The following is a 113075-nucleotide window of genomic DNA, read 5'->3' on the forward strand; positions in this document are numbered from 1 at the left end:
ATGGAAAATTTCTGGCAGTCCTGTTCCCAGCAACTGGAACTTGAGCTGACGCCGCAACAATTCAGTGCCTGGATTAAGCCGCTTGTGCCCCTCGATTTCGAGAACAACAAGCTGCGTGTTGCTGCGCCAAACCGGTTCAAGCTGGATTGGGTAAAGACCCAATTCGCGAGCCGCATCACGGCCCTGGCCTGCCAGTACTGGGAAACCGTCATCGAGGTGCAGTTCGTCCTCGACCCGCGCACCCACGCCCTGAAAAAGCCTGCCGCACCCACCGTGATCTCCGGCCCGCTGAGTGACATGCGCCCGGAAAGCCCGGCCGCCGCCGCCGCCCCGACCGCCGCAGCCGAATACCAGAATCCGAAAACCCGCGAAAACAGCCGCATCAACCCGGACCTGACCTTCGACTCCTTCGTGACCGGCAAGGCCAACCAGCTGGCACGCGCCGCCGCTATCCAGGTAGCGAACAATCCCGGCGTTTCGTACAACCCGCTGTTCTTCTACGGCGGCGTAGGCCTGGGCAAGACCCACTTGATCCACGCGATCGGCAACCAGGTGATGGCCGACCAGCCAGGCGCCCGCATCCGCTACATCCACGCAGAACAGTACGTTCGCGACGTAGTGACCGCTTACCAACGCAAGGGTTTCGACGACTTCAAGCACTACTACCACTCGCTGGACATGCTGCTGATCGACGATATTCAATTCTTCGGCGGGAAGTCCCGCACGCAGGAAGAATTCTTCTATGCGTTTGAAGCGCTGATCGCGGCCAAGAAGCAGATCATCATCACCTCGGACACGTATCCAAAAGAGATCACCGGCATGGATGACCGCCTGATCTCGCGCTTCGACTCCGGCCTGACGGTGGCGATTGAGCCGCCGGAGCTGGAAATGCGCGTCGCCATCCTGCTGAAAAAAGCCAAGTCCGAAGGCGTGACCCTGAACGACGACGTCGCCTTCTTCGTCGCCAAGCACCTGCGCTCCAACGTGCGTGAGCTGGAAGGCGCGCTGCGCAAGATCCTGGCTTACTCCCGCTTCCACGGTAAGGATATTTCGATCGATATCGTGAAAGAGGCGCTGAAGGACCTGCTGTCTGTGCAAAACCGCCAGATTTCTGTGGAAAACATCCAGAAAACGGTGGCGGACTTCTTCAACATCAAGGTAGCGGACATGTATTCCAAACGCCGCCCAGCCAACATCGCCCGCCCGCGCCAGATCGCCATGTACCTGGCCAAGGAGCTGACCCAGAAATCGCTGCCGGAAATCGGCGAACTGTTTGGAGGACGCGACCACACCACCGTGCTGCATGCAGTGCGCAAGATTGCGATGGACAGGACCAAGAACCCGGAGTGCAATCACGAGTTGCATGTGCTGGAGCAGACGCTGAAAGGCTAAAACCGGTAAACCGGTGTCTGACCCATAGGGTCAGACACCAAGTATGCCAAGGCCGCTGGCCGTAGATCGGATGGTGTCTGACCCTATGGGTCAGACACCGGTTTACCGGGTCCCAGACTGCTATACTGTCGAGTTAACAAAAGAACCAACGTACCAACCCATTAACTGAGGATATTTATGCAACTGGTCAAAACCACCCGAGACACGCTTCTCCGGCCACTGCAGATTGTGAGCGGTATTGTCGAGCGTCGGCACACTATGCCGATTCTGGCCAATATCCTCATCCGCAAGGAAGGCGAAAGCGTCTCGTTCCTTTCCACCGACACCGAAGTCCAGATCACGACCCACGCAGACATCGGCTCGGGTGCCGACGTCACCGGCACCACGGTCGCCGCGCGTAAGCTGCTGGACATCCTGCGCGCCCTGCCGGAAGCCGGCGACGTAACCATGACCCTGCTGAACAAGCGCCTGACCGTCCAAAGCGGCAAATCGCGCTTCGCCCTGCAGACCCTGGCCGCCGAAGAATTCCCGACCGTGCAGCAAGCCGAAAGCTTCACCGCCAGCTTCCAGCTGCCGCAAAAAACCCTGAAGCACCTGTTCAACATGGTGCACTTCTCGATGGCGCAGCAGGACATCCGCTACTACCTGAACGGCCTGCTGCTGGTCCTGGACGGCAACAAGGTGATCGCCGTAGCGACCGACGGCCACCGCCTGGCCTTCTGCCAGGTAGAGACCGACCAGAACTTCGCCCGCGAAGAAGTGATCATCCCACGCAAGACCATCATCGAACTGCAACGCCTGCTGGAAGAAACCGACGAACCAGTCTCGCTGGACATCGCCGCGAGCCAGGTCAAGCTGACCTTCGCCGACATCGAGCTGATCTCCAAGCTGGTGGAAGGCAAGTTCCCTGACTACACCCGCGTGATCCCGAAGGGCTACACCAACAACTTCACCATCGGCCGCGAAGAACTGCTGCGCTCCCTGCAGCGCGCCGCGATCATGACCAGCGATAAGTTCAAGGGCGTACGCTGCATCATCACCCCAGGCTCGCTGAAGATCTCGTCCACCAACGCGGACCAGGAAGAAGCGGTTGAAGAACTGGAAATCGACTACGGCGGCGACAGCGTGGACATCGGCTTCAACGTGACCTACCTGCTGGACGTGCTGAATAACCTGAAGTGCGACCAGGTGAATGTGGCGCTGGGCGATAGCAACTCGTCCGCACTGATCTCGATTCCTGAGAACGCAGACTTCAAATACGTTGTAATGCCGATGCGCATTTAAAACCGGTAAAGCGGTGTCTGACCCGCAGGGTCAGACACCGGTCTGCCGGAGCCGCTGGCCGTAGAACAGATGGTGTCAGACCCTATGGGTCTGACACCGGTTTACCGGTTTAAAAAAGAGCAGAAAAGAAATTCGTTAAGAGAGAAAGCAGTCCATGTCCGAAAGCCACAACGAACAACCAAAGGCCAAAGCAGAAGAATACGGCGCCTCCTCGATCCAGATCCTGGAAGGCCTGGAAGCAGTCCGCAAGCGTCCCGGCATGTACATCGGCGACACGTCGGATGGCACCGGCCTGCACCACCTGGTATTCGAGGTGCTGGACAACTCGATTGACGAAGCCCTGGCCGGCCACTGCTCCGAGATCCACGTCACCATCCACAGCGACAACTCGATCTCGATCACCGACAACGGCCGCGGCATTCCCGTCGGCCTGAAGATGGACGACAAGCACGAGCCAAAACGCTCCGCAGCCGAAATCGTGCTGACCGAGCTGCACGCCGGCGGCAAGTTCGACCAGAACGCCTACAAAGTCTCCGGCGGCCTGCACGGCGTGGGCGTCAGCTGCGTGAACGCACTGTCCAAGCTCCTGCGCGTAACGATCCGCCGCGACGGCAAAGTCCACCAGATGGAATTCGTCAAAGGCGTCGCCCAGAACCGCGAGATCGAAATGATCGACGGCGTGGCGACCTCCCCGATCAAAGTGATCGGCGAAACCGACAAGCGCGGCACCGACGTGCACTTCTGGGCCGACGAAGAGATCTTCACCCACGTGGAATTCCACTACGAGATCCTGGCCAAGCGTATCCGCGAACTGTCCTTCCTGAACAACGGCGTCAACATCAAGCTGACCGACCAGCGCACCGGCAAGGAAGAAATCTTCGCCTTCGAAGGCGGCACCCGCGGCTTCGTTGAATACATCAACAAAGCCAAGACCGTGCTGCACCCGACCGTGTTCCAGGCCACCGGCGAGCGCCAGTCCGACCAGAACACAACGATCTCGGTCGACGTCTCCATGCAATGGAACGACGCCTTCAACGAACAGGTACTCTGCTTCACCAACAACATTCCGCAGCGCGACGGCGGCACCCACCTGACCGGCCTGCGCGCGGCAATGACCCGCGTGATCAACAAGTACATCGACGAGAACGACTTCGCCAAGAAAGCCAAGGTCGAAATCAGCGGCGACGACATGCGCGAAGGCCTGACCTGCGTGCTGTCCGTGAAAGTACCGGAGCCAAAGTTCTCCAGCCAGACCAAGGACAAGCTGGTCTCCTCCGAAGTGCGCGGCCCAGTGGAAGAAATCGTCGCCAAGACGCTGACCGACTTCCTGATGGAAAAGCCGAACGACGCCAAGATCATCTGCGGCAAGATCGTGGAAGCAGCGCGCGCCCGTGAAGCAGCCCGCAAGGCCCGCGACCTGACCCGCCGCAAAGGGATCATGGATGGCCTGGGCCTGAGCGCCAAGCTGGCCGACTGCCAGGAGAAAGATCCAGCCCTGTCCGAACTGTACATCGTCGAGGGTGACTCCGCAGGCGGCTCCGCCAAGCAGGGCCGCGACCGCAAGTTCCAGGCCATCCTGCCGCTGCGAGGCAAGGTGCTGAACGTGGAGAAGGCACGCTTCGAAAAGATGCTGTCTTCCGAGCAGATCACCACCCTGATCGCCACCCTGGGCACCAGCATCGGCGCCGACGAATTCAATATCGAAAAGCTGCGCTACCACCGCATCATCATCATGACCGACGCGGACGTCGACGGCGCCCACATCCGCACCCTGCTGCTGACGCTGTTCTACCGCCAGATGCCGCAGCTGGTCGAGCGTGGCCACATCTACATCGCTCAGCCGCCGCTGTACAAGGTGAAGGCCGGCCGCGATGAGCGCTACCTGAAGGACGACCTGGAAGAAGCCGGCTACATGATGAACGTAGCGCTGAACACCGCCGCCCTGACCCCGCGTGAAGGCGCAGACCTGATCCAAGGCGAAGCGCTGGGCGAACTGGCCCGCACCTACAACATGGCCAACGCCATCATGACCCGCCTGACCCGCGTGATCGACCGCGCCGCGCTGACCGCCATCATGACCGGCGTAACGCTGGACCTGGGCACCATCGAGTCCGCACAGAAGTCCGCCGAAGCGCTGATGGCCAACATCGACGACAGCGCAGTGAAAGTCGTGGTGACCACCGACGAAATGACCGACAAGCACACCCTGCGCATCGAACGCCTGCACCACGGTAACGTGAAGGTCTCCTCGATCGACGCCGACTTCGTGCAAGGCGCCGACTACAAAGTGCTGGCCGACGCCGCCGCCACCTTCACCGGCCTGATCGGCGAAGGCGCCGTGATCCGCCGCGGCGAAGGCGAGCGCACCAAGGAAAGCGCCGTGGTCGACTTCCACCACGCCATGCAGTGGCTGCGCGACGAAGCGGAACGCACCGTTTCCAAGCAACGCTACAAAGGTCTGGGCGAGATGAATCCAGAGCAGCTGTGGGAAACCACCATGGACCCAACCGTCCGCCGCCTGCTGAAGGTACAGATCGAAGACGCGATTGCCGCTGACCAGATCTTCACTACGCTGATGGGGGATGATGTTGAACCGCGCAGGAACTTCATTGAGACCAACGCACTGCGTGCTGGGAACATTGACGTATAAAGCCAGTGTAGACATTCGCAGATCCTAGCAATTCGGGAACCATAATCTGGCAATGAACACGGAGGCCCATGCAGCAATGCATGGGCTTCTTGCGTTAGGCCATCGGAACGAACTGCTTTTGCATTAACGGCACTTCGCTAAAGCTGGTGAAGAATGGACAGCCCCCACGACCTTATTTGAGAGATTTAACTTCGGAGTATAAAGTCTTCAAGTGAGCTATTCCCAAATCTAGGATGGGCTCATACATGAAGGAATTCAGATGAATGTTCTCTGGTGTCATCAGATTGACCTGTTCAAGAGTCAGAACATCTTGCGCACTACCGAGTCCCAATCTTTTAAATTCTTGAAGTAGTCTGATTGTTTGGTTCTCAGTGATAGAAGTTACAAATGCCGCGTCGTTGATGACTCTAATCATGTGCCGTTCGGCGAGCAACCGAATCGCAATTGAGAGAACAATTTTTCCTTCAAGCTCAACAACCTCCTCATGCGCACTAAAGACTGACTCTGCCGCTTCATTGATTACATCAATTACAAGCTTCCCCGGTGGAATTAATGCTAATTGCTGCTTATCAGCTAGGACTTTCTTGAATATGCTACAAAGATCGTCAAGGGTCAGGGTGTCAGTGTCCGCTTTTATGTGCAGCAATGATGTCAGCTTTAGAAACTCAGCATCCAAGCCACAGTATTCTGCTAAATTTCTAACAAACGGGATAGAAGAAATGCAAAAAGCGGATATTGCTAAGTTGTCTCTCCAATGATTGAACGGATTTTTTTGATACTTTTCCTGGATAAGTTTTAGCTTTCTTCCGATCTTGGTCGCATGTAACTTGCAATCCCTTCTCAAGCCAAGTCTTCCACTGATACTTCTATAAAAATCGAAATTGTGCGATAGGAAAAGGCATCGAAATTTGCCCGAAACTGTAATATCCTTCAGATACTCGATAATAGCGTATTTATTTTTATAGTCGAACGAATCAGCAATATCATCAATCACCAAGATTGTCGTTACCGTTTGCTTTCTTCGTGTTTCAATTTCAAATAAGATGTTTAGTATATAAAGGGCTCTTCTCTCGCCTTGACTAAGGACTTTCAGCAATGATTCCCTCTCAACCTCTCCTTCACCATCGCCATCTTTGAACCTGAATGCAATTGACGGCTGCGAGCCTTTAAGAATTACATCATCTTGATTCGAAACGTTCATCTTGAACGGGACAGAGAAGCGCTTGTTGAATGTTTCAACAACTGCCTCCCATTCTGTTCTTTCGTTCCTTGCTTGCTCAATAGCTTCTTCGATAGTAATTTTGCTTATTCGGTAGGCGTCCAGGAACTGGTTATAAAATTCTTTCTGATCAATGAGGTAGGAAATCCACAAATCCTTTTGAAGTTGCCTAAAGTCTCTTAGAAATGGAAGAATGTGTTGATTATCGAAGAGGTAATCCCGAAACTTTCTAAGCTCAGTATTTTGAATTTTCTTATCAATTGCATCGAATTTTGTAGCAAGATCCTTATCTGTCAGAATCTTTTTCCTTTCATTCTCAATCTTTTCTGCAAGCTCATCAGCAGTAGAAATCTCCTCCATCCCATTTTTGGTTCGGAGATTTACTGTGTGCTTAGCCTCAAAGAACCCGTTGTCTTTTAACTGTTTGTTGACAGTAGATGCACTGTAGTGATTGAACTGCTTGCTAAGAACGTCAGACTTAGAAACTAGTTCGTTGTATTTCTGGATGTATTCTTCTAACTGATCTTTGATTGTGCCAGATTCCAGAAGGCCAATAGCCTTGTCATTGAAAACTTCCGCATAGATCACAGCAGAGAACTGTGACGGAGCTCCGGTCTTGATTTGTTCCTCCAACGATTCCATCAATTCGGCAAGTGTCTTCTTGCCGAAGCACTTCAAAATCTCAATTTCGGGAGTGAGCGTTCGTCCTGTCAGACCGGATAACTGCTTAAGTTTAGTAAAAAGGCTAGATTGCTTGTCCGCTATTTGTTTCAATGCATCATCGTACCTTTGCTTAACATCGCTATTCACCAGAAGTAGTGATGTTTTTTCGGACGAGAAATCGGCATTGTATGGCTCAATAACAAACACGGAATCAGGCGCGATGTCTTTGCCAGCATCATCTTTAATGGCTCTGCCTGATACTCTGTCCGGAAAGATCAGGTCTTTCGTTTCTCTTCCCTTTGCTAAATCATCAAAAGTCTTTGAAAAGGAAGTCTTCATGAAGCCGTTTGGTGCATAGACAGCGTAACCATTGGTGTTACTGAAATCAAACTCATGCACAAGCTCACTGATGCCATAGCAGTTCTTAAGGTCTACAGACAGCTTCATGGTTATCCCTTTTTGTGGGTTGTCAAAACGCGTCCGAAGGGTGCTTTTCAGTTTCTAGTCAGTCAAATCGCAAAGCCCCAGCACCGCTATAAAGAGGTATTCGAGACACATCGAAGTTGAGTGCGAAGCGCCTCGTCATACGTGATCGCTTACGCTGCATCAAAGGTAATCTGAACTCGGCACCTATTGTTATACGCGCCAGACCTCTCTCCCCACGTGAAGGTCAGCCCAGTGGCATTGATCGGGTGCAGAGCCCGATTCCACCAAATAATCGTCTTTTTTTCTATCAATTCGTTGGTTAGCGCACTTTCGAGATCAGCAATAACATCTGGAAGCTGGAAAGCGCCCTTACTTGCATCACTGTCAGAATTCCAAATGTAATATTCATAGATAATTTGGTTTTCGCTACACAATTTAAGTGTTTCGAAGTGCGCCATATCTAAGCCGTAACTTCGCCTAGGGACGTATGTAAATCCCCGCTTCCTGCACGCCATGTTGAACGCCTTTGTTGCGCTTTTCAAATTTTGTGGATCTACACTACGCAATTCGTTCTCAATTTCGTAAGCGATTTCTGTGAGACGCGTCGGAGAAATTTCTCTATTTGTTGGCTTCGAAGCCCCGTTGGTTGGATATTTTCTTTTAAACTCAACGAAGGCCAGTTTTCCGTCATGAGTTTCCGCCACAGCATCCAAGTCAAGTGGACTTGGATTGCGACAGTTCATGAAGCAGCGTTGGGAGAACAAAGTCTGTAGCTCAGGAATTCCAAAATTCTCAAGCCATGGCTTAAAGGGCAACTCATCGTTGATACTTGCATTGAGCCGGCCATGAACTTGATTCTTGAGGTAAACCGTCAGTAGTTTCGTTATTCTTATTTGTACATTTGCAGCTCCCTGTGTGCTGAACACACCCCACCCTGTGCTTGTTTTAGAGAACTCACCCACCTTCGGCTCAAGATTCGGCAATCGTTGCGCCCCAATCACAGTAGCTATCATAGATAATGAAAAGAACCGATGTCCCAAGGCGGCAAGGCTGGAAACAAAATGCTCCTCTGCTAAAGACAGTTTCGGGTGGTCTTGAAAAATCTTGAACCAGAATCGGGGGCCCGATCTGCGATCCTTGCCGATATAGGCCCATCCTTCGGCTACATTTTTATACTTGCGGGATTTTCTGAGTTGCCTCGAAAAATAGGACTCTGTAAGCAAACCTGCAAATCGCCTAGGCGCGGCGCATTCAACGACATGCAACCACCGGATGAGGTCACTTTGGGAGGGGACATCTTTAATCATGAGAAACTTCTCTATTAAAATGGACTGCCAAATACTAGTGGTCAAGCAATCAATACAGTTTTCTGATTGAAATGTTGCGCGGTAGTCTGTATCTTTGGTGCTGCGGTAACACTTTGCGCGTTCCGCAGCGCTGATTCTACAGAAGGTACGTGTGACTACTGGCAATTTATTTTCGGAGGACGTTGTCGATAGCAGCGCTGAGCTGATCATGCGGCTGACGAAGTATGCGAACAGCATATTTCTCAAGAAGCTTTCTCTCAACGATTGGCAATGGACGGAGGATCCTGCTAAGCATCAAGATGGTGCTTACATTTTCAAGGCTGAAAGAGACAGTGGCTTTTTCCCTCCGCTCGTTCCTGCTCCAATTAAGCCGGGTAAAAAACCCATCTTCGAGGCTTTTTTTAACATTCATTGGCCGGCACTCGACTGCCCGACCGTCAAAGAGGCTAGACTTGTCAACTGGCGCAGCAAAGGCGAGGAAACTCATCTGACAAGAGTTCCTCATGAGGCATTCACCGGCTTGAATCCTGCTTCTTTCCTCCTAATTGCAAAGACTGGAGCCGGAATTGATGCCCAGTACAGCGCCACAACTGTGGATTCATCTTCCTCCGGTTATCAATATCTCGAAGACCTCTTCGATCTTCCGCCGCAGTTTTGTTCGGGAATTTTCGAACCTCAACGTGTAATTCAAACCCAACAGGACAAACTGTTTGGGTTTATCGAAAAAGCGCTTTCTGCATTTCATTCGGGTCGGATAAGAGCTTTTGCTTTGTCTCATATGTCCATGCCCAAACCGCACGAGATGGCTCGGCTTGCGCAAGCGGAGTACCAAAGTATTCACGGGAACGTCGATTTCAACCCCTTCAAGATGACGGCTCCTGGTGATGCCGTGCTTGACATCAGCAGGGGGTTGGAATATGAGATATTTAAATCATTTGAGATACGACGTCGGTCGATGGAGCTGGTCCAGCTCCTTCTCGGTAATGATCCTGAAGCAATAAGTATCAGTCAGGTATTGATAAATATTGTCACTGAATTTCCACAAATTGACGGAATTCTTCTATCGGCAGCCCAGACTCGAAAATCGCGAGCCGGTGCATCTTTTGAACTGCACATCGAGCGTCTACTTGCCGACGGCGGTATTCCTCATGATGTACAAGTTATTGCCGATGCGAAAAAGCGACCTGACTTTGTTTTGCCATCATTTGCAGCGTACATGAATCCACTACGCGACAGAAATGGTGCCTTGGTCCTCAGTGCAAAAACAACGTTGCGGGAGCGCTGGAAGCAGGTTCACGGAGAGATGAGGAACTGCGACCTTTTCCTTGCAACTGTCGACGAGAGCATTGCGGAAAACGCTATAAAGGATATGGCACAGCAGGGCATCATTCTCGTTGTGCCAGAATCGCTCAAGAAGTCAGACACAACAGTATATAAGTCCCTTTCTAATGTGATCTCATTCAAATCGTTTTTCGAGACAGAGCTCAGGTCAAAAAGGTTGGGTATCTGGTGAGGTGACTCAGTGGACTAGAGAGGACTTGACGAACAAAGTACTCGAAACTAAGTTGTCCCGAGCGTGTTTATTGTCCTATTTGCCAGCCATCAAACTAAGCTCGCTGCGCTGGGCGGGGTTGCCACCCTAGCGGCTTCAATTTCGGACGAGAATCGATGACTTTGATTGGGGCTAACGGTGCCGTATATTTAAACTAGCCAGGTCAGTTCCACTTTTCGTGATCAACCCTGTCAAGTGGTCGCCAAGCTCATCTGCATCCCATTTCAACCGACCTCGAAGTGCACACTCCCATACACAAATGACGCGCCAACCAGTACCTCGCAGCGCAACGATGTCACGCTGATCGCGTTGCTGATTAGCGCTAATTTTGGATGTCCAGAACTCCCGCCTGGTTTGCGGCAGGGTGAACAGATGGCAGTCGTGGCCATGCCAGAAGCAACCGTGCATGAAGATTACGGTTCGGTGTTTCGGCAGCACTATATCGGGTTTACCGGGAAGGCTGCTGACATGCAGCCGATAGCGAAACCCGCGCGAAAACAGCAGCTTCCTGAGCAGTAATTCAGGGCCGGTATTCTTGCCCCGGATCGCCTGCATATTGCGACTACGGCGTTCCGGGGTATGTACATCGGTCATTGTTCAGGCCGCCAGCTTCTTCCGCTGTTCCTGTAGGCTCTTTGCTTGGAGGATCCGGCTTTTCATCAGTTTAGCGACAGCTGCGAAAACGCCTACAACGACAGAATTGCCGAACTGCCTGTAAGCCTGTGTATCCGAAACAGGGATTTTGAAGGTAGATTCGCCAGGGCGGTCGTACCCCATCAGTCGCGCGCATTCGGATGGCGTTAGGCGGCGCGGCCGGTTCTTGATGTTCTTCTTGTGATCGAAATCGAGGTCCGAGTTGAAGCCACGGTCGATCAGAATTTCAGAGCCGTCCTTGTGGTAGCGCGCTGACAATGTACGCGTCACCTCATTCGGATTCTCGGGCTTTACCAGTCCGTACCCAAAGCCGTTTCCCTTGGCCTTATGTTTGATGGAGTAGTTGAACAGATAGCGCCAGAGGTTTTCGGTAAGGGTATATTTCGGGTCGACTTCCTTTTCATCCTCCAGGATATCACTCAGGGTAGGCTTATCTTGCGGAAAGTGCTGACTGATATCTTTCAGAGTGAAACCATCATGAATATTCAGGTCCTTCCGAAAGCCGACAAGAACGATACGCTCACGGTGCTGGGGAACAAAATGACTGCCATCGATGATCTTGTAGTCGGTCGTTCCATTCTGTTCTGAATCTGCCACCCAGTAGCCCAGTTCGTCGAGCGCCTTCATGATGGTACGGAAGGTATTGCCTTTGTCATGGCTCTTAAGGTTCTTGACGTTTTCAAGGACAAAGGCAGCCGGCTGTTTAGCGGCAATGATGCGGGCTACGTCGAAGAACAGCGTGCCTTGCGTCTCGTCTTCGAAACCGTGCTTCCGCCCTAGTGAATTTTTTTTCGAAACGCCGGCGATTGAAAATGGCTGGCACGGAAAGCCGGCGAGCAGCACATCGTGATCCGGCACCCCTTCTTCGTTGATGTATTTATAGGCCTCAGCTTCGCTTTTCTCTGGTTTGTCACTCCAAGTCACCTTGCGAATGTCATCGTTGAAGGTGTGGTGTTGGGGGTCGGAGTAGTGATTTGCCTTGTAGGTGCGCACCGCGAAAGGGTTCCACTCGCTGGTGAAAACACAACGTCCACCGATCTCTTCAAAACCACGCCTGATCCCACCAATGCCGGCGAACAGGTCAATGAAGTCGAAATCGTAATGTGGGTGCGACGAAGGTGGCTTCGGCAACAGCGCTTCAAGATGCTCATACTCGTGATGGCTGAGCCGCGGGCTCGCTTTGCCGCTGAGCCAGCGGTTAATCTTCTCCCGATTCCACGAATCAGGGGACTCTCGATTCAGATACTCAGCGACATATTTCTGGTCATAAATCTCGAGAGCCTTTTTCAGAAGCTTCAATCCATCGTTGTCTGGTGCCATGTCCTTCTTTCAATCTGGGTCAAATTTGTGACACATTATCACTCAGTTGACCCAGATACGCAAAGTTATTTGAAGTTTTCAGCGCAAATAGTCGCAAAAATTAACTGTGCATTTATACAGCATTCTTGAAAGTTAGCAATGCTGCCGCTGCAAGATCAAGTACGACTGGCATCGGGCACTGAACTCGGATGGGCGATGGCTGACACACAGCCTAAGGGGTCGGCACTGAGGAATTGCCGGACCGATGCATTTGATGAATTTGTGCGGCAGCATAAATTGACCGACAGCGAGAAAGCAGACGGCAATGACAATGAGCGAAGTGCGTCCATTAGTCTCGACGAGCGGGAAATCGATACGGTATTTGCTCTGTTCCTGTTGGTGACGAGCCCGTGTTTGGATGATCTGCCGCGGCTCTTCTCATTCACCGGCTCGATCCTAGACAAAAGTGTAAATGGTTGCCAGTGGCAATATCGAACGGCAACCAAGTTGACATTACGCCGATAGATACAACAGAAGTGTTGTACTATTCAGGACATGGGCCATGAAATACAGCGAATTCCGATAATGGCTGGAGCGGCAAGGCGCCGTCTTCTCACCCGGCCGTGGCAGCCATCATAAAGTGGATCTGAATGGTCGAACAAGCGTATTTCCCGACCACGGAGCGAAGGAAATCGGTACCGGATTGGTCAAGAAGATCAAGAATGACCTCGGACTGAAATGAACGCATTGGCTCGACTTGAGGGACCAAATCCATGTTGAACTACCCCGTCACTTTGACCCCCGACAGCAACGGCTCCTTTCTGGTTGGGTTTCCGGATTTTCCTGAAGCTAATTCAGTAGGAGACACTGTCGAGGAAGCATTGCATGAAGCGGTCGACGCCTTGATTACTGCGTTGGAAATTTACTTCGATGCGCGCCGTCCGGTACCGCAGCCTTCTGCGCTGGCCAAGGGCCAACATACGGTCGCTCTTCCCGCGCTGGAAACTGCCAAGGTACTCCTATGGAATGAAATGCAGCGACAGCAGTTGCGCAAAGCGGACTTGGCGCGAATGCTGAATGTGCACCAGCCACAAGTGGATCGCCTGTTTGACTTGCGCCATTCATCCAAGCTGGACTTCGTAGAGCAGACTGCCAAGGCGCTCGGGCGACGTTTGACTATTGGCTTGCAGTGAGTCCTAGTTCTTGCACGGCATGGTGTCAGTCATCGTGAGCAATGACCTTAACCGCTTACAATAGCGACCGAATCGCAATCTCCCCAGTTCGGCTGTAATCCAGACAGTAATCAATATGTCCATTCAATTCCAGATTTTCCCAGACCATTCGGGCGCCTTCGACTATTCCAGCAACACCGCACGAGCGGCCGGTGAAAAATTCGACGAGCTTGCCGACCAATGGCAACAAGGCCGTTTGAGCGACAAGCGCCTCCAGGCCGCGCTTGAACTGCAGCTGCAGCAGACTCCATGGCTACTGGATGCCCATTGCTTCCTCGCGTCGAACTATTTCGACATGGACAAGCCGGTTAAAGCGCTCGAAGCGGCACAACGAGGGCTGGACGCCGCACATGACCTGATGCCGGAAGGGTTTTCTGGCAAGATCGAATGGGGCCACCTGGAAAACCGCCCGTACCTGCGCTTGCTGCAGATAGCGCTGCTCTGCCTCGCTCGTCGCCGCAAGCATAAGGAGGCGGCGGAGATTGCCGTCCTGATGATGGCTCGTAATCCAAACGACAACCAGGGCGCGCGTTTCCTGGTTGGCTCAGAACTGCTGCGTGCCGGCATGCGCAAAGAAGCCGCCGTTGTTCTGGAAGAGCAGGGCGCGGACTATCCTCCCTACTGGTATGAGTTAGGCCTGTGCCACGCTATCGACAATAACTGGGTGGCTGCCGCGACCGCATTCCGCCGGGGCTTCGCCGCCAATCATTACATTGCCGAGCTGCTGCTGAATGAAAGCCAGCCTCTGCCACTCCTGATTCATCACGGCAGCAACCTGGAAGAGCCATCGACCGCCGCCGAGTACGTCAGCATGTATGGCGACTTATGGCTGGCGCCGAATGGCGCGCAGCGCTTCCTGCGATGGCTTTACAACCAGTCACAAGTGATGATCGAGCGTGCAGGAATCCTGGCCTGCAAGGAAGAATTGCTGTGGGCGACAAACAGTGCTGACGCGGGCAAGATTGTTCAACGGCGCGATGCGCTGGCAAGCAAGATTGACGACCAACTGTCCAAGGCGATTGTGCAGCAGCGCACCACCAGGCGCGGGCAAACTGGCTGGCCCTGGAATCTGGCGCTCGGGATGCTCTGAGACAGGATCACATCAATCCCACACGCCGCAAGCGGTCTACCCAGGCGCGCCGATGTCCATGAGTGGACAACAATTTCACCAAGCCGCGCTGGAACTCAAACGCCTTCCCGCCAGCCTTGAGTGCCTCGTGCAGTTCCAGTATGGCGCGTTGCGCCCGTTCATAGGCGGCGCCGAAGCCGGCGCGCATGCAGACGTCCAACGAACCTCAAATTGACGAAATAAGCTTTGCGCCACAACCCGTTCGTTGCCCATCATAGGCAACCTCTTTGCCATTATGGGTTCGTTCACTATGGGAGGTCTTGATGGGAAAGGTGCCTCGGCATTGGGGACAAAACGTCATGTCACCATCAACAGCAACTGGCTTACCTAACACTTTGAAATCGCTTGTCGCGCTTATGACTTTTCCGCCGTGCGAAGTCTTATCGCCTACCGGGGCCGCGAAGACCATGCTCAGCGAAGACATGCTCGCCGGCTCCAGGGCGAATTACAAGGTGCTGCAGCCTAAGGTCGTGATCGGCCTTGCCAACGGCCGCCGCTCTACCGCGCGACTGGTTGTGCTGGATGCGCTCAATGTCGGGCCTTTTGAGCTGCGCAAAGTCACCGCCATTGTCTGCTCTACCTGTGTACCGCTTTTGGGCCAGGCATCGCTTTCCCAGTTCAATATGGCTTCGGCCAAGAAGCAGGGCGTGGAGTTCATGACGCTGGAACCACGAGCGGTACGGTAACGGGCGCTGAAATCCGCGAACTATGAAAGCAGCTATGACAGATCCTGAAACCAAACAGATGGCCGAAATCCTCGTGAAGATTGAATTGACCCTTGCCCAGGTGTTGGATGCCCAGCGTGAGCACAACCAGTCCGAGCGCGATTGGTTTGCTGCGGATATTCGACTTCGAGAAGAACAACTTACTCTCCACCAAGCTCTGCTTCAAAATAGTAGGGCCGCCCAACGAAAAAGCACGCGCAATGTGCTGGTGATGGGAATGTTGGCCGGGGCCATGCTCTTGCTGGGGCTTGGCCTTCTAACGGAGCCTTGGTGGATGCCAGTGGTCTCGGGCGGCCGATAACGTGCTGCGAGTCACTGAAAGGCATGGTTCTTTCAGAAACCGACAAACCGCCCCCCTCATAACAGGCAAAACCATTGCAGTCACCCAGTTTGACGGCTCCGTCACGCTGATGAAGATCGACCTGGCCACCGGTGCCAGGGAATTTGCTCCGTCCACAGAAGTAGACGAAGAGAAGGTCGCGTTCGGGCTATACGAGATTGAAGAGAGCGGCCATCACGCGGAATCGATTGTCTTGCTGGCGACTCCTGATGGGCCCCTACTGATTTTCAACGACACCCTGTACCACCCTGATGCCGATGAAACCACAGTCGAGATCGCGGATCAGGAGACGGTCTCGCACTTCCGCGTTCTTCATCGCGGCACACCAGTTTTCGAGTTGGCGTACGAGAAGAAATCTGCAATAGGTCTACATCCCTATGCTCGACATCGCGAAGACGTGGACTTCTACTTCTGGCTCAAAAGCAAAGTCAACGAGCCGGCTTTTTATCGCGCCTACACCAGGGAAATTGTCTTCGTGACGTAGTTCAGTGTTGCGTATTTCACCCTATCAGTTGCCAGTTGATTAATAGCCGCCTGCCTTTGTGATAGTCTGTGGTGATGTCCTCAGCAATCACACTCGGCCGACTTAATAGCTTTCAGCGCGAACCGTGGCGACTGAGCTCTGCGCTCGTGATCTCCGCATTCGTTCACGCACTGCTTTTGAGCATCAGCCTGGGTGGCCAGACATTCGGGCTTCCCGCACTCAATTTCCCGTGGCAAGAACGCCGACTGGGGGCCAACGACTTGCAGGTCTTGCTGCTGCCGGCCCAGCCGCCTGCAGCGCCCATATTGGGGCCGCTGCAACTGCCAGCGGAACCGACGCGGCCAACAGTCCCCGCGCCGGCGCCGCCTGCGTCCGAAAAGACCGCGCTTGCGAGCACCGTGACAACCATGCCCATGTCACCTCCCGCCGTGCCTCCAACGCCGACACTTGCGCCAACGCCCGTTCCCGCGCCGGCACCAGAGCCCACAGTGGCGTCGAAGCGCCCCGATGTTCCGTTGCCGACAGCGCCCGCCGCGCCGCCAATCGTTACGCCCAAGGCGAACGACATCCCGCTGAAGCAGCCCGAGCAGGAAACCCGGGAGCGCTCGCATGAACAGGCCAAGCTGGAGCAAGAGCAGCAAGCCGCAGAAAAGCTGCGTCAATCTGAGCTGATCGCCGAGGCCGAGCGCGAGGCCACGCGCCAGGAGCAGCTCCGCCAGGAAACCGCCCGCGCCGAACAGGCAGCGCGCATTGAGGCTGCTCGCCTGCAGGCCGAGCGCCAGGAGGTTTCTCGACAAGAGCTGGCACGCGCAGAAGCCGAGCGCGTGGAGGCTGCCCGCAAGGAGGCCGTGCGCCAGGAACAAATCAAGCAAGCGCAGCTCGAAGCAGCCCGGCAAGAGCAATTGCGGCTGGATGCTGCGCGCGCGGAGCAGGCAGCCAAAGCGGAGGCTGCACGCAAGGACGCCGAACGCCAGGAACTCGCCCGCCAGGAGGACGCCCGCCGGGAGCGCGCGAAGCAAGAAGAAACGGCGCGGCAAGAATTGGCCCGCCAGGAGCTGCAACGCGCTGAAACCGCACGCCTGGAAGCAGCGCGCAAGGAAGCTGCGCGACAAGAACAGGCGAAGCAGGCGCAGATCGAAGCAGCACGCCAGGCGCAGCAACTGGAAGCTGCCCGCCAGGACGCAATCAGGCAAGAGGCGGCCAGGCAGGAAGCAGCCAAGCAGGAGGCTGCGCGCCAGGAACAGGCAAAGCGCGAGCTGGCGCAACGTGAGAAGGCCAAGCAAGAGGAGGAACGCGAAGAACGCCTGCGCGCCATCGGCCGGCAACTCAACGAAGAGGCGGCCCAACGCGATGCGGCGGCGAAGAACCCATCACGCTCGCTGCTTCCCACCGTTAGCGGCCTTCGTCGCGGCTGGCTTTTCGGGCGTGCCGATCCAAACATCGACCTGGTTCAATACGCGGAGGCGATGAGCAAGAAGTTTGAGCTGAACATGGCGTTCGACATGCTGCGCGACGTGGTCAAACAGCGCCACGTGTCACCGATGGTGACCGTCGCCATCCGCGCCGACGGCTCCGTGGAAAAGGTGACTTTTGTCGTCTCCAGCGGCGTGGCCGCAATCGACGAGGCAATCCGAAAAGTCATCTCCAGCCAGGCGCCTTATGGTGCCTTTCCACCTGCGCTCGCGCGCCAATATGACGTCATCGAAATCCGTCGGACATGGGTGTTCGACACTGCCATTCGCTTGCAATAGGCTGGTTGCCCAACAAAAGGCCGCATGCTAGTCTCGGTCGCGTAGAGCGAACTTGAGAAAACCGAATGAACAAGTCCAACAGCGTAGAGCTTCGAAAGCTGCGTGAATCCGAGCAGCGCCGCAAAGACATCATCAAGGCCGTGCGTGCCTTGATCAAGGCGGGCGGTGCGCGCGAGATTACGCTCCGCAAGGTAGCGGAGAAGGCCGGCTTTTCGACGACCGTGGTCTACAACCTGTTCCAGAACAAGGCTACGCTGATCACCCAGGCGATGGACAGCGACCTGCTCGACCTGGTCAAGGCCATGCGCAACGCCGTGGATGCAAAGCTGCCGCACCTCGAAAACATCCGCCGCGTAGGCCGGGCCTACGTGACCTTCGGCATGCGCCACCCCGACCAGTACGCGCTGGTCTTCATGGAGCGCAGGCCGCACGCGCCGATTGAGAGCTCCCGTGTCGAACACGGCAACCAGGCGCAGGACCCGTATGCCTTCGCTTGTCAGCTCTTTGTCGACCTGGCTGGCACTGGGCAGATTCCACAGGACCAGGCGGAAGCGATCGCCCAGATCTTCTGGGAAGGCCTGCACGGCATGGTGTCATTGCGCCTGGTATTCGGGGAGAACGAACCGTGGTTCGAGCATGACGAATTCAATCGGCACCTGGATGCATTGATCGACGTGCTGCTGGCCGGTATCCTGCATCGCTTCCGCCCTGGCGCCTAGATCTACTCCGGGTTAGTCTTGACCAATCGCTGCAGCCGCTGTGATCCTGCTTTCGCTTCGCTCACCAGTTGAGTCGTTACTTTCATACGCTCGTTTCGTCGACTCATCATTCACCCACGCCAGCACAATTACCTTGCTGGACGCGTGAAAGCGAAAGAAGATCCGATATTGCTGGAAAAACTTGGCGCGGAACCAGTGCTTGTGTTCGCCGCCCAGCGTCGCTCCCTGTCGATATTCCGCTCGGGCAGGATCTTGGGGAATCTGGTCGAAAGCTAACTTTGTTATTGCCGCAAGGCGTTTGGCTGCATTTTTCTTAACGTACCCTTGTGGGTCCTTCTGCTTCTGAGCCTCTACCTGGCCCCTTAATGCTTCAAGCTGCGAGAGAAACAGAGGGTGTGCGAAAACCGTCCAACCATGAATAACCAACGGCGTTGGTTTGGGCGTGATCATTCATCGGCTTCCGATAACGGAGCATTCAGGTCAACTTCAACATCGGCTGTCAATTCACGAAGCCGCTCAACCAGTCCAGCGTCAACTGCTTGAATGTGCTCAGGGTGCTTCGCTATGTCGTTGGCCAGGAAGCCAAGGAATTGAGCGAGCACAGGATCTTCTGTGTCGGGCTCTTCCGCACGGCGCAAAACCACTTCGCCATTGCTGCGAATTAGATACTGAATCTTTCCACGCTTGCTGAGGCGTAGTGCCTTTCGGACCGGCTCCGGTACCGTCGTCTGGTAACGATCGGTTAACGTGGATTCTGCTTCAAAAGTAGGTTCCATGAACCCATGGCAATGCAATTGCATTACCACGTCAAAGTGTTGCTAATTGATACAGCCCGATCTCAATAACGTTGTTCCAGAACGAAAACAACGTTATTCTCGCTTGACGTTGTCCCACTTGAAGAAGGGGAGTCGATGCGAGCGTTGTTGCGATTGGCAATGCTGGCAGGCCTGTGCGCCTGTTCCGCTGCCAAACAGGAGCCGGCTGCGGCCGACCTGCAATGGGCTGCTACGGCGCGGCCGGGAGAGTTGCGGCTGGCCGAGCGCTACGAGCGTTCGTGCATGATGTGCCATGCGCGAAACGGCAGCGGGGCGCCGCTGGCCGGCTTCGCGCCGCACTGGAAGCCGCGTCTCGACAAGGGCATCGACCAACTGGTGCGGCATGCTAGCGATGGCTTCAACGCCATGCCGGCCATGGGCCAATGCAACGACTGCAGCGCCGATGACCTGCGGGCTCTCACCCTCTTCATGGCAAGGAGCGGATCATGAGGCAGCGTCGCCTGTTCCTGAAGGCCGGCGCCATGGCGGCGGCGGCGGGTTTGCTAACGGGTCGTGCGCACGCAGCGCCGATGCAACCCCGTCCCTTCCGTTGGAAGAACTGGTCGGAAGTGCAGCAATGCCAGGCGCAATCGCTTGCCACGCCGGCCGACGAGCAGGCACTCGCAGACCTATTGCGCAATGCTGGCGGCACGGTGCGCTGTGTAGGCGCGGGCCACTCCTTCACTCCCCTGGTGCCTACCAACGGCACGATTATTTCGCTGGAGCGCATGTCCGGCGTGCTGTCGCACGACAAGGCGGCCATGACTGCCACGCTGCGCGCTGGCACCCGCCTGGCTGCGATTTCGCGCGAGCTCGACGGCGTTGGGATGGCCTTGCGCAACCTGCCGGATATCGACATGCAGTCGCTGGCAGGCGCCATCAGCACCGGCACGCACGGCACGGGGGCGAACCTGCAAGCCATGCATGCGGACGTGATGGCGCTGCGCCTGGTCACGCCGCAAGGCGAGATCGTGGAGTGGGACCAGGAGCGCCATCCCGAGCAAATGGCGGCGGCGCGCGTTTCCCTCGGCAGCCTGGGTGTCATCACGCAGGCGACCGTGCGGGTTGTGCCATCCTTCAGCCTGCACCGCAAGGTGTGGCTGCGACCTGTGGGTGACATGCTGGAGCAGGCCGGCGAGCTGGCGCGCAAGCATCGGCATTTCGAGTTCTACTACCTGCCCTTCACCGGCTATGCAGCGGGCATTGCGCATGACGAGTACCAGGGCGGCGATGTGCTGGTGCCGCATTCGCAGGATGAGGAGATGTTGAGCGACCTGCGCAAGCTGCGCGACTGGCTGGGCAAGTTCCCCGACCTGCGGCGCTGGGCGGCAGGCAAGTTGATCGATCCCGACCTGACCGAGGAGGCGAAGAACCGCTCGTGGAAGCTTCTCTCCACGGTACGGCCAACGCGTTTCAACGAAACGGAATACCACGTGCCGCGCGAGGCGGGCATCGCCTGCGTGCGCGAAATCATCGCAGCGCTCGAAAAGCGCAATGAGGTGTTCTTCCCGATGGAGTTCCGCTTCATCAAAGGTGACGATGCCTGGCTCAGTCCCTTCCACAAGCGTGACAGCTGCTCCATTGCCGTGCATGCGGCGCATGGGGAGGCATACGATTACCTGGTGACCGAGCTGGGTCCGATTTTCCGCAAGCATGGCGGCAGGCCGCACTGGGGCAAGCTGCACAACCTCACAGCAAAGGAACTGGCGGCGCTTTATCCGCGCTGGAACGACTTCCTGGCGCTGCGGCAGCAGATGGACCCGCAGGGCCGCATGCTCAATCCGCACTTACGTTCGATGTTCGGGGTGGCGTGATGGTGGCATTGAAACGACGTGCTGTGATGACGGCCATCGGCGCAGGCCTGGTGGGCGCTGCTGCGCTGGCGGTACGACCGCGCGACAAGGGAGCGCCGCATGCGGAATACTTTGCGCGCGCTTCCAAGGCCTTACGTGCGGCGGGTATTGCCACGCCTACCATGGTGATTGACCGCGACCGTCTGCTGGCTAATGCGCGCCAGGTGATGCGCAATGTGGATGGGCGCCTACCGTTGCGCTTGGTGGCCAAGTCCCTTCCCTGCCTGCCCTTGCTGGATCTGCTGATGCAAACCATGCAGACGCGCCGGCTGATGGTGTTCAACCTGCCTTACCTGCAGCAGCTTGCGGCGCAGCGCGGGGACGTGGACCTGTTGCTCGGCAAGCCTCTCCCTGTTGCTGCGGCAGTGGAGTTCTATCGGAGCTTCCAGGGTGGGCAATTCAATCCGGAGCGGCAGTTGCAGTGGCTGGTGGATACGCCGCAACGCCTGGCACAGTATCGCGACCTGGCGAAGGCGCAGCAATTGGATATGCGCGTCAGCCTGGAGATCGACGTGGGCTTGCATCGTGGCGGCGTGGATAGCGCGCAGATGCTGCAGCAGATGCTGGCGATCTTGCGTGAGGAGCCTCGCCTTAAATGGGCGGGGATGATGGGATATGACGCGCACGTTGCCAAGCTTCCGTTGGCGAGCTTGCGCGAGAAGGCGCTAGTCGAAGCCAAAGCCATCTACCGTGATTACGCCGGGATTGCTACGCAGGGCATGCGCACCCAGGGCGAGGCAGATGCGCTGGTGTTCAACGCGGGAGGCTCACCGACCTACCGGCTGCATGACGGCAGCGGGGCCGCCAATGAAATTGCGCTGGGCTCCGCCCTCGTCAAGCCAAGCGACTTCGATACAGACTTGCTGCGGGATTTGTCTCCAGCTGCTTTCATCGCTACGCCGGTGCTGAAGGCGGATAGACGCTTCCAGATGCCGATTGGCGTTGAGGTGCTGGGCGATGCGGCGCGTGCGTGGGATGTGAACCAGGAGCACGTCCACTTCGTGTATGGGGGCAACTGGATGGCGGAACCGGTGTCGCCAGCAGGGCTGGCTGCCAGCGGCCTGTATGGAAATTCGTCCAATCAGCAGGCCTTGCTGGGATCGGGGGCGCAGCAATTGCAGGTCGACGACTATGTGTTCTTCCGGCCGAGGCAGAGCGAGGCAGTGCTGCAGCAGTTCGGCGATATCGCTGTTATGGACGATGGGAAGATTACGGAGCACTGGCCCGTCATGCAAGCCATGCCGTAAGCCAGCGCACCGTAACAACAGCTAACTCAACATTGCAGTTCTACGATCATGGCCTTATTCCGTGGCCCGCTCGACGACGGTCTATTCAGGTCCACTTTCGGCTATTCGCCACTAATTCTCACTTGCTCCGGTCTATCGCGGTCCCAGATCTCCCGGCATCGATCCAATTCGGTCCAGCGATCTTCGGAAAAAATATAAAGTGAACTATTTTCCCGTTCCACGATCCAACCTTTAGCTCATTTTCGAAAGGGTTGAATCATGGGATACGAAGCAAAGCAGCCTGTCGACATTCCAGTAGCCGATTTTTTGGAACTGGAGTTCTACCTAATGGATGTGCGCCCTGGCGTCAAAACAGAGGCCTTTATCGCAGAACTCGTGAATCGTTGGCTCAAGACCGAGCTGGAGCGACGCGACTTAAAGGACAGAGGACATTCATTGCGTGGGTTTCAGTGGAAGAGCATATTTCTTCCCGAAGGAACTAACCTGCGAACGAGCTACTGCAGCGTAATCGAATTCGCAAAAGTTGTAGGCGATCGTATCGTTGCAGAGGACGGCGCAATGTTGACGCCCTCGCAGTTTGCTAATCGACGCGCCAAAGGGCGCAATGCATGGCGGTTCGTCTGGCTGCGCTTTCCTGGCGACGACTATTGGATTCGCGCCGAGGATCGCAGACTACGGTGTGACGACCTGCTGTCTAAGCAATCTAAAACACGGGGTGAGCTCTCTAAAGCAGTCTCTCGCGGAGGGCCAGAGCATCTAACTTAATCTAAAGATTTCCCAGCAAGGGCGCTTTCGGTCTATGAAATCAGGCGCCTTTGCAATTCTGGATCTGTTTAGTCAAGGTTATCGCGTTTTAGAGCAAACTAGACAGGGCATTCACGGAAACAGGTGTGCATTACGTGCCCTCACCATTGAGGCACTCCCGAATCATATGAAACCCGCACGTACCAGACCCAAGCTGCCAGGTAAAAGAGCCACCAACATTACCCTGTCCATGGACGTGTATCTGGCAACCAAGAGCTTGGGCATCAATACTTCCCAGGTTTGTGAGCAGCGCTTGCGTGAAGAAATGAAGGCGAGAGGAGAACAGCAATGGAATGAGGAACATGCCGCCTTTCTCGATGCTTATGACGAGCGAATAGCCGAGGAAAGCGTTGCTCTGCAGGAGTTGCGCGCATTCTGATGGCTCGCTTTGACATCCACGTCAATCCTGGGCAAAAGCATTTGAAGGGTGAAGCCTGTCTCTCTGGACTAGACAACGTCGGCCAGTAGTCCTGAGGGCAGGCGTTGCAGTAACGCGTGATCTTTCGGCGCAATCACCAAGGCCAAGCCAAGTCCGTCCAATACCGACAGAAGCTTGTCGGTGCGGATGCCTCCGGCACCATTCTCGAGGCGCGACAGCAGGTCCACCGAAACGCTGATCAGCGCCGCGGCATCGTCAATGCGCAGTCCTTGCTGCTTGCGATGCGCTCGCACTTGCCGGCCAACGTCGGCCAATTCGCGTACAAGTTGCACGGCAGGCAGCGCGGGTAAAACAGTTTGGTTCATATTTCGGAATTTCAGAAAAATTGGCGGTGACGATCAGTATATCCCACGTATTTCTGATATTCCGAAACTGTCAGCTTCTCACTTGCTACTGTGGCGTTTTGACCAAGATCATCGGCAAAAAGAAAAACGCTGTTATTCTCCAAGTTCGTCGTTTTTCAAACAGCAGCGGCAAAGGGGACGGTCATGACGAAATATTTTCGGTTCGTGCGCCTGGTTTCTCTGTTGGGCGCAAGCGTGGTTTGCAGCACGGCATTTGCAGATCCTTTCCTGGTCGGGCGCGGCATGTCCGACATCACGGGCGAGGCGGCGGAAGTGGGCATGATGGGCTATGGCTCAACCTCGCAGGTGACGGCCGGCATCCACATGCGGCAGCGGGCACGGGCTTTCATCGTGGTGGACCAGGCCAGCGGCAAGCGCATGGTCTTCGTCAACAATGACCTGGGCATGGTGTTCCAGGGCGTGCAGCAGGCGGTCTTGCGGCAGTTGCAGGCGAAGCATGGCAGCCTGTATTCGGCGGAGAACGTGATCCTGTCGGCGACGCATACGCACGGCGGGCCGGGCGGCTTTTCGCACTACGCGCTGTACAACTTCACTACCTACGGTTTCAATCCGCGCACCTTCGATGCGATTGTGGGCGGCATTGTGGCGGCCATCGACAAGGCGCATCGCGACCTGAAGCCGGGCAGCATCGCGATCGGCAAGGGCGAGCTGACGGATGCGAGCAATAACCGTTCGAACCCGGCCTACCTGCGCAATCCGCAGGCGGAGCGCGAGCGCTGGGGGCGCAATATCGATCCGGAGATGACGGTGCTGCGCTTCAAGCAGGGCGGCAACGATGTGGGCGTGATCAGCTGGTTCGCCACGCATGGCGTGTCGATGACGCCGCAGAACCGCTTGATCACGCCGGATAACAAGGGTTATGCGGAATGGCGCTGGGAGCACGACATGAAGGGCGTGCGCTACAACTCGGATGGCGATTTCGTGGCGGCCTTTGCACAGTCGAATGCGGGCGACATGACGCCGAACCTGAACCTGGACGGCACAGGGCCTACGGCGAATGAGCTGGATAACACGCGCATCATCGGCGAGCGGCAGTTGCAGAAGGCGCTGGCCATCTATAACGGCGCGCTGGAGCCGCTGGCGGGGCCGGTGGATTACCGGCAGCGCTATATCGACTTATCCCGCGTCACCGTACAGGCGCGCTTCGCGGATGGCGTGGTGCGCAGCACCTGTCCGGCAGCCATTGGCAGCGCTTTCGCGGCGGGCACGGAGGATGGGCGCGGGCTGGATGGCTTCAATGAGGGCGATTTGACGGGCAACCCGTTCTTCCAGGCGCTGGGCGGCATCATCGCGCCTGCGCCGCAGTGGGTGCGCGATTGCCAGGGCGTGAAGCCGGTGCTGCTGTCGACGGGCACGCAGGCGCCCTTCCCCTGGTCGCCGGAGGTGCTGCCGGTGTCGATCGTGCGGATCGGGCAGCTGGCGATTATCGCGGCGCCGGGCGAGTTCACGATCATGTCCGGGCGGCGCGTGCGCGAGACCGTCAAGGCGGCGTTGGGGGATAGCGTGAAGCACGTGGTCTTTGCCGGGTATGCGAATGCCTACTCCGGCTATGTGACCACGCCGGAGGAGTACGACGCGCAGCATTACGAAGGCGCCTCGACGCACTTCGGCAAGTGGACGCTGGGGGCTTACCAGCAAAGCTTCCATGAGCTGGCGACCGCGATGCGGCAAGGGACTGCGGCTGGCGCCAGCGCGGCGGTGCGGGATTTGAGCGGCAACCAGATGTCGTTCCAGACCGGTGTGGTGCTGGATAACACGCCGATCTTCAAGAGCTTTGGCGATGTGGTGCAGCAGGCCAATGCGAGCTATTCACGCGGCCAGCGTGTGGAAGTTTCGTTCTGGACTGGGCATCCAAAAAATAACCTGCGCCTGAACGGCAGCTTCCTGGAAGTACAGCGCTGGGACGGCTCGGCGTGGCGTACCGTGGCGGTGGATGGCGACTGGAACACCAGCTATCGCTGGGTGCGGATCGATCCGGTGTGGGGTACTTCGCAGGCGGTCATTGGCTGGACGATTCCGGCCGATGCGGAGAGCGGGCAATACCGCATACGGCACAATGGGGACTACAAGAATGGCTGGAACGGCGCCGTGTACGGGCTGAGCGGGACCAGCAGGACTTTCGTGGTGAACTGAGGTTCCGCCGGCCAGGCCGCCGCACTAGGCGAACGAGTGGCTCGTTGCGGCGGCATACAGCAAGCCATACACGGCGAACAGCGCCGGCGCCAGCCAGAATTGGTGGGCGAGCGACCGGCTCCTGAAGAACAGCGCGCCGCCAACGGCGCCAAACAGGAGCAGGTACGGCGCCAACGCCATCGTCCCGAAGATCACTTCATACCCGACCGCGTCCCTCGCGAGGAGGAACAGGATGAAGATGATTGCCGAATACACGACCGTGATGAGTCCAATGATGCCGGCAGTGATAGGGTGGCGGCGGATAACTGCTTCTTCCTGCATTGAGTCCATGCTTCGGTCGTCGGGTAATTGTCAAAACGGAAACGATAGCAGAGTTGATTTTTTCCGGCCACACGTTTGGCTTGATCGTTCTCACAGTTCGCACCTGCCTGCGCTGCCTACAATCGGGTTCACGTGCGATTTGAGGAGCTTACGATGGAATTCCGGGTCTTTGATGACAATTCAGGAGCATTCGTCTTTACCGCGCCGGGTTCGCATGAAACGTCCGACAAGTTCGACCGGCTGGTGGAGGCTTTCGAAGATGGGCAGATACAACAAAAGCGCGTGACAACGATCTGCGAGAGCATTCGTTATCCGGTCATGCATTTCTGGGCAAATGAGCAGCCGCCGCTGGCCAAGCTGTACCTCGGCTCGCGCCAGGATGATGGCATGCCGGGAGCAGCGATCCATTGACGTGAGCCTGCCCGATGCGCAGGTTGCGCATTATCGAGAACTTGTGGCCGCGATTGACGACGCGCTTTCCGGCGACATTGTGCAGCGCAGGCCTAATGGCGAGGGCTACATGGAGTGACCGTGGCAAGTCTATAGCTGATTCACACGAGCTGCCGCGTGCCGGCGCGGGGCGTGGAAAGGTAGAGGGTTCGGCCCTGCCGGTTGGCGATGCGAAGTTGGGCGAAGCGGTTTTCGCGCAGCTTGTCGGCAAGCGCGGCGGCCAGGATCTCGCCGAGCACGTGGATGCTGTGGCCACGCAGCCCATTCTCATCGGCCAGCAGGGTGAACTCTGTGCCGTGCATGTGAAGCCGGCCCATTGGATGCACCAGCCAGGCGGCGGATGGCTTGGCGAACAGGCTTTCCAGGCTTTCGCTGAAAGGGCAGCCGTGGAGTTGCAGCAGCTTGTGCAAGGCTTGCAGGCTGGTGTCCTGCGTGTAGAGGCTGTCGCATAGTTCGCCAGGGCTGGCAAGGCACTGGCCCACTGCCGGGCCATGGACGAGGCTGATCGGAAAGCCGCCGGCGCTTGCTTCTGTCGTCAGCCTGGCGCCACGCTGCGGCAATTCATTGTTGGTGCACGTGAGCTGCACCGCGATCGTTCCTGTCTCGAGCCTGGCGGGGCGCTGCTCGCGGTCGACGAGGGCAAGGGCGAAACCTTCCTGTTCGTCCAGTTGCCAGTAAGGGCCTGCCGCCGTGTGTGCAGCGCCGTGGAAAGGCGGCAGGACGCGCTCGCCGTTGCGGCTCATGAGCGAGACCTTGTCGACGCTATAGATCCCGCATCCCGGCTGGTCCGGCGCAAGCGGGTAGGACTCTTTTCTGCCGTCCAGGCGAATCGGGTCTGCGGCCTGCTGGAAAAGATTGACGACCGGCGTGCATGAGAGCTGGAAGTTTGCGGCGCCGGCATGGCGCAGTTCCGGCTCGCAGCCGGGAAGGACGACGTGCAGCGTGAGGCGTTTGCAGCCGGGCGGGCAGCGCGCGGCAATGGCCTGCAGGTCCAGGTCGATGAAGTCGAACTTTTGCGGCATATGGAAGAACTCCGTCAGCAGCCGCTGGCTTTGCTGGCCGGCGCGCGGCGGCAGGATAGCTTCCTCGGCGCCGGTTCCGACCGGTGAGAATGGCGATGCAGGCAACAGGCGCCAACTGCCTTCGGCTTCCAGGCATACGCACAGGCGGTGCATCAGGATGGCGTCAAAGAGCGCTGCGCGCAACGGCGCGTCGCCATCCAGCCACAGTCGCAGCGTGGCGATGGGCGGCTGGTCGAATGCGGCGCTGCCGGCGGTGGCCTCGAGGCTGAGGCAGAGCGCCGACCTGGCTTCGCTTGGGAGGCGCAGCGTTGCCGGCAGGTCGATCGTGGGCTGGAACCTGGCGCCGGCGACAGCAATGGGGGCAATGCGGACATCATAGGCGGTTGCGAACTTGCTGCCGCCGCAGCGCAGGATTGCGCCGCGCGGCAGGCGGCTGGCGGTACTGATTTCGTTGGAGCGCGCAGCCGAGGTGTCGATCTGGATAATGCCGCAGGCGGGAACCAGGCGCAGGTAGTGCGGCTGCAGCGTTTGCAGGAGAGCCTTGTGGAAGTCGTTGCGCCCATCCTCGATGGAATGCTGCATGCTGGCGTTGAGCAGCGCGATCGATTGCAGCAGGCGCTCCACTTCGGGATCGGTGCTGGCGCCGGCTTCCAGTTCAAGCGCGGCGGCGGTTTGCGGGTGCGCGTCGGCATACTTACGGATGGTCCGGCGCAGGCGTGTGAGCTCTTGTTCGTAGTGATGCAGGAGCTTGTCCATGCTCAGCTCCCACTGCGCAGGTTGACGACAACCTTTACCCCCGAATCGCGTTCGAAGCGGCGCAGGCGAAAGATCCACAGGTAGGCATGCACCACCATGCGGGAGAAGGCGTGCATCGCCATGGGCGTGGTGAAGAGGGCGCAGATTGCAAGGCTCGCTCCGGCACGGTCGTAATCGATGCTGGCCGCGAGAATGGGCGCGCCGGCGGCGGCGGCGGCGATCATGGACCAGCCGTCGATGCGGCTTGGCTCGGTGGCGTGGCGGCCAACGTGGTTGAGCAATCCACTCAGCGAACTGGCGGTGATGGCATCGCCTTTCAGCTGCTCCGCCAGCCATGTTTCGAAGCAGTGGCCGGTGTTCTTGCCGGTGGCCGTGCTCCACAGGCGCACCAGTGCCAGGGCCGCGCCGCATACGGCCATGATGGCGATGACCGCCAGCCAGGAGCCTGCCGGCATCGCGTATGCCGCCAGCACGATCACGGGCGCGGCGAGCATGCATAGGGGGACGATGTAGATGAAGGCCAGCGTAATGATGGCGATGTCCAGCAGGCGCTCCGGATTGCCGTGCCTTGCAAGGCGCCACATGTAGAACACGCCCCCGAGGTGCACCGCCGTCAGGCAGAGCTGCAGGCGCATGCCAAGCGGGTTGACGCTGATGGGCATGGCAAACAGCGACAGCAACAGGAGCGAGGTGCCCCATACCAGGGCGGAAAAATGCCAGAGATTGGGACTGCGCTGTGCGGCGGATTGTGGCTTGGACATGAGGTCACCATTAGTCAGGGGATAGCCCTGCCAATGGTGGCACCCGGGAGCAGGTCAGCGTTTGAGGTGAAGCAAAGGTGCAGCGCGCGGCGGTCAGGAAAGCATGTCGCTCCAGATGTTTTGCGCCCAGCTGTCGGCGTAATGCCCTTCGAGCTCCGACGGGCCGGGGCTGACGCCGCCGCTGCCGGGTACCACAAGCAGCGTTTTCTTTTCGGCGTTGTAGGCGTGCACGCTGGCGACGTGGATCACGTCCTTGTCGCTTACATAGCTGTAGCAGGTGTTGGTCAGCAATGGCGTCTGCTCGGGCACGCGCCCGCTTAGCAGGTCGACCACGGCGGCGGCGCAGACCTTGGCGTGCTGGTTGGCCATGTGGCCGGACTTGGGCATCAGCGGGGAAACCTGGATGGCGTCGCCGATCACGTGGATGTTCCTTGCCTGCGTGGATTCGAAGGTGATGAAGTCGACTTCGCACCAGCGCTTGTTCATGTTGGCCAGGCCGGTCTGCGCGGCGATCGCGCCGGCCCGGTGGGGCGGCACGATGTTCAGCACGTCGGCCTTTACCTTGTCGCCCAGCTCGGAGATGGCGGTGCGGGCGGCCACGTCCACGTCTACCGTCTTGAAGCTCGGGCGGTACTCGATGATGCCGGCGTAGCGTTCTTTCCAGACCTTCTTGAACAGCGGGCCTTTGCTGACCACGTCCTCGTTGGCGTCGAGCAGGAGGACCCTGGATTTCGGCTTGTGCTGGCTGAAGTAGTGGGCTACCTGGCAAACGCGTTCATAGGGGCCGGGCGGGCAGCGGTAGGGTGCGGGGGGCACGGTCATGACGAATACGCCGCCGTCGTGCATGGCTTCGAGCTGGCCGCGCAGGGCGGTGGTTTGCGGGCCGGCTTTCCAGGCGTGCAGGATCTTGTCCTGCGCGCCTTCCACGCTCATGCCTGGCAGCTCGCCCCACAGGAATTCAATGCCGGGGCTGAGGATCAAGCGGTCGTAGCTCAGGACCTCGCCGCTTAGCAGCTTGATGGTGCGCTTTTCCGGGTCGATGCTGGAGGCGCTGTCGTGCAGGATCTTCACGCCGTGCCTGCGCTGCAGCTCGTCGTAGCTGCGGGTCAGGTCTTGCAGCTTGCGCGAGCCGCCCAGCACCAGGTTTGAAAGCGGACAGCTGACGAAGCTGGCATTCGGTTCGATCAGCGTGACGTCGATGCCGCCCTGGCTCCACAGGCGCACATGCTTGGCGGCTGTGGCGCCGCCGTAGCCGCCTCCGACGACCACTACGTGCGGCCTGGCCTGGCCGCCGATGCTGGCACAGCCGGTCGTGGCGGTGAGGATCGCTGCTTGCACAAATGTTCGACGGTCCATGGTGCCTCCTCAATCAGGTTTGCATTGCATCTTCCACATAACTGATACGGTCGCGTCCTTCGCGTTTCGATCGGTACAGGGCTTCGTCCGCCAGGTGCAGCAGCTCGGTAGCTGCAACCTGCCGTTGCGGTGTGAACGCCACCACGCCGAAGCTGGCGGTCACTGGCAAACCTGCCTCGCCGCCAATGTCGACCGGCTCGCTGCGGATAGCCCGGTGCAGGGTTTCGATGCGGGCAGCGCCGGCTGGCAGGGTCAGGCCAGGCAGCAGTACGATGAATTCTTCGCCGCCGTAGCGGCCTACGGCGTCGTAAGAGCGCGTTGCAGCGATCAGGCGGCGGGAGGTTTCCACCAGCACGGCGTCGCCTGCCAGGTGGCCGTGCGTGTCGTTGACGCGCTTAAAGAAGTCCAGGTCGAGCAGGACCAGCACGAAGCTTTCGCCCGTGCGCTGGCATTTCCCGATTTCGCGCTCGAGGATTTCCATCATCGCGCCTCGGTTCCAGGTGCGCGTCAGGGCATCTTTCAGCGCCCTGACGCGCAGCGCTTCCTGGGCCTCTTCCAATTCGCGCGTGCGTTCCTGCACCATGGCTTCCAGCTCTGCTTCGTGGCGCTTGTGAACCAGCAACCGCATGCGGTGGAACAGCAGGAAGCCGAAAATCACGGCCGCAGCGCACAGGGCATAGAAGGGATAGCTGCGCCACCACGGTGGAGCAATGGAGAATGCGAGTTCGGTGGGGGTCGTCTGCACGGCGCCTTCCACATCCACGGCCATGGCCTGGAAGCGGTAGTCGCCTGCAGGCAGTGCGGCGTAGCGCATTTCAGGCAGCACCGATTCGTTCCACTGGTCTTCCATGCCGGCCAGGCGGTAGCGGTAGCGCAGGCCTTGCCGCCCTTCGAACTGGAGGCTGGCGAGGCGGAATACCACCGTGTCCTGCGACCATGGCAGGCGCCCGGCATTTGCTGGCAGCGGGCGGCCGCCGCGCAGGGCTTCTTCAATCACGGCTTCCGGCGTGCTTACCTCGAACAGGGTTTCGGGGCGCAGCACGTGGGACAGGCCGTTGCTGGTCACGATCCACATCGAGCCGTCCTTGTCCTCGTAGAAGCCCACGCCATTCAGGTCATTCCACGCCAGGCCGTGGGTCTCGTTCAGCATGCGCCAGCGGCTTCCGTTCCAGACGGCGAAGCCAGCATCGGTGGCGATCCACAGCCAGCCGCGGCTGCCTTCGAACATGGCGTACATCGTGCGGTCGCGCAGCACCGGGGCTTCGATGCGTGTCGCCTTTGCTTCGCCCTGCACTTTCAGGCTCCACAGCGCCCCGCCGGTGCTGGCCCACAGGGTGCCGTTGCGCGAACAGGCGATGCCGTCGAAGGTGCCGTCGCCTAATGCGGCGCCGAACTCCAGCACTTTCCACGCAGCGCCGTCGTAATGCAGGATGTCGGATTGGCTGGGCAGCCAGATGCCGCCTTGCGCGTCCATGCAGCCCGGGCCGACCGGGTTTTCGGGGTGGCGGTTTGCGGTGGACGGCATCTTTACCACTTGCGGCTGCGTGCCGGCTGGCGCGTTGTCGGGCAGGGTGTAGACGCCTTTCCAGGTGGTGAGCCATAGCTGGCCTTTGCGGTCGGCCAGCACCTGCGAAACGAAGGGCAGCCTGGCGACCAGTTCGGTCTTCCGGGCGTCCGGCAGGTAGCGCATCAGCATGCCGGAATAGCTGCCAGCCCATAGCGTGCCGTTGCGGTCCGTTTCCATGGTGGACCATTGCTGGTCGGCCAGGGCTGGCGGGGTTGGCGGCGTTGTGAACCCGTTGGCGCCGGGCTCCATCACGGCGTGGCCGGAACGGGTGCCTACGTGCAGCCGGCCTTCGCGGTCGCGCTTGACGGAGATGATCACGTCATCCGGCAGGCCTTGCTGCATGGTCCAGCTTTCCCAGTTGCCGTAGCCGCGCCAGTGCAGCAGGCCGCGGCCGCGCGTTGCCAGCCAGGTGCCGCGCCCGCGGTCGCGCAGGATGTCGGTGACGCCGCCGCCGGCATCGAGGCCGTTTTCCTTGCCGTAGGACTCCCAGCGGCCCTGGCGCCAGCGCAGCAGGCCGTTATCGGCGTTGGTAAGCACGTTGCCGCTGTCGTCGATGTGCAGCTCGCTGCGCAGCATGTGCTTACGCATCACGTCTTGCGATGGCGTGCGGTCTTCGAAGCGCGTTGCGCCCTGGGGCAGCGTGAAGATGCGCTTTTCGCTGCGAATCCAGAGGTTGCCGGCCTTGTCGCTTGCAATGCTGGTCCATTGGTCGTGCGGCAGGCCTTCCTGTTCGCTGAATACGCGGATGTCTTTCCCGCTGGCCTGGCAGAGCGATTCCTTGCATGCCATCCACAGCGTGCCTTTTTCGTCGACGTGGACGCTGCGGACCGACTTCAGCTCGGCGTGCGCCTGCAGCGCGGCGGCGTCGAAATACTGGCGGATGCTGGTGCGGTCGCCCTTCGCGGCCAAGACGAACAGGTCGCCCTCGCTTGCCAGCAGCGTTTCGCCGGCAGGGCTTTCGGCCATGGGTTGGAGCGGCCATACGGACAGCTTCTTGCCTTCCCATAGCACGGGAACCAGGCGGCCCTGCTGCAGCCGGTACAGGCTTGCGTGATTGCCGACCCATAGCGCGCCGGACGAGCTGCTGTGCAGGGCGGTGACGAAGGTGTCGTCCATTCCCTGCGTGCTGCCGTAACGGCGGAATTCCGCGCCGTTGTAGCGGAACAGGCCATTCTCGGTGCCTACCCACAGGTAGCCGCTGGCATCCTGGGCCAGTGCCGTGAGCGAAAGGTTGCCGAGGCCTTCGCTTTGTCCGAAGTGTTGCAAGGAGATGTGCTGGGCGCCGGCGCCACATGTGGTCAGCGCCAACGCCGCAGCCAGCAGGCTATGGGCCAGTTTGAATCGCATTTTTATTTTTTCTGGGCGGCGAAGTACGCTGCCAATATTTCCAATTGTTCGTCAGTGTACCCTTTGGCGAGCTGGGTCATGATGGTGGCGGGGCGTTTGCCGGATTTGAAGTCCCTCAGCGCAGCCAGCAGCTGGTCCTTGGGCTGGCCGGCCAGCGGCGGCAGCGCATTGCCTTGCGTGGCGCCGTTGGTGCCATGGCAGCCGGTGCAGCTGGCTGCGAGGCGGGCGCCGTTCGGGACCGCTTCTGCTGCGGCGGCGGGAAGCGTGGCGGACAGCGCGAGCATCAGTGCGGCGATTGTCTTCATGGGCGGACTCCTGGGGTTTCTAGTGGCATGCCCTGGGCGCGCAGGGCAAGGTAGGCTTCGAGGTCTACCAGGTCGGGGGCGCCGTAAGGAGGGACTTCGGCTCGCACGCCGCTCATGCAGTTGCGCAGGCGGCGTTGCAGGCTTCCTGCGCCTTGCCATTCCAGCCGGTAGATGGGATAGGCGTTGGCGTGGCCTTGGGGGATGGGTGCGCCGGCCAGGCGTTTGCCGGCGTTGTTGTCGTGGCATTGGGCGCAGCTCAGGTTCAGCTGGCCGATGCGGGTGGTGAAGAGTTTTTGGCCGCGTTCGGCGGCTTGCCTGGTTTCCTTGTCGGCTGCGGGCGTCACAGGCATGCCGCGGCTTTGCAGGGCGATGTAGGTTTCCAGGGCCAGCAGGTCGGGTGATTCTGGCTTCAGCGGGGCGGCCTTCAGGGCGCCGGTGCGGCATTGGTTGACCTGGCCGGATAACGTGATTACTTTGCCGGCTGATTGGCTGAAGCGGGGGAATTTTGCGGCTGCGCCGCGCATGCTGGACTTGGCGTCGGTGTGGCAGGTGGCGCAGGATTTGCCGTTGCCGCCGATGGGGGCGCTACGCCAGAGCGCTTCGCCGTTGGCGACCCAGAGCATGGCGGGGTTTTGGGTGTCGTCGGCTTGCATCGCTTGCGTGGCGGGGGACATGTAGTCGCGGCCGGATTTGCGCTCTAAAACCGGTAAACCAGGGTCAGACCCGGAGGGTCTGACCCTGTCTGCGCTGGCGGCTGTGGTGACGGCTAGCGCCAGTAGCAGTGCGAACGTTGGCTTCATGGTTGCACCTGCAGCTGCCTGGTTTCGGTTTGTGCGAAACTGTTGTCGCCGGTCCAGGTGAATTCGAGCGGGCCGCTGGTGGTTGCCTTGATGAAGAAGGCTATATACGGGTTGGCGCTCATGGCGGGATGCAGCTCGGCGCTGATGACCTGCTTGCCGTTGTAGCGGCATTCGAATTTGCGGATGATGTCGCGCGGGAGGGGCTTGCCGTCGGGGCCGGGGCGGAAGCCGGTCTCCATCGTGTGGGCGATCAGGGCGCGTACTTCGATTATCTCGCCGGGCCTGGCGCTGGCGGGCATGTGGATCAGGGCGCTGGCCATGTCAGATGGGCTCCCCTTCTACGCAGGCCGCCAGGGCGACGATCACGTCGACCGTCTGCTGCCACCATTGGCCGTCGCTGGTGCGGGCCAGGGCGGTGAGCGTCTGGCTGGTGGCGAGGCGGATGCGGGTGCTGATTTCCGGCGTGCCGGCCAGGGCCGTCAGCTTGAATCTCGCGACGTCGGGGAGCGGGTTCTTTTCGTTGAAGATGGCGATGTCGGTGACGTGGGCTTGCTCGGTCATCGGGCTGTCGACCCTTACCGTGATGGGGACTGCGTTGCCGTTGTCGATCAGTTGGGCGATGTCGATCTGCACGCGGCCGCGCTGGATGCTGGCGTTGCTGGTGTAGGCGGCGATGGCGGCTGTCATCTCGGCGGGCGTCGCTTGGGCGGGGCGGACTAGCGCCAGTAGCGGCAACGCGGCGAGGAGTTGGCGGCGGGTGGTCATTTCTTTTCTGCGGCCTTGAGCGTGACGAGGTAGGCGACGACGTCTTCGATTTGCTGCGTTGTGAGGATGGTCTTGTCGCGGTATGTCGGCGCTACGCGTGTCAAGCCCGTGGTTTTGGCGTACGAGGGCATGATGGTGCTGGGGTTGACGGCACTGTTGTCTGCGATTCGCTGGCGGAGCTCGGCCCTGGTGTAGCGGTCGCCGACGCCGGCGAGGTCGGGGGCCAGGTTGCCTTGGAAGCGTTCCTCGGGGATGGGGGCGCTGTGGCAGAGGAGGCAGAGGCCTTGCTGGCGGTTGGCGACGATGGCGCGGCCAGCTTCTGCGTTGCCTTCCTGGGCTTGGGCGGTGTTGAGCGTCAACAGGGCTGCAAGCAAAAACCGGTAAACCTGGGTCAGACCCAAGGGTCTGACCCAGTCTGCTCGCGGGCCGCGGACTGGCGGCATTTCTTTATGCCTTTTTCAGGCTGTGGTTCTTTAGCGGGAGGTCGCGGATGCGCTTGCCTGTGGCGGCGAAGATGGCGTTCAACACTGCGGGGGCGGCGACGGCGATCGTCGGCTCGCCTACGCCTCCCCAGAAGCCGCCGCTTGGCATGACGACCGTTTCGACTTTCGGCATTTCATCCATCTTCAGCACGTTGTAGGTGTCGAAGTTGGTTTGCTCTGCTGCGCCGTCCTTGATCGTGATCTCGCCGTAGAGCGCTGCGCTCAGGCCGTAGACGAAGCTGCCTTCCACTTGCGCTTCGATCTGCTGCGGGTTCACGGCGTGGCCCGGGTCGGTGGCGGCGACGATGCGGTGGATCTTCAGCTTGCCGTCCTTGCTGACCGAGACTTCCGCCACGGCGGCGACGTAGCTGCCGAAGCCCATGGTTTGCGCGATGCCGCGGTAGATGCCTTTCTTCGGCGGCTTGGACCAGCCGGCTTTTTCGGCCACCGCGTTCAGGACTGCCAGGTGCTTCGGGCTGTCCTTCATCAGCTTGCGGCGCAGGGCCAGCGGGTCCTGCTTCGTGGCGTGCGCGATTTCGTCGAGGAAGCATTCGACGTAGATCGTGTTCTGGTTCAGGTTCACGCCGCGCCAGAAGCCTGGCGGCACGGCGGGGTTGCGCATGGCGTGGTCGATCAGCAGGTTCGGGATGGTGTAGCCGAACGAGGCTTCCGGGCCGGGCGGGTTCAGGCCCTGGAAGACTGCAGGGTCCTTGCCGTCCTTGACGTTCTGCGGGAACAGCGCGGCGAGGATCGATTGGCCGGCGATGCGCATGTGCAGCGACGTTACCTCGCCTTTGGCGTCCAGGCCTGCGGTCAGCTTGCACTGCGTGACCGGGTGGTAGCGGCCGTGCTGCATGTCTTCTTCGCGGGTCCAGATCAATTTGATCGGCGTGCCCGGCATTTCCCTGGCGATCTTCACGACCTGGGTTACCCAGTCGTGCGTGGCGCCGCGCCGTCCGAAACCGCCGCCGAGATGCAGCTTGGTCACGTCGCATTTGGACTGCGGCAGGCCGGCTGCCTCGCTGGTCGCGGCCAAGGCGGCTTCGCCGTTCTGCGTCGGGGTCCAGACGTCGCAACGCTCCGGCGTCCACACGGCGGTGGCGTTCATCACCTCCATGGTGGCGTGGTTCTGGTGGGGGTAGCTGTAGACGGCTTCGATCTTGCGGTGGGCGCGGGCCAGGGCGGCCTTGGCGTCGCCGTTGCTGTTGCCGACTGCCGCTTCCGGTGCATCCAGGCCGGCCTTGATCCAGGCGGCGGTGTCCTTGCTGTTCATGCCGGCATTGGGGCCCTTGTCCCATTCAATCGGCAGGGCGTCCAGGGCGCTGCGGGCGCGCCACCAGGTGTCGGCCACGACGGCCACGGCGCTGTCGCCTACCTGCAGCACTTTCTTCACGCCGGGCTTGCCGGCAATGGCGGCGGCGTCGAAGCTTCTTACCTTGCCGCCGAAGACCGGACAGTCCTTGATCGCTGCGTTCAGCATGCCGGGCAGCTTGAAATCCATGCCGTAGACCTGTTTGCCGGTGGTCTTGTCGACCGTGTCCAGGCGCGCCAGGCGCTTGCCGGCCAGCTTCCAGTCTTTCGGGTCTTTCAGCTTGATGTCGGCAGCGGCGGGCGCCTGCAGCTTGCCTGCTGCGTCGGCGACCTTGCCGTAGGTGAGCGTGCGGCCGGACGGCGTGTGGGTGATCACGCTTTTCGCGGCCGCGCATTCAGCGGCTGGCACGCCCCACTGGGCGGCGGCGGCCTGCACCAGCATCATGCGGGCTGCGGCGCCGCCCTTGCGGACGTATTCATGCGATTCGCGCACGCCGCGGCTGCCGCCGGTGGAGAAGCTGCCCCAGACGCGATTGCGCGCCAGCTGGCGGCCGGGCGACGGGTATTCGGTGGTGACCTTGCTCCAGTCGCCATCCAGTTCTTCCACCACCAGTTGCGCCAGGCCGGTCAGCGTGCCCTGGCCCATCTCGGAACGGGCGATGCGGACCACGATGGTGTCGTCCGGCTTGACCACGACCCAGGCGTTGATCTCGGGCGCATCCGGTGCCGCGGCGGCCTGCGCCTGCTGCGCTTCTGCGAACGGGATATGGAAGCCGAACATCAGGCCTGCGGTGGCGCCCAGCGAGCGGCCGAGGAAGCTGCGACGGGAATGAGAAACTGCGGCGCTCATGCTTTGCTCCCTTCCACGATGTCCAGGCCTGCGGTCTTCACGTCGCCGCCCCTGGCGATCACGTGGATGGCCTTGCGCACGCGGTTATAGGTGCCGCAGCGGCAGATATTGGTCATCGCTGCGTCGATATCGGCGTCGGTCGGGTTCTTCTTCTGCTTCAGCAGCGCGGCGGCGGCCATGATCATGCCGGACTGGCAGAAGCCGCATTGCGGCACGTCCAGCGCGGCCCAGGCCTTTTGCACGGGATGGCTGCCGTCCAGGCTCAGGCCTTCGATGGTGACGATCTTCTGCTCGGCCGTCACGGTGGAGACAGGGCGCACGCAGCTGCGCGTCGGTTCGCCGTCAATGTGCACGGTGCAGGCGCCGCATTGCGCCACGCCGCAGCCGTATTTGGTACCGGTGAGTCCCAGCTGTTCGCGGATCACCCACAACAGGGGCGTATCTTCTTCGGCCTCGAACTCGCGTACCTGGCCATTGACGTGCAATTTCATTTCCTGCCTCCGGGGATAGGGTGGGATGTGAATTCGCGAATCTTACTCTCGTTTTAGCTAACTTGTGTTCGTTCGGGCAATTTTGACTTAGGTCAAAGATTTTGCTGCGTCGCATCAATAGACTTTTACTTACCGAATATCAATGACCACATGAAAGAGGTAGTGAAATGAAGAAAGCGATTTTGGCAGCTGTCCTGGGTAGCGTGGCGTTTGGTGCAATGGCACAGGAAACGCCTTGGCAAGTGCGCGCACGTGCCGTGCACATCAACCCCGCAGACAAGTCCGACCCGATTGCCGGCGTGGGCCCATCCGACCTGATCACCGTCAGCAGCAAGACCATTCCGGAAGTGGATATTTCCTACTTCTTCACCCCGAATATCTCCGCCGAGCTGGTGCTGACCTATCCGCAGAAGCACACCGTGTATGTGGCTGGCGAATCCGCCGGCACGTTCAAGCACCTGCCGCCGACCCTGCTGGCGCAGTACCACTTCACCCCATCCTCGCAGCTCAGCCCTTACCTGGGCGTGGGCGTGAACTGGACCACCTTCTCCAAGAACAAGATCCTGGACGGCCAGGGCAGCCTGGAACACGACAGCTTCGGCCTGGCCCTGCAGGCTGGCGTGGACTACAAGCTGGACAAGAACTGGTCGCTCAACCTGGACATCAAGAAAGTGCAGATCCGCAGCGACGTGCTGCTTGCCGGCACCAAGGTCAGCAAGGTCAAGGTTGACCCGGTCATGTTCGGCGTGGGCGTAGGCTACCGCTTCTGACGGCTGGCACCTAGTTGCTGAACAAGCCGCCCTGCACTTCCGCGCGCAGCTCCTGGGCCAGCGCGCGGCGGCGCGGGTCGGTGGCGAAGTAGCCGATATCGACTGCGACGCCATTCGATTCAAGGTGAATCAGGTCGCCGTAGCGGGCGGGCATCTGCAGCCGGAGGAAGTAGAGTTCGAGCTGCGTCACGCTCATTTTGCCGGCGGAGACCTGCTCCACCAGCAGCTTGCCGTTGGCGAGCACGATGTGTTCATAGTCCGTGGCATGGCGGGCGAAGTAAAGGAAGGCGGCCGCCACGGCCGTCATCTCCAGCACGGTGAACAACAGCACCTGCCACATGCCCATGATCACAAAGCCGGTGGCAACCGCAAACGAGAGCAGGCACATCAGGGCATAAGCCATCCCCATCTGCTGGGGCGACAATGAGCAATTGCGCCGCAGTAGCCATTCCCTGCGTTCCCTGAGCAAGTCCCGGTTCATGGGGACATTCTAGGCACAACTCGCTGGCAAAGGCAAAATGTCCTTGGTGCTTCCCGTGCCCGGCGTGGGCTTTTCGTCGGCGCGCGGCAACGTGAAGATGAAGGTGGCGCCTTCGTTCGGCTTGCTGCGGGCCGAGAGCGTGCCGCCGTGGGCTTCGGCCAGCTGGCGCGAGATGTAGAGGCCCAGGCCCAGGCCGGCCGGCATGCCTTCCATCTTTCCGCGTTCGAAGGGTTCGAAGATTTTCGGCAGCACTTCCTCGGGGATGCCGACGCCCTGGTCGATCACCTCGATACGGGCGTTCTGGCTGTCGGCATGCAGGCGCACGTCGACCGGCTTTCCGCCGCCGTAGCGCAGGGCGTTGTTAATCAGGTTGACGATGACCTGCTCCACGCGGAACTCGTCCCAGCACCCGGCCACGGGCTGCACGATCGACAGGCGCAGTTCGCTGTGCATGTCGGCGGCTTGGTGCGACAGGTCGCCGACGATGCGCTGCAGCAGCGCCTCCAGGTCGACGCGGGCCGGGCGGATCGACAGCTTGCCGGCGCGGATGCGCGATACGTCGAGCATATCGTCGATCAGGCGCACCATGGCGTGGATCTGGCGCATGTCGCGCGCCACCATGCGTTCCAGCTGCTCCGGCGCGAAGTGGTCCATGTTGCCGCGTTCGAGCTGCAGCTTGCGCATCTGCGCTTCCAGGTACAGGGTGTTGAGCGGCGTGCGCAGCTCGTGCGCCACCATGGACATGAACTGGTCGCGCATTTCCAGCGCGCGTTGCAGTTCCTGCTGCACGGCGTTCAGCTCGCGCACCGTGGCCTCGCGCTGTTCGACGATCTGCCGCACTTCCTGCTTTTGGCGGAACAGGTCGACAAAGACATTGACCTTGCTTTTCACCGCGTCCGGATCGAGCGGCTTGTAGAGGAAGTCCACCGCGCCCGCTTCGTAGCCCTTGAAGGCGTAATTCAGCTCCTTGCCGGCGGCGCTCACGAAGACGATCGGGATATGGCGCGTCTTGCCGGTGCCGCGCATCAGCTCCGCCAGTTCAAAGCCGTCCATGCCCGGCATCTGCACGTCGACGATGGCCAGCGCGAATTCATGTTCGAGCAAGAGGGCGAGCGCCTCTTCGCCGGTACGGGCCTGGTAGATCACGCGGTCGTCGGCGCGCACCAGGGCATTCAGCGCGCGCAGGTTTTCCGGCAAGTCGTCCACCAGCAGGACATTGGTCGGTTCCATCAGTGCTTCTCCAGCATCAGCAATAGTTGCTTGATTTGTTCCAGCGGCAACACCAGGTCCGGCTGGCGCACGCGGATAGCTTCCAGCGGCATCACGCCGACATTGGCTTCTTCCGGGTCCTGCACCACCGTCAGGCCGCCCGCCCTGCCGATGGCGGCCATGCCCTGCGCGCCGTCGTCGTTGGCGCCGGTGAGCAGCATGCCCGCCAGGCGGGATCCATACACGTCTGCCGCTGACTCCATGGTAATGTCGATTGCGGGACGTGCAAAGTGCAACGGTGCGTCGCAGCTCAGCGAAAAACTGCGTTCATTTTCAAGCAACAGGTGGTAGCCGGCTGGCGCAAAATACAGGGTACCCGGAATGATGTCTTCCTTGTCGCCCGCTTCGCGCACCGGTACCTGCACCCTTTGCTGGAAGACGTCCACCAGCTGGTTTTGGCGACCGCTCCTCACATGCAGCACCACCACGATCGGCAGGCGGTAACCGCGCGGCAGTGCCGGCAGCACCTGGATCAAGGCGTTCACGCCGCCGGCCGACGCGCCAATGACGATCGCCTCCGTGGTGCGGCCTCGCACAGCCATGTCCAGCGCAGGGTCGGTTTGCATTATTTTTTCCTGAACAGGCGGTCGCGCTTGGCGAGCACTTCAAACCGGGGAGCGTAAGTGGAGAAGTCGATGCTTTCCTTGCTGCCCAGCCCCAGGAAGCCGCGATGGCAAAGCGACTCGTGGAACAGCCCGAGGGCCCGTTCCTGCAGCTTCTTGTTGAAGTAGATCATCACGTTGCGACAGCTGATGAATTGGGTTTCGGCGAACACCGAGTCGGTAGCCAGGCTATGGTCGGCGAAGGTGACGTTTTCGCACAGCGAGCGGTCGAACAGGGCGGCGTTGTAGGCGGCCGTGTAGTAGTCGGAGAAAGCGCGCTTGCCGCCGGCCGCCTGGTAATTGGCGGTGTAGGTGCGCATGTTCTCGAGCGGGAAAACGCCTTTCCTGGCTTTTTCCAGCGATTGCGGGTTGATGTCGGTCGCGTAAATGAGGCTGCGCTCCAGCAGGCCTTCTTCCTTCAGCAGGATGGCGAGCGAATACACTTCCTCGCCGGTGCTGCAGCCCGCGACCCAGATCTTCAGCGAGGGGTAGGTTCCGAGCACCGGGGTCACATGCTCGCGCAGGCCGATGTAGTACGTGGGGTCGCGGAACATTTCCGTGACGGGGATGGTCAGGTATTGCAGCAGCTGGCTGAAGGCGTTGGGCTCGTGCAGCACGCGCGATTGCAGCTGCGAGACGGTGGCGCAGCCCATTTCACCCATGGCGTGCAACACGCGGCGTTTCTGCGAAGCGCCGGTGTAGTCGCGGAAGTCGTAGCTGTACCTGAGGAAGATCGCCTCCATCAGCATGCGCAGCTCGATGTCGACGCTGCCGATTTGTGCGCCGTCGCTCATCACACCGTGTCCAGGGCAGGCATCCACACGCGGAGCAATGAATACAGGCGCGACAGGTCGATCGGCTTGGCCAGGTAGTCGTTGGCGCCGGCGGCCAGGCATTGCTCCTGGTCGTCCTTCATGGCCTTGGCGGTGATGGCGATCACCGGCAGGCGGGCGAAGCGCGGGTCGGCGCGCAGGCGGCGCGTGGCTTCCAGGCCGTCCATGCCGGGCATCATGATGTCCATCAGCACCAGGTCGATGTCGGGCACGGCATCGAGCCTGTCGAGGGCTTCTTGGCCATTGCGGGCGATTTCCACCAGGGCTCCCTGTTGTTCGATGGCGCTGGTCAGGGCGAAGATGTTGCGCACGTCGTCGTCCACCAGCAGGATGCGGCGGCCTTCGAAGACGCGGTCGCGGCTGCGCACTGCCTTCAGCATGGTTTGCCGTTCGCTGGAGAGCTGGGACTCGACCTTGTGCAGGAACAGGGTGACTTCGTCCAGCAGGCGCTCCGGCGAGCGGGCGCCCTTGATGATGATGGAGCGCGAGTATTTCGACAGCTCCGCTTCTTCGGCGCGCGTCATGCTACGTCCAGTATAGACAATCACCGGCGGAAAGCTGGCGATCTCCTGCTGCGACATGTGCTGCAGCAGTTCGCTGCCTTGCATGTCGGGAAGTTTCAGGTCCATGATCATGCAGTCGAAGATGGTGGCGCGGAGCTGCTCCAGCGCTTCGGCGCCGCTGGCGACGGCTGCGATGGCGATGTCCTCGTCTTCGATCAGCTTGACCATGCTGTCGCGCTGGCGGGCGTCGTCTTCCACCAGCAGGATGTGCTTGATCTTTTGCGTGAAGCGGCGCTCCAGGCGCTCGAACACGGCCAGCAGCTGGCTGCGCCCGGCGGGCTTGTGCACAAAGCCGATGGCGCCCAGGTGCAGGGCTGCTTCGCCGCTGTCGGCGCCGCTGATCACATGCACGGGAATGTGGCGGGTTTGCGGGTTGTCTTTCAGCATTTGCAGCACCGACAGGCCAGAACGGTCGGGCAGGCGGATGTCGAGCATGACGGCTTGCGGCTGGTGTTCTTCGGCCAGCTTCAGGCCTTCCTCGGCGGTGAAGGCGACCAGGGCGCGATAATTCGATTCGTGCGCCAGGTCGTACAGGATGCGGGCGAAGTCGGGGTCGTCTTCGATGATCAGCACTTTGCGCTCCGGCGGCGGGGCGGCGGCGCGGTCGTCGTCGAAGGGGCGCAGCGGGGCGCCGGCCTCGCCCGGACCGGCGGCGGCGATCGGCAGGTCGCCCGGCATCGATAGCGGCGCGGTTGCGGCGACAGGCGGCGCGGCGGCGGGCCCGCTAGGCGGTGCGTCCGCACGGCCTGCCGGCTGCAGCGCCGCGTCGCCGGGCGGCGCAGCTACCGCCCACTGCGTCGGCAACAGCAAAGTGAAGGTGCTGCCCTGCCCTTCCACGCTGGACAACTCGACTTCCCCGCCCAGCAAGCGCGCCAGGTCGCGCGAAATCGACAAGCCCAGGCCGGTCCCGCCAAAGCGCCGGCTTGGCGTGCCGTCGCCCTGCTGGAAGGCATCGAAGATCGCGCCCTGCTGCTCGGCCGGAACGCCGACGCCGGTATCGATGACGGCAAAGCGCAGCAAGCCCGCCTCGCCCGGCGACACGCGCAGGATCACCTTGCCGCGCTCGGTGAACTTGACCGCGTTGCACAACAGGTTCTTGAGGATCTGCTCCAGCCGCTGCCGGTCGGTATAGACCTTTTCCGGCAGGCCGGGCAAAAGGTCGACCACGAACTCGAGCTGCTTTTCCCGCGCCAGCGGGACAAAGGCCGCCTGCAGGGAATCGATCATCGCCTGCAAGGCCACTTCTTCCGGCGCCAGTTCCAGCTTGCCCGCCTCCACCTTGGAGATATCGAGGATATCGTTGATCAGCGCCAGCAGGTCGTTGCCGGCGCTGTAGATGGTCTGCGCAAACCGCACCTGCTCCTCATCCAGGTTGCCCTGCGCGTTGTCGGCCAGCAGCTTGGCCAGGATCATGGAACTGTTCAACGGCGTGCGCAGTTCGTGCGACATGTTCGCCAGGAACTGCGACTTGTATTCGCTGGCCCGCTCCAGGTCGCGCGCCCGCGCCTCCACGTCGACGCGCGCCGCGGCCAGGGCGGCATTGCGCTGGTCCAGCATTTCCGCCTGCAGCTCCAGCTTCTGGTTGCTCTGCTCCAGTTCCAGCTTCTGCGTTTCCAGGCTGGCCTGCGAGCGCTCCAGCACGCGCGACTGTTCTTCCAGTTCCTCGTTGGCGGTACGCAGCTCCTCCTGCTGCACCTGCAATTCCTCGTTCAGCGACTGCGTTTCGGCCAGCACCTCGGCCAGGCGCTGGCGGGCAACGGTCGCCTCGATCGCCATGCCGACATTGCCCGCGACCAGTTCGAGGAAGTCCAGCTCGCGCCGCCCCACTTCGCGCAGGAAGCCCAGCTCCACCACGCCGTTCACCCGGCCATCGCTATGCACCGGCAGCAGCACAAGCTGTTGCGGCATGCCGTCGCCCAGCGACGAAGACACCTTGATATAGCCGGCCGGCAGCTGCGCCATGTGCACGGCGCGCCGCGTGCGCGCAGCCTGGCCCACCAGGCCTTCTCCCGGCAGCAAGTGCTGCCCCTTCGCCTCATCCTCCTGGCTGAAGCCATGGGCCGCCGTGCGCTCCAGCGATCCGTCCGGCTTGACCACGTAGAACGAGGCCACCGCCACGTCCAGGTAGCGCGCCATGAAGTCCAGCAGCGTCGACGACAGCAGCGGCAAGGCCATCTGGCCTATGCCCTGCTCGGCCAGCTGGCTCTGGCCCTCGCGCAGCCAGGCCTGGTGCTGCAACTGGTAAGCATGCGTGTGCTGCTCCTGCAGCGCATCGCGATAGACGTCCGACAGCCGCATCAGGTCGCGCCGCCCGAGCCACGCCAGCAGGCTGCTCACCGCCAGGCTGACGGCAAGGAAGATCGCCACTGTCCAGAAGCCCACCACGCGCACCGCCTCGCCGCGATTGGCGCGCTCCCGCTCTTCATGCGCGATGAACGCGCGGAACTGTTCGCGCAGGTCTTCCAGGGCCGCCTTGGCGGCGCCGGCGCGCAACATGCCGAGGTAGTCGCCCTGCTGGCGGCGGGTTGCGATCATCTGGTCCGCCGCACGCATCCACGCCTGGTGCTGGGCGCGGATCTGGCGCAGGCGCTCGACCTGGGTGGAGTCGTCCTCCACCAGTTCGCGCAGCGACTCGGAAGAGGCCTCGAAACGCGGGCGCGCGGCAATGTAGGGAGCAAGATAGGCATCATCACCTGTCAGCAGGAAGCCGCGCATGCCGCTTTCCATGTCGACCGCCAGCTTGCGCAATTCCTGCGCATTGCCGATCGCGCGCTCGGTGGATTCCACCGCGCTCCATGTACTCATCAGGTAGGCGAACAGCACAACGAAAATGCCGGCAGCAACGATCCCGCCGAGCAGCGGGACCTTCACATTCCGGTTGAGGATTCGGCGAAAGCCCTGGTCATCGATGGTCGAACTTCTTTGCATTGAAATGGTCAGACAGTCATCGGAAGCTCCCAGTGTACGCCTACGGCGGAGCTTGCGCGGCAATCGTGCGCGGGGGCTATAATTGCTTTCAAACCAATCACTTCCTTTCGCCCATGCGCAAAATCCTGACTGTCGTGCCGCTGTTATTGCTGGCTGGCTGCGTTAATGATTCCGCAACCTTCTATGCGGACGGCACGCGCGAACATACGCTGACCGTGCGGCGGCAGCAGGAATTTTTCTGGAAGGAAGATGCGCAGTACACGCTGATGGCCGCGCGACTGCCGGAATGCCAGCGGGCGATTTCCTTGGGCGAGATGCCGCTGGAAGGACTGGAGTTCGAGTTGTTCGCCAGCGGCGACAATGTCTGGAGCCTGCGCGCCGGAAAGTATGTCTGGCAGGTGGAAACCCAGGGCTGCACCCTGGTCGCCGAGGGCGGCAATACCACCGCCAGCGGAACCAAGCTGGGGACTTACGTGGCGGAGAGCAAGAAGTCGAAGATGCGTTTCGACGCGGAGGCTGCGCCGGCTGGCGCCTCAGCCGATGCTCCGCCCGCGCCGCAATAGCCGCCCTGCTCAGGCAATATCCACCACTACTTTACCTCCCCCGGCTGCTGCATGCGCGTGGTTCGCTTGCGCGAGCGTGAAGCGCTCGGCATTCAACTGCACCGACAGCTTGCCGGCATCGACCAGCCGCGCGGCCTCGCGCAGGATGGCGCCATGCGCCGCGCGCCCCTTGCCCGACAACAGGGGCAGCAGGGTGAATACGCCGGAATAGCTGGCTGCCCGGAACGACAGCGGCGCCAGGGCATGGGTACCCCAGCCAAGGGCACTGACCACGTGCCCGCCGTACTCGCGAACCACGCGAAACGATGCATCCAGCACTTCGCCGCCGACCGTGTCGTACACGATGTCGAATTCCTCGCCTTCGGCCTGCTCGATGAAGCGCGCCCCAAGGGCTTCGATCGCTTCGCGCTGGCCGGCACGGCCGGTTGCCGCAACCTGGGCGCCAAAGGCCAGCGCGAGCTGCACGACCATGCGGCCAACACCGCCTGCGCCGCCCTGCACCAGCACCGACTGGCCGGCCTGTACGCGCGCCCGGTCCACCAGCCCTTCCCATGCGGTGATGAAGGCCAGCGGCAGGGCTGCCGCTTCGCGCAGGCCGATGGTGCGTGGCGCATGTGCCAGCAGGTCGGCGTCGACAGCAGCATATTCGGCCAGAGAGCCCTGCACGCCACCCACGCCTCCCGTCATGCCGAATACGGCGTCGCCCGGGGCGAATGCGGTAACGCCAGGGCCGGCCGCCTCCACCACGCCCGCCATGTCGATGCCCAGCACCGCCGGCAACGGCATGCGCGCATGGGCAGCCTTTCCGGCGGCGATCTTGAGGTCGAGCGGATTGACGGCGCTGGCATGGATGCGTACCAGCACCTGACCTGCCGCCGCTACCGGCTTGGCGATTTCGGCTTGGACCAGCGGCTGGCCGGCCGCTTTGAGAATCATGGCTTTCATGGCGAGGGCTCCTGTGGGTTTCGATGACTGGCAGTGTAGGCATTGGCAGGCGCCGGAAAAACAGGGGCTGGCTGCAAACAGAATCCACGAATTGTGGATAATGGCGTGATGGACAAACTTGATGCCTTGCGCGTCTTTTGCGCGGTAGTGGAAACCGGTGGCTTCTCGCGCGCAGCGGAAAGGCTGGGCATTTCGACATCGTCCGTCACCGCGCAAGTCAATGCGCTGGAGGCCCACTTCGAGGTCAAGCTGTTGAACCGCACGACGCGCAGCATGTCGCTCACTGGCGAAGGGCGCGAGTGCTACGAGCAGGCGCAGCGCCTGCTGTCCGGAATGGAAGAGCTGGAGGCGAACCTGCAGCATGCGGCCCGCGAGCCGCGCGGCACCTTGCGCGTCAACATGCCCGGCCTGGTGTCACGGATCTACGTGGCGCCGGCATTGCCGCGCTTCCTCGCTCGCCATCCCGGCATTGTGCTCCAGGCCAGCGCCAGCGACCGCCTGGTCGATATGGTGGAGGAAGGATACGACGTGCTCTTGCGGCTGGGCGAAATCGGCGATGAGCGCCTGATCGCGCGGCAATTGCTGCAAACACGCTTCATTTGCTGCGCATCCCCGGCCTTCATCGCGCAACATGGCACCCCTTCGACACCGGGCGAACTGGCAGGATTCGCGTGCCTGCAATTCATCCTGCCGCGCGCCGGCCGCCTGCGCGCGTGGCGGTTCTCGGATGGCCTGGCGTTCACGCCGCCGGCGCGCGCCGCGTTCGACCATGTGGATTCCCTGGTCGAAGCATGCAAGGCCGGCGCCGGCATTGGCCAGTTCCTGTCGCTTTCGGTGGAAGGGGAGCTGCGCAGCGGCGCCCTGGTTCCGCTGCTCGCCGACTACCAGGCGCCCGGCCCCGCATTGACCGCGCTGTACCAGCAGCGGCACCAGCGAGCGGCCAAGGTGCTGGCGTTCGTCGACTTCCTTGGCGAGGTTTTCGCCTAGGCGGCCTTTTCACTGTCGAGGTGGGAAAGCTGGTAGTCGTTGTAGCGGCCGCCGGCTGCGGCGCCTTGCGGCACGATCAGCTCCAGCGCTGCCAGGTCGGATTGCAGCAGCACCGCGTCGAGCGCGCCCAGCGCTTCCTGCAGGCGGGTACGGGTGCGGGCGCCGACCAGGGGCACGATATCGGTGCCCTGCGCCATCACCCAGGCAATCGCCAACTGCGCCACGCTGATGCCCTTGGCCTGCGCCACCGCCCGCATGCGTTCCACCAGTTCCAGGTTGTGCTTCAGGTTATCGCCCTGGAAGCGTGGGCTGTGCAGGCCGCGGTAATCCTGCTCGCCTTCGCGCTGCGCGCTCCAGTGGCCGCTGATCAGGCCACGCGACAGCACGCCGTATGCGGTGATGCCGACGCCCAGTTCCCGCGCCGTTTGCAGCAAGCCGTTTTCGATGCCGCGCGAGATCATCGAGTATTCGATCTGCACGTCGGCGATCGGGTGCACGGCATGGGCGCGGCGCAGCGTGTCGGCATTCACTTCGGACAGGCCGATGTGACGTACATGGCCCTTGCGCACCTGCTCCGCGATGGCGCCGACGGTGTCCTCGATCGGCGTGGCGGGGTCCAGGCGGGACGGGCGGTAGATGTCGATGTAGTCGGTGCCCAGGCGGCGCAGCGAATAGGCCAGGAAATTGGCCACGGCCTGCGGGCGCGAGTCGTAGCCGATAAAGCCGCCGTCCGGATCGCGCAGGGCGCCGAACTTCACGCTGACCTGCACCTGCTCGCGGTTGCGGCCCTGCAGCGCCTCGCCCAGCAGCATTTCATTGTGGCCCATGCCGTAAAAGTCGCCGGTGTCGAGCAAGGTGACGCCGGCGTCCAGCGCGGCGTGGATGGTGGCCAGGCTTTCGGCGCGGTCGGCAGGTCCGTACAGGTCGGACATGCCCATCAGGCCAAGGCCGAGTTGGGAAGTTTGCGGGCCGGTGCTGCCAAGTTTGCGGGTTTCCATATGTGCTCTCCAGGTGGGGTTTCGATGGGAACCATTGTGCTATTATCGAATCCAACAATAAATGCTTCGTTTATTACATCTTTATTCGGAAATGGATAACAATGGACCAGTTCAAGGCCATGCAGGTCTTCCTGGCGGTGGCCGACAGCAAGAGCTTCACCCAGGCCGCCGAACAGCTCGACCTGCCGCGCCCCACCGTGACCAATGCCGTGCAGGCCATCGAGCAGCAGCTTGGCGTGCGGCTGCTCCAGCGCACCACGCGCAAGGTCAGCCTGACGGTGGAGGGGCAGCTGTATGTGGAGCGCTGCCGTGCCCTGCTCAATGAACTGGAGGACATCAATGCCCTGTTCCTGTCCGATGGCCGCAAGCCTTCCGGCACGATCCGGGTCGACCTGCCGGAGCGAATCTCGCGCTTGAGCGTGATTCCCGCGCTGCCGGACTTCTTCTCGCGCTACCCGGAGATCAAGATCCGGGTCGGGGCCAATGACCGCATGGTCGACCTGGTGGGGGAAGGCATCGATTGCGCGGTACGGGCGGGGGTGTTGCGGGATTCCACCCTGGTGGCCAGGCCGCTGGGGGCGATGGTGCAGGTGAACGTGGCGTCGCCTTCTTACCTGGCGGCGCACGGGACGCCGCGGACGCTGGAGGATTTGCGCGAGCATTGGGCGGTCAATTACTTTTCCAGCCAGACGGGGCGCGATCTGCCCTGGGAGTACGTGGTGGATGGGGAGGTCAGGACGCTGTCAGTGCGCAGCAGGGTGTCGGTGGGGAGTTCGGAGGCTTACCTGGGGGCTTGCCGGGCGGGGATCGGGCTGGCGCAGATTCCGTTGCCGGGGATTGAGCACTTGCTCGCCAGCGGGGAGCTGGTGGAGGTGCTGCCGGAGTGGCGGCCGGCGCCGTTGCCGGTGTCGATCATTTACTCGCACAACCGGCATCTGTCGCCGCGGGTGCGGGTGTTTGTGGATTGGCTGGCGGAGGTTTTGCGGCTGGGGTGAAAAAAAACCGGTAAACCTGGGTCAGACCCGCAGGGTCTGACCCCTGGTAGGCGACGGCCGCGTATCGGTGTCTGACCCTGTGGGTCAGACACCGGTTTACCGGTTTTAGATACCCGCCCGCAAAGTATCGGCTAACGCAAGCCCCGCCGGCAGCTTCGCCACCAGCTTCTGCGCCTGCGTCAGGTTACGCTGCTTGAACCCATCCGGCGCATTGGCAAAATCCTGCCCCAGCGCCGCGGCCGCAGCTTCGATACGCGCGGTATCGCCCGGCGTGGTATCGATCAGCGCCAAGAGGTAGGTCGCCCCCCACTGGATACGCGTCGCCGGCCCGACCGCCGAACGCCACGCCTTCTCATACCAATCCAGCATGCCCGGCAGGTCGCCGCGCCGCTTGGCCGCCGATGCGAGGCTCAGCTTGAAGTAATACGGCGCATGCGATTCCACCAGCACCGACTGCAGCAAAGCCTCCGCCTCGGCATGCAGCCCAGCGTCGTTCAGCGCGCTGACCGCCGTGTTGACCAGCGTATGCCGCCCATACTTGTCATCCACCAGCGCCAGCGCCTGCTGCACACGGGTACGCACAAGCTGCGGCAAGCCTTCCGCCGCATGGCCCATGCGCGACATGCGCACCTGCAAGCGCACCGCAGTCAGGCGGTCCGGCGCCGACAACCACATGTCCTCGGCCCACGCCTGCGCGGCACCGGCCATGGCAGCCGCCAGTTCAGCGTGGCGCGCCGGCGCAGCGCGCACCAGCTGGTGGCCGCTGTTGCCGAAGATGTCCATATTCGCGCGTGCCACGCGCTCGTCGCCCAGCACCTTCAACAGGAATTCAGGCGACGACGCATCGACCACGCGGCCGGCCTGCGCCACCATCGCATGCAGGCGCAGGCGCGCGGCGGCATCTTCCACCTGGCGCGCCGCAGCCGGCGCCTCGCCAGTCACGGCGGCGGCAGCCAGTTGCGACAGGGTGGTCAGCGTCACGCCCAGGTCGCGCCCGTGCAGCAGCACGCCTTCATCGGTATCCCACGAGTAGTTCGACAGCAGCGTCCATTCGGACGGCGACAGGGCACGCTTGCCATCCAGCGCAGCAGCCATCGACTCGCCCGCCGTATGGCCGGCAAAACGCGCCGCCATCAGGGCCTCGCCAAACAGTTCGCCATCGAGTTCGCACGGCAGGCGGGTGATCTCGCTGCCATCCGGACGGTACATCACCATGGTCGGATAGCTGCGCAGCTTCAGGCGCGCCGCCAGTGCCTGCGCGTTCGGGCTGTCGCCATCGAGCTGCATCGCCACCATGCTCTGCAGCCTGGCCTGGAAATCTTCGCGGCCGAAGATTTCGTACTTGACCCGGTTGCACGGCGGGCACCACACGGCGCCCCAGTACAGGAACAGCGGACGGCCGGCAGCGCGGGCTGCCTCCAGTGCGGCGTCGAAATCGCCTTCGAACCATTCGATAGCGTTAGCCATGGATCAGGACTCGCGAGCCAGTGCCAGGAATTCGGTGCGCATCGCCAGGTTCGGCTGCAGCTCGCCCAGCATGGCGGAAGTCACGGTCTCTTCGCCGGCGGTGCGGATGCCGCGCGATTCCATGCACAGGTGGCGGCACTTGACCACCACGCCCACGGCCTTCGGCTCCAGCACTTGCATCAGCGCTTCGGCGATCTGCATGGTCATGCGTTCCTGCACCTGCAGGCGCTTGGAGAACACGTCCACCAGGCGGGTCAGCTTGGACAAACCGACAATCTTGCCATTCGGGACATATCCCACGGTGGCCTTGCCGAAGAATGGCGCCAGGTGGTGCTCGCAATGGCTGTACACCGGGATGTTCTTCACGACGATCAGCTCGTTGTACTGCTCGGCGCCATCCTCGAAAGCCTTCAGCACTTCCGCCGGGTCCTGGCCGTAGCCCGACACCCAGTGCTTCCACGCCTTGTGGACGCGGTGCGGGGTTTCGATCAGGCCTGGACGATCCGGGTCTTCGCCCAGGTGCTCCAGCAGGCGGCGCCAGTCGGCTTCGGTGAATACTTCTTTAGTCATGATTGCAAGAACCGTGAAATGTGGAATCTAATCCACCAGTATACAGCGTTCAGGGTCGGTTCGCTGCCAGCAGCTCGCTGGCGATGGAAACCGTATGCGTCAATGCCGGCCACTCATCTTCGGGGCCAAACCAGCGCGCATCGCTGATTTCGCTGGGGTCGGTGACGATCTCGCCGTCCAGGTATTCGGCGGTGAAGGCGATCATCAGCGAATGCGGGAAGGGCCAGGACTGGCTGCCGAAGTATTTGAGATTGTGCACGCGCAGGCCGACTTCCTCGAACACTTCGCGGTGCACTGCCTCTTCCACCGATTCGCCGGCTTCCAGGAAGCCCGCCAGCGCCGTGTAGCGCTTGTACGGCGAATTCGCGTGCGCCGCCAGCAGGCGCTGCCTGCCCTTCCTGATCAGCACCATCATGGCAGGCGAAATGCGCGGATACGCGAGGTGGCTGCAGGAGGTGCAGCGCATGGCGCGCTCGCCGGGCGCCAGCAGCATCGGCGAGCCGCAGGCGCCGCAAAAGCGGTGCGTGCGCGCCCATTCGGCGATCTGGTAGCCACGCCCTGCCACGCCGAGCAAGCCATCGTCGACGGCGCCGAACAGTGCGCGCAGGCCGACGTAGGCGTGCCCCTCCAGCGGCGGGGTGTCGTGCGGCGCCTGCGCGACCTGCCAGTAGCGCCCTTCCCAGGTGCCGAGCGGCATCGCGCCAGCCAGTTCCACGCCGGCGGCAAGCAGTTCCGCCTGCGGCGGCAGGGCCAGGCTTTCTTCCCGCAACAGCAGCCGGTCTTTGTGGAACACCAGCGTCTGGATGTTTTCAGCAGGAGCTGGCTGGATCAGCGGCAGGAAACCGGCGGGGGTCTGTAGCATGGCGTTCAATATAGTCCTGGCAACAGGACGATCATACTTGAACTTCTAGCGCAGTGAGCGAATAGCCTCGACCACCTGCGCCGCCGTCAGCTTCTTGCCGATCTTGTGGCCGGCCTGCTTGTATTCACGCAAGGCGCGCTCGAGCTCGGCTTCGCTCGGCTTCACCGGCGCCAGGGATTTCGCCAGCAGCGGCAGGATTTCCTTGCGCATGAAGCGCGGCCCCGAGGCGATGAGCTGCCAGATCAGCAGGCCAAAGCCGGCCACCAGGCCCAGCAGGAAGCCCGGCGGACCATAGCTTGACGATATGGCCGAGCCAACGACAGGCAAGACAAAGCACAGGCCGATGCCGCCGGCGATTGCCAGCGCCACCCCGCCATCCATATGCGTCGTGGCGAAGTGCCGTTCCACCTTGGGCGACAACAGGTTGATCGGGGAGTAAATCAGCCCCAGGCGCTCCTCCTCCGACAGCAGGTGCGGCGCGGTCTTGACGCGCACCTCGAGGGCCAGGCGCTGTTCCAGGGCCTCATCCAGGCCGGGGTGGGTCTCGCGCTTCAGGGTTTCCATGGGACCGGAGCTCTTCGAGACGCGAGCATAGGCATTCACGTCGGCATCGCTGAACGCGCCGCAACTGGTGCAGGTGCGCTGGTGCCCGACCAGCTTGCCCTCGCCGAAGCTGATGTAATACACGTGGCCGGCCGAGCCGAGGCGCGTCATGCGGAAGGCGCGCGGCACCCTGCAAACGCCGCAGAAGTCCGCGACATATCCCACTGTGCGGCGCGTAATCTTGCGCCCCCAGACAATGAACACGATCTTTTCCTTTGGGAAATAAATATCAAATCATGAATGACCGTGTATTTTCTGTCAATTACAAATATTACATAACTACTTTTTTTGTCGCATCAGCGCCAACGGCAGGCCCACCAGCACAGCCAGCCAGGGGAAGCGGACGATGATGTGCGATACGGCGACCACCAGCACACTGAGTACCGCAATCGCGGCGGCGAGGCCGATGCGGCGCGTCCACTTGCCTTCCGCCGGTGGCTGCGCTGCGCCGACGAGCGCCAGATTCAGGGGCGCGGCCCGAGCCGAAGGCGCGACCGGTGCTTGCTCGGGCGCCGGCGGCGGCTGGAGCAGGCGTGCGCCGGCATGCTGCGTGGCCGTTGCGCTGCCGATATTGGCGGCGCGCAGCAGGACTTCAGCGACCCAGCTATCGAGACGCTCGCCCCAGTGCTGCATGGCTGCCGCGCCCGCCTCGTCCATGTAGTGGTAGCTGCTGTTTTCGTTCTTGGAATTGGTGTCGTTTGCGAATTTTCCCTGCTTGTGGACCAGCGTCGCCAGCACCCGGTGCGCCAGCGAGTCGGCGCCGTGGGCGACGAACAGCGGCATCCTGGCCCACTCAGCGCTCGCCCTGGTTTCGGCACAAAAAGGCGCGGCCGGCACCGCGTCGGAAGGCACCGGGGCCGCGAGATCGGCGGCGATCCCGGCGGCCAGCTTCTTCCAGTCCGTATGCGGCACCTCGAGCACGCCCGGCCGCTCCTCCAGGTACAGGTAGCAATCGACGTCGCCGGCATGGCTGGCGGCGCTGGGAACACGCTGGCTGCCGTCATTCCACGCGGCCCGTTCCTTGCCAACGGCCCAGAGCTGGTAGCGGTCGGGAAAATGGACCGCCACCACATGCCGGCTCCAGTCCATGGCCGGCAAGGCGGCGATGCCAAGCCCCGTTGCCGGATGCAGTGACAGCCGCGTGGCCCCGGCTTGGGCCAGCGTGGCCAGCCACAGGGGGAAGTCGTCGGCCAGCAAGGCGTTCCCGCTGCGGTCGCGGAACTGCAGCCGCGCGCCAAAGAAAATCCCATGCTGGTACCAGTCCTCGAGCGCAAGCTTCTTGCGCAGGAAGGCGCTGCCATGACTGACCAGGGCCACCTGGCGCTGGATAGACTCCCGTTCGCAGCTCATTGAGTCCAGTTCATCTGGTGCAGGTCGCGCTGGATCTCGCTCACCAGCAGCGGCGACAGGGAACGCCAGGACGCTCCGCCCAGCCCGCAACGCGTGATCGTATGGATCGCCGCCGGATCGGCAGGTCCACCGACGAACCACTCCCCTTCCAGGGCGAGGCAGACCGTCTGCCCGCCGTCGAGCGTCTTGGTGAACGAGCCGATGCAGCCGCCATCGCCGACTTCGCGCTCCCAGCCGCGGTTTTCCAGTCCCAGCAGGGCGCCCGTGCTGACTTTGCGGTCCCGCCATTCGGGCAGGATGCTGCCGTCGAGCGTCGCCTCGTCCAGGCGGTAAGTGGCGCGGCCCAGTTGTTCGAAGGGCTGCAGGATGTCGTAATCGGCGAACAACTGCGCAAACGCCTGCGCGTCGGCATCCGCCAGTTCGAGGCGGTGCGGGATGCCTATCCTGGCGTCCTGCGGCAGTTGCACGGCGCTGTCGTCGACGCCGGCATAACTCAGGTCTTCGGCAACCCGGAACAGGATAAGCAAGCTGCCGCCCGCATCGTAGGCGCCCCACGCCAGCCGCGAGACCAGGTGGCGCAGCAAGGGATGGCGCACCAGCAGGGTTTCGAACTCTTCCACCGTCCAGCGCCGCTGCTTGCACATGGCGCTTTCCAGGCGAGCGACCTGGGTGCTGGCGACGTTCTTCGCCTGCTTCTTGAGGTCCTTGTAGCGCTGGGAGGCGGCCTTGGCGATCGCTTCATCGTCCTTGCTGTTCGGCTTGGGCAAGTCCTTGATGCGCTTGCCGTCGCTGTCGCACACATAGGGCAGCAGGTGTTCGTCGAAGCGCACGATGAAGGAACGCGGGCCGAAATCGAGCGCCAGTCGGCCGGTTTCGTCCAGGCCCAGGTCCGGCACTGTGCGGTCGGCCAACTGCTCCATGCTGAGGCCACGCTGCTGCGCGAGGTCTTGCATCATTTCTTCGGCACGCTCCTGCAGATCGTTGTAGCGGGTCTGTTCGCTCAACTGGTGCAGGTACATCAAGGCGACGTCGGAACCGATCTGCACCAGCATTTCCATCGCATCGTAGGCGCGCACGCGGATCAGCGCGGCGCGCCACTGCTTCAGCGCCACGTTCAGCTGGCGGGCGGTTTCGTCATTGCCGATCACGCCCTGCATCCAGAAGATCCAGCGCTCCTTGGGCGGCGTATCGCTGTCGCGCCACCATTCGAACAAGGCTTGCCCGAACCTGGCGAGCGAGCCTGGCGTCAGCGCCTCACGCAACGCGAGCAGCCCGCTGGACGGGGCGTCCTGCTTGGACAGCGCCATCATGGTCAGCACGTGCGGTACCGCGTCGAGCGGCAGCGCCTTGCCGTTCGACGTGAGGTACAGGCGCGGCAGGCCGGGCACGTGCAGGCTCTTTGGCGGCGTCGGCAGCTTGTCCGGCAGCCATTCGCGCTGCGGCTCGGACAGCATGATGCGCAGCGCCTCCGCCGCAGCGTCGCCGTAGCGTGCTGCCTGTGCCGCCAGCACCGCCTCGTGGCCGTTGCCGGCAAGGTAGCGCAAGGCGTTCTGTGCGATGAAGCGCTCGCCGGGATCTTGCCCGACTGCCGCAGGCAGCAGTCCGCGTGCGGCGGCGGCCGGGTAGGCAAGCAGCCAGTCGCCGGCGGCATCCTTGACCCAACGGTTTGCGTAGAAGGCCCGTGCGACGTACAGCGCGATCTGGTCCCACTCCAGGCACGCGGCCAGCGTCATCGAACTTAGCGATGCGGTCGGAAAGACGCGCGTGAAAGCCGGCAGGCCGTCCTGGCCCATCCACGCAAACACCGCGGCCATCTGGCTGGAATAGCGCAAGCGTGAAGCGGGAATATTGCAAAAGACCGAGCTGGCCAGTTTCGGCGGCAAGGCCTTCAGATAATTTGCGGTGTACCAGCCATAGACGGACGACTCCGCGAAATCGCCTTCGCTCACGGTTTCAGTCGCGATGGCACGCTCGATTGCGCCAGGCTCGATGCCGATAATCCAAAGCACCTTGCGCGGAAGATCCCATGCTGCGGTTTCCGGCGGCAAGTAGGTATTCAGGTACTTGAGCGCGTACTCGTCGGGATCGTTCAGTTCCAGGCTGTCGCTGCCGGACCATTTCGACCAATGGAAGCGCGGCGCGTCATGCATTGCCTGCAATGCCAGCACCGGCACGCGGGAAGGCTCGCGGTTCGACCAGGGCAGCTCGCGCAGTACCAGTGGCAGGTCCGCCGGCGCCGCTTCTTCCGCCGCATCGGCGACTTCGAGCAAGCGCTCCAGCGTATTCACCTGCGCTTCGTCGGCCTGCTCCCGCAACAGCGGCAGGCAGGCCGGGTCCTGGCCAAGGATTTCCTGGATCAGCAAGGCAGCCGGCTGCTTTTTCGACGGATTCACATCGAGCAGCTTGCGCAGAACCACGATTGGCCATTTCTTCGCCTGTTTCAGGACCAGCGGCCGAAACTCTGCGCTGCGATGCCGTTCGACTACAGCGTCGACAGCCTGCTCGCTGTGGATATTCAGCAGCGCCGTCTGCACCGCCGGCGGGCTGTAGCGCTTCGATTCGATCCAATCCACGAACAGCGGCAAGGCATCCACGCCATGCAATTGCAGCAGGCGGAAAGCCGACGGTACCCAGTTTTCCTTGCCCAGCAGCGCCTTTTGCTGGGCAAGGTTGTCCTCGAAGCTGGCGCCAGGCGGGAACAGGCCCGCTTCGTCGACGAAGAGATCAAGCCATTCCTGCATGCCCTTGGTCCAGTGGACTTTGCCGTCAGGCGCTGCCAGCAAGGGATTTGTCTTTGTTTTTGGTGCCACGATAACTCCCGGGTTTCAAGCCGAACGTGCAATTTCGGCGAGCAAAAGATAAAGCGTTGCCAGCTTGCCGGGCAAAGGCTGCTTGTCCGGCGCCTGCATCAGGGTCACGGCCTCGCGCAGCAGGGCGGCGGCAGCGGCAAGGCCGTTGCGCTCCATGGCTGCCGCAAGATCCTCGGCTTCCTTCAAGGCGCCCGCAGCCTGGTGCCGCAGGCCTTGCCGCATCCATCGGCCAAGCAGGGCGTGCACCTGGCCGGCCAGGTGCACCAGCGGCGGCGCCTCATGCAGCAGCGCAGCCGGCGCGAGTTCGCGCGCCGCCGTGCTCTCCACGTCAGGCACCACGGCGCGCTGTTCGGTCAGGATGGCAAACGGATCGATGGCCACCAGTCCCGCTTCCAGCGTGACCGTTCCGGAGACCGCTAGCGGTGCGCCGAATTCCCCGGACAGCGCGCTTGCCAGCGCATCGACGGCATGCGGCGCGGCCGGGTTGTGGCGCTTGCGAAGGAGCAGGCGCTGCCCGGGCTCGTGCAGCCCCTGGCCCACTTCGATCCAGGCCGACAGCGTCTGGCGCGCCGCATTCCACTCCCATTCGCCTACCTGCGCCACGGGAACGACGTGCATGTGTTCAATCGCCTGCAGCGGCCTCGCGAAATCCGGCACGGCATCCAGCAGGTAGTCGCGCAAGCCCTCGGCGGACGACTGGCGCAGCGGCGCCATCAGGTCGTCCCAAGCCCTGGACGAGAAAGGCAGCACGTTGGTCTGGCGCGCACCGGCGGCAATCTCCAGCGCACCGTTGGCGCGGCGCCGTGCGCCGCTGGTGACGACCTGGCTGGCGGCCAGCCTTTCTACCGACTGGCCCGCGATCCTGCGCGACTTGATGGCGATGCCCGGCTCGCCCGCCTTCGGCTTGGGCCAGCGGCGCTCAATCACGGTCACCGCAAGGGTGTCCGGGTCGGCAAATACCAGCAGCGCGCCCTCGGCTTCGTCATCGGCCCAGAGCTGGGTGCCGAGGGAGACCAGCCGCAAGTGATCCAGCGCCACTTCGCCCTTGACGCCGATGCCGAGCAACTGGCTGGCCGGCACTTCCGGCAGCCGGCCGGCGGCAGCCTGGCCATCCGCCAGCACTGCCGCCGCAAGGCGCGCATGCAGGTCGGCGAGCGCCGACAGCAGCAGCTTCGGATCGAAGCGGCTGGACCGCGCATGCTGCGCCAGCATCAGGTCCTTCATGCCGTGCAGGGACTCGCCGATCCAGCACCATTCGAGTTGTTTGGCCAGGCCAAAGACTTCTTCGAAGCGCGCCTCCAGTGCCAGCATCGGCTGGCTGGAACCGTCCAGCCAGACTTGCAGCGCCAGGGCCTGCGTGCGTTCCAGCAGCGTTGCAGCCGCCTGCGTGCCGAACACGCGCGCCACGGGCGCCGGGCCGCCTTCCTGCGGACTGGCCAGGGTCACGCTGGCTTCGGCAAAACCCGGCGACTTCAATTCCGCCTGTGCGAACGCCCACACGGCCAGGACGATGTGGGCGCAACCGCTGCCCTCCTTGCAATCGCATCGGGCGTGCGTCAGGCTGCTGCGCGAGAAGAAGCGCACATTGCACATCGGCAGGCGGGCGCTCGGCACCGCAGCCGCCTCCTGCCACGCGATAAGCTTGACCACCGGTTGCGCCGCCGCCAGCCTGGCCGCCTGTGCCAGCGTCGAGGCAGGAACCGTATCAGCCATCGTCGCTGCGAAATGCGCCGGCGACCAGGGGCCGGCATCGTCGGCAGCCTGGTTCTCCGGCTGCGCCGGCGACAGCGCCCTGGCCTGCGCCTGGTACGCCAGCACCAGCGTGACCCGGTGCCGGCACAAGCCGCTGGCCGGACAGGTGCAGCTGGCGTCGCGCAGCGTGCTGTTGGGACCAAGCACGGCGCAATGGCCATCGGCGTAGGTGGCGCGGATCGTGGCGTCCGCGAGTTCCTCGAGCGCCGGCAGGTTGCCTTCGGCCAGGTCCTTCTGCGCGCGCTTGACGAAGCCCGCATTGGCCAGGGCGATCAGGGCCTCGGGCGTCAGTTCCAGCAGGTCGGTTCGCCGGGCGTTCATCCGCGCACCTTTTCAGCCAGCCAGGCTGCCAGTTGTCCGGGCGTCATGGCGCCCACGTGCGCGCCCTCGCGCACCAGGCGCGCCGCCATGTCGCGGTCGTAGCAGGGATCGGCGCGCGCATCCAGTGCTGCCAGTCCCAGCATCGTGACGCCGGACTGCACCAGCGCCTTGACCCGGCGCACCAGTTCATTTTGCGAGCCGCCCTCGCAGAAGTCGCTGACCAGCACCACCACCGTGCGCTGCGGATTCTCGACCAGGGACTGCGCATAGCCGACAGCCTTGGCGATATCGGTGCCGCCGCCCAGCTGCACCTTCATCAGCAGTTCGACCGGGTCGGACACGTCCGAGGTCAGGTCGACCACTTCCGTGTCGAAGGCGACCAGGCGAGTCCGCATGCCCGGCAGATTCCACAGGCAGGAGGCCATGACCGCGGAATGGATCACCGATTCGACCATCGAGCCGCTCTGGTCGATCAGCAGGCAGATGTCCCAGCGCTCAGTGTGGCGCCGCACGCGGCTCATGAAGACCGGAGTCTCCAGGAACAGCTTTCCGCGCTGCGGGTCCCAGCGGTGCAGGTTGCCTTGCACCGTACGCTTGAAATCGAAATTGCGCGCCACCTTCAGCATGGAGCGGCGGCGCCTGTCGCGCGCGCCGGCGAACGCCTGCCGCACCTCGGTCGCCATCTTCTCGATGATCTGCCGCACGACTTCAGCCACCAGCCGCCGCGCAGCGGCCAGCACTTCGGGATTCATCAGGTGCTTGGTGTGCAGCACCGCGCGCAGCAGTGCCTCCGACGGCTCGATCCGCTCCAGCACCTCGAGGTTGGTGACCACTTCGTCGATGCCGTACAGCTCCACCGCGTCGCCCTCGAGGCGCTCGATCACTTCCTTCGGGAACAGTTCATGGATCGTATTGATCCAGTCGGGCGTGGAAAGCTGGGAAGGCCCCAGGCCAGCACCGCGCTCACCGCGCGCGGCGACCTCGCTATCGCGCCCGTACAGCCAGTCCAGCGCCATGTCCGCCGATCGGGCCGCGCCGGACAGGCCGCCCAGCGCAGGCGTCGCCGCTTCGCCGAGCAGCAGGCGCCAGCGCGCCAGCGAATCAGGAAGTTTCAAGTTCATGCTGCCAATCCCCAGGAGGCAAGTTTGCGCAGCGCGGCCTGCTCCAGCAGCGCCGCCCTGGCCACGTCTTCCGCATCCGCGCCGGCGAAGTGCGCGGTCAGCGCGCGCCGCGGCAGATGCGCCGCGTTGTGCTGGGCCAGCACGGCGTCGGCCAGCATGCCGCGCTCCTGCGGCGGCAGCCAGCTGAAGGCATTGCGCATGGCCGGCAGGGCGAGCACGAAGTCGATGTCGTCCAACGCCTTCACCATGGCATCCAGCCCGGCAACGAAGTGCGCCTCCTGCACCAGCTCATCGCGCGCCAGCGCCAGCATGCCCGCCAGCGCATCGCCCACCTGCGCCGGCGCGATTTCGCCCAGCAAGGCCAAGGCCTGCGTGATGGCTTCGCCGCTGGCGGCGCTACGTCCGGCGTTCAGGCTGACCAATCCTCCCAGCGCGGCGCCGCGGCTGAGCGGCGCGGCACGCTGGTCGGCAAGCTTGCGCTGCCATACAGCGAGGGCGCGCCCGGCCTCCACCTGCAAAGGCAGCGCAGCATCGCCTGCCAGCGCATCGCGCGCCACCTGGCGCAGGGCGAGGAAGCCATGGATATGCGCCGCGAATTCTCCCGCCGGTACCGGCCCCGTGGCCTCCAGCAGCCATAGCGCGCGGTCGAAGGCCGCCGCGACTACCGTGCGCAGGACCGGCGCGCCCGCCATGCCGAGCGACTGCCCGTGGCGCAGCAGGGAATGCAGCACCGGCAGCGCAGTGCCGAAAGCTTCGAAACGCGGTTCGCCGCCGACCGCTATTTCCAGCTCGGACAGGATGCCGTCGCTCATGCCGGCCAGGCCGGCAAAGGCAGCCTGGTTCAGTGCATCGGCGAGTTGCGCGAAACGGCTCTCGCCGTTGGCGCGCCCCGCAGCGCGCAGGCGTTCTTCCAGCTTCATGCGCGCGGCGTCTTCCAGCGAGGCGCCATAGGCCGCCGCCTCGATCAGCGCGGCGCGCTGCTCCAGCGGCGCCCGCAGCGACCATTCCTCGCGGCGCTCGCCGGACAGCGCCAGGCCGGGGCCGGCGCGCCGGTCGATGCCGGGAATCTCCAGCAGCAGCAGGCGATGCAGCACGCGGCTCTTGTCGCGGTCCGCGGGCTTGAGCAGGTCGAGGGAGAGGTCGGCGGGCAGCTTGATGCCGCGGGCTTCGAGTTCGGCCTCGACCGCGAGCACCAGCGGCGGTTGCGGCGTGCCGGGCGCCAGGCGGCCCGCAACATCGCCCGCCAGCACGTCCATGATTTCGACCAGGATCGGGTCGGTGCCGAAGCGCAGCGGCCCGCGGTAAGTCCACGGCAGCGGCGCATCCAGCGCATCCTTGACCAGCGAGCCGGCCAGCGCGTCGAGCCAGTCGCAGCGTGCCGGCAGCGCATGGCCGCGCAGGCGGGCCAGGGCCTCGGCCCGCGCGTGCACGGCGATCAGGTCGGCGGTCGATGCCGCCAGCTTTTTGTTGCGCAGGCGCTGCGTGACCCGCTGCAGCAGCGCCGGCCCGGCGCCCTGCATGCCCTCCTCCCATGCCAGCTGGTAGAAGAACGGCGAAGGCATGCCCGATGCGTAGCCGGTGAAGGAATCGAGCCGCTTGAAGGTGTACGGCACCAGGTAGGAGCCGAAGCGCACGGTCCCGCCGGCGTCGTCCGGCAGCGGCAGCGCCGGCGGGCTGGCGCCGTCCTCGCTGCGCCAGGCACGCTGCAACGCCGGCGCATGGTAGCCGCCGCAGACCACCAGCACCGGGCCTTCGCCGCGCGCCATCGCCCAGGCGATCCAGCGCGCCATCATGCGTTCGCGCGCCTGGTTGCCGATCGAGCCCGCATCGCCCGCGCGCAGATGCTCGAAATGGGTGGCAAGACCCTGCTCCAGCAGCTCCAGCGAATCCTGCTGCTCGAACAGCGTGTCCCACAGCGCATCCCTGCTGTCGACCGCCATCTTGCGGCGCAGCGCATCTTCGTATGCGGCGGCGCGTTCGGCCTGCGTCTCGTCGCTCACGTCGGCATAGCGATTGAGCACGTCGGCAAAGGCATCGTCCCACGCCGGCAGGTCGATGAAGCGCAGCTGCGCGCCTGTTTCACGCCCGACCGCCAGCGCCTGCCACTCCGGCGAATGCTCGGCAAACGGCGACCAGGACGCGCGGTGCCCGCCTTCCGAGGAAAGGAAGCTGTAGACCGCCAGCGGCAGCTGGTGCGGCAGCGAGAGCTGCTCCAGCTTGTCGTTGAAGTCGGCTGGGCCTTCGATCAGGACGTAGGCCGGCCGCAGGCTGCGGATCTTGTGCGCCACCAGGCGCGCGCAGGCCGGGCTGTGATGCCGCACGCCGAGAATGACCGGCTCGTTCGACACGTTCGGCTCGTTCGATACGGGCGTCACGGCAAACGCTGCCTCGCTTCGAAGTAGGCCTGCCAATGGGCGCCGTTCTTCCTGGCCACCTTCTGTTCGAAGTAGCGGCGCAGCTTGGCACGGTCGTCGGCGTTGTCCTTGACCACCGTGCCGGCAATGCAGTCGACCAGGTCGGCCGGGCTGCCGTCGCGCTGCTCGAGGAACCAGGCGCGCACGCCGACCGCATGGGCGACATTGACCGCCTCGGCGGTCGACATGACAGCTGTCAGCCGGTCCATGGCCGCGTCGCCGCCGTGCGCCTGGACGGCGCCGCGCAGGTCGCGGAAGGTGGTCACCAGCAATTCCAGCACCGGCACCGGCAGGCTGCGCGGAATGGCGCTCTTCTCCAGCAGGCGGGCGGAAGCTTCCTTCACCAGCGCCAGCTCATGGTCGAAGTCGAGGATGGGGAACACGGTTTCGAAGTCGAAACGGCGCTTGAGCGCTGCGCTCATTTCGTTCACGCCGCGGTCGCGCGTGTTGGCCGTGGCGATGATGTTGAAGCCGTCGCGCGCATACAGCATGCCGTCATCGCCCGCCAGTTCAGGCACGCTCATGACGCGGTCGGACAGCATGCCCAGCAGGCAGTCCTGGACTTCCAGCGGCGCGCGCGTGATTTCTTCGAAGCGCACCACCTGGCCGTCGCGCATGCCCTGGTACAGCGGTGCAGGCACCAGCGCGCGCGGGCTCGGGCCCTCGTTGATCAGCAGGGCGTAGTTCCAGGAATACTTGATCTGGTCTTCGGTGATCGAGGCGCCGCCCTGGATGGTCAGGGTCGACTTGCCGCAGATGGCGGTGGCCAGCAGTTCGGACAGCAGCGACTTCGCCGTGCCCGGCTCGCCCACCAGCATCAGGCCGCGGCGTGTTGCCAGGGTCACCAGCATGCGCTCGATCGATGCGGCAGGCGCCACGATCTTGCGCGTGACATCCAGCGTGTCGTCGCCCAGGATGAACTTGCGCGCTGCGGTCAGGCTGAGCGCCCAGCCCGGCGGGCGCGGGCCGTTGTCGCTCTCGCGCAGGCGCTGCAGCTCCTGCGCATGGAGGATTTCCGCCGGCGGGCGCTGCAAGGCCGGCGATTCTTTGATGGGTGTTTTCTTCATGGTGTCATGCCCGCAAGGATTCGAGGTCGCGTATCAGTTCACTGGTGGCGATCGGGTCGAGGATCGCCAGGCTTTCGGCCGCCCTGATCTCGCCCCAGCTCGATGGCGAACCGACCGAGACGGTCTGCAGCGTCTGTTCCGGATACTCGTCCACCATGCCCACGATGATGCCGGGGTCGAGGGTCAGTTCGATCACCCTGGAGCGGCTGAGCGGCTTGTGGAAGAACCAGATGCCGCCGGCGTCCTGCGCCTGCCCGCGCCGCCAGCCTTTGTTGACCAGGCCAAGCACGCGGCCGGTGGGAACGACGGCGCCTTTCCAGCGCTCCAGGACCGTCGCGGACTGCTCTTCGGCGTCCAGCGCATAGGTATCGCGCCCCAGCTGGGAAAACGGCTGCAGCAGCTCATAATCGGCGAACAGCTGGCCGAACTGCGCGGCAGTTTCGGCCGCCAATTCAAGCGGATGCGGCAGGCCGACGCAAAGATTGGCGCCTTCCGGCATCGTGAAGCTGTCGTCCTCGCCGGTGGTCCAGCTGCCGTCTTCGGCCACGCGGAAGCATGCCAGCAGCTTGCCGCCGGCGTCGCCGCTGCCGGCCATCTCGTAGACGCCCCACACCAGGCGCTGCACCAGGTGGCGCACCAGCGGATGTTGGGCCAGGAACTGGCGGAAGTGCTCCGGCAGCCAGCGGCGCCGGCTGCACATGGCCCATTCAAGGCGCAGCACTTGCTGGCTGGCGATGGTGCGGGCGTCCTTCTTGAGCAGTTTGTAGCGTTCGACGGCGGCGCCGGCCAATGCCGCGTCGTCGCTTTGCTTCGGCTTGGGCAGGTCGGCCAGGCGCTTGCCATCGCTGTCGCGCACATACGGCTTCAGCGCCTCGTCGAAACCGACGCGGAACTGGCGCGGGCCGAAGTCCAGCAGCACGCTGCCGTTGTCGTCCAGGCCCAGGTCGGGCGCCAAGCGGTCTTCCAGCTCCTCGGTGGTCAGCTCCCGCTCCTCGGCAATCTTGTCGATCTTTTCGCGCGCCTTGTCCTGCAGGCCCTTGAACTTGACCTTTTGCGCGATGCCGTTCAACAGCATCAACGCGGTGTCGGTGCCGATGTCGGCCAGCACGTCCAACGCCGACACGGCACGCGCATGCGCCGACTCGCCCGGCCAGGCGCGGATGTACGGCGTGAGCTTGCGCGCCGTGTCGTCCGTTCCCAGCCAGCCCAATGCGGTCATGGCCCAGCCTTCCTTGGAATTGCCGCCGGCATTCAGCCAGGACGAGAAACAGTCCCAGGCAAAATCCGCCAGCGATTCCGCAGTGAACGCGTCCTTGATTTGCGCAATGCCCGGGTACAGTCCTTCCGCGGTTGGCAACATCAGCATGGTGCCGATGTGGTCCAGCGCCTGGTCCGGCACCGCCTTGCCCGCGCCGGCGCCGCAGCTGTCATTCAGCACCGGGCGGCGCCATCCCAGCGGCGCCCAGAAATCAGGCAGCTTGGGCAGCTTGGCCGGCAAGCGTTCGAGCGGATCTTCATCGAGCAGGGCGCGCAATGCCGCGTCAACTGCAGCGTCCTCGTAACGTGCCGCGATGTCGAAGATCAATGCCTCGTGGCCGTTCATGCGCAGGTAGCGCAGTGCCGACGCCGCGCAATCACGGTCCTCGCCCGCCTTGCCGAGCGCCGGCGCAATCAGGCCGCAAATCGCATGTGCGGGGAAGCGCAGCAGCCACTGGCGGGCTTCCTCCTGCACCTTTTTGAGCTTGGTCGCGGCGCGCGCCATGGGCGATGCCATGCCAACGGCGCCGAAGCATTTGGCCAATGGCGCCATATCTGCCGGACGGCGCGCCAGCATCGCCTCGAAGCCGGGCAGCGCGGGCAGCCCAAGCCTGGCGAGCAGGAAGGCAATCTGCGGCGGGTAAGGATCCACGTCGCTGGCCAGCATATTCCAGGCATCGGCGCCCATCGCGCCGGGCAACAGCGGAATAGCCATCGCGCAGATCACTCGACCAGCGTCCCTCTGCCGGTACATGCGCCAGGCTGCGGCCAGTGCGTTGGCATCGGCATTTGCAATGGCCTTGCTGGCCTGGGTGCACGCTTCCACATCGGGTTCGTGCCAGTGGAAACGCATCGCCCATGCCATCTGGTCGGGAGTTTCAGGCTCGCCCTCGATACGCCCCCAGTAATGGCTGCGTGCAGCGGACAGCCATTCCTCGCGGTCGATGTCGTCCCAGCGCTCGACCGGCGCCAGGGGCAAGGGCTGCACCACCAGTGCGGGAGCAGGCTTCTTGCGCGGCCGCAGCCATGGCGGATCGGCCAGCACGCCCGGCAGGTCTTCCTGTGCGGCCAGCGCAACCGTGGCGCTGGTTTTCTCGAGCTGGCGATGCAGCAAGGCCTGCGCGGCAGGAGACAGCCATGGCATCAGCTGCGGAACCTGACCGGAATGGATGCGCAGCAGCATCGCCAGCGTCAGCTGCAGGACTTCGCCTTCCTTGCCGCGCCGTTCGCCCAGTTCCGCCAGGGCAGCAATACCCGCCAGGGGCGCGTGCATGACCGCGGCCGAGAAACTGGCGCGCGCCAGTTTCAGCGACACGGGAGTCCAGGTACTGGTATCGGACACCTCGGCCAGGACCTCGACCAGCAGCTTGACGGCTTCCGGCGTGCCGACGAAAGCCAGGGCTTCGTTGGCCGGTTCGCAGTACGGCATCAGTTTCAGCACTGCGAAGGCATGCGGGCCGCGCTCCTGCACCATCGTCGCCGCCAGCATCGGATTCCTCGACCAGCGCTCATGGCTGGAAATCTTGATACCGGACTTTTCCAGCAGGCCGGTATCGCTGGCCGCCAGCTGCAGCAGGGGCAGGGTCTCCAACGCCGGGCCTTTGGACAGCTCGGGCACCAGCCGGTCGGCAACCTCCGGCCGCTCGGGCAACTGTGCCGCCAGTCCGGCCCTGCGCAGCGCGTGAACGGAGGGGATGGCATTCTCGATCTTGTCGGCGCACGCCTGCCATACTGCTTCCGGTGCCGACGACAACTGGATCCGCATGGCGACTTCGACCGGCGTCATCAGGCTCGAGGTGCCCAGTTCACTGGTGATGATGGACGTGATGCTGACTTTGCGAGGCAGGTTTCCGGCACTCTGCCACTTTACCTGCATGCGCTGCATTTCGATAAAGGCATCGACGCAGTGCTCCAGGCCCTTGTGCTTGACGAGGGCATGCAGCATCTTTAGCGCCAGCAGCTCATTCTTGCCTTCCCAGTCATAGGGAAGCTTGGCCGACAGCGCGAGCAAGACGGCGTCCGATTGCAATGAGCCGTCCAGGACCTGGTTCCGCAGCCGCTCCCATGCTTCTTCGAATGCGGGCCGCAGTTCGGCGTCTGTCGCGTCGGCATCCGGCTGCTGGCACTCGAAGAAGCGGCGGAACACGTCCTGCGCATCGACCGCCGGCACCGGTTTCGGGAAGCGGCGCGATGCCAGCGCTGCTGCCGCCAGCTTCCTGGGCAGCGACACGGGCGGCATGTGCACCAGCCAGGGCGGCGTGGTCGCCGGATCGGCGGCGGCAACGGGCGCCGGCGCAGGGGCCGCCGCCGGTGCCGGTGCCGGCGCTGGTGCCTCCGCAGCGGCCACGGGCTCCGGCGCCGCCACCGGCTTGGCCGCAGTCTTGCCGATCGCGGCAGCCGGCGCCGTGTCCACTTCAGAATAGCCCTTGCCGGTCTTTTCGGCGATGAGCTTGGCCATGGCGGCGCTGCACTTGGCATTGTCGGCAAAGGACTTGGTCTGGCTCTGGCCCTGGGTACCGATCCTGCCCCAGCGCAGGTTCAGGTCCAATCCATCCTGTTCAATTTCCCAAAATTTGTTCGAGCTGTCGTCGACGAATTCAAAACGGCGCATAGGAGTTCACATTCAAGTAGTGTTTGCGGGCGCTCATGCCCGCAGGGATTCGATGTCGCGTATCAGTTCACTGGCGGCGATCGGGTCGAGGGCAGCCAGGCTTTCGGCCGTCTTGATTCCGCCCCAACTTGCAAGCATGCCCACGGAGATGCTTTCCAGCGACTGCTCCGGATTCTCGTTGACCATGCCCGCGTAGATGCCAGGTTCGAACGTCAGCTCGATGATCCTGGAACCATTGGCCGGCTTCTGGAAGGAGCAGATCAAGCCGCCGTTGATGGCCTGCCCGCGCCTCCAGCCCCTGCTGGCCAGGCCAAGCACGCGGTTTGTGGCGATCACCACGCCCTTCCAGCGGGCGAGCTGCGCTTGCGCCTGTTCGCCGGCTTCCAGCGCATGGGTATCGCGCCCCAGCTGGACGAAAGGCTGCAACAGCTTGTAGTCGGCGAACACCTGGCCAAACTTCTCGGCGGCTTGCGGCGGCAATTCGAGCGCATGCGGCAGTCCCACCCGGATATGCTCGCCCTCCGGCAAAGTGAAGGCATCGTCGTCGCCGGTGGCGTAGCTGCCGTCTTCCGCGACGCGGAAGCAATCCAGCAATTGCGCGCCATCGCCGCCCACCGCATACACGCCCCAAACCAGGCGTTGCACGAGGTGGCGCAGCAGCGGGTGCTCGACCAGGAACTGGCGGAAGTGCTGGTGGCTCCAGCGGCGCCGGCTGCACATGGCCCATTCCAGGCGCGCTACCTGCTGGCTGGCGATGGCGCGGGCGTCCTTTTTCAGGGCCTTGAAGCGCTCGACCGCGGCTGTGGAGAGCGCCTCGTCATCGCTCTGCCTCGGCTTCGGCAGGTCGGGCAGCCGGTAGCCGTCTTCGTCGCGCACAAAAGGCTTCAGCGCCTCGTCGAAGCCGGCCCGGAAGCGGCGCGCACCGAAGTCCAGCACGAGGGTGCCGTCCTGCCCGAGGCCCAGGTCTGGCGCCATGCGGTCTTCCAGCTCCTCGGTCGTCAGGCCGCGCGCCTCGGCGATCCTGGCGATTTTTTCGCGCGCCTTGTCCTGCAGCGGCTTTTGCCTGGCCTTCTGCGCGACGCTGTTCATCAGCATCAGCGCAAGTTCGCTGCCGATGTCGGTCAGCACGTCCAGCGCCGCTACCGCCCGTGCATGCGCCCCTTCCGGCGGCCACGCCTTAATGAACGGCATCAGCTTGCGGGCGGTATCGTCCGTGCCCAGCCAGCCCAGGGCCGACATCGCCCAGCCGTCCTTGACGACGCCACCGGCATTCAACCATGCCATGAAACAGTCCCAGCTAAAGTCCGCCAGCGATTCGGGGGTGCAGGCATCCCGGAGCTGGGCGATGCCGGGATACACGCCATCGACCGTCGGCAGCATCAGCATGGTCCCCACATGCACCAGCACGTCGTTCGGCACCGCCTTGCCGGCACTGGCGCCGCCGGACTCATTCAACACCAGGCGGCGCCACCCGCGCGGCGCCCAGAAGTCAGGGAGCTTGGGAAGCTTGGCCGGCAGGCGTTCAAGCGGATCTTCATCGAGCAGGGCACGCAGCGTGGCAGAGACTGCGGCGTTCTCGTATCGGGCCGCAACCTTCAGGATCAGCGCTTCATGCCCGTTCGCGCGCAAGTAGCGCAACGCAGACATGGCGCAGGACTTCTCTTCGCCCGCCTTGCCGAGCGCCGGTGCAATCAGCCCGCAAATCGCATGTTCGGGGAAGCGCAGCAGCCATCGCCGCCCCTGCGCCTGCAGTTTCTTGAGCTTGACCGCAGCGCGCGCCATCGGCGCCGCCATGCCGACGGAGCCAAAGCACGGGGCATACTCGACCACTTCGTCGAAGCGGTGGCGCAGCAAAGCCTCAAAGCCGGGCAGCGCGCGCAAGCCGAATCGCGCCAGCAGGAATTCCAGGCACCTGCCACTGACGTCGACTGAATTGGAAAGCAGGCTCCAGGTCTCGACGCCCATTTCTCCCGGCAGCCGCGTAATCAACGGCGCATAGAGGCGCGCCCACGGATCGCCCAATACGTACAGCCGCCAGGCGGCCACCATCGCCTTGCTGTCGGCTTCTGCGATGGCCTGGATCGCCTGCCTGCGGGCTTCATCGCCGGACGTCCCCGGATTGCGGCTGAACCCCAGCTCCGCCACCCACGCTGCCGGATCCTTGCGTGCGCGCTCGAAGGTGTCTTCCCACCATGGGCCCGCGTTCGCCCATTCTTCGCGGTCGACGTCGTCCCATCGCTCCACGGGAGCCAGCGGCAACGGCTGCAAATCGATCGATGCAAGGGCCTTCTTGCGCGGCCGCAGCCACGGCGGGTTCGCCAGCACGCCCGGCAGATCCTCGCGCGCCGCCTCTTCCAGCGAAGTATCGCGTTGTCCGAGCAGGCGTTGCAGCAATGCCTGCGCAGCCGGGCTGACCCAGCGCAGGAGCTGGGGAACCACTTCGGCATGCTCGCTGACCAGCGCCGCCAGGCTGGACGACGCCACCATGCCAACCTTGCCCGGCCTTTCGCCAATCTCCGCCAGCGCAGCGATGCCGGCAACGGGCCATTGCTGGAGCGCCGCAGCCAGGCGCACCAGCGCGGTCCGGCGTTCGACCGCGGTATCCCATCCCTCGTATTCCGGATCGGTAGTCTGCGCGACCGATTCGACCAGCAGCCGGATGGCTTCCGGGGTGCCGATCTGGGTCAGGGCCTCGCTGACCACATCGCGCGTGACGGCAACGCTGAAGGGCGAGCATGCCTGCACGCCCTTCCCGGCCAGGATGGTCGCCGCCAGCATCGGGCTGGTGAAGTAGCGTCCGCGCTCAGGCATTTTTTCGCCCAGAACCCGCAGCAGTTCCGGCTCGTCGGCCGACACCAGCAGCAGCGGCAAGCTTGCATGCGCCGGGCTGCCTGCAAGTTCATGCACCAGGCGGTTGGACAGCTCCGGACGTTCCGGCAACTGCGCGGCGAGTGAAGCCCTGCGCGCGAGCGGGATGGCGGGCAGCGCTTGCTCGATCTTGTCGGCACAAGCCCGCCAAGTCGCCTCCGGTGCATTGGACAGCTGGCGGCGCAGGGCAATTTCGGCCCCGCAGAACGGCTCATACTTGGCCAGCGGAAGCAGCTCGCGGCACTCGATGACCGCCTTCCGCTTTTTCTCCCGCGACGGCAGGAAGCCCACTTGCAGCTTGAGCATTTCGATGAAGACGTCGACGCAGTACTCCAAGCCTTTGTGCGCGGCGATGGCATCGAGCATCGGCTCGCCAAACGGATGCACATCCTCCGCGCCGCTGCGGAACACTGGATTGTTCGACATGGCAAGCAGGATTGCATCGGACAGCAGCGAACCGTCGAGGGTTTGCTCCTGCAGCCGCTGCGACGCTTCCGCGCATGCCTCGCGAAACTCGGCATCGCTGCGCGCCGGGTCAATCTCGAAGGTCTCCCACATGCTGCGCAAAACCTGCTTCGGGTCGACTTGCGGAACCGGTTTCGGCGCGCGGCGCGAAGCGAGTGCCGCTTCCGCCATCCTTTTGGAAATCGCCAGCGGCTCACCCTGCGCCAGCCAGGGTGGGGTCGTCATATCGGGGAGCTCATTACCGTGCATGAAAGTTCAATTACCTAAAGGAAACTTGTAATTTTGACTTTACCACGCGGCCGCTCAGGTTAACAAGGACTCCATGTCCCGCACCAGCTCACTGGCGCTGACGGGATCGAGGCTGGCCATGCTGCCATTCCGCATCGTGACGGCGCCAAGCGTCTGCTCCGGATATTCGTCGGCCAGGCCGACGATGATGCCCGGATCGAGCATCAGTTCGACCACCCTGGCGCCGGCAACCGGCTTGCTGAAGTACGAAACGCCGCCGCCGTCCATGGACGATCCGCGGCGCCAGCCCCTGCTTGCCAGGCCGAGCACGCGGCCGGTGGCGACCACCTTGCCTTTCCAGCGTTCCAGCGCGGTGGCGGAATGCTCCCCGGCTTCGAGCCGGTAGGTATCGCGCCCAAGCTGGGCGAAAGGTTGCAGCAGCTCGTAATCGGCAAACAACTGTCCGAATTGCACAACATCCTGCTGCGGCATGTCGAGCGGGTGCGGCAAGCCGACGTAAATAAGCTCGCCTTCCGGCAGCGCGATCGGGTTATCGTCCGCGTCCGTATAGCTGCCTTCTGCAGACACACGGAAGCAATGCAGCAGCTTCCCGCCGCCGGCCTTTCCTTCTTCCTGGACGTAGACGCCCCAGGCCAGGCGCTGCACCAGGTGCCGCACCAGCGGATGGCCGGCAAGGAACTGGCCGAAGTGCTCGGGGCGCCAGCGGCGGCCGCTGCACATGGCTTGCTCCAGGCGCAGCAACTGCTGGCTGGCGACGGTGCGGACGTCCTTCTTCAGTGCCTTGAAGCGCTCGACCGCGTCGGCGGCCTGCGCTTCGTCGTCGGTCTTTTTCGGCTTGGGCAGGTCCTTCAGGCGCGTGCCGTCGCTGTCGCGAACATAAGGTTTCAGCATTTCGTCGAAGCCGACGCGGAACTGGCGCGGGCCGAAGTCCAGCAGCATGCTGCCATTGTCGTCCAGGCCCAGGACGGGCGCCAACCGGTCTTGCAGCTCCTCCCTCGACAGGCCGCGGTTCTCCGCGATCTGGTCGATCTTTTCGCGTGCCTTGACCAGCAGTCCCGTGAACTTCAACTTTTGTGCAATGTCGTTCAGCAGCAGCAGTGCGACGTCGGTGCCGATATCGGCCAGCACGTCCAGTGCGGCCACCGCGCGCGCATGCGCCGCTTCTCCCGGCCAGGCGCGGATGTAAGGGGTGAGCCGGCGCGCCGTGTCGTCGTTGCCCAGCCATCCCAGGGCCGACAGGGCCCAGCTTTCCTTGGCAGGCCCGCCTGCGCTCAGCCAGGCGGTAAAACAATCCCAGCTGAAGTTCGCCAGGGACTCGGGCGTGCAAGCCTCCTTGAGCTGCGCAATGCCGGCGTACACGCCGTCCACGGTCGGCAAGGCCAGCATGGTGCCGATGTGATCGAGCACTGCGTCCGGCACGGCACCGGCGGTGCCGTTCAGCAGCGGACGGCGCCAGCCCAGCGGCGTCCAGAAATCGGGCAGCTTGGGCAATTTGGCCGGAAGGCACTCGAGCGGGTCTTCGTCCAGCATGGCGCGCACTGCCTCGGCAACCGCAGGATCTTCGTAGCGCCAACTCATGCCGACAATCAGCGACTCATAACCGTGGCCGCGCAGGAAGCGCAGCGCCGACAATGCACTACTGCGCGCCGCGCCCGCCTTGCCGATCGCAGGGGCGATCAGGCCGGCGATGGCATGTTCAGGAAAACGCAACAGCCAGCGGCGCGCCTCGTCCTGCAGCTTCTTGAGCTTGGCCGCGGCGCGCGCAACCGGCGCCGCGAGTTCCACCGCACCGAGGCATGGCGCCAGCGGCAGCATCTTGTCAACGCTGTCGCGCATCATTGCCGCAAAGCCGGGCGCCGCCGCCAGGCCGAACTGGCTAAGCAGGTAGTCCACGCCATAAGGCTCCGCCTCGCCGGCCAGCCTGTTCCAGGTTTCGACGCCCATGTCCCCCGGCAGCAAGGTCAGGAAGCGCGTCGAGAGCGTTGCCCGCTGGTCGCCTTGCCGATAGAGCTGCCAGGCCTCGGCCAGCTCCTCGCTGTCCGCGTTGGCAATGGCCTGTGCAGCCATGCGGCGCGCCTCGTCGCCGGCATGTCCCGGATTGCGGCAGAAGCCCAGGGCATCCACCAGCACGGCGGTGTCCTTGCGCGCCTTGTCGAAGTCCTTCTGCTGCCAGCGGTCCAGCGATGCCCATTGTTCGCGGTCGATGCCATCCCATCGCTCGATTGGCGCCACGGGCAAAGGCAGCACGGCCAGCGCAGCGGCGGCCTTCTTTCGTGGCCGCAGCCAGGGCGGATCAGCCAATACGCCCGGCAGGTCGGCCTGCGCCGCCACCGGCACCGCCGATCCGGATTGCTCGCCAAGGCGTTGCAACACCGCCTGCGCGGCGGGGCTGACCCAGGGCAGCAGTTGCGACACGTGTCCCGCATTCGCCCGCACCAGCTTTGCCAGTTCCGCCTGCAGCATGTCGCCATCCTTGCCGCGCAAGCCGCCCAGCTCGGCCAGGGCCGCAATGCTCGCAAGCGGCCATTGCTTGAGCGCTGCGGTCAGATGCCGAAGCGCCGTCTTGCGATCAGCGAGCCACCACATCATGTCGTCGGAAATGCCGGACCGCGCCGGCGTGGCGCAATACACTTCCGCCAGCAGTTTGATTGCCTCCGGCGTGCCGATCTGGCTCAGGGCGATGGTGGCTGCGGCGCTGCTCGCGACCAGTTCCAGGACAGGAAGCGCGTCCACACCCTGTTCCTGCACGACGCTGGCCACCAGCATCAAGCCTGAAGCCCAGCGGTCTTCTTCGATCAGTTCACTGCCCAGCATGCCGTGCAGCGCAGGATCGGTGGCCGTCAGCAGCAGCACGGGCAGGGAGGCGGAGGCCTTGCCCTTGGTGAGCGTGTGCATCAGCCGGTTCGACACCTCCGGGCGCTCCGGCAATTGCGCCGCAAGGCCGGCCCGGCGCATGGCTGGAACGTTCGGGATCGCGCTTTCGATCTTGTCCGCACAGGCTTGCCATACCGGCTCCGGCGCCGACGACAACTGCCGCCGCATGGCAACTTCGACGGGCGACAGGGGATAGCGGTCGCCGAGTTCCCGGGTTACCTTGCGCGTGACGCCGGCCTGCCAGTTCTTGTACTCCTTGTGCGACAGCTTCACCTGCAAGCCTTGCATCTCGATGAAGGCATCGACACAGTATTCCAGGCCCTTGTGGCTGGCCAGGGCGTCCAGCATGCGCTCGCCCAGCGGCGCTTCGCCCTTGTTCTGTGCGCCGTAGGCGGGATCGTTGGCCAGCGCCAGCAAGATCGCATGCGACAGCAGCGAGCCATCCAGCGAACCGGTGAGCGTGCACATCCACGCGTCCGAAAAGTCCAAACGCAGATCGGCATCCGTGGCAGCCAGATCCGGTTTTTCGATTTCACCCAAGCGCAGCAAGGCCGCTTGCGCATCCGCCTCCGGCACCGCTTTCGGGAAACGGCGCGAAGGCAAGGCCGCAGCGGCCATTTCAGGAGAAAGCGAGACCGGCACATCCTGTGCAAACCAGGGCGGTAAGGAGCTGTTATCGGCGAAGTCGAGGCGGCGCATGAGTCTATTACCAAAAAGAAATGTTATCTTTTCGACTATAGCATGCGGGCGCGGGCCGGGCCCGCACCGTTGCCGCCGTGACTTGGAAGGTGATCAGGCCCGCAAGAGTCCACGGGCCTGAAGAGCGGCCTGGCCATCGCTGCCAAGAGCGCAAGCACCAGTTACCGCGAGGTTCTCACGGCCAGCGAATTGGCTGCGGTCCTGCGGACAGGTGAGGTTCCCCCTAAGTTTCGGCCGCACATCATGGCGCTCCTTGAAGAGGCGCCGTTGCCGGTGATGGTCAAGGCCGTCACCGAAGCTGCAAGCGCTGATGCACCTTCGAGCAAGATCTTGACGTCCTCCCCGCCCTAAAGGACGGGGATTCCTGCTTCCAGCGTCGCACGTCCGCGACGGAGAATGTTTAACGCAGCATTACGATCACGATCATGTACCACACCGCATTCGCTGCATTCCCACTCTCTTATTCCAAGGCCTGCGATACCCTTCGGCCTCGAATCGGGCAGTGCACCACAATTCGAGCAGGTCTGGGTGGTAAAGCGTTCGTCCACTTCCACGTACCGCGCGCCATGCCTCATGGCCTTGTACGCCAGCATCTTACGGAAGGACGACCAGCCTGCATCAAGCACGGACTTCGCCAGGCTGGTTTGGGCGAGTCCACTGGCATTGACATTGCCAACAGCAATATGGTCGAAGGCGCGGGCAAGTTCCACCGACCTGTTATGCAAGAAGTCCAGTCGACGCCGCGCCGTGCGCGCCTGGATGGCTTTGATGCGGCGCCGCTTGTGGGCTCGCTGCGCTATTGCCAGCGCCGCTTCCGCCTCACGATAAAAGCCCGGCGCCGGAATTTTTTCTCCCTCGGACGGGGTAGCGAGATCCTTCAAGCCAAGATCGATACCGACACCGTGGTCGAGTGGCCGGACCGGCGGCTCGGCTACCTCGATCGCAATATTGAGGAACCAGTTCCCGCGACTGTCTTGCGCAAAGCAACTGCCATCCTTGATTTTCCCTTCAGGAAGAGGGCGAGAGTAAAACACCCGGAACGTATTGCCTGCAAAGCGAAACGCGTTGCCTTCCCTGTGCAGGTCACGTCCTTTGAGCGGAACCCGGCCCAAGGACCTTCGGCCGCGGTAACGCAAATACGGCCGGCGGTGTTGGGCACGCGATTTGGCAAATTGTTCGCATACGGCATTGATCACACCAGAGTGCAGCTCCAATTCTTTGCTGCTGCCGGTAGTCAGCTTGTTCAAGTCGAAGCCGGTCAGCCAAGGGCGCTCAAATCGCAAGGCATCTTTCTGCCGATCATTGCAGTAGTTCCAGACGAAATTCACCTTACGGGCTTGCAGATCAAGCAGCCCGTTTTTCGATTTCACACGGAAACGGTAGACGAGAATCATACTGTAATTTTATACAGTATCTCACTAATCTCAAGGCGAGCGCCCGCGTTGCGGCCGGCTCCTTTCACTCCCGCCCTCAGACGGGGTTTCTCGGAGCAAATCTGATGAAAAAACTGCAGCGCCTTGCGAAGGAATGGCATGTATGTCGGGAAGTTTGGCAGCGTTGAACCAGGGTGGACTTCCAGACACTTGGGAGTCTCTTTTCAAGAAGGCGCTGATCGCGATCGACGAGATTGCAGCGCATGGCTACGCGAACCCGTTTTGGACTTTCGGCGGCGGGACCGTCCTCATGCTCCGGTATGGTCACCTGTTCAGCAAAGACGTCGATATCTTCGTTCCCGATCTCCAGTCCTACAGAACTGCACCTTGGTTATCAGATGTCTTCGAGAACGCCCAAGTCGCGGCCCGCCAGAATACTCATTCCTGAAGGTCGGCGTTGAAAACGCATGCATATGAGACTGCGGCAAGAACTGGCTTCTCTCCGCTCGATGAGGCTTATCACTCAGCTCGCTGAACTAGCGGATGCCGTTGGGCGCAGCCAGCCCAGTTGCCGCTACGGGTTGCGCGGGCTCAGGCTACCGGCAATGGAGTGCCATTGCTGCCGGTGCTCCATGTATCTGGCGAGGCCTTGTGCGAAGAAGGTCTTCTCCTCGATATCCATGTCCCCCGGCAGGTCATCGCACAAGGGGTCTTGATAGTCTTCCGGCCATTGCGACGCCTCCAGGACAGCATAGACTGACTTTTCGTCGAGCCATCTCGTTGCAGTCATCGCGTGGCCCGGTTCGTCTGCGTTCGGCTGAGAAGCCAGCGCTGCCACGCGGTCCAACCCCAGCTCGTAATAGTGGGGGGCGACGCCGTAAAAGAACTCTGCAGGCTTATGCTCAAGAATGTCACGGAATTCCGACCGATAGTCCAGCAAACGCAACTCGAGCGCCCGCTTATGCGCATCCACTGTGACGGCAGCCGCCAGGACCTTTCCGTGCTTCAGAATCCTGGCTGCACGGATCCAGGTCGCGCGGTGGTTGTTGCCATCACGCAGAAGGCCGAGGGCCTGGCTATACGCCTGGATGCTGGCCTCCAGATTGAACAGGGAGCGACGCTCTGCCACTTCTTCGTCGTCTTTCGTCGCCTGGATCGCCATGTCTTTTTTCTGCAGATATAGCGTGAGCAGGATGCCGGCAAAACCCAGGCTTGAGAACAATGCATTCAGGGCGCCAAAGGTATCGCCGATCTGCCCACGCTCACCTACGCCGAGCTTGCTGATGCCATCGGCTGGAAGCACCCACAGCGCGAAGCCGGCATACACCACGACGACGATTAAAAACAGGGGAATTGCAATCTTTCTCATCAAGGCTGTTCCGGTACAGGATAAAGGGGCCTCAAGAACAAAAAATCCCTGCAACCTGGATCAGTTGCAGGGATTCCTTACACCAGGACTGCTGGCCATCCTTAGAACGGAATATCGTCATCCATATCCGAGAAGTTCGGTGCTGGGCGTGGTGCCGGACGTGGAGCCGGTGCCGGAGCTGCCTGTGGACGTGGTGCCTGGCGTGGAGCAGGAGCGTCGTAGCCCATGTCGTCGCCACCGCCCATGCCGCCACCCATGCCGCCGCCGGTATCGCCGCGGCCGCCCAGCATCTGCATGTTTTCAGCAATGATGTCGGTGGCGTATTTTTCGATGCCGTCCTTGTCGGTGTACTTGCGGGTCTGCAGGCGGCCTTCCACGTAGACAGAAGAACCCTTTTTCAGGTACTGGCCGACGATTTCAGCCAGGCGGCCGAAGAAGGAGATACGGTGCCACTCGGTCAGCTCTTTCTGTTCGCCGGTGTTGCGGTCTTTCGAACGATACGAGGTAGCCACGGCGATGTTGGCAATCGCGTCACCGCTAGGCATGTAGCGGATTTCCGGATCGCGACCCAGATTGCCGACGATGATCACTTTGTTGACTGATGCCATTTATGAAACTCCTGAAGGAATGTGGGGGCCGTTTCGGACAGCCCCAAAACAACGGAGTTTACCCTAAATTAATAGTCCCTCAAATATCGCAAGGACTGACGCAGCTCAATTTGTTGTCGGGTTAGCGCGTGAGGGCTTCAGCAGGCGCAGGGCGATCACCAGGGCGCAGGAAACGGCGCCGCAGCCGGCCAGGTACACGGCGCTGACGCCGTGCTGGCCAGCCAGGGCGCCGGCCAGCGGACCGGTCAGGCCTAGCGAAATATCGAGGAAAGCGACATAGGCGCCCATCGCCGCGCCGCGGCTTTGCGGCGGGGTGCGCTTGACCGCTTCCACGCCGAAACCGGGGAAGGCCAGCGAGTAGCCAAAGCCGGTCAGCGCGGCTCCCGCATACACCAGCAGGGGTGCCGCCGCTTGCCAGATACACAATTGACCGGCCGCTTCGATCAGCACACACACCAAGGCCACGCGCGCACCGCCGATCCTGTCCGGCAGATGGCCAAACAGCAGGCGGGCGCCGATGAAGGCAATGCCGAAGGCGGTGAAGGCTAGCGATGGGCTGCCCCACTCCTTGGCCGTGAACAGCAGCGAGATAAAGGCGGTGATGACACCGAAGCCGACGCTGGAAAACGCCAGCCCCATGCCCGGCCACCACACGGCGCCCAGCACCTTGTAGAACGGGATACGGCGCGCGCTGGCTGACGGCAGGCCCTTGATGCCGGCCAACACCAGCAGCGCCAGCACCGGGGCCAGCATGCCGGCAAACGCGATACCGTGGAAGCCGGCATGCTGGTATAGCGCCATTCCGGCCGGCGCGCCAGCGGCGTAGGCGCCGTACATTGCAATGCCGACCCAAGCCATGACCTTGCCTGCGTTTTGCGGGCCGGCCAGGCCGACACCCCAGCTCAAGGCGCCCGTGACGACCAGGCTTTCGGCGCCGCCCAGCAGGATGCGGCCGGCGATCAGCACTGCGACGGATGCTTCCGGCTGGTCGACCATGGAGAGCGACGCCAGGTAAGCCAGCGCGGAGGCAACGGCCAGGGCGAAGCCTGTCATCACGGCGCGCTTGGAGCCGCGGGTGTCGCACAGGCCACCGGCCCAAGCGCGGGTCAGCAGGGCCGCGACGAACTGGGCGCCGGCCACCACACCGACCATCAACGTGCTGAGGCCGAGCCGGTCATGCACGTGCAGCGGGAGCGCCGGAAGGGCGATGCCGATGGCGAGGAAGCTGGCGAAAACCGCCAGCACGATAGGGAAAATCCTGGGTACTACATTGACGGCCTGCGTAGCAGCGGTCGGGGCGGGAGAAGCGAAATCTTTAGGCGGGCTCATATAAAAGCTTTCATAGTTGACAATGAATTCCGAGAATGCGAGCATTTGCTCACATACAGCCAAAATTTTAAAATCAACAACATCCCGCGAAAACTCGCATTCGGAAACGCCCATGGTCGACATCCCGCAACCCCGCAAAGCCCCGCGCCAGGCGCGTTCCCGAGCCACCGTGGAGGTGATCCTGGAGGCGACGGCTCGCATTTTTTCCGAGCATGGCTACGCCGGAACCAACACCAACCTGATCGCAGAGAAGGCCGGCATCAGCATCGGCTCGCTCTACCAGTACTTCAAGAACAAGGATGCGTTGATCGCGGCCTTGCACCAGCGCCACGCGGAGCAGGTGCAGCAGACCGTGGAAGAAGTATTGGCAAAGCCTTACGAGCCGACGCTGGCAGGGCACATCGGCGCCTTGGTGCGGGCGCTGCTGGCTGCCCACCTGCTGGAGCCCGACCTGCACAAGATGCTGGAGCTGCAATTTCCCTACTTCGACGCGCCGCAGTCGGAAAACGAGGCCGACCAGGGCATCTTCAAGCGCGTGCGCGCCCTGCTGGAGGACTGGCGGGCCGACATCGTGCCCCCCAACCTCGACATGGCCACCTGGGTTGTCTTGCAGATCATGGAATCGATGGTGCACGCGGCCGTCATCGAGGCGCCGGGCTTCGACATGGCCGACATCGAAGCGTCGATCAGCAACGCCGTCATGGGCTACCTGACGTACCGCCCAAATACTGGTAATATGTACAGTATTTGACGCTGGGCTTGGTGTATCCGGGGCGCGGCGCAAGAATTCATTCGACGCTATAGTATCGGGCTGACCCCGAAAGGTATCCACGCATGGAAGAAATCCGCATCCGCGGTGCGCGCACGCACAACCTGAAAAACATCAACCTCGACCTGCCACGCAACAAGCTGATCGTGATCACCGGCCTGTCCGGCTCCGGCAAGTCGTCGCTGGCGTTCGACACCCTGTACGCTGAAGGCCAGCGCCGCTACGTCGAGTCGCTGTCGGCCTACGCGCGCCAGTTCCTGCAGTTGATGGAAAAGCCTGACGTGGACATGATCGAAGGCTTGTCGCCCGCAATCTCGATCGAGCAGAAGGCCACCTCGCACAATCCGCGTTCGACCGTGGGCACCGTGACCGAGATCCACGACTACCTGCGTTTGCTATACGCCCGCGTCGGCACCCCGTACTGCATCAACCACCCGGACCACGCGCTGGCCGCGCAATCGGTATCGCAGATGGTGGATGCCGTGCTGGCCATGCCCGAAGGCACCAAGCTGATGATCATGGCGCCGGTGGTGGCCAACCGCAAAGGCGAGCACGTCGACCTTTTCGAGGCCATGCAGGCCCAGGGCTTCGTGCGCTTCCGCGTGCAGAGCGGCACCCACGAGGCCAAGATCTATGAAGTGGACGACCTGCCAAAGCTGAAGAAGACCGAGAAGCACACCATCGACGTGGTGATCGACCGCGTCAAGGTGAATGCGGAGATCAAGCAGCGCCTGGCCGAATCGTTCGAAACCGCGCTGCGCCTGGCCGACGGCCGCGCCATAGCTTACGAAATGGATTCCGGCGCCGAGCATATTTACTCGAACAAGTTCGCCTGCACCACCTGCGGCTATTCGCTGCAGGAGCTGGAGCCGCGCCTGTTCTCCTTCAACAACCCGATGGGCGCCTGCCCCGAGTGCGATGGCCTGGGCCATATCGAGTTCTTCGACCCGCGCCGTATCGTCGCCTTCCCCAACCTGTCGCTGGCTTCCGGCGCGGTGAAGGGCTGGGACCGCCGCAACCAGTTCTACTACTCGATGCTGGCTGCGCTGGCGGCGTACTACGATTTCGACCTCGACACCCCGTTCGAGCAGTTGCCGGCGAAAGCGCAGGACGTGGTCCTGCACGGCTCCGGCAAGACCGCCATCCCGTTCACCTACATGAATGAACGCGGCAAGGCCGTGGTCAAGGAACATACCTTCGAAGGCATCGTCAACAACCTGCAGCGCCGCTACCGCGAAACCGATTCGATGGCGGTGAAGGAAGAACTGGCGAAGTTCATCAACGAGAAGAAGTGCCCGAGCTGCGAAGGAGCCCGCCTGCGCGTGGAAGCACGCCACGTGAAGATCGGCACCGGCAAGCAGGAGCGCGCGATCTACCAGATCGCCGACAAGCCGCTGCGCGATACCCTGTCCTACTTCGAGCAGTTGAAGCTGAAGGGCGCGAAGAAGGACATCGCCGACCGCGTGATCAAGGAAATCGTGTCGCGCCTGACCTTCCTGAACAACGTGGGCCTGGATTACCTGTCGCTGGAACGCAGCGCCGATACCTTGTCGGGCGGCGAAGCACAGCGTATCCGCCTCGCGTCGCAGATCGGCTCCGGCCTGACCGGCGTGATGTACGTGCTGGACGAGCCGTCCATCGGCCTGCACCAGCGCGACAACGACCGCCTGATCGACACCCTGAAACACCTGCGCGACATCGGCAACTCGGTGCTGGTGGTGGAGCACGATGAAGACGCGATCCGCACCGCCGACTACGTGGTCGACATGGGCAAGGGCGCCGGCGTGCATGGCGGCGACGTGATCGCCGCCGGCCCGCTGAAGGACATTCTGAAGTCGAAGGAATCGCTGACCGCGCAATACCTGAGCGGCAAGCTGCAGATCGCCGTGCCGAAGAAGCGCCACGTGGCCGATCCGCAGCGCCAGCTGACCATCACCGGAGCTACCGGCAACAACCTGAAGAAGGTCAACCTGTCGCTCCCCGTCGGCCTGATGACTTGCGTGACCGGCGTGTCCGGTTCCGGCAAATCGACCCTGGTCAACGACACCCTGTACCCGGCCCTGTCGCGCCACCTGTTCGGCTCCCAGACCGAACCGGCACCGCACGACTCCATCAGCGGCCTGGAACATTTCGACAAAGTGATCTCGGTCGACCAGGCGCCGATCGGCCGCACCCCGCGTTCGAACCCGGCCACTTACACCGGCTTGTTCACGCCGATCCGCGACCTGTTCGCCACCGTGCCTGTCGCGAAAGAGCGCGGCTACTCGGCCGGCCGTTTCTCCTTCAACGTCAAGGGCGGCCGCTGCGAAGCCTGCCAGGGCGACGGCGTGATCAAGGTCGAAATGCACTTCCTGCCGGACGTGTACGTGCCCTGCGACGTCTGCCACGGCAAGCGCTATAACCGCGAGACGCTGGAAGTCCACTACAAGGGCAAGAGCATCACCGAAGTGCTGGACATGACGGTGGAAGATGCACACGAATTCTTCAAGGCCGTGCCGGTCATCGCGCGCAAGCTGCAAACCCTGCTCGACGTAGGCCTGGGCTACATCAAGCTGGGGCAGAGCGCCACCACGCTGTCCGGCGGCGAGGCGCAGCGCGTCAAGCTGTCGCTGGAACTGTCCAAGCGCGATACGGGCCGCACGCTGTACATCCTGGACGAGCCGACCACCGGCCTGCACTTCCACGATATCGACCTGCTGCTGAAGGTGATCCACCGCCTGCGCGACCACGGCAACACCCTGGTCATCATCGAGCACAACCTCGACGTGATCAAGACTGCCGACTGGATCGTCGACCTCGGTCCAGAGGGCGGCGCCGGCGGCGGCCAGATCATCGCCAGCGGCACGCCGGAGGAAGTGGCGGCCAACCCGGCCAGCGTGACCGGCAAATATCTCGGTCCCCTGCTGAAGAAGAAATAATGAGCCTGCATTCCGTCAAACACTTCCTGGCGCAGCACGCGCCGGACCTGGAAGTCATCGAACTGGCGGAAAGCACCGCGACCGTGGCCTTGGCCGCGGCCGCGCACGGCGTCGAGCCGGGCCAGATCGCCAAGACCCTTTCGCTGCGCATGAAGGACGGCGTCGTCCTGGTGGTGACACGCGGCGATGCGCGGCTGGATAACAAGAAGTTCAAGGCCCATTTCGGCGCCACCGCACGCATGCTGGGTGCGGAAGAAGTGGAAGCGCTGACCGGGCACCCGGTCGGCGGCGTCTGTCCTTTCGGCCTGCCGGGTCCGATTCCGGTCTATTGCGATGTGTCGCTGCGCAGCTACAAGGAAGTACTCCCTGCCGGCGGCGCAATCAATGCCGCAGTGCGCATCTGCCCCGAGCGCATGGCCGCCCTGACCGGTGCGCAATGGGTTGACGTGGCGCAGTAGGCTACTCCTGCGGCGTCGGGTACTGCCTGCCGTCGTAGTGCAGCAACTGCGTCGTGGGTTTCGCGCCAGGCTGGTCGGACTTGCGCGTGACCAGCAGGTCTGCATAGCCCTTGCTGCGCGTGGAAGCGATGGCTATGGTGGAGTTGAACCTTTCGATTTCGGGTGCAGGGCCATCTTCTTCCGCGCCCTTCTCCCATGGGTCGTTCAGCAAGCGCCAGCTCGCAATCGCCATGCCTGAAAGGACAGGACGGATCGCCTCCCCCTCGCGCACATACAGCGTGCGCATCGGACCATAGCCGCCATACTGGTAGCGCGGCTCAGTCGTGTTGAAATCGACGCCGAACGCGCGCAGGCCCGGCTGCAGCTGATAGCGGGCGGTATCGATCCTGATCCCTTCGCGATAGGTCTCAATGGCATCGCTCGGCACGGCAGCCCAATAACTGGCGACTACCGTGCTGCGCGGCTGGTCGAGCAGGGCAACAAGAATACGCCTCGTATCTTGCGCAATGCCGTCGTACACGAACACACCCAGCGTGTAGGATTCTTTTCCGGGCCATGGCTTGCAGGCGCTGGAAATGGCCGGCCTGTCGTCTTCGCTCTCCTGGCGTCTTCCGTTCGCCTGGAGGAAGCTGCCGGCAAGTTCTTGCAGCTGCTCGCTGCAGGCCGGGTCGCGTTCTGCGGCGATCGATGGCAGCGCCAGCATGGCAAGGGTTGCCGTACACACGGTGCGTTTGAAATCCATGGTCATCCCTTTGCTAGTCCATCTGCTGTGGCGCCGGATAGTGCTTGCCGTCGTAGCGCAACAACTGCGTTGTGGCCTTGACCTTTGGCTGGTCGGAACTGCGCGTGATGAGCAAGTCCGCGTAGCCGTTGCTGCGCGTGCCGGCAATGCCGATGGCGTAGCTGAAGGTCTCGGTTGCAGGCTCACGGTCCGGGTTCTCGCTATTGCCGGTTTCCCACGGCGCCCTGCCCGGCAGGTAGCGCCAGGACGAAACCGCCATGTCGGACAGGATCGGCCGGATGGCAGCCCCCTCGCGCACGTACAGCGTGCGCATCGGCCCGTAGCCGCCTTCCGCAGAGCGCGGGCTGTACGTGGCGACGTCGATGCCGAATGCGCGCAACCCTGGCTGCACAAAATAGCGTGCCGTGTCGAACTTGATTCCATCGACATAACGCGTGACCGCGTCTACCTCCACCAACGTCCAGTAGCTGGCGATTACCTTGCCTTGCGCCGGGTCGATCAAGGTGACGAGCATCTGCTTTTGTTCTTCTTTCTGCCCCTCGTAAATGAAGACGCCCAGCGTATAAGGTTCCTTGCCTGGCCAGGCCTTGCATGCACTGGCGACGCCTTCGGTGAGCTGGCGTTTCCGTCTCTTGCGCAGGAAGTCGCCAGCCAATTCGATCATCTGTTCGCTGCATACCTGGCGCTCGACCAGGTCCTGCTTTTCGCGCGCCAGCCTGCTCTTCTCTTCCGCTGCTTCGATTTCCTGCTGCTTGCGTTCCGCTGCCAGGAAGGCTGCTTTTTCCTCGGCCAGTTGACGGCACACATTCCACAAATCGTTGGCAGGGCTGTCGCCGCACTTCGCGCCCAGCGCTTGCCTCACTTCGTCGCGTGCGGGACCCGGTGTAGCAATGAACGCCAGCAAGCTTTCCAACGGCGCCAGCGCTTGCTGCGTAGCGGCCTGCACATAGCTTTCCGACAGGCCTTTCACATTCTCGAGGGCACGACAGCTGGTCTGCTCCCGTTCAAGCTTGCCCAGTGCATAACCCAGTAGCAGAGGAGCGGGCAGTTCCAGCATTTGTTCCGTAGACAGGAGGCAACCCTTGCTCGAGGCGCTTTCCCGGCCCAGTTGTTGCAACGCCGCCGGTTGCGCCTGAGGCGATGGCTGCATCGCGGCCAGTGCCATCCAGGGCGACACGATCCGTTTGCCCGCCGGGCTGAACGGGTTGTAGCCCTGGGGATTCGCCAGCAGCAGATCCAGCGCCACCGTCTTCGCCAGCAAGCGTTCCATTTCTCCGGCAGGCCACGCCTGAGGATGATCCAGCAGCGCCGGCACTTTCGCAGTCAGGTAAACCAGCTGCAGGAATGCGGCCTCGCGTTCGTCAAGCGACGTATCCTGCACTCGCGGGAAAAAGTAAGGCTCAAGCTTTTGCAGGATGCGTGGCAACTGGGCATGATGCGGATTCAGCTCGACCAGTGCCGGCAGAAGATGCACGCAGCTATCGGGCCCTTTGCGCTGGCAGCCGTTCGACAGCAGGAATTTGCTCAACCTGTCTTCGATAATGGCGGCCGATGCCAGGCCGCGTGCGGTTTCCGGCGAAGTTTCACTGATCCCGCCTACTTCTTCACGCTGTTTGCGCACGCACTGCCGAAAATCCAGGCCCGCGCCGGCCCGCCAATCCGCATTCTTCATCCCCCAGACCAACGGTTCCATGTGCTTGACACGCCAGGCCGCGGCAGGAAGGCATCGCAGGAAAGCGATTTGTGCGCCCGCTTCCTTGCCCCATTTTTCGTCCGCATAATAGACATGCAGGCTTTCGGCCGAACGCTGTCCTTCCCGCACAGGATCGTTGATCCGCTCTTCCGGCAGGATGCGTGCCCATACGGCCTGGGCCCTGGAAGGCGACTCGAGCCGGAAGTAGTCCCAAGCGCCGGCCTGATCAATCAGCGGCTGCTTCAAGGTCCAGAATGTGGCCGCGAATTCCGGCATGTCCAGCAATCGGGGCAGTTTTTCCCGGTCAAGGAACTCCCATGGCTGGCCGGCCGGATCTTCGCGGCGGTAACGGCGACGCGCTTCCGCCATGACGGCAGAGAATTCTTCTTTGCTCAGCGGCTGCAGGCGCGATGCACCGTCATCGCTGGACGCCGCTGCGCCGCCGGCAGCGCAGGCGAGCACCAGGCCCAGGCCAGTCAAAATGGATTTGCTCATAAACGATCAGGGGGATGACTTGATGGGCGGCAGGCGCAACACCTTGCCGTTCTCGCGCAGGAAGACCACGATCCCGCCGTCGCTCAAAGGTGCCAGGATGGGAATATAGGTATGGGGCAAGCGCCTGATCGAAACAAGGCGCTGCGCCGCCGGGTCGAACCATTGGACGGAACTGTCGTTGGCGGTCACCAGCTGATCGTGATCGCCGAAGTTGGCATAGCTGCCGCCGATGCCCATCCGGGCGCCAGCGTCCGCGATCGAAATCCATGCTGCCTTGCGCGCATCCCAGCGGAGCGGCCAGTCGCTGTGATCGGGCACAGCGACCAGCGTCCCGCCCGGCAGGAGTCGGCGCTGGAATCCTCGCGATGCGTCCTTGGCATATTCCTTCGGCGGCGACGCCATCGTCCAGTTGCAGCTGGCAGTGTCGAAGCTGAGCGGGATGGCCGGCGCCGGCCCGAGTTCCACATCATCGACCTTGCCCCGGACGCCGGCTGCCAGCAATGCTGCGCGTGTGGCCGGCGACACCGGCTCCTGCTTCAGCGCTCCTCCGCTGACGCGCAGCAGCATGGCGCGGCTTGGCGCAGGCTGGCCCCCCTCCTCCTTACCGGTTCGCATGCACGCCAGCGCCAGTTGCGGATCGATGGAAATGAGCCGCCGCATGACCGTGCCAAGGGGCAGCACCAGCGGCGGCGCAAAGCTGCGCGATTCCGGGTTCCACCAGGCCAGCGAGGCGAAAGGCTGGTCGGTATCGTCGGTGTGCGAACCGCCGGCGACCACCGTGCCATTCCCAAGCCTGCTCCAGCTTCCTTCGATCGAGGTATGGCGAGGCCAGCCCTTTGCCGCCGCCATCTGCCGCGTGAGCGCATTCCACACCGCGAAAGCCTTATCCGTCAGCAGCAGGAAGTCGTCATTGCCAAGCGTGACGACGTCCGGGTTCAATTTGTTGGGCCAGTCGATCACTGCGTACGGCGGCTCGTCGGCCTGCGGCGCCGCCATGGCCGGATGTGCCATCGCTGCAAGCGCCATCGCATAGGCGAGATGTTTGAGGTTCATGCGGGCAAGCATAGACAAACTGCCCGCTAAAGTCACGCTTCCGTCACGCCCCCCTCACGCTGCGCGACGCGACGCTGCCAGCCAGCGCTCCAGGTGCGGGAAGCGGTCGTAGCCCCAGAACGGCTCGCCGTCCGCCAGCACGAAGGGCACGCCGAACACGCCCTTGGCCAGCGCATCCTCATTGCCCTGCTTGAACTGGGCCTTGATCGCCGGGTCTTCCATGCCCCCCAGGAAGGCCGAGCCGTCGATGCCCTGGCTTTCCGCTATCCCCAGCAGCACCGCCTTGTCGGCGATGTCCACGCCGTCGGCATAATAGGCCTGGAAGCAGGTGCGGGCAAACGACACCGCCGCATCGTCGCCATGGTTGGCGCGCACCCACAGCATGGCCCTTCCCGGCGCCATCAGCATTTGCGGGAAGGCGCTGGAAGGATTGAAGGGGATCGCCTCATCCTGCGCCGTGCGCTGCATGTCGCGCGTGACGTACTTCCATTTGACCGGCACCACCGGCGACGGCAGCACGCCGGTCACCTGGGTCAGCGCCGGCAGCAGCACAGGATGCCAGCGCACAGTGGCGCCGTTGGCTGCCGCCAGCCATTCGATGCGGCGGGCGGCAAAGTAGGAATAGCCCGAGGCAAAATCAAAGTAGAAGTCGAGGACCATGGCCGCTCCTTAGTAGTTTTCGCCAAAATCGTTATTGTTCTTCGGCAATCCGCGCAGGATGCCCCACAGGCTGCTGTGGCTCATGAAGTAGATGCCGACCGGCACCAGCAAAAGCAGGAATCGCATGTTCTTTCCCCAATTTCGCACACCCGTGCGAAGTCAAGTTAAAAAAAGGCCGCAGGCGAACCCGCGGCAACCCAAAATCACAAATCGTTGAAACTCTTGTACGTCGAAATCAGGCGGTTGAAAGCACGCTGCGCATGGCGCGGCGACTGCACGTCACGCAGGAAGCGGGCATCGTGCAGCAGGCCCACTACCAGGCTGTAAATCTCGAACACCAGTTGCTCGGGTTCGGTGTCCGGCCGCAGCTGGCCGGCTTCCATCGCCTGCAGGATGGTCTTGCGCAGCGAGGCGCGCCAGGCCAGCGCGCCTTGCGCCAGGCGGTCGCGCACCGCACTGCCTTCGTAATCGTCGAACTCGAAAGCGCCCGCCGTGTACAGGCAGGATGTGCGCAGCGCCTCGTCGGCCGCGCGCTGGAACCAGGCCGCGACCTGGGCCTGCAAGCGCGGCAGGCCGCGCGGCAGGGACAGCGACGGCATGAAGACTTCGGCCGCGAAGCGGCGGTCATATTCGTCCAGCACCGCGCATTGCAGCTGCTCGAGCGAACCGACGCGCGAAAACACCCCGCTCTTGCTGATGCCGGTGCGCTTGGCGATCTCGCCCAGCGACAGCTTGCCGATGCCTTCCGCCGCGGCCATTTCCATGGCGGCGCCGAGGATGGTGGCGAAGGTCGCTTCGCTTTTTGCGGTCAAGGTGTCCATGGGTCAAACTTTAGCACACATGTGCGAAATGTCAAACCTGAATATTTCCTTGTTTTTTTTGATTGACTATTTCGCAAATATGAATAGAGTTGTGCCCGGGAAATATCTGAGGAGAAAAGCTTTGTACCCAACCCCACTGCGCCAACTCGCAGCAGCCGCCCTGCTGGCCTGCGCTACCCTGTCCGCCCAAGCCCAGGTTTCGACCGGCAACATGACCGTGCCGCGCATGCTGCACCAGGCAAGCGCCCTGCCCGACGGCCGCATCCTGCTGACTGGCGGCGTGTCCACGCCCGGCGCCCCGATTTACGCCAGCACCGAAATCTATGATCCTGTCACCGGCCAGTTCACGCCTGCCGCGCCAATGCTGACTGCCCGCCGCGAGCATGCCTCAGTCACGCTGCAGGATGGCCGCATCCTGGTTGCCGGCGGCATGACGCCGGCGGGCGCCTACACCAACACCGCCGAAATCTACGACCCTGCGACCGGCCAATGGACCGCCGCCGGCAACATGAACTCCATGCGCTTTCGCACCATCGCGCGCCTGCTGCCTGATGGCCGGGTGATGGTGATGGGCAAGGACGGCTATTCCACCGGCGGGTATGCCGATATCTTCAATCCCGCTACCGGTACTTTCAGCAAAACCGGCAACTTTGTCGAGAACTCAGGCTGGCACGGCCTGGTAGTGCTGGCCGACGGCCGCGTGATGAAGGTTGGGGGCGAGGCCAGTACGGCACCTGCTCCTTATGCTCCGTACAGCACCCGGGCTGAGATCTGGGACCCTGCCAGCAATCAATGGAGCGCCACGGGCCCGATGTCCATCGGGCGCTCAACCATCGAACCGGTGCTGCTGGCGGACGGCAAGGTCCTGGTGGCCGGCGGCCGCAATACGATGTCCCAGCGCAGCACTGAAATCTACGATCCGGCCACCGGCGCCTTCACTCCGGGCCCCGAGATGCCGGCCGATCTCGAGCCGCAGACTGCCACCGTGCTGCCGAACGCGGATATCGTCTACACCGCAGGCTATAACCGTCAACTCATGCGCTACAACGCCGCCAGCGGTACCTGGAACCTTAGCGGCCCGCAACGCATCCGCAAGCGCGACCTGAGCGTATCGCGCCTGCCCGACGGCAACGTGCTGCTTGCCGGCGGAGCCGAACAAAACGACTCCACGGCGTATGCCGCCATCTGGGACCAGGCCTGCTCCAGCCAGTTGACGACCGTGCCGGTGCGCACGCAGAACGTCGGCGGCGATGCAGGAACGGTCAGCTTTACCGTCAATGCAGCACCCGGCTGCCGTTTCGAGGCGGCGAACCTGCCAGACTGGCTGTCCGTTGACGGCGCCAATCCACAGCAAATGCCGTCCGGCGGCTCGTTCGCAATGACGTTCAAGACCGCCGCCAACTTGAGCGGCGCATCGCGCACCGCATCGTTCTTGCTGGCGAATGAGACCGTCTCCGTCACGCAGGTGGCGTCGGCCAGTTGCCCATCGGCGCCCGTCGTATCGCCGGCCACGACGACTGTCAGCGGCTCCGGCGGCACCGGATCGCTCAGCGTCTTTGCAGCCGCCAATTGCCCGTGGAACGTGGTCTCCATGCCCAGCTTTGTCACCGCCACCGGAGCGACCAGTGGCAGCGGCAACGGCAGCATCGCCTACTCGGTTGCCCCTAATCCGGATACCACGGCCTCGCGCAGCGGCTCCGGCCAAGTGGCGTCGATGGGGTATGCCACGACGTTCACCTTCACCCAGGACGCGCGCAAGCTCTGCCCGACGCCGCCGGTCATCAGCTTGAGCAACGCATCGTTTACTACCGCCGGCGGCAGCACGACGGGCACCATCACCGCCGCGCCGACTTGCAAATGGGCCCTGGCCGTGCCGGTCACCTGGGTCAGCGTAACATCCGGTTCTTCGGGTACCGGCAACGGCAGCTTCAGCCTCAATATCGCGCCCAACACCGGCGCCGCGCGCAGCGACTACATGTCCGCCACCACGCCCGACGGCGTTGGCATCGCAAAATTGAGCCAGGCCGGTTCTGCATGCGCCACCTGGAGCGTCACGCCGGCCAGCAGCAGCTTCCCGGCAAAAGGCAGCAGTGGCAACTTCACGATAGCGGCGCCAGCCAGCTGCAACTGGAGCTTGTCCGGCGTGCCAAGCTGGATGAGCATCACCAGCGCCATCAGCGGCACCGGGAACGGCAGCATCACCTACTCGGTCAGCGCCAATCCCGGCGAGGCCCGCAGTGCCACCGCAACCCTCAGCGGTAGCGGCCTGACGCTGCCGCTGAGCCTGAACCAGCAGGGCTCAACCCAGTCCACCGCCTGCAGCAAATGGATCGTCAGCGGCGAGCCGGCAAATGGCAACCTGCAGTCATCGACCTGCCCGGCCGGCGCACGCGGCACCGGTTACTACACTGACCGCTACACCTTCGGCGTCTTGCCAGGCCGGGTAGTGACGATCACCCTGAGCTCGTCGAGCTTCGATACCTACCTCTACCTGCGTGACGGCGCCGGCAATATCATCAGCTCCGACGACGATAGCGGTGGCGGCACCAATTCGCGCATCAGCTACACGCTGCCGGCGGGTGCATGGGGCAACTACACCATCGAGGCGACCAGCTACTACTCCGGCCGGTCCGGCGCCTACACCCTGAACTTCACTCAGTAAGGATCGGGACTCCAGACGGCGTACATCTCGCCGTCTTCCTCTACGCCCGCCTCGATGAAGCTGCAGGCGGCGTAGAGATCCTTCGCCACGGCGTTGTCCGGACGGTAGCTGGTCCAGATGCGCTGCACGTCGCCGTGCTTCTGGATCTCGGCCAGCGCCAGTTCGACCGCGCGGCGGCCATGGCCCCTGCCCTGGAAGCGGCGGTCCACCATCAGGTGGTAGATCGCGTAATCGCCCGCTTCATCTTCGGCGCCGGGCGCGGCGTACATCAGGAAGCCCACCACGCCGTCCTTGTCGGCGATGGCGCGGCAGTGATAGTTCGGGTGGAAGCTGGCTTCCGCAATCGCATACATGGTGGCTGCCGCGTGGTCCTGCTGGTATTCATGCAGTTCCAGCTCGGCGATGTCGGCGAAATTTTCCTTGGTGACCACGTGCAGGTTGGTCGTAATCCATTTCCTCAGGAAGCGTTGATATGGTCTCATTCATGACTCCTTCTTCTTCGTTACAGCTCTAATACTGCGTTCATTTCGCCGTCCTCGTCGATGTCGGTTTCGACGAAGCCCATGCTGGCGTAAAGATCTTTGGCCCTGGTGTTGTCGGGCTGGTAGCTGATCCAGACCTTGCGCACGCCGCCGCGCGCCCGGATCTCGGCCAGCGCCACCTGCAGCGCCTTGCGGCCGTAGCCCTTGCCCTGGTGGAGGATGTCCACCATCAGGCGCCACACGCCGAATTCGCCGGGCTGGCCTTCCAGTTCCAGGTCGACGTACATCAGGAAGCCGACCAGCTCGTCCTCGGCATAAATGGCGCGCGCCTGCATCTGCGGGTAGAAGCTGGCCTGCGCAATCGAGTAGGCGTTGCTGGCAATGTAGTCGCGCTGGTGGTCCAGCAGCCGCAAGTCGGTGATGTCGTCGAAGTTCTGCCGGGTGACAGCTTTGAGTTGGATCTCCATGATTCCTTTCCTCCTTGCGCCGGGGACCAAAAAACAAAAACCCCGGCAAGTTTCCTCGCCGGGGTTTGTCGTCGGACGTCCGGCTCGGGGTGGCAATTTGCCAGTGCCCCGAGCGCACGCGCATCAGGGCTATCTGGTGTGCTTAATGCAGGTGATAGCGAAATTGCGCATGGCCGTCCTTTCTTGATCTGGGTTATACAACTAACGAGCGCTGATTCTGCGCTCTGCGCGAATGTGGTGTCAAGAAAAACTTTGTATAAATACTCACCTTGTGTTCTTGTACAGGACAGCAATGCGCTTGATGCTCAGCCTGGTACGCCAGGCCGCCACGCGTGCTCCATTGTTCGCACAGGTTTGCTACCGTAGGTACATGATGAGCATCTACAAGCTTGCGCTACCGTTGCTGCTGGCCTGCCAAGGGCTTGCCAATGCCGCCGAGCCAAGCCGCATCAGCGTGCAGACGCTGGCGGCGGGCAAGGAGGTCGCACGCATCATGCTGCCCATCGGCCAGCAGCATACGGTGCAGGTGGAGGCCAACCAGGTCGAGCAGGACCACCGCGGCTCCACGCATGCGCGCGGCAATGTGCGCGTGACCATCCGTACCGGCGGCGCAGCCACGACCATCCTTGGCGAAGAAATCATCATCAAGCGCAAGGTGCTCGATGCCCGCGAGCTGGCCGCCATCCGGGCGCTGGAAGGCATGGGTGCACCCGGCAAGCGCGATGCGGCGCGCGACCGCAAGGAACTGGCGCGCCTGAAGACCATCGTCGCTTCCCACGGCTGGCCGGGCACGCGCTTCGCCGGGCCCGAGCTGTCCCAGAATGCATTCACCGTCCTGATGCGCGTGCCCGAGAAGGAACTGGAAGCCCTGCTACCGGACTTGCGCGAGGCCCAGGCGGAGAATGACGTGCCGGGCTCGCAACTGGCGCAAGCCGAGGACAGGCTGCGTGTCGCCAAAGGACTGCCGCAACGCTACGGCACCCAGCTCGCCAGCGGCAAGCCGGTCGTGATCGAAGACGAAAGCGGACTCGACATCCGCCGCAAGATGATGGGGCTGCCGCCAATGCCCGCCTCTTCCGGCCAGTAGCTATTCCGTCATGTAGAAGACTTCCCCGCGCGGGACAAACGGCAAGCGGCGTCCGTCGGCCAGCAGGTAGGCGTGGTCCATGCGCGTCTCGAGCTTGTCCTCGCACCAGCCGTCCGTCACTACCAGCACCGGGCCGTGCGCCGGCAGCTCGCCTCGGTGCGCCAGGTCGCGCAGGTGATCGAAGCCCGGCTGCAGCACCGTTCCGCCGCGTCCGCGCAAGGTGAAGCGGTCCAGCAGGTTATCCGGTTCGACCCAGCCGCAGTCGTAGGCCGCGGCGTCGCAGCACACCAGGCGCACGGCAATGACGTCGCGCGCCATCGCATAGCTGGCGATGGCGCCAAGCGCCTTGCCCAGCATGGTAGGCTCCATCGAACCCGAAGTATCGAGCAGCACGCCGAAGACGCGGCTCTTGCGTTCTTCCTCGGGCGGCTTGCACAGCGAAGGCCGCGGAATATCCGGCGTCGCTCCCTGCCGGCGCGAAGGCCGCGCATAGCTGCGCCGCAGCTCCAGCGGAGGGAACCTTTCGTCGAACCAGTGCGCGAGCCGGGCGTCCCACGGAATCGGCGGCTGCGCCAGGCTGCGGATCTCCTCCAGCAGGCCAGCCGGAACGGTGCCGCGCGCGCCCTCATATTCCCAGCGGTCCATGCCTTGCGCGAGTGCGCGGCGGCAGTATTCCTCCGCGTCCGTAAACTGGGCGCCGCTGTCCTCGCCCAGCAAATCCGGCTGCCCAACGCCGCGCATCGTAGCCAGCTTGCGTGCACGGCGAATATCGCGCGCCAGGCCGTCATAGATTTCATCTGCGGATTGTCCTGCCAGTGCAGCGTCGTACAGCATGCCGATGGCGGGCGCCGCACCAACCTGCATCTCGACCAGCCAGCCATTAATCGCGAAATCGCAGGCGACATTCCACAACACCGGATCACGCCCGCGGCGACGCGACGCGTGGTTGAGGCCAGCGTGCAGCAACTCATGGGCCAGCACGAACAACGTTTCGTCGTCATTCAGGCCGGCCGCCGGATTGATCCAGATGCGGCGGGCGCCGACATCGATGGCGGCAACGCGAATATCGTACTGCTGGCAAATCCGGATATCGTTCTCCAGGTCGAAGCTCGCTGCCAGGGCGCCTAGCAAAGGATAGCAATCCATCATGCGGCGCCGTGCGCGGTGCTCGCGGCTGTGCGGCCTGGCCGCCTGTTCGACAGTTGCGCCGCCCGCGATGGCAAGCGCCCTGCCGACGCCGCGCGCAATCCCATCTGCCAGCAATTCATGCCACGGCTTGTGGCGCTTCCAGGGCATCGCCTTCTCGTCGAGCGAGGTGAACACCGACCCAGTGCCGGCAATGTCCGCGTGCCAGGCCAGCAGCGGCGCGGGACAGCCGCCGCTGCAAAAGCGCTGCAGCAAGGTTTCCACGCCGGCGTCCTTGCATTCGGGCAAACGCCATTCTTCCGGCAATTCGCCCAGCTTGAGTTCAGCGCAAAAACGCGATGCAGACACCAGCGCTGCCAGCTCCCACAGCAGCGCCGGTTCACGGCGCCGCACCAGGCCCAGTCCAAGGCAGGACAGCGCGATGCCGATCACGCGCGCCCATTCGTCCGGCTGCGCGCGCCGCTTCGGATGCAGCCAAAGTGTGCCGCCGGGCGACACGGCAAGCCATCCGCCGGACGGCACGAACTGGTGCGTCGCATCGGTGTGAAATTCCGCCTGGGCCGCGATAGCGCCCAGCACCGGATGCGCCCGCACATGGGCAATCCCGGCCTGGCGCGCGGACGCGGCCGGATCGGGCTTCCTGTCCCTGCTCATGCAGTCTCCTTCTGGCTGCGGCCGGCCAGTCGTGGCAGGTCGCGTGCCACTTCGACCAGGAACCACGCAGGCAAGCGGCGGCCCTGGGCATCTTCGCCGAGCAGCGATTGCGCGATCTCGACGCTGATACGCGCCAGGTCGCGCAACATATCCTTGGCGCGGATCGACAAGGCATGGTGCGCGCTGCGCACTGCCGATTCCTCTTCCGGCAGCTCCTTCACCAAATGGGCGCGGAAGGATTGCGCGAGGAAGTACAGCACGTCCCGATCCGCCGGTGCATCCGGCCAGTGCTGGTCGCCCTTGATAATCGCATGCAGGCCATGCTTGTGCCGCAGCTGCTTGAGAAAGCCCTTGAAGTTGCCAGCGTGATTGGGCGACAACAAGCCATAGGCCAGCGCATCCACCAACTCCTCGCCGGAACCTTCGCCGAAGGAATGCAGCGCGTCCGACAGCATGTGCCAGCTGCGCGGCGTCGAGAACGGCTCTTCGTGTTTCGGCGGCTCGCTCCACAGATGATCGGGACGCAGCTGGATGTACTCCAGCACCCAGGGATGGATGCCGCCCTCGCCGCTTGCCCATTCCAGCCACTGGCGGTGGTCGGAGCGCAAGTGGATATGGACCATGCGGTTCACCAGTGCCGACGGCATCGGCTTGACGATGGCCGCATCCTTGGCGCGGTTGCCGGCGCCGATCACGATGGTTCCTTTCGGCAGGCTGTATTCGCCGATGCGCTGGTCCAGGATCAGCGAATAGAATGCCTTCTGGATCTCGTGCGACGAAGCATTCAGTTCGTCCAGGAACAGGACGAAGGGCTCATCACGCACGATGTTTGCAGGAGGGAAGAAGCGCGAGCACTTGCCGTCGATCTGCGGAATGCCCAGCAAATCTTCCGGCGCAAGCTGGCTGCCGAGCAGGGAGACGCACTCCATGCCGACGGCTTCCGCAAAGCGGCGCACCAGGGCGCTCTTGCCGATGCCCGGCGGGCCCCACATGAATACCGGGCGGGTGATCGCAACGTGCAGCAGGAAGTCAATCGCCTGCTGTTGGTTCAACATGATTGCCGATTGCATGCGCTCACTCCTCCCGTTCCAACTGGCGGCGCAGTTGCTGCTTCAGCGCGCGCCGCGATTGTTCGACGCGCTGGTGGCCGCCGGCCTTGCGCTGGCGCGCCAGCACGGCCAGCGGGTTGCGCGGCTTGGGTAGCTTGATGGTTACCTTCATTGCTTATCCTTTCACGCACACGACTTGCTTCAGCGTGTGCACGATTTCGACGAGGTCGGACTGGTGCGCCATGACCTGGTCAATGTCTTTGTAGGCGGCGGGGATTTCATCCACCACGCCGCCATCCTTGCGGCATTCGATGCCCTGCGTCTGTTCGGCCAGGTCGAAGCGGTTGAATTTGCGTTTCGCTTCGCTGCGGCTCATGCGTCGTCCGGCGCCGTGCGAGCAGGAGCAGAACGATTCCTCGTTGCCCTTGCCGCGCACGATGTAGCTGCGGGCACCCATGCTGCCCGGGATGATCCCCAGCTCGCCTTCGCGCGCCGAGATGGCTCCCTTGCGGGTGACGTACAGCTTGTGGCCGAAGTGCGATTCCTGCGCCACGTAGTTGTGGTGGCAGTTGATCGCCTCGCCGTCGAGCTTGAACGGCGGGACGTGCGGCTCCAGCGCCGCCACCACGCGGCGCATCATTTCGCGCCGGTTCAGCATGGCGTAGTCCTGGGCCCAGTCGACTGCTTCCACATAGTCGTCGAACAGTTCCGAACCTTCGCTGAAGTAGGACAGGTCGCGGTCCGGCAAGTTCACCTTATGGCGCATCATTTCCTTGCGTGCAGCGGAAATGAAGTAGCGCCCGATGACATTGCCGATGCCGCGCGAGCCCGAATGCAGCATGATCCAGACGCGCTGCTCTTCATCGATGCACAGCTCGATGAAGTGATTGCCGCCGCCCAGGGTGCCAAGCTGGCAGATCCAGGTCTGCGCGAACTTGTGCTGCATCTTCATGATGCCCTTGTGGCGCGCCACGATGCGGTCCAGGCGGTCGTTCAGCGGACGTCCGACGCGGGCGTGGGCGGAGCCGCGCACCTTGTCGAAAGCGTGCTGCTCGAAGCCGACCGGCACCAGCGTTTCGATCGCGCTGCGCACGCGCGCCAGGTTGTCGGGCAGCTGGCTCGCGGTCAGCGTCGTGCGCACGGCATTCATGCCGCAGCCGATGTCGACCCCGACAGCGGCGGGAATGATGGCGCCGCGCGTCGGGATCACGCTGCCGACGGTTGCGCCGATGCCGGCGTGTACGTCGGGCATGGCCGCCACGTGCGGATGCACGATCGGCAGGTTCGCAATATTCAGCAGTTGCTGGATGGCCGAATGATCAATGTCATCCGTATAGATGTGCACAGGCACCAGGCCTTTGTGCAGGCTTTGCTTAATTGGCATAACGTCTTTCGTTATGCCGGGGCTGTAGAAACAAAAACCCCGGCGAGTTTCCTGGCCGGGGTTCGTGTTGGAAGAACGACCGGCTCGGGTGGCTTGATTGCCTGCCCCGAGCGCTCGCGCTGCGGGGCTATCTCATTTGCAGATTGTGGATAGCCGTACGTGGCATGGTCGTCCTTTCGAAAATGGGGTTGGTAAAAAATCAGTGGACGCGATTCTGCGCCCATTACAAATCACATGTCAAGAAAAACTTTCAGAGCTTCAATCGAGGCTGATGTTTTTCTCGGCTGCCACCTTGGCAAGCTTGGCGATCAGCAGCTCCCATGCGGCACTCGCGGCCCCATCCAGTTTTTGCAGCTTGTCGATAGCATCGTATCCCATAAGGCACGCAGCCCTATCCCTTGCAACCTTATCATTCCCTGCCACGATGTCGACTCCCTCCAGCGCATACAGCTGCACCTTCAAATCGGTGGCCGCCTTCTTCCGCACAGCCTCCGCCTCTTTGGCCTCCTGGTCCAGGATCGCGAAATTCATTACCTGCAGGGAGGCTTCTTGCGGAGTCCAGGCACCTGCATTGATTAACCTGGCTTTGATAGCGTCAATTCTCTTCGTATATTGCTTCTCACGGTCGGTCATGGCAGTACCTGCAGCCATGAACTCTTTCTGGAATCCTGACACGTATGCCTTGGCGTGAGCAGCATTCTCGCAATCCTGCTTGGCGGCAAACGCCTGCATGTTCAGCGCCGCGATTGCCGCAGCAACAAATGCCTTCTTCATCGTTTTTTCTTCTTCATATTTACATTGCAGTTTCAACAAATTTCACGGAAGCTTATTGGGAATCAGGTACCTGGTCAACTATCGGGATGTTGAATGAAGATTCGCAGTATTGTGTCTACTGGCGCGCTTTTCATCGCGTGTTCAACTGCCAGCGCGGGAAGCCTGGTCAAGGCTTATGCCGACAAGGCGAGGAATGTGCACGTCGTGACTGCGTCGGGCAAAGACATCAAGCTGACGACGGACCGAAGGGCAGATGATGTCCGGCTCGCTCCCGACGGCGAGTCTGCAGCCTGGCTCGTGCTTGCGTATTTCGCCGCGGATGGCAGGCGATGGCCCACCGAGCTGCATGTCTATCACGGCGGCCGCACGCGCTCCTCCAAGTGCGGAATGATCATTCGCGAATACTGGTTCTGGAAGAACGGCACGCACGTTGCCACCGATTGCGGAGGCCTGCATTTCTCCGGGATCGAAACGCTGTACGATGTGCGCACCATGAAAGAGGTCGACAGCTTCGACCAGGCCGAGGTTCCGGTTGAGCAGCGACCTGAATGGTCGAACGCGAGCAGGGAATAAAAAAACGCGCCCCGTGAGGCGCGTTTTTTTTGGAAGCGGTAAAGCTTAGCCGTTCAGGCGCTGCTCCAGCTTGGCCATATTGTCCTTCAGCTCTTGCGGCAGGTGGTATGCCAGCTTCTCGAACAATTCAGCGTGCAGCTTCAGCTCCGCGCGCCATGCATCCTTGTCGATCGAGGTGATGGTCTCGAACTCCTCGGCGGTGAATGGCAGGCCGTCCCACGAGATGTCGCCGTAGCGTGGGGTGGTGCCGAAGATGTTCTCGACGCCGCCGCCGGTGCCTTCAACGCGCTCCAGCATCCACTTCAGCACGCGCATATTGTCGCCGAAGCCAGGCCATACGAAATGGCCGTTTTCGTCGGTGCGGAACCAGTTGACGCAGAAGATCTTAGGCAGGGTGGCGCCCTTGCCTTCCAGGCGCTTGCCCATGTCCAGCCAGTGCTGGAAGTAGTCGCTCATGTTGTAGCCCATGAACGGCAGCATGGCGAACGGGTCGCGGCGCACCACGCCCTGCTGGCCGGCGGCTGCAGCGGTGGTTTCGGAGCCCATGGTCGCAGCCATGTACACGCCTTCGATCCAGTCGCGCGCTTCGGTCACCAGAGGCACGGTGGTGGAACGGCGGCCGCCGAAGATGAAGGCGGAGATCGGCACGCCGGCTGGATCATCCCAGGCCGGGTCGATCACCGGGTTCTGGGTTGCGGCCACGGTGAAGCGCGCGTTCGGGTGCGATGCCTTGGTGCCGGACGCCGGGGTCCAGTCCTTGCCTTGCCAGTCGACCAGGTGCGCCGGCGCCTCCTTGGTCAGGCCTTCCCACCAGATATCGCCATCGTCGGTCAGCGCGACGTTGGTGAAGATGGTGTTCTCGTTGAGGCAGGACATGCAGTTCGAGTTGGTCTTGGTGTTGGTGCCAGGAGCCACGCCGAAGTAACCCGCTTCAGGGTTGATCGCGTACAGGCGGCCATCCTTGCCCGGCTTGATCCAGGCGATGTCGTCGCCGATGGTGGTGACTTTCCAGCCGTCGAAGGTCTTCGGCGGGATCAGCATGGCGAAGTTGGTCTTGCCGCAAGCCGAAGGGAATGCAGCGGCAACGTAGTGCTTCTTGCCTTCCGGGGATTCAACGCCCAGGATCAGCATGTGTTCTGCCAGCCAGCCCTCGCCGCCGTTCTTGGCGTCGTTGTAGCCCATGGTGGAAGCGATGCGCAGCGCGAAGCACTTCTTGCCCAGCAGCGCATTGCCGCCGTAGCCGGAACCGTAGGACCAGATCTCGCGGGTCTCAGGGAAGTGCACGATGTACTTGGTGGCGTTGCATGGCCAAGGCACATCTTTTTCGCCGGCAGCCAGCGGCTTGCCGACAGTGTGGATCGCAGGCACGAACTCGCCATCGGTACCCAGCACGTCGTACACGGCCTTGCCCATGCGGGTCATGGTGCGCATGTTGACGGCGACGTATGGGGAATCGGACAGTTCCACGCCGATGTGGGCGATCGGCGAGCCCAGCGGGCCCATCGAGAACGGCACCACGTACATGGTGCGGCCGGCCATGCAGCCGTCGAACAGGCCGTTCAGGGTGCCGCGCATTTCCTGCGGGTCCATCCAGTTGTTGGTCGGGCCGGCCGCTTCCTTGGTCTGCGAGCAGATGAAGGTGCGGTCTTCAACGCGGGCGACGTCGGTTGGGTCGGAGCAAGCCAGGTAGGAGTTTGGACGCTTTGCTTCGTTCAGCTTTTTCATGGTGCCGGCGGCAACCATTTCAGCGCACAGGCGGTCGTACTCTTCCTGCGAGCCGTCGCACCAGTAGATGCGAGCCGGCTTGGTCAATGCGGCGACTTCCGCCACCCAATTGATCAGCTTTTGCTGTTTGATGTAAGCTGGTGCGTTCATGGTTACAACGCCTCCCATAACGGGCTGATTCATAGTACCTCCAATGCCAATAAAGAATTCTGTCTTGTCCCGGCACGGCAGGAATCGTCGTCAGCTGATAGCTTGCGCGGAAGAATTGATACTTCGGCGAAATACGGCGGTTCTGTCGATGCGCCCGATAACTCGAGGGCGCGAGCGCCAGGCGGGGGTGTGCCCGGTCGCTGGAACATATGCTGCTGGAGCCAGCCTGGCTTACCCGGCCGGGCTCCTTGAATTTGGCCGATTGTACACCTGCGATCCCGCGCTTCCGACAAAAATGTAGGAATATTGCCCGACTAATGTAGTAGGCTATTCCAGATATTCACAAACCTGTTATTTCCCTACCATTTTCATCACAAAATCTGCTAACTGACATGAAAATTGCGATTCTCGATGATTACCAGGATGCAACTCGTGGCCTGGAATGCTTCAAGCTCCTGGATGGCCACGAGGTCAAGGTTTTCAACAATTCCGTGAAGGGCATGGGCCAGCTGGTGGCCCGCCTGGCGCCGTACGAGGCGCTGGTGCTGATCCGCGAGCGCACTGCGTTCAACCGCGCTTTGCTGTCCAGGCTTCCAAACCTGAAAGTGATTTCGCAGACCGGCAAGGTCAGTGGACATGTCGACATGGAAGCTTGCCGCGAACTTGGCATCACGGTCCTGGAAGGCGTAGGTTCGCCGACTGCGCCCGCGGAATTGACGTGGGCGCTGGTGATGGCAGCGCGGCGCAAATTGTTCCAATACGCCGGCAAGCTGCGCGACGGACAATGGCAGCAGGTATCGATCAGCCATGAGCACAACACGCTGGGCCTGGTGCTGGCGGGCAGCACGATGGCGATCTGGGGTTACGGCAAGATTGGCAAGCTGGTAGCGGGTTATGCCAAGGCGTTTGGCATGCGCGTGATTGTCTGGGGCAGCGAGGCTAGCCGCGCAGCAGCCAAGGCCGACGGCTACGAAGCCGCCGCATCGCGTGAAGCCTTCTTTGGCGAAGCGGATGTCTTGTCGCTGCACCTGCGCCTGGCCGAAGGCACACGCGGCATCGTCACGGCCGAAGACCTGGCGCACATGAAGCGCGACGCGCTGTTCGTCAACGTGAGCCGCGCCGAGCTGGTTGCGGCTGGCGCGCTGGAAGAAGCACTCAAGGCCGGCCATCCCGGCTATGCCGCACTGGACGTGTTCGAAACCGAACCGCTGCCGGAAAATTCACCGCTGCTGCGCATGCCGAACGTGCTGTGCACACCGCACCTCGGCTACGTCGAGCGAGCCAGCTACGAGCTCTACTTCCGCCACGCCTTCCAGAACCTGGTCAACCACATCAACGGCTGAGCCCGTGTCACACCATGGGGTCACACCCCAGATGTGACACGAGCTGAAGCATTACACGGCTGTGTCCGTGTCACAGTTGGGGTGTGACCCCAAGGTGTGACACGGGCTCGGCAGTGGCATGGCGTGGACCTTGGTCCAGAGGCCGGCCCAGCCGGGGGGCCAGGTGATCGGGGCGCCGCTGTACGGCGGGAGGTTGGCGCGGACGGGCACCACCGGGACTGCGGGCATGTCGCTTAACGGGCCGCCGTTCGGGCGCTGCATGTCGAGGCTGTACATGTAGCCGGGGAGCAGGGCGTCGCACACGCGCGCGAACCATTCGGTGTGGTCTTCGTCGCGGCCAAGCGCTTGCGCCAGTCCTTGCGGGTCGAATCTGGCCAGGGCGTGCACCAGTTCTTCCGTCGTGGCGCCGGGCTGGTCGCCCCAGCCCATCACGGGGTTGAAGATGTAGTCGGCGCCGGAGCCGTACCAGCCTTCGCGCCAGGAACGCTGCATCCAGTCGCGCGGACCGGTAAACAAGTGCCAGCGCCAGTGCAGGCCGGATGGCTTGGGCCAGGAGTACAGGTATAACTTCTGGTAGCCGGCCTTGTGCAACTCGCGCACTACCGCCATCAGCCGCGCGTGCGGCATGCGGTCGGGCGGGGCGCGGCGGAACAGGATTGCTTCGCCGTCGGCAAACTGCACTTCGTCGGTGGAGAGGTTCAGATCGAGCGTGCGCGATTCATTGCCAAACCGGGCGGAAATCCAGCCGGTCAGCAAATTGACAGCCGTGATGACGCCATAGCCGCGGTAGCGGTGGAAAATCACGGTTCCTGGTGCGAGCGCTTTCATGTTCTGGCCGGGCAAAAAACCCAGTGTAGTCAACTGTTCGGCGGAATGCCAGCCGGAAGTGGCAAACTTTTTCGGCTATCATGCACGCCATTCATCGATTTCATTTTAATTCATCATGACCCTGCGCATCATTGCTACCGGCGGCACTTTCGACAAGCACTACAACGAACTGAATGGCACCCTGGCTTTCACCGAAAGTCACCTGCCTGCCGCGATCAAGCGCGCCCGCATCACCACCCCTTGCGAGCTGGAAGTCGTGTCGCTGCTCGATTCGCTGGACATGGTCGATGCCGACCGCCAGCGCGTTCTGGCCGCCTGCCAAGCCGCTTCGGAAAAAGCCATCGTGATTGTGCACGGCACCGATACCATGCCGCAGACCGCCGCCGTCCTAGGCCCGGCCATCAAGGACAAGACCATCGTCTTCACCGGCGCCATGATTCCTTACGAGATCGATAATTCCGACGCCTTCTTCAACATGGGCTTTGCCTGCGGCGTGGCGCAGGTGCTGCCGCCCGGCGTGTACGTGGCAATGAACGGCCAGATTTTCGCCTGGGATAACGTGCAGAAAAACAAAGCGGCCGGTGTATTTCAGCCGCTCTGATTCATTTGAGTTTCGCCAGCGTTTGCTGGAAGCGCGCGGCGTCCTGGTAGCCGATTACGCGCGCTAGTTCCTTGCCCTCGCCATCGAACAGGATGATGGCGGGCGGCCCAAACAGGCCATAGCGTTTCAACAGGGCCTTGTCTTCATTGCTGTTGGAGGTTACGTCGGTCTGCAGCAGCACCGCCCCTTCCAGCGCGGCCTTCACCGGCGCCGCGCTGAAAGTGAACTTTTCCATTTCCTTGCATGAGACGCACCAGTCGGCATAGAAGTCGAGCATGACAGGGCGGCCTTTCGCCAGTTCCGCTTCGAGTTGCTGCACGTTGGCGACCTGCTTGAACGGCAGCGCCGAGACGTGGCGGTTCGGCAGCAGCGGCAACGCCATCCACGCGGCCAGCGCCAGCAGCATGACGCCGAAGCCACGCTTGACCCACACCATCCACGAACCTGCACGCGGCAGCAGGCTGCCTGCTGACACTCCGACCAGCACCAGCGGCACGCTCATGCCTGCCGCCATTGCGAACAGCGCACTGCCGCCGACCAGCACGTCGCGCGTCTGGCTGATGTAGACCAGCGCTCCCGCCAGCGGCGCGGCCACGCAAGGGCCGACCATCAGCGCGGAGACGGCGCCCATGCCGAACACGCCGGCCAGCTTGCCGGCCGTGCGGCGGTTGGCGCTGTCGGCCAGGCGCGATTGCAGGACTGCCGGCAACTGCAGCTCGTAAACACCGAACATCGACAGCGCCAGCGCGGACAGCAGCAAGGCGAACCCACCGATCACCCATGGCCTCTGCAAAGAAGCCGCGAGCCCTTCGCCCGCCAGCCCGGCCGCAATGCCAAAGCCGGTGTACACCAGCGCCATGCCCAGCGAGTAGGCACCCGACAGCAATAGCCCGCGCTTGCGGCTTGGCCTGGCGCTGTCGCCCACGATGATAGAGGACAGGATGGGAACCATCGGCAGCACGCAGGGCGTAAATGCCAGGCCAAGGCCGAGCAGCAGGAACAGCGGCACGATTTTCAGCAATTGGCCGCCTTGCAGCGTTTGCGCCAGCGGCGCAGCCGCTTCCAGCGTAACCCCGGAATCCATCGGCGAATAGCACAGGCCGGCGTCGGCGCAGCCCTGGCTCGTCACGCGCAGCACGAAAGGGCCTTCGCCCTGAACCGGCACGCGCACGGTGACGCGGTGGCGGTAAGTCTCCACTTCCTTGCCGAAGGTCTGGTCGAACTTCAATTTACCTGGCGGCAGTTGGGGGGCGTCCACCTTGGCGCCGTCCGCGCTGAAACGGAAACGGTCGCGGTACATGTAGTAGCCGTCTGCGATGTCGAAACTGACTTCGGCAGTGCCGCCATCGGCCATGCGCGCCGAGAAGCGGAAGGCGGCCTCCGGCTCGAGAAAATCCTGCGCCACCGCCCGTGCCAGCCCGAGTACGGCGAGCAGCAGCGCCAACAAAATGCGCCGCATCATTGCACCTGCAAGGCTTGCACTGCCTGCGCCAGGCCGCGGTCATCAGGCCCCATCACGCGTGCTACGCGGCCCTGGCGGTCCAGCAGGACAATGCTGGGAATCTGGCGCACGCTGAAGGCGTTGAACAGCGCCCCATCCTTGTCCAGACGCATCGCCATGCGCGACTTTTTGCTGCGTGCGAACTCGGCGACTTCCTTGTCCGACGACCAGACCGGCGATGCGACGGCAAGCCATTCGACGCCGGGTGTCGCAGCCAGCGCTTCTGCCTCTTCGCGCACCCGCTGGCACGCTTGTGCTGTCGCAGGGCGGCTTTCGCGCAGGTAGGACTCGCACCATGGCGAGAAGAACATCAGCGCGCGTGGTTTGCCCTGTGCGGCCGGCAGCGGCAGTCCTTGCGCGACATCGCCGACTTTGAACGCGGCGCGCGCCGGGGCGGCTTGCGGCGCCAGGGCCACCGGACTGGCTGCCGCACTTTCGCTCACTGCGCGCTGCAGCGCTTTCTCGAGATCCTTGTCATGCAAATGGCCGATATGCTGGATGCGGCCATCGCGGCCAATCACGATGTGCTGCGGCGTGACGCGCAGGTTGAGGCTGGCCGCCAGCGAACCGTCATCGATAACGATTGGCATGTGCAAGCCATGTTGGGCGCGGTAGCTCTTCACTTCCGTTTCGGTGTCGCTATACCCCGCGTTGACCGCGACCACGGCGAGCTTGTCTCCGTACTGCTGGAAGGACTTCTCGAATGCGGGCATCTGCTCGCGGCAAGGCACGCACCAGGTGGCCCAGAATTTGAGGTAGACCGGCTTCTTGCCGTAGTAAGAGGCGAGGTCGATGCGCTGGCCGTCGATGGTTTGCAGCACGGCGGCGGGACCCGGCTGCCCGATCAGGGCCTTGCCGGCCAGTTTGGCCCGGCTGGCGCCGCTGCCGGCTTCGTCGGCATGGGCGGGGACGGTGGAAAGGCACACTAGAAGTGCTGCGATCAATGGCTTGAACATGATGGCTTTCGTGGATTGGATGAATCCATGGTACCTTTGGCTTGGGCCACCAAAAAGACGCAAGAATGCACTGAATTTATGTACCATTCCCTGAACCTCGCCATCGACCGCCAAGCCGCTGCCACGCTGGCGGACCAGATCTTCCTCGGCCTGCGCGGCGCGATCGGCGACGGGCGCCTGGCGCCGCAAGCCCGCCTGCCGTCCTGGCATGACCTGGCCGCACAATTGGGGGTGGCGCGCGGCACCGTGCGGCAGGCTTATGAACGGCTGCGCGATGAGCAGCTGGTCTACACCGCCGGCGCGGCCGGCACTTTCGTTTGTGCGGGCGGCACGATGGCAGGCGGAGGAAGGCCAGGCAGCGAAGCGGCACGCGTGGCGCCAGGCGCAGCAGCGCTGGAAGTGGTGCAAGCCTTTCCCGGAAGGGCTGTCAGCACCAACCCCTTCCAGGTTGGGGTGCCGGCGCAGGACGCCTTTCCCTTCAAGACCTGGTCGCGGGTGATGGGGAGGGCGGCACGCACGGCGGCTGCGATGCCGCTCTCCTATCCCGACCCGCGTGGCGAATATGCGCTGCGCGCCGAAATCGCGGCATACCTGTGCATGGCGCGCGGCCTCGATTGCACACCCGGGCAGGTGCTGGTCTGCAACGGCTATGCTGGCGCGCTTGGGCTGGTACTGCGCGCGCTTGAGTTGAAAGGCGAACAGGCGTGGATCGAGCAGCCGGGCTACATGGCCACACGCGACGCACTAGCGGCGGCGGGATTGCAGCTGGTACCCGTCCCCGTCGATCCGGAAGGAATGGATGTCGCGGCTGGCATGCAAAGGGCGCCACGTGCCAGGCTGGCGGTGGTGACGCCGGGCCAGCAAGCGCCCCTCGGCGTGACCTTGTCGCTGCGCCGGCGCCAGGCCTTGCTGGAATGGGCTGCGCAGGCAGGCGCCTGGATCATCGAGGACGATTACCTGGGCGAATTGCAGCCGCAAGGCCGCGCCGCGCCTGCGCTGGCTTCACAGGACCGCAATGGCCGCGTGCTGCACCTTGGCACCTTCAGCAAGACGCTGACGCCATCCCTGCGGGTCGGTTTCCTGGTAGCGCCGCCGGAACTGGCGGACCTGCTGGCGCAAACGGCTTCCACTTGCGGCAGCGCTCCGCCGCCGGTTGTGCAACTGGCAGTGGCGGAATTCCTGCATAGCGGCGCCTACCTGCGCCACCTGCGCCATATGAAGCGTCTGTACCAGGAACGCAGGAGCGCACTGGGCGCGGCGCTGGAAAGACTTGGCGCAATCCATGCGCCGGCAGCACTGGGCGTGCTGCTGCAATTGCCTGCGAATGTCAACGATGTGGAAGTCGCTGCGCGAGCGCGCAGCCTGGGCATGGCGCCATCCGCCTTGTCGGGATGGTATGCCGGGGCACAACCCGTCAGTGGCGGACTGCTACTTGGCGTGACCAACGTGCCCGAGGACAAAGCCCCGGGCTATTGCGAGCGCCTGCTGGCGCTCACGCGGGGATAGCGAAAACTCAGGCCTTCGCTTCGCCGCCTAGGGCGTCGACCACGTCCTGCAGCAGCTTGGACAGTTCGCCGGTCATCAGCATGAAGTCGCCGTCGAAGCGTTCCTCGTCGTTGCGGGTCACGGCGTCGTTTTCCTTCATCACATCCAGCGGCTTGACGCTCTTGATGGCCAGCGCTTCGGTCAGCACGAAGCTGATCTTGCTGTCCCAGGTCATGGCCAGGCGGGTGCACTGCTTGCCGGCCGCGATGTGGCGGCGTACTTCTTCCGGCTCCAGGGTGTGGCGCACGTAGCGCACGGCTGCCTTGCTCTCGCCGGTGGCGCGCAGTTCGGTGTCCATGTCGACGGTGAAGCCGGCTGGCGCTTCGTCATCCTGCAGCCAGGCAGTCATCACGCCCACCGGGGAACGCTGCACGCGCAGGCTTTCGATCGGCATGCGGTCGACAGCTTTCAGCAGGTGCTTGATGACGTCGTCGGCTTTGGCCGGGCTGGCGGCATCGACCACCAGCCAGCCGTTGACCGGGTCGATCCAGCACCATGTGTTGCTGCGGATGGTGAAGGCGCGCGGCAGCAGTTCGTCGTGCACGCGTTCCTTGAGTTCTTTCATGGCTTTTTTGCCAGGAGCGAAGCCTTGCTGCTCTTCCATTTCGGCCGCGCGCGCCTTGGCAACCTGGTTGACCACGGTCGATGGCAGCAGCTTTTTCTCGGTGCCCAGCACCATCAGCATCTGCTTGTTGACAACGTGCACCAGGCCGCCGTTTGGACGCGGCTTGTCCCAGCCCTGGCGCATCAGCTCATTGCTGCTGGCAGGCGAGAAGGACTGCGACTGGAGGGCTTCTTCGAGTTGTTCTGGAGTAAATGCCCAAGGGGCAGGCAGGCGGTAAACCTGGAGATTCTTGAACCACATAAACGTTATCGACCTTGATCAGCTTTTTCCACGGGAACGACATTTTACATGGGTCCTCATGGGCAAGTCATGACCTTTGTCTTGTTCCCGTCACGGCCGGGGTCTTGTCCCCGTGCGCCGACCAGGTTGGTGTACTCGCAATACTGCTGATTCCCCCTGCGGTAGCGCTTCATGGTCACGCCGTCGCCCAGGTCGGAAGTCTGTTCCAGCACCCATTCCTTGGTTTGCGCCTTGGCGATTGCCATCCCAAGCTTGGTGTCCGGCAGGATGATTGTTGCAAATTTATTCAGGCTTTCCTTGCGGAGCTGGCGGTCGACGCCGGCGGCCAGCTTGCGATTTTTCTCGAGCAGCGTCTCCGCCAGTGGCGCCGGCTTGGCAAACGGGTCGTCGTTGACGGTGGCTGGCACGGTAACGGCTTCTGCTACCGGCGCCGCAGTCTCGGAAGCTGCCGGCGCGGTCGCTGTGCTGACCACCGGCGGCGGCGGTGCAGCGCGCCGGACGGTAGCAACCGGCGCCGCCGGTGCGGCCACGGCAGGCGGGCGCCTGGGCAATTCCCTCGGTGCTTGCAGGTAGACCAGTTCCGTTTCGCGCTGGACGCTGGCCTGCCGTACATAGGGCATGCCGCGCCAGCACAGGAAGAGCGCTGCGTGCGCCAGCGCGATGGCGGCCAGCCAGGCCTGGCGCCTGCGGGGCTCGAAGGGCAGGCTCATTTGGGACATTTGACCAGGCGGGCTTTCGAGCCCTTGCGGAAGACATCGTGGCCGCCGGTCCCGATATGGTCGACCTCTTCGCACACCATTTTCCCGCGCAACATATAGCGCTTGTGCACGATGCCGTTCGCGCCGGCGAAACTCTCCGGCGCGAATGGTTTGGGCGGAGGGGCACCGGTGATGGAAAGCGTCGCGGCCTTGTCCTCGTCCACGACGGTGGCATATTTGTTCAGGCTCTCCTTGCGCAACTGGCGGTCGATGCTGGCGGCCGACTTGCGGGTCTTTTCAAGCAAGGATTCGTCGCGCACCGCCGGTTTGGCAAATGGGTCGGCCGGCAAGCTGGCGGGCGCTGGCAGGGTGATCGACTGCGGCATTGCCTCTGCGGAAGCGGGCAGTGCATCCGGACTGACCGCTTCGCTGGCAACCGGAGGCGGTGCAGGGCGGGCCTGGACGGCCGCTGTGTGCTGCGCGGTCGGCTGCACGCGCGGTGGTCGCGGGGGCAATTCGGCCGAACGGTGACGAATGGCTTGCGGCAGCTTCAGCAAGATCAGTTCGCCTTCCGGCTGCCCGGCCAATTCCTGCGCCTGCCGCGCGACAGGGCGCCAGGCCATCAGCACGGCCAGATGGCCGAAGGCGATAAGCACCAGCCAGGCGCGCCGTGCCGGGCGATGAACAGCGTTGGCTTGCATAGGTAATCCGGGTTTGCAGCCGGACTCAGCATGCCAGCTCGCGCGGGAAAGGTATCATAAATTAGCAAAAAGATCACCTTGCGCCGGCTGGGCCCTGGCAGCCTCGTCCAGCGTGCAGAGGGCCGACATGCGCACGCCGAGCAGGCGCAGCCGGTCGTCCAGCGGCACGCGGCGCAGGCATTCGCCGGCAGCGCGGCGGATGGCGGCGGCATCGGCCGTGGGCGAAGGCAGGGTCAGGTCGCGCGTCACCGTGCGGAAGTCGGCATAGCGCAGCTTGATACCCACCGTGCGGCCGGCGTAGCGCTTGCGCGCCAGGTCCTCGGCCACCTTCTGGCACAGGCGGGTGAAGATTTCGGACAGCTCGGCGCGGTCGCGCTTGACGTGCAGGTCGCGCGAGAAGGTGGTTTCGCGGCTGACGCCTTTCGGCTCGCTGCGCGTGGCGACGGCGCGCTCGTCGCGGCCATGAGAAATGCGCTGCAGCCATTCCGCGTAGTTGAGGCCGAAGTGTTCCTGCAACAGGGCTGGGTCGGCCGCAGCCAGCTGGCCGACGGTGTCGATGCCGAGCGCGACCAGCTTTTTCTCCGCCTTGGGGCCGATGCCGTTCACCTTGCGCACCGGCAGCGGCCAGATACGGGCCGGGACGTCGTCGTAGCCGACCACGGTCAGGCCGTTGGGCTTTTCCAGGTCGGAGCAGATCTTGGCCAGCAGCTTGTTGGGCGCCACGCCTATCGAGCACGACAGCCCGGTGGCAGCGCGCACCGCATCCTTGATGCGCTGGGCCAGCTCACGCGTTTCGCCCGCCACCTCGGTCAGGTCGATATAGATTTCATCGATGCCGCGGTCTTCGATCTGTGGCGCGATGCTGGCCACGGCCGCCTTGAACAGGCGCGAATACTTGCGGTAGGAATCGAAATCCACCGGCAGCAGGATGGCGTCCGGCGCCAGGGCAGCCGCCTTCATCGTGCCCATGGCGGAAAAGACGCCCAGCGCCCGCGCTTCATAGGTGGAGGTGGTGATCACGCCGCGGCCCACGTAGTCGCGCAGGCGGGAGAATTCGCGGGTGCCGTCCGGCAGTTCGCGCGGCTGGTGGCGACCGCCGCCGCCAATCACCACCGGCAGGCCGCGCAATTCCGGATAGCGCAGCAGCTCCACGGACGCGTAAAAGGCATCCATGTCGAGGTGGGCAATGCGGCGGGGCCAGTCCATAACAAATAGTCGAGTTCGCTAGTGATACTG

At 62.7% G+C, this 113075-nt stretch carries 99 protein-coding genes; 34 read left to right on the forward strand and 65 right to left on the reverse strand.

What is annotated here, in order from left to right; all coding sequences use genetic code 11:
- From dnaA to gyrB, 3 genes are all read left to right on the forward strand, one after another.
- Positions 1–1392, forward strand: coding sequence for a chromosomal replication initiator protein DnaA (dnaA, locus tag ACN9MW_RS00005; protein WP_426166305.1), 1392 nt, complete (start codon positions 1–3; stop codon positions 1390–1392).
- Between the two features lie 177 nt (positions 1393–1569).
- On the forward strand, positions 1570–2676 hold the full coding sequence (dnaN, locus tag ACN9MW_RS00010) for a DNA polymerase III subunit beta (protein WP_426166308.1): 1107 nt from the start codon (positions 1570–1572) through the stop codon (positions 2674–2676).
- 154 nt (positions 2677–2830) lie between these two features.
- Entirely contained in the window at positions 2831–5326 is a 2496-nt protein-coding gene (gyrB, locus tag ACN9MW_RS00015; protein ID WP_426166311.1) for a DNA topoisomerase (ATP-hydrolyzing) subunit B, read from the forward strand.
- 172 nt (positions 5327–5498) lie between these two features.
- Here gyrB and ACN9MW_RS00020 read toward each other — a convergent pair whose 3' ends face one another.
- Entirely contained in the window at positions 5499–7655 is a 2157-nt protein-coding gene (locus tag ACN9MW_RS00020; RefSeq protein WP_426166314.1) for a hypothetical protein, read from the reverse strand.
- A gap of 149 nt (positions 7656–7804) precedes the next feature.
- Positions 7805–8941, reverse strand: a complete 1137-nt coding sequence (locus ACN9MW_RS00025) for a hypothetical protein (protein ID WP_426166317.1) — start codon at positions 8939–8941, stop codon at positions 7805–7807.
- 151 nt (positions 8942–9092) lie between these two features.
- Here ACN9MW_RS00025 and ACN9MW_RS00030 point away from each other — a divergent pair, with 151 nt between their 5' ends.
- The gene (locus ACN9MW_RS00030) at positions 9093–10454 is read left to right on the forward strand and encodes a type II restriction endonuclease (RefSeq protein WP_426166320.1); all 1362 of its coding nucleotides are present in this window, start codon (positions 9093–9095) and stop codon (positions 10452–10454) included.
- Positions 10455–10625: 171 nt separating this feature from the next.
- Here ACN9MW_RS00030 and ACN9MW_RS00035 read toward each other — a convergent pair whose 3' ends face one another.
- Positions 10626–11087, reverse strand: a complete 462-nt coding sequence (locus ACN9MW_RS00035) for a very short patch repair endonuclease (protein WP_426166323.1) — start codon at positions 11085–11087, stop codon at positions 10626–10628.
- 3 nt (positions 11088–11090) lie between these two features.
- The gene (dcm, locus tag ACN9MW_RS00040; RefSeq protein ID WP_426166326.1) at positions 11091–12467 is read right to left on the reverse strand and encodes a DNA (cytosine-5-)-methyltransferase; all 1377 of its coding nucleotides are present in this window, start codon (positions 12465–12467) and stop codon (positions 11091–11093) included.
- A gap of 138 nt (positions 12468–12605) precedes the next feature.
- Between dcm and ACN9MW_RS00045 the strand changes: the two genes are divergently transcribed.
- The 4 genes from ACN9MW_RS00045 to ACN9MW_RS00060 all read left to right on the forward strand — a co-directional run bounded on the left by ACN9MW_RS00045 (position 12606) and on the right by ACN9MW_RS00060 (position 14768).
- Positions 12606–12971 (forward strand): hypothetical protein, encoded by a 366-nt coding sequence (locus ACN9MW_RS00045; RefSeq protein WP_426166329.1) that lies wholly within the window; start codon positions 12606–12608, stop codon positions 12969–12971.
- 115 nt (positions 12972–13086) lie between these two features.
- Positions 13087–13188: a hypothetical protein gene (locus ACN9MW_RS00050; RefSeq protein ID WP_426166332.1), complete on the forward strand. Its 102-nt coding sequence runs from the start codon at positions 13087–13089 to the stop codon at positions 13186–13188.
- A gap of 31 nt (positions 13189–13219) precedes the next feature.
- A complete protein-coding gene (locus ACN9MW_RS00055) occupies positions 13220–13639 on the forward strand; it encodes a type II toxin-antitoxin system HicB family antitoxin (protein WP_426166335.1) in 420 nt (139 codons plus the stop codon).
- A 115-nt stretch (positions 13640–13754) separates the two neighbouring features.
- Positions 13755–14768 carry a hypothetical protein gene (locus tag ACN9MW_RS00060; protein WP_426166338.1) on the forward strand — a complete coding sequence of 338 codons (1014 nt, stop codon included), beginning with the start codon at positions 13755–13757 and terminating at the stop codon, positions 14766–14768.
- Positions 14769–14775: 7 nt separating this feature from the next.
- On the opposite strand, the gene ACN9MW_RS00065 is transcribed toward ACN9MW_RS00060, so the two are convergent.
- Both ACN9MW_RS00065 and ACN9MW_RS00070 read right to left on the reverse strand, forming a co-directional pair.
- A complete protein-coding gene (locus tag ACN9MW_RS00065) occupies positions 14776–14955 on the reverse strand; it encodes a hypothetical protein (RefSeq protein ID WP_426166341.1) in 180 nt (59 codons plus the stop codon).
- A gap of 18 nt (positions 14956–14973) precedes the next feature.
- Positions 14974–15231 (reverse strand): PAAR domain-containing protein, encoded by a 258-nt coding sequence (locus tag ACN9MW_RS00070; protein ID WP_426166344.1) that lies wholly within the window; start codon positions 15229–15231, stop codon positions 14974–14976.
- Between ACN9MW_RS00070 and ACN9MW_RS00075 the strand changes: the two genes are divergently transcribed.
- From ACN9MW_RS00075 to ACN9MW_RS00095, 5 genes are all read left to right on the forward strand, one after another.
- Complete coding sequence (locus ACN9MW_RS00075; RefSeq protein ID WP_426166347.1) at positions 15215–15493, forward strand: hypothetical protein; 279 nt, start codon at positions 15215–15217, stop codon at positions 15491–15493. The two genes, ACN9MW_RS00070 and ACN9MW_RS00075, sit on opposite strands and share 17 nt — an antisense overlap.
- 34 nt (positions 15494–15527) lie before the next feature.
- Positions 15528–15833, forward strand: coding sequence for a hypothetical protein (locus ACN9MW_RS00080; protein ID WP_426166349.1), 306 nt, complete (start codon positions 15528–15530; stop codon positions 15831–15833).
- Between the two features lie 109 nt (positions 15834–15942).
- Positions 15943–16356: a hypothetical protein gene (locus ACN9MW_RS00085; protein ID WP_426166352.1), complete on the forward strand. Its 414-nt coding sequence runs from the start codon at positions 15943–15945 to the stop codon at positions 16354–16356.
- 176 nt (positions 16357–16532) lie between these two features.
- Positions 16533–18107, forward strand: coding sequence for a TonB C-terminal domain-containing protein (locus ACN9MW_RS00090; protein ID WP_426166355.1), 1575 nt, complete (start codon positions 16533–16535; stop codon positions 18105–18107).
- Between the two features lie 65 nt (positions 18108–18172).
- Positions 18173–18826, forward strand: a complete 654-nt coding sequence (locus ACN9MW_RS00095; protein ID WP_426166358.1) for a TetR/AcrR family transcriptional regulator — start codon at positions 18173–18175, stop codon at positions 18824–18826.
- Between the two features lie 12 nt (positions 18827–18838).
- Here the strand turns inward: ACN9MW_RS00095 and ACN9MW_RS00100 are convergent, their stop codons facing one another.
- Positions 18839–19276: a type II toxin-antitoxin system YhaV family toxin gene (locus tag ACN9MW_RS00100; RefSeq protein ID WP_426166361.1), complete on the reverse strand. Its 438-nt coding sequence runs from the start codon at positions 19274–19276 to the stop codon at positions 18839–18841.
- Positions 19273–19602 carry a type II toxin-antitoxin system PrlF family antitoxin gene (locus ACN9MW_RS00105; RefSeq protein ID WP_426166363.1) on the reverse strand — a complete coding sequence of 110 codons (330 nt, stop codon included), beginning with the start codon at positions 19600–19602 and terminating at the stop codon, positions 19273–19275. The genes ACN9MW_RS00100 and ACN9MW_RS00105 overlap by 4 nt, the downstream gene beginning before the upstream one ends.
- Positions 19603–19737: 135 nt before the next feature.
- Here ACN9MW_RS00105 and ACN9MW_RS00110 point away from each other — a divergent pair, with 135 nt between their 5' ends.
- The 5 genes from ACN9MW_RS00110 to ACN9MW_RS00130 all read left to right on the forward strand — a co-directional run bounded on the left by ACN9MW_RS00110 (position 19738) and on the right by ACN9MW_RS00130 (position 23924).
- Positions 19738–20091: a c-type cytochrome gene (locus tag ACN9MW_RS00110; RefSeq protein WP_426166368.1), complete on the forward strand. Its 354-nt coding sequence runs from the start codon at positions 19738–19740 to the stop codon at positions 20089–20091.
- Entirely contained in the window at positions 20088–21455 is a 1368-nt protein-coding gene (locus ACN9MW_RS00115; RefSeq protein ID WP_426166371.1) for a D-arabinono-1,4-lactone oxidase, read from the forward strand. Before ACN9MW_RS00110 ends, ACN9MW_RS00115 begins: the two co-directional genes overlap by 4 nt.
- 8 nt (positions 21456–21463) lie before the next feature.
- On the forward strand, positions 21464–22741 hold the full coding sequence (locus ACN9MW_RS00120; protein ID WP_426166373.1) for an alanine racemase: 1278 nt from the start codon (positions 21464–21466) through the stop codon (positions 22739–22741).
- Between the two features lie 258 nt (positions 22742–22999).
- Positions 23000–23506 carry a hypothetical protein gene (locus tag ACN9MW_RS00125; RefSeq protein WP_426166376.1) on the forward strand — a complete coding sequence of 169 codons (507 nt, stop codon included), beginning with the start codon at positions 23000–23002 and terminating at the stop codon, positions 23504–23506.
- Between the two features lie 34 nt (positions 23507–23540).
- Positions 23541–23924 carry a type II toxin-antitoxin system CcdA family antitoxin gene (locus tag ACN9MW_RS00130; protein WP_426166380.1) on the forward strand — a complete coding sequence of 128 codons (384 nt, stop codon included), beginning with the start codon at positions 23541–23543 and terminating at the stop codon, positions 23922–23924.
- A gap of 68 nt (positions 23925–23992) precedes the next feature.
- On the opposite strand, the gene ACN9MW_RS00135 is transcribed toward ACN9MW_RS00130, so the two are convergent.
- On the reverse strand, positions 23993–24289 hold the full coding sequence (locus ACN9MW_RS00135; RefSeq protein WP_426166383.1) for a helix-turn-helix domain-containing protein: 297 nt from the start codon (positions 24287–24289) through the stop codon (positions 23993–23995).
- 183 nt (positions 24290–24472) lie between these two features.
- Between ACN9MW_RS00135 and ACN9MW_RS00140 the strand changes: the two genes are divergently transcribed.
- Positions 24473–26482, forward strand: a complete 2010-nt coding sequence (locus tag ACN9MW_RS00140; RefSeq protein ID WP_426166386.1) for a neutral/alkaline ceramidase — start codon at positions 24473–24475, stop codon at positions 26480–26482.
- A 24-nt stretch (positions 26483–26506) separates the two neighbouring features.
- On the opposite strand, the gene ACN9MW_RS00145 is transcribed toward ACN9MW_RS00140, so the two are convergent.
- Positions 26507–26812: a hypothetical protein gene (locus ACN9MW_RS00145; RefSeq protein WP_426166389.1), complete on the reverse strand. Its 306-nt coding sequence runs from the start codon at positions 26810–26812 to the stop codon at positions 26507–26509.
- Between the two features lie 144 nt (positions 26813–26956).
- On the opposite strand from ACN9MW_RS00145, the gene ACN9MW_RS00150 reads away from it, so the two are divergent.
- Positions 26957–27214, forward strand: a complete 258-nt coding sequence (locus tag ACN9MW_RS00150; protein ID WP_426166392.1) for a hypothetical protein — start codon at positions 26957–26959, stop codon at positions 27212–27214.
- A 140-nt stretch (positions 27215–27354) separates the two neighbouring features.
- Here ACN9MW_RS00150 and tssF read toward each other — a convergent pair whose 3' ends face one another.
- The 11 genes from tssF to ACN9MW_RS00205 form a co-directional block, all read right to left on the reverse strand.
- Complete coding sequence (tssF, locus tag ACN9MW_RS00155; protein ID WP_426166395.1) at positions 27355–29031, reverse strand: type VI secretion system baseplate subunit TssF; 1677 nt, start codon at positions 29029–29031, stop codon at positions 27355–27357.
- A gap of 2 nt (positions 29032–29033) precedes the next feature.
- Positions 29034–29792, reverse strand: a complete 759-nt coding sequence (locus tag ACN9MW_RS00160) for a hypothetical protein (RefSeq protein WP_426166398.1) — start codon at positions 29790–29792, stop codon at positions 29034–29036.
- A 93-nt stretch (positions 29793–29885) separates the two neighbouring features.
- Complete coding sequence (locus tag ACN9MW_RS00165) at positions 29886–31148, reverse strand: NAD(P)/FAD-dependent oxidoreductase (protein ID WP_426166401.1); 1263 nt, start codon at positions 31146–31148, stop codon at positions 29886–29888.
- Between the two features lie 13 nt (positions 31149–31161).
- Positions 31162–34062, reverse strand: coding sequence for a diguanylate cyclase (locus ACN9MW_RS00170; RefSeq protein ID WP_426166404.1), 2901 nt, complete (start codon positions 34060–34062; stop codon positions 31162–31164).
- Between the two features lie 2 nt (positions 34063–34064).
- Entirely contained in the window at positions 34065–34367 is a 303-nt protein-coding gene (locus tag ACN9MW_RS00175) for a c-type cytochrome (RefSeq protein WP_426166407.1), read from the reverse strand.
- Entirely contained in the window at positions 34364–35041 is a 678-nt protein-coding gene (gene soxA / locus ACN9MW_RS00180; RefSeq protein WP_426166410.1) for a sulfur oxidation c-type cytochrome SoxA, read from the reverse strand. The genes ACN9MW_RS00175 and soxA overlap by 4 nt, the downstream gene beginning before the upstream one ends.
- Positions 35042–35163: 122 nt before the next feature.
- Positions 35164–35487, reverse strand: coding sequence for a thiosulfate oxidation carrier complex protein SoxZ (soxZ, locus tag ACN9MW_RS00185; RefSeq protein ID WP_426166413.1), 324 nt, complete (start codon positions 35485–35487; stop codon positions 35164–35166).
- Between the two features lies 1 nt (position 35488).
- Positions 35489–35932, reverse strand: coding sequence for a SoxY-related AACIE arm protein (locus ACN9MW_RS00190; RefSeq protein WP_426166416.1), 444 nt, complete (start codon positions 35930–35932; stop codon positions 35489–35491).
- The gene (gene soxX, locus ACN9MW_RS00195; RefSeq protein WP_426166419.1) at positions 35929–36333 is read right to left on the reverse strand and encodes a sulfur oxidation c-type cytochrome SoxX; all 405 of its coding nucleotides are present in this window, start codon (positions 36331–36333) and stop codon (positions 35929–35931) included. Before soxX ends, ACN9MW_RS00190 begins: the two co-directional genes overlap by 4 nt.
- Positions 36334–36379: 46 nt before the next feature.
- Entirely contained in the window at positions 36380–38575 is a 2196-nt protein-coding gene (locus ACN9MW_RS00200; RefSeq protein WP_426166422.1) for a molybdopterin cofactor-binding domain-containing protein, read from the reverse strand.
- The gene (locus ACN9MW_RS00205) at positions 38572–39066 is read right to left on the reverse strand and encodes a (2Fe-2S)-binding protein (RefSeq protein WP_426166425.1); all 495 of its coding nucleotides are present in this window, start codon (positions 39064–39066) and stop codon (positions 38572–38574) included. The genes ACN9MW_RS00200 and ACN9MW_RS00205 overlap by 4 nt, the downstream gene beginning before the upstream one ends.
- 167 nt (positions 39067–39233) lie before the next feature.
- Between ACN9MW_RS00205 and ACN9MW_RS00210 the strand changes: the two genes are divergently transcribed.
- Positions 39234–39836: an OmpW/AlkL family protein gene (locus ACN9MW_RS00210; protein WP_426166428.1), complete on the forward strand. Its 603-nt coding sequence runs from the start codon at positions 39234–39236 to the stop codon at positions 39834–39836.
- A 10-nt stretch (positions 39837–39846) separates the two neighbouring features.
- Here ACN9MW_RS00210 and ACN9MW_RS00215 read toward each other — a convergent pair whose 3' ends face one another.
- The 5 genes from ACN9MW_RS00215 to ACN9MW_RS00235 form a co-directional block, all read right to left on the reverse strand.
- Positions 39847–40239: a DUF2244 domain-containing protein gene (locus tag ACN9MW_RS00215; protein ID WP_426166430.1), complete on the reverse strand. Its 393-nt coding sequence runs from the start codon at positions 40237–40239 to the stop codon at positions 39847–39849.
- Positions 40240–40326: 87 nt separating this feature from the next.
- Positions 40327–41547, reverse strand: a complete 1221-nt coding sequence (locus tag ACN9MW_RS00220) for a hybrid sensor histidine kinase/response regulator (RefSeq protein ID WP_426166432.1) — start codon at positions 41545–41547, stop codon at positions 40327–40329.
- Positions 41547–42152 carry a chemotaxis protein CheB gene (locus tag ACN9MW_RS00225; protein WP_426166434.1) on the reverse strand — a complete coding sequence of 202 codons (606 nt, stop codon included), beginning with the start codon at positions 42150–42152 and terminating at the stop codon, positions 41547–41549. The genes ACN9MW_RS00220 and ACN9MW_RS00225 overlap by 1 nt, the downstream gene beginning before the upstream one ends.
- Positions 42152–42982 carry a CheR family methyltransferase gene (locus ACN9MW_RS00230; RefSeq protein ID WP_426166436.1) on the reverse strand — a complete coding sequence of 277 codons (831 nt, stop codon included), beginning with the start codon at positions 42980–42982 and terminating at the stop codon, positions 42152–42154. The genes ACN9MW_RS00225 and ACN9MW_RS00230 overlap by 1 nt, the downstream gene beginning before the upstream one ends.
- The gene (locus tag ACN9MW_RS00235) at positions 42982–46512 is read right to left on the reverse strand and encodes a response regulator (protein ID WP_426166438.1); all 3531 of its coding nucleotides are present in this window, start codon (positions 46510–46512) and stop codon (positions 42982–42984) included. Before ACN9MW_RS00235 ends, ACN9MW_RS00230 begins: the two co-directional genes overlap by 1 nt.
- Positions 46513–46625: 113 nt before the next feature.
- Between ACN9MW_RS00235 and ACN9MW_RS00240 the strand changes: the two genes are divergently transcribed.
- Positions 46626–47075 (forward strand): hypothetical protein, encoded by a 450-nt coding sequence (locus ACN9MW_RS00240; protein WP_426166440.1) that lies wholly within the window; start codon positions 46626–46628, stop codon positions 47073–47075.
- A 9-nt stretch (positions 47076–47084) separates the two neighbouring features.
- On the opposite strand, the gene ACN9MW_RS00245 is transcribed toward ACN9MW_RS00240, so the two are convergent.
- Positions 47085–48020, reverse strand: coding sequence for a zinc-dependent alcohol dehydrogenase family protein (locus tag ACN9MW_RS00245; RefSeq protein WP_426166442.1), 936 nt, complete (start codon positions 48018–48020; stop codon positions 47085–47087).
- 108 nt (positions 48021–48128) lie between these two features.
- Between ACN9MW_RS00245 and ACN9MW_RS00250 the strand changes: the two genes are divergently transcribed.
- The gene (locus ACN9MW_RS00250) at positions 48129–49007 is read left to right on the forward strand and encodes a LysR family transcriptional regulator (RefSeq protein WP_426172352.1); all 879 of its coding nucleotides are present in this window, start codon (positions 48129–48131) and stop codon (positions 49005–49007) included.
- On the opposite strand, the gene ACN9MW_RS00255 is transcribed toward ACN9MW_RS00250, so the two are convergent.
- Positions 49004–50005, reverse strand: a complete 1002-nt coding sequence (locus ACN9MW_RS00255; RefSeq protein ID WP_426166444.1) for an aldo/keto reductase — start codon at positions 50003–50005, stop codon at positions 49004–49006. The two genes, ACN9MW_RS00250 and ACN9MW_RS00255, sit on opposite strands and share 4 nt — an antisense overlap.
- A 101-nt stretch (positions 50006–50106) precedes the next feature.
- On the opposite strand from ACN9MW_RS00255, the gene ACN9MW_RS00260 reads away from it, so the two are divergent.
- Entirely contained in the window at positions 50107–51000 is an 894-nt protein-coding gene (locus ACN9MW_RS00260; protein WP_426166446.1) for a LysR family transcriptional regulator, read from the forward strand.
- A 105-nt stretch (positions 51001–51105) separates the two neighbouring features.
- On the opposite strand, the gene ACN9MW_RS00265 is transcribed toward ACN9MW_RS00260, so the two are convergent.
- From ACN9MW_RS00265 to ACN9MW_RS00330, 14 genes are all read right to left on the reverse strand, one after another.
- On the reverse strand, positions 51106–52467 hold the full coding sequence (locus ACN9MW_RS00265; RefSeq protein ID WP_426166448.1) for a thioredoxin family protein: 1362 nt from the start codon (positions 52465–52467) through the stop codon (positions 51106–51108).
- Positions 52468–52470: 3 nt separating this feature from the next.
- A complete protein-coding gene (gene folE, locus ACN9MW_RS00270) occupies positions 52471–53037 on the reverse strand; it encodes a GTP cyclohydrolase I FolE (RefSeq protein WP_426166450.1) in 567 nt (188 codons plus the stop codon).
- A 49-nt stretch (positions 53038–53086) separates the two neighbouring features.
- Complete coding sequence (gene nudC, locus ACN9MW_RS00275; RefSeq protein ID WP_426166452.1) at positions 53087–53899, reverse strand: NAD(+) diphosphatase; 813 nt, start codon at positions 53897–53899, stop codon at positions 53087–53089.
- Positions 53900–53944: 45 nt separating this feature from the next.
- Positions 53945–54706: a hypothetical protein gene (locus ACN9MW_RS00280; RefSeq protein WP_426166454.1), complete on the reverse strand. Its 762-nt coding sequence runs from the start codon at positions 54704–54706 to the stop codon at positions 53945–53947.
- 75 nt (positions 54707–54781) lie between these two features.
- A complete protein-coding gene (locus ACN9MW_RS00285) occupies positions 54782–55852 on the reverse strand; it encodes a hypothetical protein (protein WP_426166456.1) in 1071 nt (356 codons plus the stop codon).
- Positions 55849–58662 carry a DUF4132 domain-containing protein gene (locus ACN9MW_RS00290; protein ID WP_426166458.1) on the reverse strand — a complete coding sequence of 938 codons (2814 nt, stop codon included), beginning with the start codon at positions 58660–58662 and terminating at the stop codon, positions 55849–55851. Before ACN9MW_RS00290 ends, ACN9MW_RS00285 begins: the two co-directional genes overlap by 4 nt.
- A gap of 15 nt (positions 58663–58677) precedes the next feature.
- Positions 58678–60735, reverse strand: coding sequence for an SWIM zinc finger family protein (locus ACN9MW_RS00295; RefSeq protein ID WP_426166460.1), 2058 nt, complete (start codon positions 60733–60735; stop codon positions 58678–58680).
- A complete protein-coding gene (locus ACN9MW_RS00300; RefSeq protein ID WP_426166462.1) occupies positions 60732–61856 on the reverse strand; it encodes a VWA domain-containing protein in 1125 nt (374 codons plus the stop codon). Before ACN9MW_RS00300 ends, ACN9MW_RS00295 begins: the two co-directional genes overlap by 4 nt.
- Positions 61853–64231: a DUF5682 family protein gene (locus ACN9MW_RS00305; protein WP_426166464.1), complete on the reverse strand. Its 2379-nt coding sequence runs from the start codon at positions 64229–64231 to the stop codon at positions 61853–61855. The genes ACN9MW_RS00300 and ACN9MW_RS00305 overlap by 4 nt, the downstream gene beginning before the upstream one ends.
- Positions 64228–65337 carry an ATP-binding protein gene (locus ACN9MW_RS00310; protein WP_426166466.1) on the reverse strand — a complete coding sequence of 370 codons (1110 nt, stop codon included), beginning with the start codon at positions 65335–65337 and terminating at the stop codon, positions 64228–64230. Before ACN9MW_RS00310 ends, ACN9MW_RS00305 begins: the two co-directional genes overlap by 4 nt.
- Positions 65338–65341: 4 nt before the next feature.
- Positions 65342–69205 (reverse strand): WGR and DUF4132 domain-containing protein, encoded by a 3864-nt coding sequence (locus tag ACN9MW_RS00315; RefSeq protein WP_426166468.1) that lies wholly within the window; start codon positions 69203–69205, stop codon positions 65342–65344.
- Positions 69206–69238: 33 nt separating this feature from the next.
- Positions 69239–72763: a DUF4132 domain-containing protein gene (locus tag ACN9MW_RS00320; protein ID WP_426166470.1), complete on the reverse strand. Its 3525-nt coding sequence runs from the start codon at positions 72761–72763 to the stop codon at positions 69239–69241.
- Between the two features lie 78 nt (positions 72764–72841).
- Positions 72842–76360 carry a DUF4132 domain-containing protein gene (locus ACN9MW_RS00325; protein WP_426166472.1) on the reverse strand — a complete coding sequence of 1173 codons (3519 nt, stop codon included), beginning with the start codon at positions 76358–76360 and terminating at the stop codon, positions 72842–72844.
- A gap of 347 nt (positions 76361–76707) precedes the next feature.
- The gene (locus ACN9MW_RS00330) at positions 76708–77754 is read right to left on the reverse strand and encodes an RNA-guided endonuclease InsQ/TnpB family protein (protein ID WP_426166474.1); all 1047 of its coding nucleotides are present in this window, start codon (positions 77752–77754) and stop codon (positions 76708–76710) included.
- A gap of 142 nt (positions 77755–77896) precedes the next feature.
- Here ACN9MW_RS00330 and ACN9MW_RS00335 point away from each other — a divergent pair, with 142 nt between their 5' ends.
- A complete protein-coding gene (locus ACN9MW_RS00335) occupies positions 77897–78181 on the forward strand; it encodes a nucleotidyl transferase AbiEii/AbiGii toxin family protein (RefSeq protein WP_426166476.1) in 285 nt (94 codons plus the stop codon).
- A 126-nt stretch (positions 78182–78307) separates the two neighbouring features.
- Here ACN9MW_RS00335 and ACN9MW_RS00340 read toward each other — a convergent pair whose 3' ends face one another.
- The 3 genes from ACN9MW_RS00340 to ACN9MW_RS00350 all read right to left on the reverse strand — a co-directional run bounded on the left by ACN9MW_RS00340 (position 78308) and on the right by ACN9MW_RS00350 (position 81039).
- Positions 78308–79102: a hypothetical protein gene (locus tag ACN9MW_RS00340; protein ID WP_426166478.1), complete on the reverse strand. Its 795-nt coding sequence runs from the start codon at positions 79100–79102 to the stop codon at positions 78308–78310.
- A 101-nt stretch (positions 79103–79203) separates the two neighbouring features.
- Complete coding sequence (gene ssb / locus ACN9MW_RS00345) at positions 79204–79710, reverse strand: single-stranded DNA-binding protein (RefSeq protein WP_130316421.1); 507 nt, start codon at positions 79708–79710, stop codon at positions 79204–79206.
- Between the two features lie 105 nt (positions 79711–79815).
- Positions 79816–81039: an arabinose transporter gene (locus ACN9MW_RS00350; protein ID WP_426166480.1), complete on the reverse strand. Its 1224-nt coding sequence runs from the start codon at positions 81037–81039 to the stop codon at positions 79816–79818.
- A 112-nt stretch (positions 81040–81151) separates the two neighbouring features.
- On the opposite strand from ACN9MW_RS00350, the gene ACN9MW_RS00355 reads away from it, so the two are divergent.
- The 3 genes from ACN9MW_RS00355 to ACN9MW_RS00365 all read left to right on the forward strand — a co-directional run bounded on the left by ACN9MW_RS00355 (position 81152) and on the right by ACN9MW_RS00365 (position 85184).
- Positions 81152–81790: a TetR/AcrR family transcriptional regulator gene (locus ACN9MW_RS00355; RefSeq protein ID WP_426166482.1), complete on the forward strand. Its 639-nt coding sequence runs from the start codon at positions 81152–81154 to the stop codon at positions 81788–81790.
- A gap of 83 nt (positions 81791–81873) precedes the next feature.
- A complete protein-coding gene (gene uvrA, locus ACN9MW_RS00360) occupies positions 81874–84726 on the forward strand; it encodes an excinuclease ABC subunit UvrA (protein WP_426166484.1) in 2853 nt (950 codons plus the stop codon).
- Positions 84726–85184, forward strand: coding sequence for a YbaK/EbsC family protein (locus tag ACN9MW_RS00365; protein WP_426166486.1), 459 nt, complete (start codon positions 84726–84728; stop codon positions 85182–85184). Before uvrA ends, ACN9MW_RS00365 begins: the two co-directional genes overlap by 1 nt.
- Before the next feature lies 1 nt (position 85185).
- Here ACN9MW_RS00365 and ACN9MW_RS00370 read toward each other — a convergent pair whose 3' ends face one another.
- From ACN9MW_RS00370 to ACN9MW_RS00390, 5 genes are all read right to left on the reverse strand, one after another.
- Entirely contained in the window at positions 85186–85926 is a 741-nt protein-coding gene (locus tag ACN9MW_RS00370) for a hypothetical protein (protein WP_426166488.1), read from the reverse strand.
- Between the two features lie 13 nt (positions 85927–85939).
- Positions 85940–88114 carry a hypothetical protein gene (locus ACN9MW_RS00375; RefSeq protein ID WP_426166490.1) on the reverse strand — a complete coding sequence of 725 codons (2175 nt, stop codon included), beginning with the start codon at positions 88112–88114 and terminating at the stop codon, positions 85940–85942.
- Positions 88115–88120: 6 nt separating this feature from the next.
- The gene (locus tag ACN9MW_RS00380) at positions 88121–89167 is read right to left on the reverse strand and encodes a hypothetical protein (RefSeq protein WP_426166492.1); all 1047 of its coding nucleotides are present in this window, start codon (positions 89165–89167) and stop codon (positions 88121–88123) included.
- A gap of 54 nt (positions 89168–89221) precedes the next feature.
- Entirely contained in the window at positions 89222–89827 is a 606-nt protein-coding gene (locus tag ACN9MW_RS00385) for a 2-hydroxychromene-2-carboxylate isomerase (RefSeq protein ID WP_426166494.1), read from the reverse strand.
- Between the two features lie 203 nt (positions 89828–90030).
- Complete coding sequence (locus tag ACN9MW_RS00390) at positions 90031–90648, reverse strand: TetR/AcrR family transcriptional regulator (RefSeq protein WP_426166496.1); 618 nt, start codon at positions 90646–90648, stop codon at positions 90031–90033.
- Between the two features lie 121 nt (positions 90649–90769).
- Here ACN9MW_RS00390 and ACN9MW_RS00395 point away from each other — a divergent pair, with 121 nt between their 5' ends.
- The gene (locus tag ACN9MW_RS00395) at positions 90770–93310 is read left to right on the forward strand and encodes a kelch repeat-containing protein (protein ID WP_426166498.1); all 2541 of its coding nucleotides are present in this window, start codon (positions 90770–90772) and stop codon (positions 93308–93310) included.
- On the opposite strand, the gene ACN9MW_RS00400 is transcribed toward ACN9MW_RS00395, so the two are convergent.
- Positions 93304–93792, reverse strand: a complete 489-nt coding sequence (locus ACN9MW_RS00400) for a GNAT family N-acetyltransferase (protein WP_426166500.1) — start codon at positions 93790–93792, stop codon at positions 93304–93306. The two genes, ACN9MW_RS00395 and ACN9MW_RS00400, sit on opposite strands and share 7 nt — an antisense overlap.
- A gap of 20 nt (positions 93793–93812) precedes the next feature.
- Entirely contained in the window at positions 93813–94259 is a 447-nt protein-coding gene (locus ACN9MW_RS00405; protein ID WP_426166502.1) for a GNAT family N-acetyltransferase, read from the reverse strand.
- Positions 94260–94551: 292 nt separating this feature from the next.
- Between ACN9MW_RS00405 and ACN9MW_RS00410 the strand changes: the two genes are divergently transcribed.
- Positions 94552–95346 (forward strand): DUF6624 domain-containing protein, encoded by a 795-nt coding sequence (locus ACN9MW_RS00410; RefSeq protein ID WP_426166504.1) that lies wholly within the window; start codon positions 94552–94554, stop codon positions 95344–95346.
- Here ACN9MW_RS00410 and ACN9MW_RS00415 read toward each other — a convergent pair whose 3' ends face one another.
- The 5 genes from ACN9MW_RS00415 to ACN9MW_RS00435 all read right to left on the reverse strand — a co-directional run bounded on the left by ACN9MW_RS00415 (position 95347) and on the right by ACN9MW_RS00435 (position 100353).
- Entirely contained in the window at positions 95347–97146 is a 1800-nt protein-coding gene (locus ACN9MW_RS00415) for a DUF2201 family putative metallopeptidase (RefSeq protein ID WP_426166506.1), read from the reverse strand.
- Positions 97143–98216, reverse strand: a complete 1074-nt coding sequence (locus ACN9MW_RS00420; RefSeq protein ID WP_426166508.1) for an AAA family ATPase — start codon at positions 98214–98216, stop codon at positions 97143–97145. The genes ACN9MW_RS00415 and ACN9MW_RS00420 overlap by 4 nt, the downstream gene beginning before the upstream one ends.
- A gap of 4 nt (positions 98217–98220) precedes the next feature.
- The gene (locus ACN9MW_RS00425; RefSeq protein ID WP_200951750.1) at positions 98221–98367 is read right to left on the reverse strand and encodes a hypothetical protein; all 147 of its coding nucleotides are present in this window, start codon (positions 98365–98367) and stop codon (positions 98221–98223) included.
- Positions 98368–98370: 3 nt separating this feature from the next.
- Positions 98371–99579 (reverse strand): RtcB family protein, encoded by a 1209-nt coding sequence (locus ACN9MW_RS00430; protein WP_426166511.1) that lies wholly within the window; start codon positions 99577–99579, stop codon positions 98371–98373.
- Between the two features lie 258 nt (positions 99580–99837).
- Positions 99838–100353 carry a hypothetical protein gene (locus tag ACN9MW_RS00435; protein WP_426166513.1) on the reverse strand — a complete coding sequence of 172 codons (516 nt, stop codon included), beginning with the start codon at positions 100351–100353 and terminating at the stop codon, positions 99838–99840.
- Between the two features lie 93 nt (positions 100354–100446).
- On the opposite strand from ACN9MW_RS00435, the gene ACN9MW_RS00440 reads away from it, so the two are divergent.
- A complete protein-coding gene (locus ACN9MW_RS00440; protein ID WP_426166515.1) occupies positions 100447–100926 on the forward strand; it encodes a hypothetical protein in 480 nt (159 codons plus the stop codon).
- A gap of 45 nt (positions 100927–100971) precedes the next feature.
- On the opposite strand, the gene ACN9MW_RS00445 is transcribed toward ACN9MW_RS00440, so the two are convergent.
- Positions 100972–102834, reverse strand: coding sequence for a phosphoenolpyruvate carboxykinase (GTP) (locus tag ACN9MW_RS00445; protein WP_426166517.1), 1863 nt, complete (start codon positions 102832–102834; stop codon positions 100972–100974).
- Between the two features lie 359 nt (positions 102835–103193).
- Here ACN9MW_RS00445 and ACN9MW_RS00450 point away from each other — a divergent pair, with 359 nt between their 5' ends.
- Positions 103194–104144, forward strand: a complete 951-nt coding sequence (locus ACN9MW_RS00450; protein WP_426166519.1) for a D-2-hydroxyacid dehydrogenase family protein — start codon at positions 103194–103196, stop codon at positions 104142–104144.
- Positions 104145–104195: 51 nt separating this feature from the next.
- Here ACN9MW_RS00450 and ACN9MW_RS00455 read toward each other — a convergent pair whose 3' ends face one another.
- Positions 104196–104972 carry an L-asparaginase gene (locus ACN9MW_RS00455; protein ID WP_426166521.1) on the reverse strand — a complete coding sequence of 259 codons (777 nt, stop codon included), beginning with the start codon at positions 104970–104972 and terminating at the stop codon, positions 104196–104198.
- A gap of 115 nt (positions 104973–105087) precedes the next feature.
- Between ACN9MW_RS00455 and ACN9MW_RS00460 the strand changes: the two genes are divergently transcribed.
- The gene (locus ACN9MW_RS00460; protein ID WP_426166523.1) at positions 105088–105573 is read left to right on the forward strand and encodes an asparaginase domain-containing protein; all 486 of its coding nucleotides are present in this window, start codon (positions 105088–105090) and stop codon (positions 105571–105573) included.
- Position 105574: 1 nt separating this feature from the next.
- Here the strand turns inward: ACN9MW_RS00460 and dsbD are convergent, their stop codons facing one another.
- A complete protein-coding gene (gene dsbD / locus ACN9MW_RS00465) occupies positions 105575–107035 on the reverse strand; it encodes a protein-disulfide reductase DsbD (protein WP_426166525.1) in 1461 nt (486 codons plus the stop codon).
- A complete protein-coding gene (locus ACN9MW_RS00470) occupies positions 107032–108030 on the reverse strand; it encodes a TlpA family protein disulfide reductase (protein ID WP_426166527.1) in 999 nt (332 codons plus the stop codon). Before ACN9MW_RS00470 ends, dsbD begins: the two co-directional genes overlap by 4 nt.
- 78 nt (positions 108031–108108) lie before the next feature.
- Between ACN9MW_RS00470 and ACN9MW_RS00475 the strand changes: the two genes are divergently transcribed.
- Positions 108109–109536, forward strand: coding sequence for a PLP-dependent aminotransferase family protein (locus tag ACN9MW_RS00475; protein ID WP_426166529.1), 1428 nt, complete (start codon positions 108109–108111; stop codon positions 109534–109536).
- A 7-nt stretch (positions 109537–109543) separates the two neighbouring features.
- Here the strand turns inward: ACN9MW_RS00475 and ACN9MW_RS00480 are convergent, their stop codons facing one another.
- From ACN9MW_RS00480 to dinB, 4 genes are read right to left on the reverse strand one after another with little or no spacing between them, the layout of a single operon-like run.
- Positions 109544–110440 (reverse strand): recombination-associated protein RdgC, encoded by an 897-nt coding sequence (locus tag ACN9MW_RS00480; protein ID WP_130316447.1) that lies wholly within the window; start codon positions 110438–110440, stop codon positions 109544–109546.
- 56 nt (positions 110441–110496) lie between these two features.
- Positions 110497–111159, reverse strand: coding sequence for a hypothetical protein (locus ACN9MW_RS00485; RefSeq protein ID WP_426166531.1), 663 nt, complete (start codon positions 111157–111159; stop codon positions 110497–110499).
- A complete protein-coding gene (locus tag ACN9MW_RS00490; protein ID WP_426166533.1) occupies positions 111147–111839 on the reverse strand; it encodes a hypothetical protein in 693 nt (230 codons plus the stop codon). Before ACN9MW_RS00490 ends, ACN9MW_RS00485 begins: the two co-directional genes overlap by 13 nt.
- 54 nt (positions 111840–111893) lie before the next feature.
- The gene (dinB, locus tag ACN9MW_RS00495; protein WP_426166535.1) at positions 111894–113045 is read right to left on the reverse strand and encodes a DNA polymerase IV; all 1152 of its coding nucleotides are present in this window, start codon (positions 113043–113045) and stop codon (positions 111894–111896) included.
- Positions 113046–113075: the final 30 nt, after the last annotated feature.

Origin of the sequence: Pseudoduganella sp. R-34 (assembly GCF_049904655.1) — a bacterium.
GTDB lineage: Bacteria > Pseudomonadota > Gammaproteobacteria > Burkholderiales > Burkholderiaceae_D > Rugamonas.

What these genes read in the sequence shown, in the direction of transcription:
- dnaA (WP_426166305.1), top strand. Translation starts at nt 1, where the DNA reads ATGGAAAATTTCTGGCAGTCCTGTTCCCAGCAACTGGAACTTGAGCTG.
- dnaN (WP_426166308.1), top strand. Translation starts at nt 1,570, where the DNA reads ATGCAACTGGTCAAAACCACCCGAGACACGCTTCTCCGGCCACTGCAG.
- gyrB (WP_426166311.1), top strand. Translation starts at nt 2,831, where the DNA reads ATGTCCGAAAGCCACAACGAACAACCAAAGGCCAAAGCAGAAGAATAC.
- ACN9MW_RS00020 (WP_426166314.1), bottom strand. Translation starts at nt 7,655, where the DNA reads ATGAAGCTGTCTGTAGACCTTAAGAACTGCTATGGCATCAGTGAGCTT.
- ACN9MW_RS00025 (WP_426166317.1), bottom strand. Translation starts at nt 8,941, where the DNA reads ATGATTAAAGATGTCCCCTCCCAAAGTGACCTCATCCGGTGGTTGCAT.
- ACN9MW_RS00035 (WP_426166323.1), bottom strand. Translation starts at nt 11,087, where the DNA reads ATGACCGATGTACATACCCCGGAACGCCGTAGTCGCAATATGCAGGCG.
- dcm (WP_426166326.1), bottom strand. Translation starts at nt 12,467, where the DNA reads ATGGCACCAGACAACGATGGATTGAAGCTTCTGAAAAAGGCTCTCGAG.
- ACN9MW_RS00045 (WP_426166329.1), top strand. Translation starts at nt 12,606, where the DNA reads ATGCTGCCGCTGCAAGATCAAGTACGACTGGCATCGGGCACTGAACTC.
- ACN9MW_RS00055 (WP_426166335.1), top strand. Translation starts at nt 13,220, where the DNA reads ATGTTGAACTACCCCGTCACTTTGACCCCCGACAGCAACGGCTCCTTT.
- ACN9MW_RS00060 (WP_426166338.1), top strand. Translation starts at nt 13,755, where the DNA reads ATGTCCATTCAATTCCAGATTTTCCCAGACCATTCGGGCGCCTTCGAC.
- ACN9MW_RS00065 (WP_426166341.1), bottom strand. Translation starts at nt 14,955, where the DNA reads ATGCGCGCCGGCTTCGGCGCCGCCTATGAACGGGCGCAACGCGCCATA.
- ACN9MW_RS00075 (WP_426166347.1), top strand. Translation starts at nt 15,215, where the DNA reads ATGCTCAGCGAAGACATGCTCGCCGGCTCCAGGGCGAATTACAAGGTG.
- ACN9MW_RS00070 (WP_426166344.1), bottom strand. Translation starts at nt 15,231, where the DNA reads ATGTCTTCGCTGAGCATGGTCTTCGCGGCCCCGGTAGGCGATAAGACT.
- ACN9MW_RS00080 (WP_426166349.1), top strand. Translation starts at nt 15,528, where the DNA reads ATGACAGATCCTGAAACCAAACAGATGGCCGAAATCCTCGTGAAGATT.
- ACN9MW_RS00085 (WP_426166352.1), top strand. Translation starts at nt 15,943, where the DNA reads ATGAAGATCGACCTGGCCACCGGTGCCAGGGAATTTGCTCCGTCCACA.
- ACN9MW_RS00095 (WP_426166358.1), top strand. Translation starts at nt 18,173, where the DNA reads ATGAACAAGTCCAACAGCGTAGAGCTTCGAAAGCTGCGTGAATCCGAG.
- ACN9MW_RS00100 (WP_426166361.1), bottom strand. Translation starts at nt 19,276, where the DNA reads ATGATCACGCCCAAACCAACGCCGTTGGTTATTCATGGTTGGACGGTT.
- ACN9MW_RS00105 (WP_426166363.1), bottom strand. Translation starts at nt 19,602, where the DNA reads ATGGAACCTACTTTTGAAGCAGAATCCACGTTAACCGATCGTTACCAG.
- ACN9MW_RS00110 (WP_426166368.1), top strand. Translation starts at nt 19,738, where the DNA reads ATGCGAGCGTTGTTGCGATTGGCAATGCTGGCAGGCCTGTGCGCCTGT.
- ACN9MW_RS00115 (WP_426166371.1), top strand. Translation starts at nt 20,088, where the DNA reads ATGAGGCAGCGTCGCCTGTTCCTGAAGGCCGGCGCCATGGCGGCGGCG.
- ACN9MW_RS00125 (WP_426166376.1), top strand. Translation starts at nt 23,000, where the DNA reads ATGGGATACGAAGCAAAGCAGCCTGTCGACATTCCAGTAGCCGATTTT.
- ACN9MW_RS00130 (WP_426166380.1), top strand. Translation starts at nt 23,541, where the DNA reads ATGAAATCAGGCGCCTTTGCAATTCTGGATCTGTTTAGTCAAGGTTAT.
- ACN9MW_RS00135 (WP_426166383.1), bottom strand. Translation starts at nt 24,289, where the DNA reads ATGAACCAAACTGTTTTACCCGCGCTGCCTGCCGTGCAACTTGTACGC.
- ACN9MW_RS00140 (WP_426166386.1), top strand. Translation starts at nt 24,473, where the DNA reads ATGACGAAATATTTTCGGTTCGTGCGCCTGGTTTCTCTGTTGGGCGCA.
- ACN9MW_RS00145 (WP_426166389.1), bottom strand. Translation starts at nt 26,812, where the DNA reads ATGGACTCAATGCAGGAAGAAGCAGTTATCCGCCGCCACCCTATCACT.
- ACN9MW_RS00150 (WP_426166392.1), top strand. Translation starts at nt 26,957, where the DNA reads ATGGAATTCCGGGTCTTTGATGACAATTCAGGAGCATTCGTCTTTACC.
- tssF (WP_426166395.1), bottom strand. Translation starts at nt 29,031, where the DNA reads ATGGACAAGCTCCTGCATCACTACGAACAAGAGCTCACACGCCTGCGC.
- ACN9MW_RS00160 (WP_426166398.1), bottom strand. Translation starts at nt 29,792, where the DNA reads ATGTCCAAGCCACAATCCGCCGCACAGCGCAGTCCCAATCTCTGGCAT.
- ACN9MW_RS00165 (WP_426166401.1), bottom strand. Translation starts at nt 31,148, where the DNA reads ATGGACCGTCGAACATTTGTGCAAGCAGCGATCCTCACCGCCACGACC.
- ACN9MW_RS00170 (WP_426166404.1), bottom strand. Translation starts at nt 34,062, where the DNA reads ATGCGATTCAAACTGGCCCATAGCCTGCTGGCTGCGGCGTTGGCGCTG.
- ACN9MW_RS00175 (WP_426166407.1), bottom strand. Translation starts at nt 34,367, where the DNA reads ATGAAGACAATCGCCGCACTGATGCTCGCGCTGTCCGCCACGCTTCCC.
- soxA (WP_426166410.1), bottom strand. Translation starts at nt 35,041, where the DNA reads ATGTCCCCCGCCACGCAAGCGATGCAAGCCGACGACACCCAAAACCCC.
- soxZ (WP_426166413.1), bottom strand. Translation starts at nt 35,487, where the DNA reads ATGGCCAGCGCCCTGATCCACATGCCCGCCAGCGCCAGGCCCGGCGAG.
- ACN9MW_RS00190 (WP_426166416.1), bottom strand. Translation starts at nt 35,932, where the DNA reads ATGACCACCCGCCGCCAACTCCTCGCCGCGTTGCCGCTACTGGCGCTA.
- ACN9MW_RS00200 (WP_426166422.1), bottom strand. Translation starts at nt 38,575, where the DNA reads ATGAGCGCCGCAGTTTCTCATTCCCGTCGCAGCTTCCTCGGCCGCTCG.
- ACN9MW_RS00205 (WP_426166425.1), bottom strand. Translation starts at nt 39,066, where the DNA reads ATGAAATTGCACGTCAATGGCCAGGTACGCGAGTTCGAGGCCGAAGAA.
- ACN9MW_RS00210 (WP_426166428.1), top strand. Translation starts at nt 39,234, where the DNA reads ATGAAGAAAGCGATTTTGGCAGCTGTCCTGGGTAGCGTGGCGTTTGGT.
- ACN9MW_RS00215 (WP_426166430.1), bottom strand. Translation starts at nt 40,239, where the DNA reads ATGGCTTATGCCCTGATGTGCCTGCTCTCGTTTGCGGTTGCCACCGGC.
- ACN9MW_RS00220 (WP_426166432.1), bottom strand. Translation starts at nt 41,547, where the DNA reads ATGGAACCGACCAATGTCCTGCTGGTGGACGACTTGCCGGAAAACCTG.
- ACN9MW_RS00225 (WP_426166434.1), bottom strand. Translation starts at nt 42,152, where the DNA reads ATGCAAACCGACCCTGCGCTGGACATGGCTGTGCGAGGCCGCACCACG.
- ACN9MW_RS00230 (WP_426166436.1), bottom strand. Translation starts at nt 42,982, where the DNA reads ATGAGCGACGGCGCACAAATCGGCAGCGTCGACATCGAGCTGCGCATG.
- ACN9MW_RS00235 (WP_426166438.1), bottom strand. Translation starts at nt 46,512, where the DNA reads ATGCAAAGAAGTTCGACCATCGATGACCAGGGCTTTCGCCGAATCCTC.
- ACN9MW_RS00240 (WP_426166440.1), top strand. Translation starts at nt 46,626, where the DNA reads ATGCGCAAAATCCTGACTGTCGTGCCGCTGTTATTGCTGGCTGGCTGC.
- ACN9MW_RS00245 (WP_426166442.1), bottom strand. Translation starts at nt 48,020, where the DNA reads ATGAAAGCCATGATTCTCAAAGCGGCCGGCCAGCCGCTGGTCCAAGCC.
- ACN9MW_RS00250 (WP_426172352.1), top strand. Translation starts at nt 48,129, where the DNA reads ATGGACAAACTTGATGCCTTGCGCGTCTTTTGCGCGGTAGTGGAAACC.
- ACN9MW_RS00255 (WP_426166444.1), bottom strand. Translation starts at nt 50,005, where the DNA reads ATGGAAACCCGCAAACTTGGCAGCACCGGCCCGCAAACTTCCCAACTC.
- ACN9MW_RS00260 (WP_426166446.1), top strand. Translation starts at nt 50,107, where the DNA reads ATGGACCAGTTCAAGGCCATGCAGGTCTTCCTGGCGGTGGCCGACAGC.
- ACN9MW_RS00265 (WP_426166448.1), bottom strand. Translation starts at nt 52,467, where the DNA reads ATGGCTAACGCTATCGAATGGTTCGAAGGCGATTTCGACGCCGCACTG.
- folE (WP_426166450.1), bottom strand. Translation starts at nt 53,037, where the DNA reads ATGACTAAAGAAGTATTCACCGAAGCCGACTGGCGCCGCCTGCTGGAG.
- nudC (WP_426166452.1), bottom strand. Translation starts at nt 53,899, where the DNA reads ATGCTACAGACCCCCGCCGGTTTCCTGCCGCTGATCCAGCCAGCTCCT.
- ACN9MW_RS00285 (WP_426166456.1), bottom strand. Translation starts at nt 55,852, where the DNA reads ATGAGCTGCGAACGGGAGTCTATCCAGCGCCAGGTGGCCCTGGTCAGT.
- ACN9MW_RS00295 (WP_426166460.1), bottom strand. Translation starts at nt 60,735, where the DNA reads ATGAACGCCCGGCGAACCGACCTGCTGGAACTGACGCCCGAGGCCCTG.
- ACN9MW_RS00300 (WP_426166462.1), bottom strand. Translation starts at nt 61,856, where the DNA reads ATGAACTTGAAACTTCCTGATTCGCTGGCGCGCTGGCGCCTGCTGCTC.
- ACN9MW_RS00310 (WP_426166466.1), bottom strand. Translation starts at nt 65,337, where the DNA reads ATGAAGAAAACACCCATCAAAGAATCGCCGGCCTTGCAGCGCCCGCCG.
- ACN9MW_RS00315 (WP_426166468.1), bottom strand. Translation starts at nt 69,205, where the DNA reads ATGCGCCGTTTTGAATTCGTCGACGACAGCTCGAACAAATTTTGGGAA.
- ACN9MW_RS00320 (WP_426166470.1), bottom strand. Translation starts at nt 72,763, where the DNA reads ATGACGACCCCACCCTGGCTGGCGCAGGGTGAGCCGCTGGCGATTTCC.
- ACN9MW_RS00325 (WP_426166472.1), bottom strand. Translation starts at nt 76,360, where the DNA reads ATGCGCCGCCTCGACTTCGCCGATAACAGCTCCTTACCGCCCTGGTTT.
- ACN9MW_RS00330 (WP_426166474.1), bottom strand. Translation starts at nt 77,754, where the DNA reads ATGATTCTCGTCTACCGTTTCCGTGTGAAATCGAAAAACGGGCTGCTT.
- ACN9MW_RS00335 (WP_426166476.1), top strand. Translation starts at nt 77,897, where the DNA reads ATGTCGGGAAGTTTGGCAGCGTTGAACCAGGGTGGACTTCCAGACACT.
- ACN9MW_RS00340 (WP_426166478.1), bottom strand. Translation starts at nt 79,102, where the DNA reads ATGAGAAAGATTGCAATTCCCCTGTTTTTAATCGTCGTCGTGGTGTAT.
- ssb (WP_130316421.1), bottom strand. Translation starts at nt 79,710, where the DNA reads ATGGCATCAGTCAACAAAGTGATCATCGTCGGCAATCTGGGTCGCGAT.
- ACN9MW_RS00350 (WP_426166480.1), bottom strand. Translation starts at nt 81,039, where the DNA reads ATGAGCCCGCCTAAAGATTTCGCTTCTCCCGCCCCGACCGCTGCTACG.
- ACN9MW_RS00355 (WP_426166482.1), top strand. Translation starts at nt 81,152, where the DNA reads ATGGTCGACATCCCGCAACCCCGCAAAGCCCCGCGCCAGGCGCGTTCC.
- uvrA (WP_426166484.1), top strand. Translation starts at nt 81,874, where the DNA reads ATGGAAGAAATCCGCATCCGCGGTGCGCGCACGCACAACCTGAAAAAC.
- ACN9MW_RS00365 (WP_426166486.1), top strand. Translation starts at nt 84,726, where the DNA reads ATGAGCCTGCATTCCGTCAAACACTTCCTGGCGCAGCACGCGCCGGAC.
- ACN9MW_RS00370 (WP_426166488.1), bottom strand. Translation starts at nt 85,926, where the DNA reads ATGGATTTCAAACGCACCGTGTGTACGGCAACCCTTGCCATGCTGGCG.
- ACN9MW_RS00375 (WP_426166490.1), bottom strand. Translation starts at nt 88,114, where the DNA reads ATGAGCAAATCCATTTTGACTGGCCTGGGCCTGGTGCTCGCCTGCGCT.
- ACN9MW_RS00380 (WP_426166492.1), bottom strand. Translation starts at nt 89,167, where the DNA reads ATGAACCTCAAACATCTCGCCTATGCGATGGCGCTTGCAGCGATGGCA.
- ACN9MW_RS00385 (WP_426166494.1), bottom strand. Translation starts at nt 89,827, where the DNA reads ATGGTCCTCGACTTCTACTTTGATTTTGCCTCGGGCTATTCCTACTTT.
- ACN9MW_RS00390 (WP_426166496.1), bottom strand. Translation starts at nt 90,648, where the DNA reads ATGGACACCTTGACCGCAAAAAGCGAAGCGACCTTCGCCACCATCCTC.
- ACN9MW_RS00400 (WP_426166500.1), bottom strand. Translation starts at nt 93,792, where the DNA reads ATGAGACCATATCAACGCTTCCTGAGGAAATGGATTACGACCAACCTG.
- ACN9MW_RS00405 (WP_426166502.1), bottom strand. Translation starts at nt 94,259, where the DNA reads ATGGAGATCCAACTCAAAGCTGTCACCCGGCAGAACTTCGACGACATC.
- ACN9MW_RS00410 (WP_426166504.1), top strand. Translation starts at nt 94,552, where the DNA reads ATGCGCTTGATGCTCAGCCTGGTACGCCAGGCCGCCACGCGTGCTCCA.
- ACN9MW_RS00415 (WP_426166506.1), bottom strand. Translation starts at nt 97,146, where the DNA reads ATGAGCAGGGACAGGAAGCCCGATCCGGCCGCGTCCGCGCGCCAGGCC.
- ACN9MW_RS00420 (WP_426166508.1), bottom strand. Translation starts at nt 98,216, where the DNA reads ATGCAATCGGCAATCATGTTGAACCAACAGCAGGCGATTGACTTCCTG.
- ACN9MW_RS00425 (WP_200951750.1), bottom strand. Translation starts at nt 98,367, where the DNA reads ATGAAGGTAACCATCAAGCTACCCAAGCCGCGCAACCCGCTGGCCGTG.
- ACN9MW_RS00430 (WP_426166511.1), bottom strand. Translation starts at nt 99,579, where the DNA reads ATGCCAATTAAGCAAAGCCTGCACAAAGGCCTGGTGCCTGTGCACATC.
- ACN9MW_RS00435 (WP_426166513.1), bottom strand. Translation starts at nt 100,353, where the DNA reads ATGAAGAAGGCATTTGTTGCTGCGGCAATCGCGGCGCTGAACATGCAG.
- ACN9MW_RS00440 (WP_426166515.1), top strand. Translation starts at nt 100,447, where the DNA reads ATGAAGATTCGCAGTATTGTGTCTACTGGCGCGCTTTTCATCGCGTGT.
- ACN9MW_RS00445 (WP_426166517.1), bottom strand. Translation starts at nt 102,834, where the DNA reads ATGAATCAGCCCGTTATGGGAGGCGTTGTAACCATGAACGCACCAGCT.
- ACN9MW_RS00450 (WP_426166519.1), top strand. Translation starts at nt 103,194, where the DNA reads ATGAAAATTGCGATTCTCGATGATTACCAGGATGCAACTCGTGGCCTG.
- ACN9MW_RS00455 (WP_426166521.1), bottom strand. Translation starts at nt 104,972, where the DNA reads ATGAAAGCGCTCGCACCAGGAACCGTGATTTTCCACCGCTACCGCGGC.
- ACN9MW_RS00460 (WP_426166523.1), top strand. Translation starts at nt 105,088, where the DNA reads ATGACCCTGCGCATCATTGCTACCGGCGGCACTTTCGACAAGCACTAC.
- dsbD (WP_426166525.1), bottom strand. Translation starts at nt 107,035, where the DNA reads ATGATGCGGCGCATTTTGTTGGCGCTGCTGCTCGCCGTACTCGGGCTG.
- ACN9MW_RS00470 (WP_426166527.1), bottom strand. Translation starts at nt 108,030, where the DNA reads ATGTTCAAGCCATTGATCGCAGCACTTCTAGTGTGCCTTTCCACCGTC.
- ACN9MW_RS00475 (WP_426166529.1), top strand. Translation starts at nt 108,109, where the DNA reads ATGTACCATTCCCTGAACCTCGCCATCGACCGCCAAGCCGCTGCCACG.
- ACN9MW_RS00480 (WP_130316447.1), bottom strand. Translation starts at nt 110,440, where the DNA reads ATGTGGTTCAAGAATCTCCAGGTTTACCGCCTGCCTGCCCCTTGGGCA.
- ACN9MW_RS00485 (WP_426166531.1), bottom strand. Translation starts at nt 111,159, where the DNA reads ATGTCCCAAATGAGCCTGCCCTTCGAGCCCCGCAGGCGCCAGGCCTGG.
- ACN9MW_RS00490 (WP_426166533.1), bottom strand. Translation starts at nt 111,839, where the DNA reads ATGCAAGCCAACGCTGTTCATCGCCCGGCACGGCGCGCCTGGCTGGTG.
- dinB (WP_426166535.1), bottom strand. Translation starts at nt 113,045, where the DNA reads ATGGACTGGCCCCGCCGCATTGCCCACCTCGACATGGATGCCTTTTAC.